The organism is Janthinobacterium sp. 344 (genome assembly GCF_900112025.1).
GTDB lineage: Bacteria > Pseudomonadota > Gammaproteobacteria > Burkholderiales > Burkholderiaceae_D > Janthinobacterium.
Genome location: NZ_FOKL01000001.1, coordinates 57,672 through 151,637 on the forward strand (window position 1 = coordinate 57,672; position 93,966 = coordinate 151,637).

The 93,966-nt window shown below is 63.4% G+C and carries 88 protein-coding genes and 4 tRNA genes (1 of these 92 cut by a window edge); 37 read left to right on the forward strand and 55 right to left on the reverse strand.

Annotated features, from left to right (window positions below):
• A protein-coding gene (locus BM193_RS00240) for a transporter (RefSeq protein WP_175533106.1) crosses the window boundary here: on the forward strand, positions 1-505 show its 3' portion. The gene continues 524 nt to the left of window position 1, outside the view; the window shows 505 of its 1,029 coding nt (coding positions 525-1,029); the start codon falls outside the window, past its left edge; its stop codon occupies positions 503-505.
• 63 nt (positions 506-568) lie between these two features.
• Here the strand turns inward: BM193_RS00240 and rnk are convergent, their stop codons facing one another.
• Positions 569-976, reverse strand: a complete 408-nt coding sequence (gene rnk / locus BM193_RS00245; RefSeq protein WP_092794202.1) for a nucleoside diphosphate kinase regulator — start codon at positions 974-976, stop codon at positions 569-571.
• A gap of 609 nt (positions 977-1,585) precedes the next feature.
• On the opposite strand from rnk, the gene BM193_RS00250 reads away from it, so the two are divergent.
• On the forward strand, positions 1,586-3,478 hold the full coding sequence (locus tag BM193_RS00250; protein WP_092794208.1) for a putative bifunctional diguanylate cyclase/phosphodiesterase: 1,893 nt from the start codon (positions 1,586-1,588) through the stop codon (positions 3,476-3,478).
• Positions 3,479-3,602: 124 nt separating this feature from the next.
• Here the strand turns inward: BM193_RS00250 and BM193_RS00255 are convergent, their stop codons facing one another.
• A complete protein-coding gene (locus tag BM193_RS00255) occupies positions 3,603-5,279 on the reverse strand; it encodes a peptide chain release factor 3 (RefSeq protein WP_092796901.1) in 1,677 nt (558 codons plus the stop codon).
• Positions 5,280-5,464: 185 nt separating this feature from the next.
• Here BM193_RS00255 and BM193_RS00260 point away from each other — a divergent pair, with 185 nt between their 5' ends.
• Both BM193_RS00260 and BM193_RS00265 read left to right on the forward strand, forming a co-directional pair.
• Positions 5,465-7,519, forward strand: coding sequence for a methyl-accepting chemotaxis protein (locus tag BM193_RS00260; protein WP_092794210.1), 2,055 nt, complete (start codon positions 5,465-5,467; stop codon positions 7,517-7,519).
• Positions 7,520-7,750: 231 nt separating this feature from the next.
• A complete protein-coding gene (locus BM193_RS00265; RefSeq protein ID WP_092794213.1) occupies positions 7,751-8,560 on the forward strand; it encodes a Crp/Fnr family transcriptional regulator in 810 nt (269 codons plus the stop codon).
• Positions 8,561-8,645: 85 nt separating this feature from the next.
• On the opposite strand, the gene BM193_RS00270 is transcribed toward BM193_RS00265, so the two are convergent.
• The 12 genes from BM193_RS00270 to BM193_RS00325 all read right to left on the reverse strand — a co-directional run bounded on the left by BM193_RS00270 (position 8,646) and on the right by BM193_RS00325 (position 19,381).
• On the reverse strand, positions 8,646-10,061 hold the full coding sequence (locus tag BM193_RS00270) for a sensor histidine kinase (RefSeq protein ID WP_092794214.1): 1,416 nt from the start codon (positions 10,059-10,061) through the stop codon (positions 8,646-8,648).
• 145 nt (positions 10,062-10,206) lie between these two features.
• The gene (locus tag BM193_RS00275; protein ID WP_034783185.1) at positions 10,207-10,839 is read right to left on the reverse strand and encodes a response regulator; all 633 of its coding nucleotides are present in this window, start codon (positions 10,837-10,839) and stop codon (positions 10,207-10,209) included.
• 190 nt (positions 10,840-11,029) lie between these two features.
• Entirely contained in the window at positions 11,030-11,434 is a 405-nt protein-coding gene (locus BM193_RS00280; RefSeq protein WP_092794217.1) for a MerR family transcriptional regulator, read from the reverse strand.
• A gap of 10 nt (positions 11,435-11,444) precedes the next feature.
• Positions 11,445-11,792 (reverse strand): integration host factor subunit alpha, encoded by a 348-nt coding sequence (locus BM193_RS00285; protein WP_010399205.1) that lies wholly within the window; start codon positions 11,790-11,792, stop codon positions 11,445-11,447.
• Positions 11,793-11,964: 172 nt separating this feature from the next.
• Positions 11,965-14,391, reverse strand: coding sequence for a phenylalanine--tRNA ligase subunit beta (gene pheT, locus BM193_RS00290; protein ID WP_092794219.1), 2,427 nt, complete (start codon positions 14,389-14,391; stop codon positions 11,965-11,967).
• 78 nt (positions 14,392-14,469) lie between these two features.
• Positions 14,470-15,486: a phenylalanine--tRNA ligase subunit alpha gene (pheS, locus tag BM193_RS00295; protein WP_092794222.1), complete on the reverse strand. Its 1,017-nt coding sequence runs from the start codon at positions 15,484-15,486 to the stop codon at positions 14,470-14,472.
• 147 nt (positions 15,487-15,633) lie between these two features.
• Positions 15,634-15,993: a 50S ribosomal protein L20 gene (gene rplT, locus BM193_RS00300; protein WP_010399214.1), complete on the reverse strand. Its 360-nt coding sequence runs from the start codon at positions 15,991-15,993 to the stop codon at positions 15,634-15,636.
• 26 nt (positions 15,994-16,019) lie between these two features.
• Positions 16,020-16,217 carry a 50S ribosomal protein L35 gene (rpmI, locus tag BM193_RS00305; RefSeq protein ID WP_038493025.1) on the reverse strand — a complete coding sequence of 66 codons (198 nt, stop codon included), beginning with the start codon at positions 16,215-16,217 and terminating at the stop codon, positions 16,020-16,022.
• 227 nt (positions 16,218-16,444) lie between these two features.
• Positions 16,445-16,966: a translation initiation factor IF-3 gene (gene infC, locus BM193_RS00310; protein WP_071650129.1), complete on the reverse strand. Its 522-nt coding sequence runs from the start codon at positions 16,964-16,966 to the stop codon at positions 16,445-16,447.
• 51 nt (positions 16,967-17,017) lie between these two features.
• Complete coding sequence (gene thrS, locus BM193_RS00315) at positions 17,018-18,925, reverse strand: threonine--tRNA ligase (RefSeq protein WP_092796903.1); 1,908 nt, start codon at positions 18,923-18,925, stop codon at positions 17,018-17,020.
• 213 nt (positions 18,926-19,138) lie between these two features.
• Positions 19,139-19,215: transfer RNA gene (locus BM193_RS00320), tRNA-Val, on the reverse strand.
• Positions 19,216-19,304: 89 nt separating this feature from the next.
• Positions 19,305-19,381 (reverse strand) — tRNA-Val (locus BM193_RS00325).
• A gap of 148 nt (positions 19,382-19,529) precedes the next feature.
• Here BM193_RS00325 and BM193_RS00330 point away from each other — a divergent pair.
• Positions 19,530-19,994: a hypothetical protein gene (locus BM193_RS00330; protein WP_092794225.1), complete on the forward strand. Its 465-nt coding sequence runs from the start codon at positions 19,530-19,532 to the stop codon at positions 19,992-19,994.
• 3 nt (positions 19,995-19,997) lie between these two features.
• On the opposite strand, the gene BM193_RS00335 is transcribed toward BM193_RS00330, so the two are convergent.
• The gene (locus tag BM193_RS00335) at positions 19,998-21,110 is read right to left on the reverse strand and encodes an acyltransferase family protein (protein WP_175533107.1); all 1,113 of its coding nucleotides are present in this window, start codon (positions 21,108-21,110) and stop codon (positions 19,998-20,000) included.
• A gap of 148 nt (positions 21,111-21,258) precedes the next feature.
• Here BM193_RS00335 and BM193_RS00340 point away from each other — a divergent pair, with 148 nt between their 5' ends.
• The gene (locus tag BM193_RS00340) at positions 21,259-22,212 is read left to right on the forward strand and encodes a M14 family metallopeptidase (RefSeq protein WP_254785746.1); all 954 of its coding nucleotides are present in this window, start codon (positions 21,259-21,261) and stop codon (positions 22,210-22,212) included.
• On the opposite strand, the gene BM193_RS00345 is transcribed toward BM193_RS00340, so the two are convergent.
• On the reverse strand, positions 22,213-22,542 hold the full coding sequence (locus BM193_RS00345) for an SMR family transporter (protein ID WP_092794231.1): 330 nt from the start codon (positions 22,540-22,542) through the stop codon (positions 22,213-22,215).
• A 115-nt stretch (positions 22,543-22,657) separates the two neighbouring features.
• Positions 22,658-22,978, reverse strand: a complete 321-nt coding sequence (gene sugE / locus BM193_RS00350; protein ID WP_092832182.1) for a quaternary ammonium compound efflux SMR transporter SugE — start codon at positions 22,976-22,978, stop codon at positions 22,658-22,660.
• A 212-nt stretch (positions 22,979-23,190) separates the two neighbouring features.
• Between sugE and BM193_RS00355 the strand changes: the two genes are divergently transcribed.
• From BM193_RS00355 to BM193_RS00365, 3 genes are all read left to right on the forward strand, one after another.
• On the forward strand, positions 23,191-23,550 hold the full coding sequence (locus BM193_RS00355) for a DUF1304 domain-containing protein (protein WP_092794236.1): 360 nt from the start codon (positions 23,191-23,193) through the stop codon (positions 23,548-23,550).
• A gap of 160 nt (positions 23,551-23,710) precedes the next feature.
• Complete coding sequence (locus tag BM193_RS00360; protein ID WP_092794239.1) at positions 23,711-24,007, forward strand: ArsR/SmtB family transcription factor; 297 nt, start codon at positions 23,711-23,713, stop codon at positions 24,005-24,007.
• Positions 24,008-24,067: 60 nt separating this feature from the next.
• Entirely contained in the window at positions 24,068-25,132 is a 1,065-nt protein-coding gene (locus BM193_RS00365) for an alkene reductase (RefSeq protein WP_092794241.1), read from the forward strand.
• 145 nt (positions 25,133-25,277) lie between these two features.
• Here BM193_RS00365 and BM193_RS00370 read toward each other — a convergent pair whose 3' ends face one another.
• Complete coding sequence (locus BM193_RS00370; RefSeq protein ID WP_092794243.1) at positions 25,278-25,511, reverse strand: hypothetical protein; 234 nt, start codon at positions 25,509-25,511, stop codon at positions 25,278-25,280.
• A 258-nt stretch (positions 25,512-25,769) separates the two neighbouring features.
• Between BM193_RS00370 and BM193_RS00375 the strand changes: the two genes are divergently transcribed.
• The gene (locus BM193_RS00375; protein ID WP_092794246.1) at positions 25,770-26,378 is read left to right on the forward strand and encodes a 1-acyl-sn-glycerol-3-phosphate acyltransferase; all 609 of its coding nucleotides are present in this window, start codon (positions 25,770-25,772) and stop codon (positions 26,376-26,378) included.
• On the opposite strand, the gene BM193_RS00380 is transcribed toward BM193_RS00375, so the two are convergent.
• The 13 genes from BM193_RS00380 to tssK form a co-directional block, all read right to left on the reverse strand.
• Positions 26,375-26,935, reverse strand: coding sequence for a HupE/UreJ family protein (locus BM193_RS00380; RefSeq protein WP_254785748.1), 561 nt, complete (start codon positions 26,933-26,935; stop codon positions 26,375-26,377). The two genes, BM193_RS00375 and BM193_RS00380, sit on opposite strands and share 4 nt — an antisense overlap.
• Positions 26,932-27,570 carry an urease accessory protein UreG gene (ureG, locus tag BM193_RS00385; RefSeq protein ID WP_092794250.1) on the reverse strand — a complete coding sequence of 213 codons (639 nt, stop codon included), beginning with the start codon at positions 27,568-27,570 and terminating at the stop codon, positions 26,932-26,934. Before ureG ends, BM193_RS00380 begins: the two co-directional genes overlap by 4 nt.
• 22 nt (positions 27,571-27,592) lie before the next feature.
• Positions 27,593-28,273 carry an urease accessory protein UreF gene (locus tag BM193_RS00390; RefSeq protein ID WP_092794252.1) on the reverse strand — a complete coding sequence of 227 codons (681 nt, stop codon included), beginning with the start codon at positions 28,271-28,273 and terminating at the stop codon, positions 27,593-27,595.
• Entirely contained in the window at positions 28,273-28,788 is a 516-nt protein-coding gene (gene ureE / locus BM193_RS00395; RefSeq protein ID WP_092794255.1) for an urease accessory protein UreE, read from the reverse strand. Before ureE ends, BM193_RS00390 begins: the two co-directional genes overlap by 1 nt.
• Before the next feature lie 12 nt (positions 28,789-28,800).
• Complete coding sequence (gene ureC / locus BM193_RS00400; RefSeq protein ID WP_092794259.1) at positions 28,801-30,501, reverse strand: urease subunit alpha; 1,701 nt, start codon at positions 30,499-30,501, stop codon at positions 28,801-28,803.
• 1 nt (position 30,502) lies between these two features.
• Positions 30,503-30,832, reverse strand: coding sequence for an urease subunit beta (locus BM193_RS00405; protein ID WP_092794263.1), 330 nt, complete (start codon positions 30,830-30,832; stop codon positions 30,503-30,505).
• A gap of 94 nt (positions 30,833-30,926) precedes the next feature.
• Positions 30,927-31,229 carry an urease subunit gamma gene (locus BM193_RS00410; protein WP_092794266.1) on the reverse strand — a complete coding sequence of 101 codons (303 nt, stop codon included), beginning with the start codon at positions 31,227-31,229 and terminating at the stop codon, positions 30,927-30,929.
• 41 nt (positions 31,230-31,270) lie between these two features.
• Positions 31,271-32,137, reverse strand: coding sequence for an urease accessory protein UreD (locus tag BM193_RS00415; RefSeq protein ID WP_175533109.1), 867 nt, complete (start codon positions 32,135-32,137; stop codon positions 31,271-31,273).
• A gap of 193 nt (positions 32,138-32,330) precedes the next feature.
• Positions 32,331-34,067, reverse strand: a complete 1,737-nt coding sequence (locus BM193_RS00420; RefSeq protein WP_254785750.1) for a DUF885 domain-containing protein — start codon at positions 34,065-34,067, stop codon at positions 32,331-32,333.
• A 40-nt stretch (positions 34,068-34,107) separates the two neighbouring features.
• Positions 34,108-36,312: an EAL domain-containing response regulator gene (locus BM193_RS00425; protein ID WP_092794270.1), complete on the reverse strand. Its 2,205-nt coding sequence runs from the start codon at positions 36,310-36,312 to the stop codon at positions 34,108-34,110.
• Positions 36,313-36,486: 174 nt separating this feature from the next.
• The gene (locus tag BM193_RS00430) at positions 36,487-38,658 is read right to left on the reverse strand and encodes a sensor histidine kinase (RefSeq protein WP_092794273.1); all 2,172 of its coding nucleotides are present in this window, start codon (positions 38,656-38,658) and stop codon (positions 36,487-36,489) included.
• A complete protein-coding gene (locus tag BM193_RS00435) occupies positions 38,655-41,747 on the reverse strand; it encodes a sensor histidine kinase (protein ID WP_092794276.1) in 3,093 nt (1,030 codons plus the stop codon). Before BM193_RS00435 ends, BM193_RS00430 begins: the two co-directional genes overlap by 4 nt.
• Before the next feature lie 187 nt (positions 41,748-41,934).
• The gene (gene tssK, locus BM193_RS00440) at positions 41,935-43,281 is read right to left on the reverse strand and encodes a type VI secretion system baseplate subunit TssK (RefSeq protein ID WP_092796911.1); all 1,347 of its coding nucleotides are present in this window, start codon (positions 43,279-43,281) and stop codon (positions 41,935-41,937) included.
• Between the two features lie 237 nt (positions 43,282-43,518).
• Between tssK and tssF the strand changes: the two genes are divergently transcribed.
• The 7 genes from tssF (at position 43,519) to BM193_RS00475 (ending at position 52,744) form a co-directional block, all read left to right on the forward strand.
• On the forward strand, positions 43,519-45,324 hold the full coding sequence (gene tssF, locus BM193_RS00445; RefSeq protein ID WP_092794280.1) for a type VI secretion system baseplate subunit TssF: 1,806 nt from the start codon (positions 43,519-43,521) through the stop codon (positions 45,322-45,324).
• Positions 45,288-46,313, forward strand: a complete 1,026-nt coding sequence (tssG, locus tag BM193_RS00450) for a type VI secretion system baseplate subunit TssG (RefSeq protein ID WP_092794284.1) — start codon at positions 45,288-45,290, stop codon at positions 46,311-46,313. The genes tssF and tssG overlap by 37 nt, the downstream gene beginning before the upstream one ends.
• Before the next feature lie 26 nt (positions 46,314-46,339).
• Complete coding sequence (locus tag BM193_RS00455; RefSeq protein ID WP_092794287.1) at positions 46,340-46,594, forward strand: PAAR domain-containing protein; 255 nt, start codon at positions 46,340-46,342, stop codon at positions 46,592-46,594.
• A 12-nt stretch (positions 46,595-46,606) separates the two neighbouring features.
• Complete coding sequence (locus tag BM193_RS00460; protein WP_254785751.1) at positions 46,607-49,201, forward strand: type VI secretion system Vgr family protein; 2,595 nt, start codon at positions 46,607-46,609, stop codon at positions 49,199-49,201.
• Positions 49,198-51,051, forward strand: a complete 1,854-nt coding sequence (locus BM193_RS00465) for an esterase/lipase family protein (protein WP_092794293.1) — start codon at positions 49,198-49,200, stop codon at positions 51,049-51,051. The genes BM193_RS00460 and BM193_RS00465 overlap by 4 nt, the downstream gene beginning before the upstream one ends.
• Before the next feature lie 3 nt (positions 51,052-51,054).
• Complete coding sequence (locus BM193_RS28640) at positions 51,055-52,182, forward strand: T6SS immunity protein Tli4 family protein (RefSeq protein WP_254785752.1); 1,128 nt, start codon at positions 51,055-51,057, stop codon at positions 52,180-52,182.
• An 82-nt stretch (positions 52,183-52,264) separates the two neighbouring features.
• Positions 52,265-52,744, forward strand: coding sequence for a GNAT family N-acetyltransferase (locus tag BM193_RS00475; RefSeq protein ID WP_092794296.1), 480 nt, complete (start codon positions 52,265-52,267; stop codon positions 52,742-52,744).
• 4 nt (positions 52,745-52,748) lie between these two features.
• Here the strand turns inward: BM193_RS00475 and BM193_RS00480 are convergent, their stop codons facing one another.
• The 6 genes from BM193_RS00480 to BM193_RS00505 all read right to left on the reverse strand — a co-directional run bounded on the left by BM193_RS00480 (position 52,749) and on the right by BM193_RS00505 (position 56,256).
• A complete protein-coding gene (locus BM193_RS00480) occupies positions 52,749-52,934 on the reverse strand; it encodes a hypothetical protein (protein ID WP_092794299.1) in 186 nt (61 codons plus the stop codon).
• Positions 52,927-53,304, reverse strand: a complete 378-nt coding sequence (locus tag BM193_RS00485; RefSeq protein ID WP_092794301.1) for a DUF2750 domain-containing protein — start codon at positions 53,302-53,304, stop codon at positions 52,927-52,929. Before BM193_RS00485 ends, BM193_RS00480 begins: the two co-directional genes overlap by 8 nt.
• Positions 53,294-53,578, reverse strand: a complete 285-nt coding sequence (locus BM193_RS00490) for a hypothetical protein (protein ID WP_092794304.1) — start codon at positions 53,576-53,578, stop codon at positions 53,294-53,296. Before BM193_RS00490 ends, BM193_RS00485 begins: the two co-directional genes overlap by 11 nt.
• Position 53,579: 1 nt before the next feature.
• Complete coding sequence (locus tag BM193_RS00495) at positions 53,580-53,969, reverse strand: Imm1 family immunity protein (RefSeq protein ID WP_092794307.1); 390 nt, start codon at positions 53,967-53,969, stop codon at positions 53,580-53,582.
• On the reverse strand, positions 53,966-55,606 hold the full coding sequence (locus BM193_RS00500; protein ID WP_092794310.1) for a SulP family inorganic anion transporter: 1,641 nt from the start codon (positions 55,604-55,606) through the stop codon (positions 53,966-53,968). The genes BM193_RS00495 and BM193_RS00500 overlap by 4 nt, the downstream gene beginning before the upstream one ends.
• A 68-nt stretch (positions 55,607-55,674) precedes the next feature.
• Complete coding sequence (locus BM193_RS00505) at positions 55,675-56,256, reverse strand: TetR/AcrR family transcriptional regulator (RefSeq protein WP_092794313.1); 582 nt, start codon at positions 56,254-56,256, stop codon at positions 55,675-55,677.
• Between the two features lie 125 nt (positions 56,257-56,381).
• Between BM193_RS00505 and BM193_RS00510 the strand changes: the two genes are divergently transcribed.
• The 3 genes from BM193_RS00510 to BM193_RS00520 all read left to right on the forward strand — a co-directional run bounded on the left by BM193_RS00510 (position 56,382) and on the right by BM193_RS00520 (position 60,662).
• Positions 56,382-57,350, forward strand: coding sequence for an SDR family oxidoreductase (locus tag BM193_RS00510; RefSeq protein ID WP_092794316.1), 969 nt, complete (start codon positions 56,382-56,384; stop codon positions 57,348-57,350).
• Between the two features lie 3 nt (positions 57,351-57,353).
• Complete coding sequence (locus BM193_RS00515; protein WP_092794319.1) at positions 57,354-58,229, forward strand: non-homologous end joining protein Ku; 876 nt, start codon at positions 57,354-57,356, stop codon at positions 58,227-58,229.
• 120 nt (positions 58,230-58,349) lie between these two features.
• On the forward strand, positions 58,350-60,662 hold the full coding sequence (locus tag BM193_RS00520; protein ID WP_175533111.1) for a PAS domain S-box protein: 2,313 nt from the start codon (positions 58,350-58,352) through the stop codon (positions 60,660-60,662).
• On the opposite strand, the gene ligD is transcribed toward BM193_RS00520, so the two are convergent.
• Positions 60,646-63,144 (reverse strand): DNA ligase D, encoded by a 2,499-nt coding sequence (ligD, locus tag BM193_RS00525; protein WP_092794322.1) that lies wholly within the window; start codon positions 63,142-63,144, stop codon positions 60,646-60,648. The two genes, BM193_RS00520 and ligD, sit on opposite strands and share 17 nt — an antisense overlap.
• 236 nt (positions 63,145-63,380) lie before the next feature.
• Between ligD and BM193_RS00530 the strand changes: the two genes are divergently transcribed.
• The 8 genes from BM193_RS00530 to BM193_RS00565 all read left to right on the forward strand — a co-directional run bounded on the left by BM193_RS00530 (position 63,381) and on the right by BM193_RS00565 (position 70,109).
• Positions 63,381-63,701: a hypothetical protein gene (locus tag BM193_RS00530; protein WP_092794324.1), complete on the forward strand. Its 321-nt coding sequence runs from the start codon at positions 63,381-63,383 to the stop codon at positions 63,699-63,701.
• 206 nt (positions 63,702-63,907) lie between these two features.
• A complete protein-coding gene (locus BM193_RS00535) occupies positions 63,908-64,237 on the forward strand; it encodes a hypothetical protein (protein WP_092794326.1) in 330 nt (109 codons plus the stop codon).
• 51 nt (positions 64,238-64,288) lie between these two features.
• Complete coding sequence (locus BM193_RS00540) at positions 64,289-64,621, forward strand: hypothetical protein (protein WP_092794329.1); 333 nt, start codon at positions 64,289-64,291, stop codon at positions 64,619-64,621.
• A gap of 237 nt (positions 64,622-64,858) precedes the next feature.
• Positions 64,859-67,003, forward strand: a complete 2,145-nt coding sequence (locus tag BM193_RS00545) for a TonB-dependent siderophore receptor (RefSeq protein WP_092794331.1) — start codon at positions 64,859-64,861, stop codon at positions 67,001-67,003.
• Positions 67,004-67,018: 15 nt separating this feature from the next.
• A complete protein-coding gene (locus BM193_RS00550; RefSeq protein WP_092796915.1) occupies positions 67,019-68,254 on the forward strand; it encodes a PepSY-associated TM helix domain-containing protein in 1,236 nt (411 codons plus the stop codon).
• Positions 68,255-68,317: 63 nt separating this feature from the next.
• Entirely contained in the window at positions 68,318-69,340 is a 1,023-nt protein-coding gene (locus BM193_RS00555) for a serine hydrolase domain-containing protein (RefSeq protein WP_092794334.1), read from the forward strand.
• Positions 69,341-69,455: 115 nt separating this feature from the next.
• Positions 69,456-69,800 (forward strand): hypothetical protein, encoded by a 345-nt coding sequence (locus tag BM193_RS00560; RefSeq protein WP_092794336.1) that lies wholly within the window; start codon positions 69,456-69,458, stop codon positions 69,798-69,800.
• 45 nt (positions 69,801-69,845) lie between these two features.
• On the forward strand, positions 69,846-70,109 hold the full coding sequence (locus BM193_RS00565) for a hypothetical protein (protein WP_092794339.1): 264 nt from the start codon (positions 69,846-69,848) through the stop codon (positions 70,107-70,109).
• Positions 70,110-70,176: 67 nt separating this feature from the next.
• Here BM193_RS00565 and BM193_RS00570 read toward each other — a convergent pair whose 3' ends face one another.
• The 6 genes from BM193_RS00570 to BM193_RS28150 all read right to left on the reverse strand — a co-directional run bounded on the left by BM193_RS00570 (position 70,177) and on the right by BM193_RS28150 (position 78,236).
• Positions 70,177-70,734: a fasciclin domain-containing protein gene (locus BM193_RS00570; protein WP_092794342.1), complete on the reverse strand. Its 558-nt coding sequence runs from the start codon at positions 70,732-70,734 to the stop codon at positions 70,177-70,179.
• A gap of 177 nt (positions 70,735-70,911) precedes the next feature.
• Entirely contained in the window at positions 70,912-72,354 is a 1,443-nt protein-coding gene (locus BM193_RS00575) for an efflux transporter outer membrane subunit (protein ID WP_092796917.1), read from the reverse strand.
• Between the two features lie 44 nt (positions 72,355-72,398).
• On the reverse strand, positions 72,399-75,599 hold the full coding sequence (locus BM193_RS00580) for an efflux RND transporter permease subunit (RefSeq protein ID WP_092794344.1): 3,201 nt from the start codon (positions 75,597-75,599) through the stop codon (positions 72,399-72,401).
• A 2-nt stretch (positions 75,600-75,601) separates the two neighbouring features.
• Positions 75,602-76,855, reverse strand: coding sequence for an efflux RND transporter periplasmic adaptor subunit (locus BM193_RS00585; RefSeq protein ID WP_092794347.1), 1,254 nt, complete (start codon positions 76,853-76,855; stop codon positions 75,602-75,604).
• 281 nt (positions 76,856-77,136) lie between these two features.
• Entirely contained in the window at positions 77,137-77,997 is an 861-nt protein-coding gene (locus BM193_RS00590) for an alpha/beta hydrolase (RefSeq protein ID WP_092794349.1), read from the reverse strand.
• Positions 77,994-78,236, reverse strand: a complete 243-nt coding sequence (locus BM193_RS28150; RefSeq protein WP_139175982.1) for a hypothetical protein — start codon at positions 78,234-78,236, stop codon at positions 77,994-77,996. The genes BM193_RS00590 and BM193_RS28150 overlap by 4 nt, the downstream gene beginning before the upstream one ends.
• A gap of 117 nt (positions 78,237-78,353) precedes the next feature.
• Here BM193_RS28150 and BM193_RS00595 point away from each other — a divergent pair, with 117 nt between their 5' ends.
• From BM193_RS00595 to BM193_RS00605, 3 genes are read left to right on the forward strand one after another with little or no spacing between them, the layout of a single operon-like run.
• Positions 78,354-79,313 carry a LysR family transcriptional regulator gene (locus BM193_RS00595; RefSeq protein ID WP_092794352.1) on the forward strand — a complete coding sequence of 320 codons (960 nt, stop codon included), beginning with the start codon at positions 78,354-78,356 and terminating at the stop codon, positions 79,311-79,313.
• Positions 79,310-80,293: a D-2-hydroxyacid dehydrogenase gene (locus BM193_RS00600; RefSeq protein WP_092794355.1), complete on the forward strand. Its 984-nt coding sequence runs from the start codon at positions 79,310-79,312 to the stop codon at positions 80,291-80,293. Before BM193_RS00595 ends, BM193_RS00600 begins: the two co-directional genes overlap by 4 nt.
• Positions 80,290-80,745, forward strand: a complete 456-nt coding sequence (locus tag BM193_RS00605; protein ID WP_092794358.1) for a hypothetical protein — start codon at positions 80,290-80,292, stop codon at positions 80,743-80,745. The genes BM193_RS00600 and BM193_RS00605 overlap by 4 nt, the downstream gene beginning before the upstream one ends.
• Before the next feature lie 3 nt (positions 80,746-80,748).
• On the opposite strand, the gene BM193_RS00610 is transcribed toward BM193_RS00605, so the two are convergent.
• The 7 genes from BM193_RS00610 to BM193_RS00640 form a co-directional block, all read right to left on the reverse strand.
• Positions 80,749-81,252, reverse strand: a complete 504-nt coding sequence (locus tag BM193_RS00610) for a DUF1993 family protein (protein ID WP_254785753.1) — start codon at positions 81,250-81,252, stop codon at positions 80,749-80,751.
• A gap of 60 nt (positions 81,253-81,312) precedes the next feature.
• Positions 81,313-82,194 (reverse strand): extracellular catalytic domain type 1 short-chain-length polyhydroxyalkanoate depolymerase, encoded by an 882-nt coding sequence (locus BM193_RS00615; protein ID WP_092794361.1) that lies wholly within the window; start codon positions 82,192-82,194, stop codon positions 81,313-81,315.
• Positions 82,195-82,269: 75 nt separating this feature from the next.
• Entirely contained in the window at positions 82,270-83,493 is a 1,224-nt protein-coding gene (locus tag BM193_RS00620) for a sensor histidine kinase (protein ID WP_092794363.1), read from the reverse strand.
• A complete protein-coding gene (locus BM193_RS00625; protein WP_092794365.1) occupies positions 83,486-84,187 on the reverse strand; it encodes a response regulator transcription factor in 702 nt (233 codons plus the stop codon). The genes BM193_RS00620 and BM193_RS00625 overlap by 8 nt, the downstream gene beginning before the upstream one ends.
• A complete protein-coding gene (locus tag BM193_RS00630; RefSeq protein WP_092794369.1) occupies positions 84,184-84,723 on the reverse strand; it encodes a GNAT family N-acetyltransferase in 540 nt (179 codons plus the stop codon). The genes BM193_RS00625 and BM193_RS00630 overlap by 4 nt, the downstream gene beginning before the upstream one ends.
• 15 nt (positions 84,724-84,738) lie before the next feature.
• Positions 84,739-85,086 (reverse strand): SMI1/KNR4 family protein, encoded by a 348-nt coding sequence (locus tag BM193_RS00635; RefSeq protein ID WP_092794371.1) that lies wholly within the window; start codon positions 85,084-85,086, stop codon positions 84,739-84,741.
• Positions 85,083-85,646 carry a GNAT family N-acetyltransferase gene (locus BM193_RS00640; protein ID WP_092794374.1) on the reverse strand — a complete coding sequence of 188 codons (564 nt, stop codon included), beginning with the start codon at positions 85,644-85,646 and terminating at the stop codon, positions 85,083-85,085. The genes BM193_RS00635 and BM193_RS00640 overlap by 4 nt, the downstream gene beginning before the upstream one ends.
• Before the next feature lie 127 nt (positions 85,647-85,773).
• Here BM193_RS00640 and BM193_RS00645 point away from each other — a divergent pair, with 127 nt between their 5' ends.
• The 5 genes from BM193_RS00645 (at position 85,774) to BM193_RS00665 (ending at position 90,402) form a co-directional block, all read left to right on the forward strand.
• Positions 85,774-87,357 carry a GGDEF domain-containing protein gene (locus BM193_RS00645; RefSeq protein ID WP_175533112.1) on the forward strand — a complete coding sequence of 528 codons (1,584 nt, stop codon included), beginning with the start codon at positions 85,774-85,776 and terminating at the stop codon, positions 87,355-87,357.
• A 14-nt stretch (positions 87,358-87,371) separates the two neighbouring features.
• Complete coding sequence (locus BM193_RS00650; protein ID WP_175533113.1) at positions 87,372-88,139, forward strand: CPBP family intramembrane glutamic endopeptidase; 768 nt, start codon at positions 87,372-87,374, stop codon at positions 88,137-88,139.
• Positions 88,140-88,216: 77 nt separating this feature from the next.
• Positions 88,217-88,882 (forward strand): hypothetical protein, encoded by a 666-nt coding sequence (locus BM193_RS00655; RefSeq protein WP_092794381.1) that lies wholly within the window; start codon positions 88,217-88,219, stop codon positions 88,880-88,882.
• A 10-nt stretch (positions 88,883-88,892) separates the two neighbouring features.
• Positions 88,893-89,699, forward strand: coding sequence for a DUF6624 domain-containing protein (locus tag BM193_RS00660; protein WP_092794384.1), 807 nt, complete (start codon positions 88,893-88,895; stop codon positions 89,697-89,699).
• A gap of 196 nt (positions 89,700-89,895) precedes the next feature.
• On the forward strand, positions 89,896-90,402 hold the full coding sequence (locus BM193_RS00665) for a P-loop nucleotide/nucleoside kinase family protein (RefSeq protein WP_092794387.1): 507 nt from the start codon (positions 89,896-89,898) through the stop codon (positions 90,400-90,402).
• On the opposite strand, the gene BM193_RS00670 is transcribed toward BM193_RS00665, so the two are convergent.
• Positions 90,399-91,544: an alpha-hydroxy acid oxidase gene (locus tag BM193_RS00670; protein WP_092794389.1), complete on the reverse strand. Its 1,146-nt coding sequence runs from the start codon at positions 91,542-91,544 to the stop codon at positions 90,399-90,401. The genes BM193_RS00665 and BM193_RS00670 overlap by 4 nt on opposite strands.
• Before the next feature lie 80 nt (positions 91,545-91,624).
• Positions 91,625-92,593 (reverse strand): phytanoyl-CoA dioxygenase family protein, encoded by a 969-nt coding sequence (locus BM193_RS00675; RefSeq protein ID WP_092794392.1) that lies wholly within the window; start codon positions 92,591-92,593, stop codon positions 91,625-91,627.
• A gap of 115 nt (positions 92,594-92,708) precedes the next feature.
• Here BM193_RS00675 and BM193_RS00680 point away from each other — a divergent pair, with 115 nt between their 5' ends.
• On the forward strand, positions 92,709-93,584 hold the full coding sequence (locus tag BM193_RS00680) for a helix-turn-helix domain-containing protein (protein WP_092794395.1): 876 nt from the start codon (positions 92,709-92,711) through the stop codon (positions 93,582-93,584).
• A 55-nt stretch (positions 93,585-93,639) separates the two neighbouring features.
• On the opposite strand, the gene BM193_RS00685 is transcribed toward BM193_RS00680, so the two are convergent.
• Both BM193_RS00685 and BM193_RS00690 read right to left on the reverse strand, forming a co-directional pair.
• A tRNA-Arg gene (locus BM193_RS00685) sits at positions 93,640-93,716 on the reverse strand.
• A gap of 170 nt (positions 93,717-93,886) precedes the next feature.
• Positions 93,887-93,963 (reverse strand) — tRNA-Arg (locus BM193_RS00690).
• Positions 93,964-93,966 lie beyond the last annotated feature (3 nt).

Sequence of the window (93,966 nt, forward strand, 5' to 3'; positions counted from 1 at the left end):
GCGCGACGCCGTGGCGCGGGTCGACGATATCGAAGACCACCTGCTGGCCGGGCGCCTGGTGCCGAAACGCGAAGACCTGGGCGCCATGCGGCGCGTGCTGGTGCGGCTGCAGCGGCTGCTGGCGCCGGAGCCGGCCGCCCTGTTCCGCCTGCTGCAGCGTCCGCCATCGTGGGTATCCGAGCTCGACAGCCTGGAGCTGCGCCAGTCGACGGAGGAATTCTCCGTCGTGCTCAGCGACATGTCGTCGCTGCAGGAACGCATCAAATTGCTGCAGGAAGAGATCGCCGCCCGGGTCAACGAGGAAAACAGCCGCAGCCTGTTCGTGCTGACCATCGTCACCGTGCTGGCCTTGCCGATCAACATCATCGCCGGCATGCTGGGCATGAACGTGGGAGGCATTCCGCTGGCCCAGCATCCGCAGGGCTTCTGGATCATCGTCGCCATCATCGTCACATTTACCGTCGTGGCCGGATGGCTGGTGGTGCGCGTGCAACGCAACAGCTAGGTTGCGCCCGGCACGGCCTTGCAGGCGAACGGCAGGCGCCGTCCGCCATCACTGCATCGTTGCTTAGCGGTGGTATTCGCCGGCCCGTTCAGGCTGATACACGATTTCCTCGATCTTCACCTTCACCACGCCGCCCGGCATGGGCCAGGCGATGCTGTCGCCGACGGACAGGCCCAGCAGCGCGCTGCCGACGGGCGCCAGCACGGAAATGCGGTCGGGCTGGCCTTCCACGTCCTTCGGATACACGAGCGTCAGGCAGAACTCATCCTTGTTTTCCACCGTGAAGCGCACGGTGGAATTCATCGTCACGACGGTCGGCGGGATCTCTTGCGGCTCCAGCACCTCGGCGCGGCCAAGCTCGTCGAGCAGGGCTGCCTTGTCCGGCGACAGATTATTTCCCAAGGCATACAACAACGCTTCCAGTCGTTCCAGGTCTTGTGACGACAAAATAATTTTTGGTTTTTTTTCCAAGATATCCTCACTATTTTTATCATTAGGGCGACGTCCGGCTTGGCTGGCGGCGAGTTACTTGCGCGCACAGGACAAAACAAACAGCATCAGAACGTCCATCATCTGCGGATTATGGACGAACTCGCGGAGCAAGGCCATAGCGTTCGCACATTCTCTCTTAAAATTTATTAAAATCAATGACTTGCATTTCAATATTTATTCGCGGCATAAAAACACGGTGCGGCGCGCACATTCACCAGCGGACAGCCTGGTTATTCCTGCCGGCATTGTATTTACGACAGGCATCTCTTGAGCAGGAAAAAACATGGCTGCCAAAAAAGGATTAGAATCAAGCTGATTATTATAATAAAGACATGTCCACCTGCCTGATGTGGTGTTGCTTTACTTTCCAGCAACAGTTGGCTTGGTGCCTGCCCGATGGGCTGGCGCAGCAGGGCAAGGCCGTGTCCGCTGTACTTTCTCGCCGCGAAATGACAATATGTCGGCCTTCACAACACGTTGAGGGTTCCGGCTCACATCGGTTTTTCATCAGACTGGAACGTAAAGTATGGCAGGGCAAGGCGGCATCACACGGGGCGGCGGCGGACAGGGCCGGCAAGGAAAGGCGTCATGATGGCGCCATTGAGACTGCCCTCGGCCCAGCTGCGCGGCGACAGGATTTCCAGGCTGAACCTGCTGGCGGCCGCCGCCATGCTGGCCGGCGCCAGCGTGCTGCTGGTGCTGTTCCAATGGTTCACATTGCAAGCGGCATTGCAGCGCGACTTGCGGATCCAGTCCGAGATGCTGGCTCCCGCCGCCGGCCGCTCGCTGCGCCAGGGCGACCGTCTTGCGGCGGAACAGGTGCTCGCGCCCCTCGCGGCTGCACCGCATATTCGCCAAGCGCTGATCTACAGCCCGTATGGCGCGCCATTTGCCCGCTACGCGCGCGGCGATGCCGATGCGGCGCCCGCCGCGCCGCGCGCCGGCCTGCAGCTCGACCTGCTGGCCGGCAGCGCCAGCATGCTCACCCCGCTGCCCGGCGGTGGCGCCCTGTTTCTGCGCGCCAGCCTGGCGCCGCAATACCGCAGCCTGGCCCAGTTCGCCGCCTTCACCCTGCTGGTGAGCCTGTGCGCCTTCGGCCTGACGGCATTGCTGGTGCGCCGCACGCGCCTCGCCGCCCAGCATGCGGAAAACCATTTGCACTACCTGGCCCACGTCGATCCCGTCACCGAGCTGCCGAACCGGCATGAGTTCAACGATGCGCTGGCGTATGCGCTGGCGCGCGCCGACCGCCAGGACAGCAGCGTCGGCCTGCTGCTGCTGGACCTGGATAACTTCAAGGTCGTCAACGACACGCTGGGCCACCACTGCGGCGACCAGTTGCTGAAACTGGTGGCCGGGCGCCTGGTGGCCATCCTGCGCACCACCGACATCATCTGCCGCATCGGCGGCGACGAATTCGTCGTCATCGTCGAACCGGCCGACGACAGCTCGGAAATGGCCAGCGTGGCGCGCAAGATCCTCGCCGTGCTGGCCGAGCCGTTCGACCTCGAAGGCCACCAGCTGTACGTCAGCGCCAGCATCGGCGTGAGCCTGTACCCGTTCGACGCCAAGGACGTGGCCACCCTCACGCGCAACGCCGACACGGCCATGTACCACGCCAAGCACCAGGGCAAGAACCGCTACGCCGTCTTCCAGGCCGAGATGGAGCTGCGCGCCCAGCGCCGCCTGCGCATGGAAGCGAACCTGCGCCGCGCGCTGCAAAACGAGGAGCTGTATCTGCACTACCAGCCGCAGATCGACTTGCGCAGCGGCCGCATCGTCGGCGTGGAGGCGCTGATACGCTGGCACTGCCGCGAGATGGGCCAGCTGAGTCCCGCCGAGTTCATCCCCGTGGCCGAGGAAAGCGGCATCATCGTCGACCTGGGGCGCTGGGTGCTGCAAAGCGCCTGCCGCCAGGCGGCCGCCTGGTGCAAGGCGGGCCTGCTCGATTCGCTGGAACACGTGGCCGTCAACCTGTCGGCCTGCCAGGCGCGCGATCCGGGCCTGATGGACGATATCCGCGCCATCCTGCACGAGACGCAGCTGCCGCACGGCTTGCTGGAGCTGGAAATCACGGAAGGGGTCCTGATGGATAATGTCCACGCCAACGTGGAATTGATGCGGCGCCTGCAGGATACGGGCATCCACCTGTCGGTCGACGATTTCGGCACCGGCTATTCCTCGATGTCCTATTTGAAGCGCCTGCCCATCGACCAGCTGAAGATCGACCGCAGCTTCGTGCGCGACTTGCCCGGCGAAGGGGAAGCCATCGTCACGGCCATCATCGCCATGGCGCACAGCCTGCATCTGAAAGTGGTGGCCGAAGGCGTGGAAACCTTGCAGCAGGTGGAGTTTTTGAGAACGGCGGGCTGCGACAATGTGCAGGGCTTCTTCTTCGCGCGTCCGATGACGGCGGCGCAGCTGACGGCATTGCTGCTGGAGCGGCGCGACTGGAGCACACGCACGATCCTGCCCGCTTGAGGCCTGGCCAGCGACATTGCCGGATTACGCGCGACGTTGCCGCGCTGATCCGACCTACGCGATGTATCGGTAGAAGGGGTAGGTCGGGTCGGCGCGCAGCGCGCAACCCGACACCACCGCTACATCAAGCCAATTTCGCCGAATGCTCGCGCGTCGCGTGGAACTTCAGCTTCGGCCAGCGCTCTTCCGTCAGGCGCAGGTTGACGCCGGACGTGGCCAGGTAGGCCATGTTGCCGGCCGCATCGTAGGCCACGTTGTGGCCCAGCGCGTTCTCGAAATCGTTCAGGATGCGCTTGTCGTCGCAGCTGACCCAGCGCGCGCTGCTGATGCTGGTGCCTTCGAACACGGCGTCGACGCCATATTCGTTGAGCAAACGGCTGGCCACCACTTCGAACTGCAGCACGCCGACGGCGCCGAGGATCAGTTCACCGCCCTGCACCGGCTTGAAGACCTGCACCGCGCCCTCCTCGCCCAGCTGCTGCAAACCCTTGTGCAGCTGCTTGATCTTCAGCGGGTTGCGGATGCGCACCGAGCGGAAGAAATCCGGCGCGAAGTACGGGATGCCCGTAAACGTCAGCATCTCGCCTTCGGAAAAACTGTCGCCGATCTGCATGTTGCCGTGGTTCGGCAAGCCGATGATGTCGCCCGCGTACGCCTCTTCCACCTGTTCGCGCGACGACGCCATGAACGTCACCACGTTCGACACCTTGATCTCGCGCCCCAGGCGCAAATGCTTGACCTTCATGCCGCGCTCGAAACGTCCCGAGCATACGCGCAAGAAGGCGATGCGGTCGCGGTGCGCCGGGTCCATGTTGGCCTGGATCTTGAAGACGAAGCCGGTGAATGGCTGCTCGGTCGGATCGACGGACCGCACGGTGGCGTCGCGCTCGCGCGGCGCCGGCGCCCAGTCGACCAGCGCGGAGAGGATCTCGCGCACGCCGAAGTTGTTGATGGCCGAACCGAAGAACACGGGCGTCTGCACGCCGGAGAGGAATTCCTCCAGGTTGAACGGATGCGAGGCGCCGTGCACCAGCTCCACTTCCATGCGCAATTGATCCATCTCCAGCGGGAACATCTCCTGCAGGCGCGGATTGTCGATGCCCTTGATGATTTCAAAGGCGCCATCGGCCTTTTCCTCGCCGGCCTTGAACAGCATGATCTCGTCATTCAGCAGGTGGTACACGCCGCGGAAGTTCTTGCCCATGCCGATAGGCCAGGTGACGGGCGCGCACTGGATCTTCAGCACCGATTCGAGTTCGTCGAGCAGTTCCAGCGGATCGCGCGTCTCGCGGTCCATCTTGTTCATGAAGGTGACGATGGGCGTATTGCGCATGCGGCAGACGGCCAGCAGCTTGATCGTCTGCGCTTCCACGCCCTTGGCCGCATCGATCACCATCAGCGCCGAGTCGACGGCCGTCAGCACGCGGTAGGTATCTTCCGAGAAGTCCTGGTGGCCCGGGGTGTCGAGCAGATTGACGACGTGGTCGCGGAATTCGAACTGCATCACCGAGGACGCGACGGAAATGCCGCGCTGCTTCTCGATCTCCATCCAGTCCGACGTCGCGTGGCGGCCCGATTTGCGCGCCTTGACCGTGCCGGCCATCTGAATCGCGCCCGAGAACAGCAGCAGTTTTTCCGTCAGCGTGGTCTTGCCCGCATCCGGGTGGGAAATGATGCCGAAGGTGCGGCGGCGCTTGACTTCGCGCGCGATCACGGCCGGCGCCTTGCCGCTCGCTGACGCCGTGGCGCTGTCCGCATTGTCGCTGGAATCGGGGGTAGTGATGTCGTTCTCGTTGGCCATATTGGTGACCATAATATGGCCCTCGCAAAAAACCCTCGATTTTACAGAAGGATCGGCCTTCCGTGTGAACTGCTTCACTCTGGCGAACGGCAAAATCGCCTTCCCCCGGCGTACTTCATCAAGGGGTCACAATCCGCAGGCAACATTGCACTGCAGAAATGTTGCCACCCTACCCTGGAAATCCCATGAAAATCGTCCTCGCCCCCGCCATCCGCCTCATGCAGCGCTTGCGCCTGCTGCCCAAATTCATGCTCGTCTGCCTGGTCTTCCTGCTGCCGCTGGCGCTGGCGACCACTTTGCTGATTTCGGAACTGGGCAAGTCGCTGGCCCAGGCGCAGGATGCGCAGCGGGGCGTGGCGTATGTGCGCCAACTGCAGGAAGGCACGCGCCTGCTGCAGCAGCGGCGCGGCCTGGAGCACTTGCGCCTGAGCGGCAAGGCGGGCATGGACAACACGGCCATCAATGCGCGCGTCACGGCCGCGCTGGCCGCCCTGGCGCGGTTGCCGGCCGGCGCGGACCTGCCGCAGGCGGCCGCGCTGATGCAGCAGTGGCAAGCGCTGCTGGGCCGCCAGGCGGGCATCACGGCGCGCGACAGCTACGCGGCGCACACGGCGCTGCTGCGCCAGGCGGGCAAGCTGGGCCAGCTGGTGGCCGACCGTTCGCACCTGAGCCTGGACCCGGACGCGGGCGCCAACCACCTGAGTGCCGCCTTCACGGCCACCCTGCCCGACCTGGCCGAGAGCCTGTCGGACATCGCCGGGCGCGGCGCGGCCTACATCGACACGGGCCTGTTCGAGGCCAATGAAGACCAGCTGGTCAACGCCAACGCCCTGATCGCGCGCCACGAACTGGAACGCCTGCCGGCCCGCTTCGATGAAATCCTCGCCGCCAAGCCGGCCCTGCAAGCCAGCCTGCAGCCGGCCCTGAAAGCCGTGCCGGCCGCCCTGGCCTTCCTCGAACGCACGAAGAATGAAGTGACGAATTCCTACGACCAGAGCTCGGGCGCGCAATTCCACGCGGCCGGCATGCAGGCCATCGATGCGCTGCAGGCGCTTTCCGGCGCCTCGGCCAGCGCGCTCGATGGCGTGCTGGCGCAGCGCATCGCCCGCGACCAGGCGCGCCGCGCGCTGATCCTGGCGGCCATGCTGCTGGTGCTGCTGGCCGCCGCCTACCTGTGCGCGGGCTTCTATGCCGCCTTTGCCCGCGATGTAGGCCAGCTGCGCGCGGCCGTGGGCGCGGCGGCGGCGGGCGACCTGTCGCAGCGCATCACGTCGCAGGCGCATGACGAGATCGGCGACCTGGTGCGCGACTTTGGCGCCATGACGCATGGCCTGGCCACGCTGGTGCAGGACATCCGCGGCGGCGCTGCCGTCATCGCGGCGGCCGGCGCCGATATCGCGCAGGGCAACCTGGCCCTGTCCGGCCACACGGCCACGCAGTCCGAAGCGCTGGGCGCCACCGTGGACTCGATGCGCGAGCTGACGGCCACCGTGGGCCGCAACGAAGCCCACGTGGGACAGGGACGCACCCTGGTCGCTTCGGCAGCCGACGTGGCCCTGCGCGGCGGCGACACCGTCAGCGCCGTGGTCGAGACCATGGCCTCGATCAAGGCCAGCTCGCACAAGATCGTCGACATCATCGGCGTCATCAACGGTATCGCCTTCCAGACCAACATTCTGGCCTTGAACGCGGCCGTGGAAGCGGCGCGCGCGGGTGAACAGGGACGCGGCTTCGCCGTGGTGGCGGCCGAGGTACGCAGCCTGGCGCAGCGCTCCAGCGAAGCGGCGCAGCAGATCAAGCGCCTGATCGGCGATTCGGTGGCCACGGTGGACGCGGGTGGCGAACTGGTCAACGCGGCCGGCAGCACCATGCGGCAAGTCGTCGATGCGGTGCAGCAGGTGGCCGTGGTGATCGGACGCATCAGCAGCGCCGGCGCCGAGCAGAATGGCGAGATCGCGCAGATCAATGCGGCACTGGCGCGGATCGACGACATGACGCGCCAGAACGCGGGCCTGGTCGACGAAGCGCGTGCCGGCTCGCAGCGCCTGCACCAGGAAGGCGAAGCGCTGACGCAAGCCGTCAGCCGCTTCCGCCTGGGTGAAAACGACGACGCCCATGCGCGCCGCACGACGGCGCCGCCAGCCCGCGACGGCTTGCCCAGCGTGCGTCCGGCGGGCCTGTGGAGCGCGAATAAACCGCGCGTGCTATCACAAAATCGTGCAGAACGGCGCAAGGCTTGACACTCAAAAGTGTGCATGTAGGACAAGGACTACAATTTGGCCTCAAAATAGACTACAAAGTGGCGACTGCTAATCTTATGTTCGCCACTTACATAAGCTTTTAAAGTAGCTACATCGCGATCTGCACCGCGCGGCCAGAAAAAACGCTGTTATCAGTTCGGTACAGCGGCATTTCAGGCCAGCAACGCTGGCAATCGCACTCCGATGTAAAAAAAGCCTGTGAGGAATAAAATGAACCATACTCAACTTAGCACCCCGGTCCAGAAGAACCAGTTGCTGCCACGCGCCATGCCGGCGGCGGGCCGGGAGATCAAGATTGCGTCCCGGGTTAGCCTCAGCAGTGCTCAACAGAATGAATTACTGGCCGCCTTGCCGCGCGCCGCGCTCGAATCGCTGTTCGAAGACCTCGAACTGGTGGAACTGCCCTTCGGCAAGGAACTGTATGCCTACGGCAATCATCTGGAATACAGCTACTTCCCCACCACCGCCATCATTTCCTTGCTGTACGTGATGGAAGATGGCGCCACGACGGAAATCGCCGTCGTCGGCCATGAAGGCGTGGCCGGTGCCTCGCTGCTGGCAGGCGAACGCGCCATGTGCACGGCCGTGGTGCAAAGCGCCGGCTACGGCTACCGCCTGAAAACGCAAAGCCTGCGCGACGCGTTCAACCAGGGCGGCGCCCTGCCCCAGCTGCTGATGCGCTACACCAACGCCCTGTTTGCGCAAATGGCGCAGAACGCCGTCGGCGGCCGCCACAGCTCGATCGAGCAAAAACTGTGCCGCTGGCTGCTGGACCGCCTGGACCGTTCGCCATCGAATGAATTGAAAGTCACGCAGGAACTGATCTCCATCATGCTGGGCGTGCGCCGCGAAAGCATCACGGCCGCCGCCGGCAAGCTGCAGGAAGAAGGCTTGATCCACTATCGCCGCGGCAATATCACGGTGCTGGACCGCGCCGGCCTCGAATGCTATGCGGGCGAGTGCTACAAAGTGGCCAAGACGGAATACGACCGGCTGCTGCGCGACGTGTCACGCTGCTAAGCGCCTGCCCTGCCGCCGTCAAGCCGGCGGCGGGCACAAAAAAATGGCCGGGCACTTGCCCGGCCATTTTTTTGCCACAGCATCTTTATGCCTCGGCATCCGCATCGATGCCTTCCGGCTCCGGCGTCAGCGGCAGCGGAATCACGGCTTCCACGCACGTGCCCTTGCCGGCCGGGCCCTGCCGCACGGTGAGCGTCCCACCCAGCAGCAGTGCCCGCTCGCGCATGCCCAGCAAGCCGTGCGACATGGGCTTTTGCAGCGCATCTTCCGTGATGCCGATGCCGTCGTCGATGACGCGCAGCACCAGGCCGTGCTCGTTGCGCTTGAGGGTCACGCTGACCATGCCGGCGCGCGCATATTTGAGGATATTCGTCAGCGATTCCTGCACGATGCGGAACAGGGCGATTGTCAGGGTCGCTTCGCGGTTATCGATGTTGATGGCCACGTCCGTTTCGCAGCGCACCGAGCTCATGCGCGCAAAATCCTCGCAATAACTTTCGATGGCGGCGCACAGGCCCAGGTTGTCCAGCAGGCTGGGGCGCAGGTCCTCGACGATGCGGCGCTTGAGTTCCACCGTTTCCAGCAGGGTCGCCTTGGCGCGGCGCAATTGCGCCGCCAGTTCCGGCTGCGTGTGCGCCAGTTGCTGCGTGACGGCGCCCAGGTCCATGCTGATCGACGTCAAGTTGGCGCCAAGTTCATCGTGCAGTTCGCGCGCCAGGCGCGCCTTCTCCACCTCATTGACGCTGATCAAATGACGCGACAGCACGGATAATTGCTCCGTACGCTTGGTTACTGTCGACTCCAGGGTATCGTTGGCATTCTGCAACGCGTACTCGACGGCGGCGCGGTTCTGGAAACTGCGCCGCACGAGCTGGTAAAACATGATCAGCACGAGGATGGCCAGCGCATTGATGCCAATGCCGAGCAGCACGGCCTTCTGGTACTCGTGGTAAAAGGCGGCGCTGCCGGACGACAGCGCTTCATTCTGTTCGCGCGTCATGATCACCACCTGCAGGCGGATCTCGTCCATCGTGGCGCGGTCATCGGTCACGCGCGAGATATTGACGATCTCGGCCAGCCCGCCCTGCTTGTAGACCTCGATCGACTGTTGCAGCATCGACATTTTGCGGCGAATCAATGTTTTCAGCTGCGACAGGTTCTTCAGCTGCGTAGGACTGCCTGCCAGCAAAGTCTGCAGCTCATTGAATTCGTTGTCGATTTCGGTGGTGGCCGTCTTTGACGGGCCCAGGTAGGTTTCCGAGCCGGAAATGAAATAGCCGCGCAAGCTGCTTTCCGCATCGAGCACCAGGACGTTCAGATACTGCAGGCGGTCGGCCACGCGCGCGCTCTGGCTGAGCAAGGCGTTCGTGCCCTTCAGCGACTGCAGATTATGGAAGAGGCTGAAACCATTGAGGACAAGCAGCAAGGCGCAGGTGACGCACAATATCGTCTTGTACAGGGGCAGGCGGTGATTCGGGGCCGGTTCGACGGTGAAATACATCCTGATGTGCATCCTTAGCAAGGTTCGGCGCGGGAGAGAGCGCCGGCGCCGGCCAATTATAATCCTCGCCACAGACTGCTGCACTGCACAAGTCGTGCCTGTCCAGCTTGGCTGAGCGATCATGGTTCATGATCGCACCGCTGCGCTAGTCAAGCAAATTGTTTTTCATTGCGTAATAGGTCAAGTCGCTGTTGGATTGCAAGCCCATTTTTTCCATGATGCGCGTGCGGTACGTGCTGACCGTCTTGATGCTCAGCGACAGGGCCACGCCGATATCGGACACGGTGGCACCGCGCGCCAGGCGCAGGAAGACCTGGAACTCGCGGTCCGACAATTCCGTGTGCAATGCGGCATTCGTATCGCGGTCGAACGACTGCGCCAGCAACTCGCCCACGGTGGAGCTGACGTAGCGGCGCCCCTGGAACACGGTGCGCACGGCCGTCATCAGCTCATCGGCTTCGCATTCCTTGTTCAGATAGCCATTGGCGCCCATCTTGAACAGGTTCAGCGCATATTGCTGCGCAGGATAGCCGCTGAGTATCAGCACGGGCAATTCCGGCTGTCCCTGGCGGATCGTGCGCAAGGTATCGATGCCGCTCTGATCGGGCATGGCGATATCGAGCAACAGCACATCACATATTTCGCGGCGGGCGATATCGAGCGCTTCGCGCCCCGTACCGGCTTCCGCCACCACACTGAAGTCGCTTGACGACGAAAAAATCTGTTTGAATCCAGCTCGTACTATTTGGTGATCATCACAAATGGCAACGCGTATCATTGTTTCCCCTTAAATTTTCCTGGCCTGGGAAAGACTACCGGAACCTGACGCTGCTCCGGTTCAGCGTTACTAACAAAAACGCAACATTAACATTATATTCAAAATGGCGCGCGCCGCACGATACCCGACGCCGCATCCAAGCAGTATAGTCTGCCGGTATCAGACAACCCGGCCTATATTGGTACAAATCTTATTTTAGCAAGTTTAAAATCGCAATTAATTCATCGCGTATCCACGCGCGGTCCAGCGGCGCTTCCTGCGGCGCGACGGGTGCGAGCGGCAGCGGAGGCACCTCGTCGATGACGGCATGCGCCGCGCCACGGCTGTCGAGCTTGTTGCGCGCGCCGCTGATGGTAAACCCCTGCTCGTACAGCAATTCGCGGATGCGCCGTATCAGCAGCACTTCATGGTGCTGATAATACCGGCGGTTGCCGCGCCGCTTGACCGGCTTGAGCTGCGAGAACTCCTGTTCCCAGTAACGCAGCACATGGGGCTTGACGCCGCACAACTCGCTCACCTCGCCGATCGTGAAGTAACGCTTGGCCGGAATGGGCGGCAAGGCGATCAACTCGGTTTTACTGATGCGCTCGTTCATCGCCACTCACTCAGGCAGCACGGGCCAGCGGACTGGTCTCTTCGACCATGCTTTTCAGCTTCTGGCTCGCATGAAAGGTCACGACACGGCGTGCCGTGATGGGAATCTCTTCGCCTGTCTTCGGGTTGCGGCCCGGCCGTTGCGGCTTGTCACGCAGCTGGAAATTGCCGAAACCCGACAATTTCACGGCTTCGCCGCGCTCGAGCGCATTGCGAATTTCGTCGAAAAAGGTTTCGACCATGTCTTTCGCTTCGCGCTTGTTCAAGCCCACCTGCTCGAACAACAGTTCGGCCAGTTCCGCCTTGGTCAAGGTGGGCAAATCTTTTTCCGCTTCCTGGCGCACTTTGGCAACCAGCATGGCCCGATGCAGATCGGCGGCCAGTGCGGACTGCAGTACGGCGGAATCAACGTCGCTGTTATTAATTTTCCTGCCCTGCCTTTTCTGTGCGCCCGAGCCCGCCACATGGCAAGCTCGTCTACGGTTGACGACGGAAAGGCCGTCACGCAAAAGGCGACGGCCAGTCCGGTAATTACGAACGCAGTTTCGCGTCGTGACCCTGCTTTGCCGCTTCGATCAATACCGCCATCAGGCCGTCGACCACATCGTCTTGCAGGGTGTTTTGAGTATCTTGCAAGCTAATCCGGAAAGCAAGGCTTTTTTCATCCGCTTCCAGCCCTTTTCCACGATATTCATCAAACAAAACAATGGCTTGCACGATACGCGCTGCCGGGCTTGCCTTGGCGGCGGCGTGGAAACTGTCGAGCAGATCCTGCACGGCCACGGATTGCTTGACGACCACGGCCAAATCGCGGCTGGCGCCAGGGAATTTCGAGATTTCCTGGTACACGGGCACCACGCGCTGCGTCAGTGCGGCGGCGTCGACTTCGAACAGCACGGGCGCCAGCGGCAAGTCATACTTTTGCATCCAGCGCGGGTGCAATTCGCCAATAAAACCGATGACCTTGCCATCGAGCTCCACGTTGGCCGAGCGGCCAGGATGCAGGGCCGGATGCTCCGCCTTGGTGAAACGCAAGACCAGCGGCGCGAACAGCGCTTCCAGGTCCGCCTTCACGTCGAAGAAGTCGACGGTGCGGGACGGCTGGCCCCACTGCTCGTCCGCCACGGCGCCATACGCCATGGCAGCGACGCGTTTTGGCTGCGCGTGGCCGGCCACCGACAGGGGGCCGTTCTGCACGCTGTCGTCGCGCTGGTAGATGGCGCCCACTTCGAAGATGCGCACGCGGTTCGTCTTGCGGTTCAGGTTATAGCGCACGTTGGCGATCAGGCTGCCGATCAGGGACGAACGCATCACGCTCATCTGGCTGGCGATCGGATTCTGCAACTTGATCGGATGCGTGTTGCCCGAGAAATCACGCTCCCATGCCGTATCGACAAAGCTCATGTTAACCACTTCCTGGAAGCCCAGGTCGGCCAGCACGTGACGTACCGCAAACAGCGAGCGGGTATTTTCCGGCGCGATCTGCATCACGTTCGCGGCCACGGGCGGCAAGGTCGGGATGTTTTCAAAGCCGTACACGCGCGCCACTTCCTCGATCAAGTCTTCCTCGATCTCGATGTCGAAACGGTAGCTGGGCGAGGTCACGGAAAACACGCCGTCGGCCAGGGTGAATGGCAGGGCCAGGCGCGTGAAGATATCGGCAATCAGCTCGTCGTTGAGCGGCACGCCGATGACTTTTTGCGCGCGCGCCGTGCGCATGGCCACTGGCTGGCGCTGCGGCAGGTTCACCACGTGGTCGTCGACGGGGCCGACGGTGGTGGCTGGCGTGCCGCAGATTTCCACGATCAGCGCCGTGATGCGCTCGATGTGCTCGACCGTGGTGGCGAAGTCGACGCCGCGCTCGAAGCGGTGCGCCGCATCGGTGGAGAAATTCAGGCGGCGCGCGCGGCCCTGGATGGCGTTCGGCCACCAGAATGCCGCTTCCAGATAGATGCTGTCCGTATCGTCCGATACCGAGCTGGCGTCGCCGCCCATGATGCCGGCCAGCGATTCGATTTCCTGCTCGTCGGCGATGACGCCGATCCACTCGTCGACGGCGACGGTGTTGCCATTCAACAGTTTGACGGACTCGCCCGCCTTGCCCCAACGCACGTCGAGGCTGCCGTGGATCTTCGCCAGATCAAACACGTGGCTGGGACGGCCCAGTTCCAGCATGACATAGTTGGAAATGTCGACCAGGGCCGACAACGGACGCTGGCCGCTGCGCTCGAGGCGCTGCTTCATCCAGTCCGGCGTGGCCGCTTTGGCATTCAAGCCACGGATGACGCGGCCCGTGAAACGGCCGCACAGGTCCGGCGCGCTCACTTTCACGGGCAGGATTTCATCGCTGGACACAGGCACCGTGCGGAACTGCGGCGCATGCAGGGGCACGCCCGTCAAGGCCGACACTTCGCGCGCCACGCCCAGCACGGACAGGCAATCGGCCTTGTTTGGCGTCAACTTGATGGTGAATTTCAAGTCATTCAGGGCGAAATAATCGCGGAAATTCTGGCCGATCGGCGCGTCGTCCGGCAATTCCATCAGGCCGGCGTTTTCTTCCGACAATTTCAATTCGCGCGCGGAGCACAGCATGCCTTGCGACTCGACGCCGCGCAGCTGGCCCACCTTGATTTCAAACGGCTTGCCATCGGCGCCAGGCGGCAGCACGGCGCCCGCCATGGCGCACACGACTTTCAAGCCCGGACGCACGTTCGGCGCGCCGCACACGATGTTGAGCATGGTGCCCGTGCCGACATCGACCTGGCACACATTCAGGCGGTCCGCGTTCGGATGTTTCTCCATCTCCAGGACCAGGCCCACCACCACGTTCGAGAACGGGGGCGCGACTGGGTCGACGTCCTCGACTTCGAGACCGGACATGGTCAGCAGATGGGCCAGTTCGTCCGAAGTCATCTTCGGATCGACCATGGTACGGAGCCAGTTTTCGGAAAATTGCATAATCAAGCCTTCAAATGGTCAAAGCTCACAGCGCGAGCGCACAGGCGCTCCAGCGCCATGAATCAAACGGAACAACGCTTAGTTGAATTGCTTCAGGAACCTTAAATCGCCCTCGTAGAACAGGCGCAGGTCGTTGATGCCATAACGCAGCATCGTCAAGCGTTCCAGGCCGGAGCCGAAAGCAAAACCGATGAATTTCTCGGGATCGAGGCCGAAGTTCTTCACCACGGTCGGATGCACCTGGCCGGCGCCCGACACTTCCAGCCAGCGGCCTTTCAGCGGGCCCGAGCCGAAGGCGATGTCGATCTCGGCCGACGGTTCCGTGAACGGGAAGTACGACGGACGGAAGCGCACCTGCAGGTCGTCCGTTTCAAAGAAGGCCTTGACGAAGTTCAGGTAGATGCCCTTCAGGTCGGCAAAACTGATGTCTTCGGCGATCCACAGGCCTTCGACCTGGTGGAACATCGGCGAATGGGTGGCGTCGCTGTCGACGCGGTAGGTGCGGCCCGGCGCGATGACCTTGATCGGCGGCGTGTGCGTGCGCGCATAGCGCACCTGCATGGGGCTCGTGTGCGTGCGCAGCAGCAAGGGCTTGCCATCGGTGTCGTTGCCATCGATGTAGAACGTATCTTGCATGGAACGGGCTGGATGGTTTTCCGGGCTGTTCAGCGCCGTGAAGTTGGTCCAGTCGTTCTCGATTTCGGGGCCATCGGCCACGTCGAAGCCGATCGAGCGGAAGATTTCCTCGACACGCTCCCACGTGCGCATCACGGGATGGATGCCGCCGGGCATGCGGCCACGGCCTGGCAAGGTGACGTCGATCGCTTCGGCGTTCAGGCGGCCTTGCATCTGGGCATCGGCCAGCGCATCACGGCGCGCCGTCAGCGCGTCCTCGATCTGCACTTTGACGGCGTTGATCAGGGCGCCCTGCGCCTTGCGCGCGTCCGGGTCCAGTTTGCCCAGACCCTTCATCATTTCAGTAATCTGGCCAGTCTTGCCCAGGTAGCGGGCTTTGGCGTTTTCAAGTGCGGCAGCGTCTGCGGCGGCGATAAAGTCAGCCTGGGCCGAGACGACGAGTTCTTCTAGGGAGTTCATGCGGCATTTCCTGTTTTGGACATCAATTCTGGACTCAGCGATCTAAAGCCCAACAATCAAAAACGGAAACGGGGCATAAGGTGTTGAAACCCCTGCCCCGCTCTTTATAACGTCACCCTGTGGATGACGTTGTGCAATGACCGATGCTTACGCAGCGATTTTTGCTTTCACTGCGTTGACAATCGCAGCGAATGCTGGCTTGTCCATCACAGCCATATCGGCCAGGACTTTACGGTCCAGTTCGATATTTGCTTTTTTCAAGCCGTTCATGAATACGCTGTACGTTACGCCATGCTCACGGGAAGCGGCGTTGATACGGGCGATCCACAGGCGGCGGAAAACGCGCTTCTTGTTGCGGCGATCGCGGTAAGCGTATTGGCCAGCGCGCATAACTGCTTGCTTGGCAACACGGTATACACGGCTGCGGCGACCACGGTAGCCTTTAGCTTGAACAAGAATCTTCTTATGACGGGCACGAGCTGTAACCCCACGTTTTACTCTAGGCATAGTAACTCCTTAAATTGAGTGTGAGATTAAGCAGTCGGCATCATGCGCATGACGGATGTGACATCCGATGCGTTGATGTTACGGGTACCGCGCAACTGACGTTTGTTTTTGGTGGTTTTCTTGGTCAGGATGTGGCGTTTGAACGCGTGACCCGACTTGACTGTTCCACCTGGACGCACGCGAAAACGTTTTTTCGCGGAGCTTTTGGTCTTCATTTTAGGCATAGCAATCTGTCCTCTTACGGACAGCTCCATTTATAACAGGATTGCAGGTGGCAACACGACGCTGCGCTTAGATGCCTGCTTTCACATGTTGTGCAGCGGATGCGAGTCCACTACAGTTCACGCGGCCCGCACATTGCTGAGCGGGCCGCGCAAATTCTGCCTGGGGCATGACGCCGCGCCAATGCTGGCACGCGCAGTTTCCACCCACAGTAAAACGCTATTGTAACTTACTTCTTCTTCTTAGGCGAAAGAACCATGATCATTTGGCGGCCTTCCATCTTCGGGAACTGCTCGACCTGGCCGTACGGCTCCAGATCGGCTTTCAGACGTTCCAGCATGCGGAAGCCAATATCCTGATGCGCCATCTCACGACCGCGGAAACGCAAGGTGATCTTGGTTTTATCGCCATCCTCAAGGAACTTGATGAGATTACGCAACTTGATATTGTAGTCACCATCATCAGTCCCCGGACGGAATTTGACTTCCTTCACGAGGATGATCTTTTGCTTCAATTTGGCTTCGTGAGCTTTCTTTTGCTCCGAATACTTAAATTTGCCGTAGTCCATCAAACGGCACACCGGTGGCTGCGCGGTAGGCGCAATTTCCACCAGGTCGACGTTTGCCTCTTCCGCCAGGCGGAAGGCTTCAGCCAAACTTACGATACCGAGTGGCTCGTTATCGACCCCGCTTAAACGCATTTCAGGGGCAGTGATTTCGCCATTGATGCGATGTGACTTGTCAGTAGCTATTGTAATTTCCTTTAAAAATCTTGTAGAACGGTCGTGCTGCGAGTTTCCTCGTCAGGCCTTGGTGTCGACTTCATGTTTGAGTCGCTCTATCAGGGCATCGACGGACATTACGCCCAGATCGACATTGCCCCGCGCCCGCACGGCCACCGTATTGGCATCCCGTTCTTTGTCGCCAATCACTAAGATGTAAGGCAATTTTTGTACGGAATGTTCACGTATTTTATAGGTAATCTTCTCGTTACGCAAATCAGCCTGTACGCGCAGCCCCGCTTTGCGCAGTTTTGTTGTTACTTCTTGTACATAATCAGCTTGAGCGTCGGAAATATTCAACACCGACACTTGCACTGGCGACAACCACAGCGGCATGGCGCCCGCGTAGTGTTCGATCAGGATGCCGATGAAACGTTCCAGCGACCCCACGATCGCGCGGTGCAGCATGATGGGCACCTGGCGCGTGTTGTCCACGGCCACGTATTCGGCGCCCAGACGACCCGGCATCGACGGATCAATCTGCACGGTACCGACTTGCCATGCGCGGCCCAGGCTGTCTTTCAGGTGGTACTCGATCTTCGGACCGTAGAACGCGCCCTCGCCCGGCAACTCCGTCCATTCCACGCCACAGGCGCGCAAGGCCGAACGCAAGGATTCCTCGGCGAAATCCCACGATTCTTCCGTGCCGATGCGGTTATCGGGACGCAAGGCCAGTTTCACGTCGATATTCGTGAAGCCGAAGGCCGTGTACACGTCCATCGCCTGCTGGTGGAAGGCCGTCACTTCGCCGGCGATCTGCTCTTCCAGGCAGAAGATGTGGCCGTCATCCTGCGTAAAGCCGCGCACGCGCATCATGCCGTGCAAGGCGCCCGATGGTTCGTTACGGTGACATTGGCCGAATTCGCCGTAGCGCAATGGCAAGTCGCGGTAGCTGCGCATGCCATTGTTGAAAATCTGGATATGGCCAGGGCAATTCATCGGCTTCAGCGCATAGGCGCGGTTTTCCGATTCCGTGATGAACATGTTTTCACGGTAATTGTCCCAGTGACCCGTCTTTTCCCACAGGCCACGGTCGAGAATCTGCGGCGCCTTGACTTCCTGGTAGCCATTGACCTGGTACACATTGCGCATGTATTGCTCGACCTGCTGCCAGATCGACCAGCCCTTCGGATGCCAGAAAATCAGGCCTGGCGCTTCTTCCTGGAAATGGAAGAAATCGAGCTGCTTGCCCAGCTTGCGGTGGTCGCGCTTTTCCGCCTCTTCCAGGTTGTGCAGGTACAGCTCCTGGTCTTCCTTCTTGGCCCAGGCCGTGCCATAAATACGCTGCAGCATCTCGTTTTTCGAGTCGCCGCGCCAGTAGGCACCAGCCAGCTTCATCAGCTTGAAGACTTTCAGCTTGCCCGTCGATGGCACGTGCGGGCCGCGGCACAAGTCCGTAAACTTGCCTTCGGAGTACAGCGACACTTCCTGGTCGGCCGGGATCGAGCCGATCAGCTCAGCCTTGTAGGCTTCGCCGATGCCCTTGAAGTAGTCGATGGCTTCGTCGCGCGCGACAACCTTGCGCGTGACTTGCTCGTCCTTCTTGGCCAGCTCCGCCATTTTCTTTTCGATCGCCACCAGATCTTCCGGCGTGAACGGACGCTTGTAGGCGAAGTCATAGTAGAAACCGTTGTCGATCACGGGACCGATGGTCACTTGCGCCTCCGGGAACAATTCCTTGACGGCATACGCCAGCAAGTGGGCCGTCGAGTGACGGATCACTTCCAGGCCATCCGCATCCTTGTCCGTGATGATCGCCAGTTCCGCGTCCTGCTCGATCAGATAGGAAGTATCGACCAGCTTGCCATCGACCTTGCCAGCCAGGGCCGCCTTGGCCAGGCCGGTACCAATATTGGCCGCAACCTGGGCCACGGTGACCGGGCCGTCAAATTGACGGGCGGAACCATCGGGAAGTCGGATTGTAAGCATATTGATCTCCATATCGGCGCTGACGCCAGGTAAAACTGCAATGTGGTGTGGACTGAAAAACTGAAAGGAAAACGCAGACGCAAAAAAACGCGGACTAGCCGCGTTTTTCACTTTCTTAAGACAAAGGAAACCCGTTCGACTAGCGTCACTCCCAAAGCTTGGTAGTAGTTCGCGGTGTCATAACCGGTTTTACCTTTCTCTCTAACTGCATTCTGGTGGGCGGTGAGGAATTCGAATCCCCGACCCCTTGGATGTCGACCAAGTATTCTAACCAGCTGAACTAACCGCCCGTAAAACTTTTGTTGATCATTGTATTTCAAATGACCGCTTGCGGCTTGCGCCAGCTTAAAACTCTTTACAACCACTTACTGCTAAATTCTGGTGGGCGGTGAGGAATTCGAATCCCCGACCCCTTGGATGTCGACCAAGTATTCTAACCAGCTGAACTAACCGCCCCGAAGACCAGCATTATAGAGAGGCTTTCCCAGAATGACAAGGGCTGATTTACAGGAAAATTCATTCTGTATTTGATCGGCTTCCCGGGCGTCAGCCTCCTTTATATAGAGTCGGCCCGGCGCGCGCGGAATGCCGCTAGAATCGGGGCATGAACTCCACCTTATTAACCTGGCTGAAAACCCTGAGCCGCATTTGCGGTTTCGAAACGGCCGACTCCTTCCCGCCCGGCCACCCGTATGCGCGCACGCGCTGGGAAGCCGCCTACTTCGATATCGCGTCCGACGTGAAGCCGGACGAGATCGAACGGCGCATCTGCGCGGCCATCGCCAACACGCCGAGCGTCTTCGCCTATATCACCAATCCCACCCCGCGCATGCAGCGCGCGCTGCTGAACGTGATCCACGACCGGCTGCGGCGCCAGCCCGGCGCGGGCGCCACCGACCTGGTGCTGCTATTGATCAACGCCTACGCCAGCGAGCACATCACGGAAGCCGTGCCCGGCCTGCGCGCCTTGATCGTCAACACCGAACAGGAAGAGACGAACCTGCGCGTGCATGCGATCCTGGAGTTACTCGTGGGCACGCCACGGGGGCTCGATGTGATCGACATGTAGTCGTCACGCATGATTGGCGGGCACATAACGCGCCCGCAAGCGCATGAACGGTGTTTCCACCCCTCTATACAAGAGCCAGCCCGTCAAGATACTGACGGCGATACTGATCAGTATCGCCGGCGCGCCGTCCGCGCCATACCCCATCTCCTGCAAGAGCGGACGCAGCAGGATGCACAACTGCTTGTGCAACAGATAAATCGCATACGACCACAAGGCCAGGCTGGCCGCGCCCGGCACGCGCAGTTTATATAATGCGCTGCCGGGACTGAGCGCGGCGATCAGCAGCAAGCTGAAACTGACGGCCAGGGCGGGATAGCCGAACACGGTCACGGCATAGCCATAGTGGTCGGTGAGGAACACGTAAAACATCAGCGCCGTACCGGCCATTCCCGCCAGCAAGGTGCGGTTGCCGTATGAGGTGAGGCGTGTCCAGGCACCAGGGTGGTAATTCTTCATCAGCGCCAAGGCCACGCCCGCCACCAGCTCGTCGAAGCGGCACCACGACGCGTAATAAATATACTTGTAATAGCCGAGGCCGCCGCGCGGCACCTGCACATATTCCTCCCACAGAGTGGCGCGCACCAGCATGCCGACGATCAAGCTGGCGGCCACGGCCAGCCAGGCCCACAGCAGCGACTTGCGGCAGGCGGCAATCGCCAAGGCGACGGCCGGCAGCAGCACATAGAACTGCTCTTCCACGCACAGCGACCACGCATGGGAAAACGCCGTGCCCGGCGTCAGGTTGATGTTTTGCGTAAAGGTCAGGAATTTCCACAACGGCAGCAGCGCGCTATCGCCGCGAAACGCGGGCCACAAGTAATACAGGGCCAGCACGACATAGAAATTGGGCAAGGTGCGCAGGAAACGCCGCGCGTAGAAGCGGGGCAAGGAAAACCCGTGCTCGCTGCGCAGGGCCGCGAAGATCTGGTTGCCGATCAGATAGCCGCTGAGGGCAAAGAACAGGTCCACGCCCACCCAGCCGATTTCGCCCCAGAAACCGAACGCGCCGCCGTCGCTGACGAACAGCAAATAATGGTTCATGAAGACGAGCACGATGGCCAGCGCGCGCAAGGTATCGAGGCCATACAGACGGGAGGGATGGAGCGTACTGGACATGAAATCGGCAAGGGAAAACAACGGTGGCGCCGATCATGCCACGCCGCGCCTTGCCATGGCCAACTTTTTGCAGGCGTGCACGGTGAATCCCGCTAAAATATGCCGACCCCGCTTTCCCTTCCCTGATACAGCATAGGATATGTCCAGCATGAGCAGCGCACTCCACTTCAAATCCATCAACTACACGGGCCAGGGCAGCGGCCCGCGCCTGATCGTCACGGGCGCCGTGCACGGCAATGAAACCTGCGGCACCAAGGGCATCCACCGCGTGATGGCTGAACTCGACAGCGGTGCCCTCTCGATTCTGGCCGGCAGCGTCACCTTCGTGCCCATCGCCAACCCGCTGGCCTACGCCAAGGGCGTGCGCAGCGGCGACCGCAACCTGAACCGCAACCTGTTCCCGAACGACCATCCACAGGATTTCGAGGACCGCATCGCCAACTGGCTATGCCCTCTGCTGGGCCAGCACGACGTGCTGCTGGACTTGCATTCGTTCAATGCCGACAGCCAGCCCTTCGTCATGGTGGGTCCGCGCAACAACGACGGTCCACTGCAACCGTTTCAACATGAGGAAAAGGAACGCGCACTGGCGCGCCGCCTGGGCGTGCGCCGCTTCGTCGATGGCTGGCTGCAAACGTATGGGGCGGGCGTGCAGCGCCGCCTGGGCAGCAGCGACCAGGTGGGCATGGTCTTGCGCTATGGCGTGGGCACGACGGAATACATGCGCTCGACGGGCGGCTACGCACTGACCCTGGAATGCGGCCAGCATGCGGACCCTGCCGCGCCGGACGTGGCCTACCGCGCCATCATGAACACCCTGGCCTTCCTCGGCTTCATCGATGCGCCACAGCCTGAACCGATCGCCGATGCCGACATGGAAGCGCTGAACATGGTCGTCGTGCACGACAAGCTGCACACGGACGACCGCTTCATCAAGACCTGGTCCAGCTTTGACAAGGTCAAACAGGGCGAGCAGATCGGCGTGCGCGCGGACGGCACGCCCGTGACGGCCGAGTTCGACGCCTACATCCTGTTCCCGGACGTCAACGCGCAAGCCAATGCCGAGTGGTATTACCTGGCGCGCGTGGCCAGCAGCTTCTGATCAGTGCCCGACCGACTTTGAAAACAGGTTAATCACCAGCACGCCGGCAATGATCAGTCCCAGGCCGATCAGCGCCGGCGCATCGAGGCTTTGCTTGAACCAGAACCAGCCCACGGCGGAAATGAGCACGATGCCCACGCCGGACCAGATGGCGTACACGATGCCGGTCGGAATGACCTTCAGGGTCAGCGACAAACACCAGAAGGCGATGCCGTAGCCGACCACGGTGATGACGCTGGGCCACAAGCGGCTGAACCCCTCGGAGGCCTTCAAGGCGCTGGTGGCGATGACCTCCGCAATGATGGCGATGGCCAGGTAGAAGTACGTCATGCCTAAGCTCATGCGACAGTCCTTTCAAGATACATCCAAACAACAACGCCCTGCCCGCCCGCCGCCTGTTCGATCAGGGCGGCGCGACGGCGCAGGGCGCATCAGGCAATAAACCTTATTGCGGGCTGAGCAGTTTCAAGCCCAGGATACCGGAGACGATCAGCGCGATGCAGGCGATGCGCGCGGCGCTGGCCGGTTCGCCCAGCACCATGATGCCGAAAATGGCCGTGCCCACGGTGCCGATGCCCGTCCAGATGGCGTAGGCAGTACCCAGTGGCAAGGTACGCAGGGCCAGGCCCAGCATCACGACACTGCCCAGCATGGAAATCGCTGTCAGCGCGGATGGCACGAGGCGGGTAAAACCGGCGCTGTACTTGAGGCCGATGGCCCAGCCGATTTCCAGCAAACCCGCCAATACCAAGATGATCCACGCCATATTTTTCTCCCGAGGCGGCAGGGTCGTCCCCGCCATGCAGCCCCCACATCGAGCGGGGTCGTCCCCACAGGAGCAAAGGCGCGAGTATACCATCGGGGAGAAACCCTTGCCGTAAGCACACTATCGCTAGTGCCGCCACTCTAATCAAAAGTTGCCGACAAACACGCCAATGGCAGCATAATTACCGCATCCACACACCTACCGGAGCGACGATGCTTATCCTGGCCCAGGCCCTTACCGCCATCATTCTGCTGCTGCACGTGTATATCGTGCTGCTGGAAACTGTCCTCTTCGACTCGCGGGGGCGCAAGGTCTTTGGCCTGAGCAAGGAAAAGGCGGACATCGTGCGCCCCGCCATGTCCAACCAGGGCTGCTACAACGGCTTCCTCGTCGCCGCGCTGGCGCTGGGCTTCTTTTACCCCGATGCCGCCACTGCCCATGCATTCACCGTCTTCGGCCTGGCATGCATCGCCGTGGCCGGCGTGTGGGGCGCGGCGACCGTCATGACGCGCATCCTCTACCTGCAAACGGTGCCTGCCGTCATCGCCCTGCTGCTGTTCCACTTCGCCTGACACCTGCCGGGGCGGCCGACCGGCCGCCCTTCCACCTGCCCTGCCTGAAAAATCGACCGGCCAGCACGATTTTTATTTATATCGTAATATGACGATATTGAAATCCATAAAAGACGATACATAGATCGTTTGAAGACGAACATCGACCAGGAGAAACAGCATGGACATCGACGCCATACACAAGGCGCTGGCCAATCCCGTCCGGCGGCAAATCCTGCAATGGCTGAAAGAGCCGGAGCAGTATTTCTGCGAGCAAGACCACCCGCTGCATCTGGGCGTGTGCGCCGGCTTGATCGACCGCCGCCTGGATCTGTCGCAATCGACGGTTTCCGCGCATTTGGCCAGCCTGCAGAAAGCGGGCCTGATTTCCGCCAAAAAAGTCGGGCAATGGAGTTTTTTCAGCCGCAATGAAGCCACCATCCAGGCCTTCCTCGATCACATGCAGCAAGGTTTGTAAGCATCTTCCATCTTGACAATTCGTCTTGGCCCTATCCCACCGCTACCCACAAGGACAATCATGGCAACCTTATTCGACCCCATCACCATTGGCAGCCTGCAACTGAAAAACCGCATCATCATGGCGCCGCTGACGCGTTCGCGCGCCGGCAACCCGGGCCGCGTGCCCAACGCGCTGATGGCCGAGTACTACACGCAGCGCGCCTCGGCCGGCATGATCATCTCGGAAGCGACGGCCGTCACGCCGCAAGGCGTGGGCTATGCCGATACGCCGGGCATCTGGTCCGAGGAACAGGTGGCAGGCTGGAAACACATCACCGACGCCGTGCATGACGCGGGCGGCCTGATCGTGCTGCAGCTGTGGCACGTGGGCCGTATTTCCGCCCCGGTCTTCCTCGACGGCGACCTGCCCGTGGCGCCCAGCGCCGTCAAGCCGGCCGGCCATGTGAGCCTGCTGCGTCCGAAACAGGAATTCGTCACGCCGCGCGCGCTGGCCACGGAAGAAATTCCCGGCATCGTGGCGGCCTATCGCCTGGGCGCCGAGAATGCGAAAAAAGCGGGCTTCGATGGCGTGGAAATCCATGGCGCCAACGGCTATCTGCTCGACCAGTTCCTGCAAGACAGCACCAACCAGCGCACCGACAACTATGGCGGCTCGATTGAGAACCGTGCCCGCTTGATGCTGGAAGTGACGGACGCGTGCATCGCCGTGTGGGGCGCGGACAAGGTCGGCATGCACCTGGCCCCGCGCCGCGATGCGCACGACATGGGCGACTCGGACCCGCGCGCCACCTTTGGCTACGTGGCACGGGAATTGGGCAAGCGCGGCATCGCCTTCATCTGCGCGCGCGAAGCGCTGGGTGAAGACCGCCTGGGTCCGTACCTGAAGCAGGAATTCGGCGGCGTCTACATCGCCAATGAAAAAATGGACAAGGCGGCGGCTGAAGCCTTGCTGGCCAAGGGCGAAGCCGATGCCGTGGCCTTTGGCTTGTGGTTCATCGCCAACCCGGACTTGCCGATCCGCCTGCGCAGCGACGCGCCATTGAACCCGCTGAATGCGGACACGCTGTACGCGCCCGATGCGGCCGGCTACACGGATTATCCGGCATTGGCGGCACAGGCCTGAGCACGCCGAGCCATACCCAGCCGACAAGCACCCCTTCCCTCGCCTGACGGCGGGCGCAACGATACCATCGCAGTTCACTGCGTGACGATCGCGGCGCCCGCCGTTGTTACTTGCCGCTACCTCTGGCGGCGCCTTGGCCAGGCGCTTAACGCCATCGACGCCGTGCCGGGCGTGCCGCGCGGCGCGCCTGCGCGCTGCTGAAGACGCGGTATATCACCTCGGCCGGCACGGCGTGCTCGCGCAGATACGCCGTCGCCACCGTCCGGCCCAGGGCATGGTGAAAGGCGACGCCCCGTTCGACGAGCTCGGCCATCACCTTGTCTGTCCTGACATTGTCCCCATTATCATTCCCACTCAACACATCGATGTTGTTTTTCATGCCACGGCTCCATGTCTGGTGGATCAGCACTACATCAAGTTTTGACCACCTGACGCACATTTAGTGCCCGGCACAGTGTCAAAGCATGGTTAAAATGGCAGGGGCAACGGCCCCGATGCCGCATGGACAGCGGCCCCGGCTGCTTGTCGCCGCCGCCAGCCCCGTATAGAATGCCTGCGCAGAATTTTTGCTTCAAGCAACATGGCCCTCCGCGCCATCGTATAAAAACAGAGACACGCACATATATAAAGGGTATCAATGGACGATTTATTTGTACAAGCAAGCGATTTGCCGACCTGGCACCAGCGCTGCGCGCTGCGGGTGCTGCATCTGTTCGGCTGGCGCATGCGCTTTCGCCCCTTGCCCGGACCGCGCGGCATCGCCGTCGTGTATCCGCATACCTCGAACTGGGATTTCATGGTGGGCCTGTTCGGCAAATGGGCGCTATCGCTGCCTTTCCGCTGGCTGGCCAAGGATTCGCTGTTCCGCGGCCCGCTGGGCAAGGTACTGCGCTACCTGGGCGGTGAACCCGTCGACCGCAGCACCACCAGCGGCACGATTCAACGCCAGGCCGAGCGCATGCAGGCGGCCGACTGGTACTGGCTGGCCATCACGCCGGAAGCGACGCGCAGCTACCGTCCGAACTGGAAAAGCGGCTTTTACCACCTGGCGCTGGCCGCGAAGGTGCCTTTGCTGCTCGTGTATATCGATTACCCGAACAAAATCCTGGGCGTGGTCGACCACCTGTATCTGACGGGCGACAAGGAGGACGACATGGCGGCCATCGCCGCCGTGTATGCGGGCCACCAGGGCCTGCACCCGGAAAACGCGGCGCCCATCGTGCTGTCCGAACGCCGGCCGAATTAATTCATTCCCATCATTAGCACGCCGGCGGCCGTCAAGGCCACGCCGGCCAGGCGCAGCATGCGCTCGGCCAGTACCTGGCCGATGAAGCGCCCCGCAAACAGCAACATGGCCGAGGCCAGCATGAAGCCGAAGGCAGCCGAGGCGGCCGGCAATTCCAGGCCATGCGCATTGCCATGCGCCAAGGCAAACACGCCCACCAGGCCCATGCCCAGCCAGTTCGGCAAGGCCAGTGCCAGCGCGATGGCCAGCCCCACCAGCGCCACGGTGGCGGCGATGCCCGTTTCCAGTCCCGGCACCGTCAAGCCCGCCATGCCGGCCAGCGCGCCGAGCAGCAGCATGCCCAGAAACGTGGCCGGCTGCGCCAGGCCGCGGCGCTGCTGGCCACCCCAGATGCCCACGCCCAGCATGGCCAGCAAATGGTCGACGCCCGTGAAGGGGTGGGCCAGGCCGGCCAGGAAGCCCGCGTGTTCGCCATGGCCCGGATGCGCCATGGCCGGCAAGGCCAGCAGGCACAAGGCGGCCAAGGCGGCTGTTTTTGTCATCAGTCTTGCGCTCATTGCAGTTCCTTGTTCGGTTGGTCGAGCAAACCTTGCTCGCGGATAAAATCGATCACCACCTGCACGCCGTCGCCGCTGCGCAGGTTGGTAAACACGAAGGGGCGCTCGCCGCGCTGCTGCCGGGCGTCGCGGGCCATCACGTCCAGGTCCGCACCGACGTGCGGCGCCAGGTCCGTCTTGTTGATGATCAGCAAATCGGAACGCGTGATGCCGGGCCCGCCCTTGCGCGGGATCTTTTCGCCACCCGCCACGTCGATCACGTAAATCGTCAGGTCCGACAGTTCCGGGCTGAAGGTGGCGGCAAGATTGTCTCCGCCCGATTCGACCAGGATCAGGTCGAGGTCGGGGAAATCGGCCTGCATGCGCGCGATGGCTTCCAGGTTGATGGACGCGTCTTCGCGGATGGCCGTGTGCGGGCAGCCGCCCGTTTCCACGCCCATCAGGCGCTCGGCCGGCAAGGCATCGGCGCGCAGCAGGATTTCCATGTCCTCCTTGGTGTAGATGTCGTTCGTGATGACGGCCATGTCATAGCGCTCGCGCATGCCCTTGCACAGCATTTCGCACAGGGCCGTCTTGCCCGAACCGACGGGGCCGCCGATGCCCACGCGCAGCGGATTGGAGCTTATTGAAGTCATTGCTTGTCTCTCATAAAATGGTTCAGGAGCGGTACAGCCGGCTGTACTGCACTTCGTGGCGCATCGACAGCAGCGACAGGCCGGGCGCCCAGTTGCCCATCTCGTCGTCGGCCAAGGTTTGCGCCGTGCGGGCCGCCGCCTCCAGGTCCGGCCGCAGCGACAGCAGCAGGCGCTGGCCCGCCACCTGCCCCAGCGGCACGGATTTCACGCACACGAGCACCTGGTTTTCCGCCCAGGCGAACAGCATGGCCAGCAGCGCCTCCTCGCGCGGAATGGCCAGCGCCGCCACGGCGCAGGCATAGGCCGTGGGCAAGGCCACCTCCGGCTGGCCCTGCAGCATGTCGATCAGGACGCCGTCGGCTACGCCCAGTTCGGCCAGCAATTTGGTCAGCGAATACCCCATCTGGATGGTCTCGGCGCGAAATTCCGCCGTATCGCGCGAAGCGATGAAGCGCTCGCTCCAGCGCTGCACGGCGCGCAAATCCTGCGCTTCGAACGCCTGCATCAAGCGCCAGCACAGCGGCGCTTCCCAGCGCGCCACCACCTGCGCCAGATGCTGCGCGATCCAGTCGCGCGCCGTCGCCGCGTCATGCACCAGGCTTGACTCCAGCGCCGCCTCCAGCCCCTGCGAATAACTGTAGGCGCCGATCGGCAGGGCCGGGCTGGCGAACTGCAGCAAATGCAGCAGGGCAGACGCCTGCATCACGCAGTGTCACCGGGGCGGTGGATCTTCTGCCGCAGCGGCACGGGCGCCAGCAAGTGCTGGCCGTGGCCGTCGTGGTGGCCATGGCCGCCGCCATACGCGCCCGCCTCCGGCTCGAACGGCGCACTTTCCTCCGTCACGCTCGCCTGCAAGCCTTCCAGCATCTCCCTCAGCACCACGTCCTTGCGGATGCGCAGGAAGCCGTCGCCCACCTGCGCCTGCGTGTGGCGGTTGCCCAGGTGAAAAGCGCAGCGCAGCAGGGTATGGGCGTCCAGGCAGCGCACCAGGTAGGTCGGTTCGCGCGCGGCGACGATGCGCACCACCTGGCCTTCCGGCCCCGTCATGCGCTCGCCGTCGCGCAGCACCGTGCCGCGCACGGTGAACACGGCCACGTCCTCGCCAGTCGACAGCACGGCGCGCAGCCGGCATTTTTCGCGCTGGTCGTAGGGCAGCACAAGTTGGGCAACGGCGGCGCGATGATCATCAGCCGCCAGTTTGGTATGCAATGTGAGCATGGTGTCTCCTGCTTAAAAAAGAAAATAGCGCTGCGCCATGGGCAGCACGGCGGCCGCCTCGCATACCAGCAGCTGGCCGTCGGCGCGCACGGCGTAGGTTTCCGGGTCCACCTCCATGTGCGGCGTGGCGCCGTTGTGGATCATGTCGTGCTTGCGCAGGCCGCGCATGTTCTTCACGGCGATGAGGGATTTGTTCAGTTTCAGCTGATGCCCGATATCGAGGTCGTAGGCCGCCTGCGAGACAAAGGTGAACGACTTTTTCAGGCCGCCGCCAAACGCGCCGAACATCATGCGGTAGTGCACGGGCTGCGGCGTGGGAATGGAGGCGTTCGGGTCGCCCATCTGCGCGGCGGCGATCATGCCACCCTTTAAAATCATCGATGGCTTGACGCCGAAGAAGGCCGGCTTCCACAGCACGATGTCGGCGATCTTGCCCGCCTCGATCGAGCCCACCACGTGCGATATCCCGTGCGTGATGGCCGGGTTGATCGTGTACTTGGCGATATAGCGCTTGGCGCGGAAATTGTCGCTGCGCGCCGTGTCGGGCGCCAGGGCGCCGCGCTGCACCTTCATCTTGTGCGCCGTCTGCCAGGTGCGCATGATCACCTCGCCCACCCGGCCCATGGCTTGCGAGTCGGACGACATCATGGAAATGGCGCCGATATCGTGCAGGATGTCCTCGGCGGCGATGGTTTCGCTGCGGATGCGCGACTCGGCAAAGGCCACGTCTTCGGCAATGGCCGGATCCAGGTGGTGGCACACCATCAGCATGTCCAGGTGCTCGTCGAGCGTGTTGACGGTGAACGGGCGCGTCGGATTCGTCGACGAGGGCAGCACGTTGGCTTGGCCGACGGCGGCGATGATGTCGGGCGCATGGCCGCCGCCCGCCCCTTCCGTGTGAAACGTGTGGATGGTGCGGTCCTTGAAGGCGGCCAGCGTGTGCTCCAGGAAGCCGCCTTCGTTGAGGGTGTCGCTGTGCAGCGCCACCTGGATATCCATGCGCTCGGCCACCGACAGGCAATTGTCGATGGCGGCCGGCGTGCTGCCCCAGTCCTCGTGCAGCTTCAGGCCGATGGCGCCCGCGCGCACCTGCTCTTCCAGGGGCAGCGGCAGGCTCACATTGCCTTTGCCCATGAAGCCCAGGTTCATGGGGAAGGCGTCGGCCGCCGCCAGCATGGCGTGCAGATGCCACGGTCCCGGCGTGCAGGTGGTGGCGGCCGTGCCCACGGCCGGTCCCGTGCCGCCGCCCAGCATGGTGGTCACGCCGCTCATCAGGGCTTCCTCGATCTGCTGCGGGCAAATGAAGTGGATGTGCGTGTCGACGCCGCCCGCCGTGACGATCATGCCTTCGCCGGCGATGATCTCCGTCGCCCCGCCGATGGGGAGCGTGACGCCGGGCTGGATGTCCGGATTGCCCGCCTTGCCGATGCCGAAAATCAGCCCGTTTTTCAGGCCGATGTCGGCTTTCACGATGCCCCAGTGGTCGAGGATGACGGCATTCGTGATGACGGTATCCATCACCTCGGCCGCGCAGCGCTGCGACTGGCCCATGCCGTCGCGGATCACCTTGCCGCCGCCGAACTTCACCTCTTCGCCGTAGATCGCGTAGTCATGCTCGATCTCGATGAACAGTTCCGTGTCGGCCAGGCGGATGCGGTCGCCCGTGGTGGGACCGAACATCTCGGCATACGCGCTGCGGGGAATGCTGGCCATCTCAATCCTTTCCCGGTGGTGTGTCGTGCAGTTCGCCCATCACTTCGCCATTGAAACCGTAGACCTTGCGCCCGCCCGCCAGCGCCACCAGCTCCACCGTGCGCTGCTGGCCCGGCTCGAAGCGCACGGCGGTGCCGGCCGTGATATTCAGGCGCATGCCATAGGCGCGCCAGCGCTCGAACGACAGTGCCGGGTTGACCTCGAAAAAGTGGAAATGCGAGCCCACCTGGATCGGCCGGTCGCCCCGGTTGGCCACCACCACGGTGGCCGTGGCGCGGCCCGCATTGATGCTGATTTCGCCCTCTTCCAATCTGTATTCGCCTGGTATCATGATGGTTTCCTTCGTCTAAGCGCCCTACGCTGGCCGGCGGATCGCCGGCGCCACACAGGCACGGCGCGGATGGCGCCCTGCCGTTCAACTCACATTACGGTATCGGGTGATGCACGGTCACCAACTTGCTGCCATCGGGGAAGGTCGCCTCCACCTGGATGTCGGGGATCATCTCGGCGATGCCGTCCATGACATCGCTGCGCGACAGGATCCGCGTGCCCTCCGACATCAGCTGCGCCACCGACTTGCCGTCGCGCGCGCCTTCCATGATGGCCGCGCTGATCAGCGCCACCGCTTCCGGATAGTTCAGTTTCAAGCCGCGTGCCAGGCGCCGTTCGGCCAGCAGCGCGGCGGTAAAAATCAGCAGCTTGTCTTTTTCGCGGGGAGTCAGGTCCATGGTTTTCCTTGCGCTTCTTTCCTGTTCAAGTGTTCCAGATGCTAAGTGTTCCAGCTGCGCGGCACGACGGCGGCCCGCCCCAGCATGGCTGGGCGCAGCAGCTGCCAGGCGGCCAGCATGATGCGGCGCGCCGCCTCGCTGTCGCCGCACAGCAGGCGCACCACCACCAGCGATTTCATGTGCGTGGCGCCAAACGCGGCGCCGTCCGGCACGGCGATTTCGCGCACGGCCGCCAGCACGGCCGGCGCGATGGGACGGCCGACGGCGATCAGCGTGGCGCACACCGTGTGGCCCGCCAGGCCCAGGGGGCTGGCCATCAGCGCGCCGCCGGCGGCCAGCACGCCCTGCTCCCACCACAGCAGCTTGCCGCCACGGCGGATCTGCACGTGCTGGCGAATGCTGCCCTCGTTAAAAGTTTCGCCCGCGGCGCTGCGGCCCAGGCAGACGATGTCGCAGCCGATGTAGCTGGCGTCCGGCGCCAGGTCCACCGTGTGGCGCAGGCGCACGCAGGACTGGTCGAAGAAGATGCTTTCCTGCGGCAGCCACTCGATGGCGGCGCCCGCGCCCGCGCGCAGCACGATGTGCTGGCCCGAGACGTGGCCGTTGGCACGGTACCACTTGGCCGCGCCCGGCGAGGTGAGAAACGCGTGCGCGCCATCGCCCGCCGTCGCATCGACGGCCAGCTGGTCGCCGCCCACCACGCCGCCGGGCGGATGGATGATGATGGCGTGGCAGACGGCGCCGCCTTCCGGATACAGGGGCTTTTGCACGCGCAGCGGGCCGCTGTGCGCGCGCTCGACCAGGCGGCTGACGCCATCGTGCAGCGCAAAGCCCAGGCGCAAATGCGCCTGCCAGGCGCCGTGCGTGCCGGTGTCAAGGAGCGTTGCGGGATGGGAGCTGTCTGGCATGCACTGCAATCGTGTAAATAACGATCAATAAAGCAGGAAGCGTGCCAATAATTGCGGGTGCCGCTCGATGATGGCGGGCGCCATGTGACGGCGCGCCGCACCGCCAGCGAGGGAAAAAGTGAGAATCACGCACTGGAATGTGCCAGGCGCGCAGCGGGCGCACCACCATGGTGCGCCCGCCGTGTTCAAGCCATTACGGCGCCGCCAGGTACGGGCTCTTGCCGCCGTCGGCGATGAAGCTGTCGATGCGCCGTTCCAGCACGGGCAGCGGCACGGACCCCATTTCCAGCACCATGTCGTGGAAGGCGCGGATGTCGAAGTGCGCGCCCAGCGCCGCTTCTGCCTTGCGGCGGCCATCGAGGATGGCCATCTCGCCCAGATAGTAGGACAGCGCCTGGCCCGGCCAGGAGATGTAGCGGTCCACTTCCGTCTCGATTTCATGCGCGGACAGGGCCGTGTTCTCGTGCAGGTAGGCCTGCGCCTGCGCGCGCGTCCAGTCCTGCGCGTGGATGCCCGTGTCGACCACCAGGCGCGCGGCGCGCCAGGCCTGGTAACTGAGCATGCCGAAGGTTTCATAGGCATTCTCGTAGATGCCCATCTCGGCGCCCAGGCGCTCGCAGTACAGGGCCCAGCCTTCGCCATACGCGGAGATGTAGGCGCGGCGGAAGGCCGGACGGCCCTTCTGCTCCAGCGCCACCGGCATCTGGAAGGCATGGCCGGGCGCCGATTCGTGCAGGGTCAGCGCCGGCATGCTGTACAGGGGTCGCGAGGGCAGATCATAGGTGTTGACCAGGTAGACGCCCGGCCCGCCGCGGCCCGACGTGTAATGGGGCGCCTGCTCGTCCGGCACAGGGATGATGGCAAAGCGCTGGCGCGGCAGGTAGCCGAAATACTGCGCCGCCTTGGCATCGAACTTCTTCGCCACCCAGGCCGAACGCATCAGCAGCTCCTGCGGCGTGCGCGCATAGAACTGCGGATCGCTGCGCAAAAATTGCAGAAAGGCCGCAAAGTCGCCCTGGAAGCCCGTCTGCGCGATGGTGGCTTGCATCTCGGCGCGGATGTGCGCCATTTCCCGCACGCCGATGGCATGGATCTGCGCCGCGCTCAGGTCCGTGGTGGTAAATTCCGTGATCTTCGACTGATAATATGCCTTGCCGTCGGGCAGGCGTTCGGCCGCCAGGGCCGTGCCCGCGCCGGGAATGTACACGTCGCGCATGAAGGCGTGCAGCTCGCCGAAGGCGGGCATGACGGCGTCGCGGATGGCTTGCACGGCGGCCGCGCGCAGGGCCGCCTGCTCCGGCACGGGCAGGCTGGCCGGCAGCTGCCGGAATGGCTGGTAGTACAGGGTGCTGCGCGCATCGGCCGCATCGGCCACCTCGGCCAATGCCCGCTCGCGTCCCGCCAGCGTCACGCGCGGCGGCGTGAAACCGCGCCGCAAGCCGGCGCGCATATTCTCCATCTGTTCGCGGAAATAGCGCGGCACGTCATGGAGCTGCGCGATATAGGCGCGGTAATCGGCGGCGCTGCGCAGCGGCTTGCGGGCCGCATAGGCCAGGTCATTCCAGAAAGCCGTATCGGCGTTGAGGGGCCGCTCATATTCGCGGAACCGCTGCGCCGCCAGCAAGGCCGCCACCTGCGCGCGATAAACGGCAAAGTTGACGCCATCTTCGCCCGCCAGGCTGGCCGCATCGAGCGCATCGAGCTGCGCCAGCACGCGCTCCCAGTAGGCGCGGCGCGCTTCCTGCGTGGCGGCGTCCACGCGGGGCAGGCCGGCGTCCAGCTTCTGCTCCTGGCGCCATTGCCATTCGGCGCCATAAATCTGCTGGAAGCGGCCAGCGGCGCCGGCAGGCATGGGGCCGCCGGGAGCGGCCCCGGCGGCGGTACCGAACAGCATGCACGCGCCCAGCAGCGCAGGGATCAGTTTTTTCACGGAATACTTGCCCAAAAGAAAAAGGAACCAGCATACCCGTTCACGCCAATGCCAGCATCCTTTTTTCGCGCAGCAGCGCCGTGAAGGCCTCCGCCGGCAGGGGCCGGCTGAAGTAATAGCCCTGCATCTCGTCGCAACCGTGCTCCGTCAGAAAATCCACCTGCGCGCGCGTTTCCACGCCTTCGGCGATGACGCGCATGTCCAGGTTGTGCGCCAGCGAGATGACGGAGCGGGCGATGGCCGCGTCGCTGCTGCTGGTGGTGACGTCGTCGACGAAGGATTTGTCGATCTTCAGCACGTCGATGGGGAAGCGTTTCAAGTAGCCCAGGCTGGAATAGCCGGTGCCGAAGTCGTCGAGCGAAATGCCCACGCCGATGTCCTTCAGCCGCGTCAGGGCCGCCACGGCCTTGTCCGGATCGCCCATCACCGTGCTTTCCGTGATCTCGATGCCCAGGCAGGCGGGCGCGATGCCGTACTTGCGCAGCGCCGCCTCCACGAACGGCACCGTGCGGTCCTGCGCGAACTGCTTGCCAGACAGGTTGACGGCCACCTTGATGCTGCCCAGGCCCGCGTCGTGCCAGGCGCGAATCTGCGCGCAGACGCTTTCCAGCACCCACTCGCCGATGGCCGTGATGGAGCCGTATTCCTCGGCCAGCGCGATGAACAGGCCCGGCGGCACCTTGCCCAGCACGGGATTGTCCCAGCGCAGCAGGGCTTCGGCGCCCAGCATGGCGCCCGTGCGCAAGCACATCTGCGGCTGGTAATGCACCTCGAATTCATCGCGGCCGATGGCGCCGCGCAGCTGCTGCTGCATGGCCAGCCGGGCGCGGATATCGCTGCCCATGCGCTCGGTGAAAAAGGCGTAATGGTCCCGCCCCATTTCCTTGGCGCGCACCAGCGCCGTGTCGGCGTGGCGCAGCACGTCATCGAGGCTGTCGCCGTCGGCCGGGCACATGGCGATGCCGATGCTGGTGGTCAGGGCCAGGCGTTCGCCATCGACGCTGAGCTCTTCGCGCAGGCCGGCCAGGATGGTCTGCGCCAGCGCCAGGGTACGTCCCAGCAAGGCATCGTCCTGCAGCAGGATCTGGAATTCGTCGCCGCCCTGGCGCGCCACGGTGTCGCCCTCGCGCACGCAGCCGGACAGGAAGCGCGCCACCACCTGCAGCGCCTTGTCGCCCACGGCCTGGCCGTGCGAATCGTTGATGTTCTTGAAGCGGTCCAGGTCCAGGCACATCAGCACCACCTGCTGGCCGTCGCGCACGGCGTTCACGCGCGCATGCTCGAAGCGCTCGCGCATCAGCACCCGGTTGGGCAGGCCCGTCAAGGCGTCGTGGTAGGAGAGGAAGTCGATCAGGTGCTGCTCGGCCTTGCGCTCGCTGATATCGAGGAACACGCCCACGTAGTTGACGACACCGCCATCGGGGCCATGCACGGTCGACGCGCTGAGCAGGCAGGGATAGGTGTCGCCGCTCTTGCGCCGCGTCTGCACCTCGCCCGACCAGCAGCCGCTGCTGCGCAAGCCCTGGCGCAGGGCCAGCAGCACCGCCTCGCCCGTGTATTCCGCGTGCAGGCGCATGATGTCGGTGCCCACCACTTCCTGCGCGGCGTAGCCGGTGATGCGCGTAAAGGCGGGATTGGCCGTGACGATGATGCCGGCTGGATCGGTGATCAGGATGGCGTCCTGCGTGGCCTCGAAAACCTGGCCCGACAGCCGCAGCAATTCCTCGTTGGCGCGGCGGATCTGCACTTCGCGCGCCAAGGTGCTGGCCACCTGTTCCAGTTCCGCCGTGCGTTCGGCCACGCGCCGCTCGAGGTTGGCGCGCTCCTGCGCCAGCTGCAGCTGCGCCCGCGCCAGGCGCACGTGGGCGTCGGTGCGGGCGAGGATTTCCTCGGCCTGGAAGGGCTTGGCGATGAAGTCGACGGCGCCCAGGGCAAAGCCGCGCACCTTGTCGTCCGTATCGTATTGGGCCGACAGGAAGATCACCGGCACCTGGCGCAGCGATGGAATGTCCTTCAGGCGGCGGCATACTTCAAAGCCGTCGAGGCCGGGCATGCGCACGTCGAGCAGGATCAGCTCCGGCGGGCGCGCCTCGGCCGTCCACAGGGCCAGTTCCCCGTTCGGCGCCTGGCGCACCGCGTAACCGGCGCCACCGAGCAAATCGCTCAACAGCTTCAGCGAAGCCGGCGTATCTTCAACGATCAGTACTTCGCCCTTCGAATTCACTTCCGAAAAATCGCGGTGCATGTAGCAGTTCTCTCAGCTTTGGATGAGGCGCGGCGCACAATTGCCACGCTGGACAAGACATTTCTTTGCAGTGAACTACGTACTATCATCATAATCTTTATTGCAATTTAGCACCATCCATCGCCAGCACTTTGCTTGCCTTTTTATCCAAAGCGATGTTGGCCGTCCACACTTTCATACCGCTTCCACGCTGCCCTCCTCCTCCAGCAAGGCGCACAGCTGGCGGTACTGATGCCGCTCCAGCATCGCCTGCAAGCCCGGCACCAGCGGCGCCGCCGCCGGCGGCAGGCCGGCCAGCAGCAGCGCCACGCGGGCCAGGTTCAATTCGCGCAGCGCCACCAGCAAGGCGCCGCGCTCGTCCCGTGCCAGCAGCGCCAGGTCGCGCGCCTGCAGGATGGGCAGCTCGCCGGCCGGCACCGGCAGCGGCATCGACGGCGGCACGGGTGGCTGCGGCGGCAGCCGGGCCGCCTGCACAGGAATGCTGAAACGGAAGGTGGCGCCCTGCGCCGGCGCCGACTCCACCGTCAGTTCGCCGCCCATCAGGCGCACGAATTCGCGCGAGATGGCCAGGCCCAGGCCCGTGCCTTCCTGCGGTCCCGCGCTATCGGCCTGCACGAACGGCTCAAAGATGCGCTGCTGGTCTTCCATGGCGATGCCGGCGCCCGTGTCGCTGACGGCGAAGGACAGGCGCCAGTGGTCCGCGTCCTGACGTTCGCCGCGCACGCGCAAGGTGATGCAGCCCGTGCCCGCGAACTTGATGGCGTTCGACGTCAGGTTCAGCAGCACCTGGCGCAGGCGCGTGGCGTCGAGCAGCGCCGCCGGCGGCACGGCAACGCAATCGAGACGCAGCGCCAGCCCCTGCTGACCGGCGCGCAGGTCCAGCATATCCATCACTTCCTGCAGCAGCGGCGCCAGCGCCACCGCCGCCGTTTGCACCTGCAGGCGTCCCGCCTCGCCCTTGGACAGGTCGAGGATTTCATTAATCAGCGTCAGCAGATGGTTGCCGGAGCGGTGGATGATGGCCAGGTTGCGCTTTTCATCGGCCAGCATGTTGGGCGAGGCGGCCATCAGGCGCGAAAAGCCGATCACGGAATTCAAGGGCGTGCGCAGTTCGTGGCTCATGTTGGCAAGGAAGACGCTCTTCGCGCGGTTCGCCGCCTGCGCCTGGCGCACGGCCACCGACAGCGCGCCCGTGCGCTCGGCCACCAGGTCTTCCAGGTGATGGCGGTGGCGCAGCAGTTCCAGTTCCGTTTCGCGGTGCGCCGTGATGTCGTAGTTCGAGCCCACCATGCGCATGGGCCGGCCCCGCCCGTCGCGGAAAATCACGGCGTCGGCCTTGATGTAGCGGATGGCGCCATCGGGCCACTCGATGCGGTACTCGTGCGTGAACGCGTGGCCGGCCTGCAGCGCCGCGCGCAGGGCGACTTTCGCCGCCGGCACGTCGTCCGCCACCAGCGCCGCGCGCCAGATGGCCGCCGGCGCCGGCGCGCTGCCCGCAGCGGCCCTGAACTGCGCGTACATCTGCTCGTCCCACTGCAAGTCATCGCTGATGACGTTCCAGTCCCAGATGCCGATACTGGCCGCGCCGGTGGCCATCTGCACGCGCTCTTCGCTGCGCTGCAAGGCGCGGTAGCGGCTGTCGAGCAGCGCCACCATGTCGCGGATGGCGCGGTACAAGGTGCGCAGTTCGCCCAAGAACCAGGTTCTCGGCGGCGTGCCCGACGCTTCGCTCTGCCCCGCCTTGACGCCGGCCGCATACTGGCCGATGGCGCGCAGGGGCTTGAGCATCAGGCACCACATCAGCAGCCAGATGCTGGCAACGAGAATCACGTCGAGCGCCACGATCATGGCGCCGATGGCCAGCGCGCGCTGGCGCAGCTGCGCATGCAGCAGGTCCGGCGTGGCATACACGGCGACGCTGCCGATGACTTGCCCGCCCATCGTCACCGCGCGTCGCTGCACCAGCAGCCCCGCCTCGTCGGGCGGCGCGGAAAGCGCATCAAAGGCGCCGGCCGCATTGCGGCGCAGCGCCAGCGCATCCTTGCCGATGCCGGGCGTCAGCGCGCTGGCCACCAGTTCGCGGTTGCCCAGGGTGCTGCGCATGATGGCCTGCATCTGCTTTTCATCGAGGTTCCACAGCGGCAGTTCGATGGCCACGGCCAGCTGGTCCGCGCTGAGCGACAGGCTGCGGTGCAGCTGCTGCCAGCGCTGGTCGCGCTCGGACTGGTAAAACAGCACGGCAAACACCAGCAGCAGCGCCGTAACGACAAAGGTCAGGGCCACGCTCAGGGCCAGCACGATGGAGACGCCGCCCAGGCGCGCGCCTCTGGCTGCGGGAACGTTCATGCCTCCGAGCCTTGCGTTTCGCGGCCCGTCTGCAGCAGCAGGGCGCACAGCGGCTGGTACTGGTGCAGCTCCAGCATGGCGTTGATCTGCCCGGCCAGTTGCGGCCAGCGCGTGGCCACGCCGGCCAGCACGATGGCGCTGCGCCGCAAGTCGAGCGCCTGCACGGATTCGAGCAGCGCCTGGCGCTCGACGGCGTCGAGCTGGAGCATGGCCTGTCGCAGGTCGAGCGCCTCGGCGGGCGCGCCCTGCCTGCCCGGCGCTTCGGCGGCGTCACCCTGAGCACGCTGGAAACGCACGCCCAGCTGCTGCTCCAGCATGGCGAACAGGTGCTCCTGTTCCATCGGTTTGCGCAGGAAGCCGTCGGCGCCCGCCGCCAGCGCTTCCTGCTTTTCTTCCTCGAAGGCGGAGGCCGTCATGATCACCAGCCGCGGCTGCGACAAGTGGGCCTGCGCGCGCAGCCAGCGCGTCAGGGCCAGGCCATCCATGTCCGGCATGCGCCAGTCGCTGAGCACGATGTCGTAGCGCCGCGCCGCCAGCAGGGCTTGCGCCTGCACCCCGCCCGCCGCTTCCTGCAGCTGGAATCCCAGCGGCGCCAGCAAGCCGGCCAGCAGCTTGCGGCAGTTTTCGTCATCGTCGACCAGCAGCACCGCGCGGCCGCGCTGCGCGGGCGGCAGGCGCGCCACGCGGCCCGGCGCCGGCACCGCGACGGCGGGCCGCTGCACCACGGGCGCATGCAGGCTGAAACGGAAGACGGAACCTTCGCCCAGCGCCGATTCGACGGCCAGCTCGCCGCCCATCAGGCGCACGAATTCGCGCGAAATCGTCAAGCCCAGTCCCGTGCCCGCCTGCGCCACGGCGCTGTCGGCCTGCACGAACGGCTCGAAGATGCGCTCCAGGTCCTGCTCGGCGATGCCGCTGCCCGTATCGCGCACGGCGAATGACAGCGCCACCTGGCCGCCCTCCCGTGCCTGGCAATGCAGGGACAGGGTCACGCTGCCCTGCTCGATGAACTTGAGCGCGTTCGACAGCAAATTGAGCAGCACCTGGCGCAGCTTGGCGCCGTCGAGGCGCACCAGCGGCGGCACGTTGGCGCGCTCCAGCCGCAGCGCGATGCCCTGGTCGCCCGAGCGCATGCGCACCATCTCGAGCACTTCGTCGAGCAAGCCGTTCAAGTCCACCGGTCCCGTTTGCAGCTGCATGCGGCCCGCCTCGATCTTCGACAGTTCCAGGATGTCGTTGATCAGGGTCAGCAGATGGTGGCCGGCGCGATTGATGATGGCCAGGTTATGTTTTTCTTCCTCGAACATGCTGCTCGAATCGGCCATCATCTGCGAAAAGCCGATCACGGAATTGAGGGGCGTGCGCAATTCGTGGCTCATGTTGGCGAGGAAGACGCTCTTCGCGCGGTTCGCCGATTCCGCCTCGGTGACGGCGACGGAGAGCGCGGCCGTGCGCTGCTGCACCAGCTCTTCCAGGTGGTCGCGGTAGCCGAGCAGCTCCTGCTCGCTGTGCTTGCGCTCGGAAATATCGACGATGCCGCTGCGCACCAGGCGCCGCCCTTCCATCGGCAATCTGACCAGCCGCACCTCGCAGGGAATGACCGTGCCGTCGGCGCGCCGCACATTGCGCTCGACGAGAATCGGTTCACCCTGCATGGCGCGGCGCAAATGCTCTTCCACCATCAGACCCAGCGGCAAGGCGTCGGGCTGCTCCGCGCTGTACAGGTCGAACGGCCCCTTGTTCAGCAATTCCGCGCGCGACAAGCCCAGCATGCGTTGCGCGCTGCTGTTGGCATCGATGAAGCGATCGAGGTCCAGGTCATACACGACGATGGCTTCGGGCGCATGCTCGACCAGGATGCGGAAGCGCTGCTCGCTTTCGCGCGCCTCGCTCTCTGCGCGGCGCAGGCGGCGGCGCTGCAGCAGCAAGGCGCTGAGCAAAATCGCCATGAGGATGAACACGGCACTTGCCGACAGGACCGCGGCGCGGTGCTCGTGCCACAGTTGCGGCGGGCGGTTGACGAAGACGGTGTGTGGCGGCAGCGCGCTGATGTCGGCATCCCAGCGCTGCAGCTGCTCCCAGTCGTACATGGGCACGGGATGCGACGGCGGCAGCAAGGCGCCGGGCGCGGCGGGCGCCTTGCCGGCCAGCAGCGCCAGCGACAGTTGCGCCACCTGCTGCGCGGCCCGCTCGATATGCAGCACGGAGCCGCCCAGGATGCCCTGGCCCATGCTGGCGTTGTACATGCCGAAGGCGGGCACGTTGGCCAGCCGCGCCAGCTGTCCCGCGAACTGCACCGGCGTGGCGACGCTGCCGGCCACGTCGCGGTTGACATTGCCCACCACCAGCAAGGTAGCGGGCGGCAAGTGCGCCACCGTCGCGCGCATCTGCGCCAGGGTGAGCTTGTCGAGATACTGCATGGCCACCCTGCCCTGCCACGCCTGCGCCGCTTGCTGCATGTTGCGCTTCAAGGCCTGGTCAGCCTCGCTGGCGCCAACGGCCATGACGATGGTTCTGGTCTCGGGAAACAGCGCCATCGCCTGCGCCAGGGTGCCGGGAAAATCGACATTCGCCTTTTGCTGCCAGATGACGCCCGCGCTGCCGGCGGGCAATGCCTTGCCGGACGTATTGATCGCCAGCACCGGCACGCCGCGCGCCATCGGCGCCAGCTCCGTCAGCAGGTAATCGAGCGCCGGCTGCTGCATGGCGACGATCAGATCGGCCTTGCGCCCCATCATGTGCGTGTATCTTAATAGCAACAAATCGCGCATCTCGCCGCGTAGCGCCGGATCGCCCTGGGTATTCAGGTTCAGATGCTCGACCATGACATCTTCACTGGCCAGGCCGGCCGCCGTCATGGCGGCCACATAGGTGCGCGTGTACGATTCCACGCCGGCGCGGCCGTAATCGTAGGCATTGAGGAAGAGGATGCGCTTGCCGTGCAAGGGTACGGCATCGGCGGCGTCAGCCGGCGCAGCCACCGCCACGGCGGCGCACAGCGTCAGCAGCCATGCGCGGCCCCAGCGGCGCACCGCCGCCCTGCCCGTCCCGCCGCCCGGCCGCAAGCCGCCCGGCACCTCACGCATCATTCGCCATGCCCATGCCCGCCTTCGCCTGTCGCCATGTTTCACCAGTGCGCCGAGTCCTCGGCCACCGACACTTACAAAAACATGATAACGTCAACTGCCGGGGCAAGTCTATTCCTTCGGGCAAACTTTTATTGCCTGTTTGGCTTGACGCCTGCTGGCACCGCCGCGCGCAACATGTGCGGCATGGCTATCCGGCGGTGCCGCTGATGCCGAACAATTCCAGCTTCAGTCCCCTTATTCCAGACGGCACATAAATCGCGATTGCCTGGGCCTTGATCATTGCGTCATACATGACGCCCTTGTTTTCGATCGAGAAATAATAGGTATTCGGGCGCACCGGCACTTCCGCCGGCACCTGCGCCATATGCCGCAATTCGATGCCGGGCAATGCCCGTCCCAGTAACAGTTCAATATTGTCAGGCGATGAAATCTTGAATTGCAGGGGCACGGCCGCGACCAGTTCCAGCGCAGGCATGTCCGCATTCACCGCCAGGCAAAGTTCGGTCTGACGGTCGATGCGCGCCGTGTCGAGCAAGGCATGATAGTGGGTGTTTTTTTGCGCGTCGTTCGACAGCGCGATCGGGAAGTAACGCGACAGCAGCACCGTATCGATCAAGTCTCGAATGATGCCATCGAGCTTGCCGAAACCGGGCGCAGCGTCTTCGTGCCGGTATGCGGGCAAGTCGCTCAAGGTGTATTTTTTCGAGAACGTCATCAAGCCACCGGCCAGGGTCATCAATTTCTCGAACAGATACACGGGATGGTGACGCCGGTAACTGGCGCAATGACTGAGCGCGGCACTGGCCGTACTCAGGGTGTTGAGCATCCAGAACGAGGAGGCGTCACCGCCATGGAATTCAACCGTGCTCTTGCCCGGCTGCCGGTGCCGGCCGTACAAGGCCTCGATTTTCGCTCCCATGCGTTCGATCAGCGAATCGAGCATTTTCCGCAGCGCCGGGTCCGCGTTGATGGTGAGGCCTGGCGGAATAAAAGTGCTGTCGATCTCAAAACTGCCATTGCCGCTGCGATATAAACGCACCAGTGGAATCGCCAGATAGTCATGCAGCGGGTCCAGCTGCGACAGCAGATACACGCGTTTTTTCAGATAGGCGACGTCAATGCTGACCGCTTCGCTATATAAATCAGGCGTTTCAATATCCGTCTGAACATAGCGTGCGCCCGCAGAATGCACATTCCCGCCATGCGCCTGCATGGCCGGCAGTGCGGCATAAAAGGTAAAGCTATGTTCGTCAGAAGGCAGTTTGCTCAAATCGACCGCGCTGGGCAAAACATCGCTGAGCGGCGCGTCACAGATCTCGCCATCCTGGAAGACGAGTGACATGGTGTCCGCGCGCAAGCTGTTATTGGCCAGCGCATCCGCATTCCAGCTGATGGCATGCACGCCCCACAAATGCGGATTGATTAACGACACCAGGCGCTGCAGGCGCGCCTCGTGGTAACGGTCCATTTGCTGGAATTGCTGCGGGCCGATGGCCAGGCCCTCCGACCAAAGTAGTTTTGCTGGCAAAGTCATTGTGTTCTCCATGGTGGCGTCGGGATCGTGCTGCCTTGCCAGTCTGCTGTTGCCAGCTTGAAAGTTCTTGATGTTGCGCAGCAAGCTGACTCAATCATTTGCGCAAACGCAATTTACCTTGGAGCGAACGCTCGGATACTGGCCATGCCGCAGCAAAGCTGCCAGGGAGTTCTCCATGTCCCTGCACTGCGCGCCAGAAATAGTTGACGCCAAGCCGTGTGACCGGGAACAGTAAAAATGGAAGACTTGCTGCCATATTTCGAACGCGAACTGGTGATGCTGCGGCGTCATTGCCGGGAATTTTCCGAACGCTATCCGCGCATCGCCGGCAAACTGCAAATGTCCGGCGAGGCCTGCGAAGACCCGCATATCGAGCATTTGATCGAATCGGTAGCCATGCTGGCGGCACGCATCTCGAAACGGCTCGATGACGACTATCCGCAATTTACCGAAGCCTTGTTCGAAGCCCTGTTCCCCCATTACCTGCGCCCTTTTCCCTCTTGCGCCATCGTGCGCCAGGCGGCGCCCGCGCCAGGCACCGGCGTATCGCACCTGCCGGCCGGCAGCGAAATGGATTCCACGCCAGTGCGCGGCGTGCGCTGCCGCTTCAAGACGGTCTACGACATGACGACTGGGGCATCGGTACTGGAGCAGACGACGTTCGATGCGATGATCCAGGCGCCGCCGGGCATACGCCTGCCAGCATCGGTCACTTCGTCGCTGAGCATCCGCATCCGGCATGTCGATACAGCGCCTGCGTCGCTGCGCGTGTTCATCGATGGCGAGGCTTCCTTTTCGGCTGCGCTGCGCGATGCCTTGTTCCTGCGTACCGTCTGCGCCTTTGTTGCCGCCGACGCGGCGCCATGGATTGCGTTGCCCTCCGTGCCCCTGGCTCCAGCCGGCTTCGCCGAGGCCGATGCATTGCTGCCTTTCGGCGCGCGTTCGCAGCCCGCCTACCGCATTCTTGGCGAATACTTTGCGTATCCCGAGAAATTCAATTTCTTTGACATCGATATCGCTGCGCTGAGCGTTGCCCTGCCGCCTGGCTGCCAGTGTTTCACCCTGCATCTGTGCATGGGAGGCTTGCGCCCGGACTCCGATGCGGCGCGCATGTTGTCCAGCCTTTCCAGCGACAATTTGAAACTGGGCTGCAGTCCGGCAATCAATCTGTTCCGCCAGGAAGGCGTGCCGATCGCCGTCACGCGGCAGAAAACCGACTACGCCGTGCTGGCCCACGCTACCCATGCGCATGGCTATGAAGTCGTCACCGTCGAGGCGGTGCGCATGCTGCGCCAGCGCGGCGGCGACAGCACCCTCACCGAGTTCCGCCCGCTGTACAGCCTGCGCCATGGTGAGGGCGCTGCGCAACAAGGCCACTACTGGGTCGTTCGACATGACACGACGCTTGCCAGCATGAGTCCTGGACATGAAAAACGGCTGACGCTGGTCGATGGCGACTTCAATCCCCTGATCCATGAAAAGGCCAGCTTGTCGCTATCACTGACCTGCAGTAACCGCGATCTGCCGCTTGCCCTCAAATACGGCCAGCAACAGGGGGACTTGCAACCATGCGGCGGCGGGCCGGCACTGCAACTGCTGCGACGCCCCAGCCCGCCACGGCGCTTCTCACCCGGTGCGGGCCTGCACTGGCGCCTGATCTCGCACCTGACGCTGAATCATCATGCACTGGTCCAGGAAGGCCTGCCGGCGCTGCGCGAAATGCTGACACTCTATGATCTGTCCCAGTCAGCCACCTCCCAACGCCAGATCAGCGGCATCGTCGCGCTGGCGCACTCGCCCACCACGGCATGGCTGCGGCACAGGCGCGGCGCCTCCCTCGCGCATGGCGTGCAAGTATGCATCACCCTTGACGAGGAGGCATTTGTCGGTAGCGGCATGCACTTGTTTGTGCAGGTCATTGATCACTTCCTTGGACTGTACGTGCAAATCAACAGTTTCATCGAGCTGGTGGTGCTGTCATTGCAAAGCGGAGAGGAGCTGATCCGATGCAAGCCAAGAAGCGGACTGCAGAATCTGGTGTAATCCGGCACTTGCTGGCCGAACCGTACCGCTATCAATTCGTACAGGCGGTGCGTATTCTGCTGCGCTGGCTACGCCAGCAGAATATGACGCATACACAAGCGTTCAATCAGGTATTGCGCTTCCAGAACAGCTTGTCGCTCAGTTTTCCGGCCAGCGAAATCGAGCGGCTGTCGCTGGAAGAAAACGGGGAAATGGCCCTGGTGCCCACGTTCATGAGTTTTCTGGGCGGCAGCGGCACCTTGCCCTTGCATCACTCGGAACGCATCGCCGCGTATCGCCTGGCGACCAAGGACGCCGGCGTCTCGGCCTTCCTCGATATCTTTTCGCAACGCATGGTGATGCTGTTTTTCCAGGCGTGGGAAAAATACCGCCTTGAATCGTCGCGCGAGACCCAGGCAAACGATGCGCAATTGCCTTTACTGATGGCACTGGCTGGGGTGCAGCGCAATGTGCTCCCATCCAATAACGAGCCTGGCAAAGTGGCGCAAGATGCCGCGGCCTGGTATGCGGGCCTGCTGCGCTGCCGCCCCGTTTCCGCGCAAGCGGTCGGTCGCGTGCTGGCCGAATATTGCGGCGTGCAAGTCAGCTTGGAGCAGTTTATCGGCAGCTGGGATTACCTGGCAAGAGATCGACTCAGCCTGCTTGGCAGCAGCAACTTTACCCTGTCGCGCGGCGCAACGCTGGGTCTGCGGCTGTGGCGGCACGACAGGCGCGCCTGCCTGCATATCGGCCCGCTGGACTGGGCCGATCTGCAACGTTTCCTGCCGCGCAGCGCAGGCGCGGCGGCATTGGCAAAAATGCTGGCGCTATTCGGCGTACCGGATATGCAATATGAGGTACGGCTGATATTGAGTCCACCGTGCATGACGCCGCTGATCCTGCACGCGCGGCCAGCAGAAAGGCGCCGCCTGGGCTGGACGGCCTTCCTGCCACCTGCGCCAGGCACGGTGCGCAATGCCGAAGTGCGCTATTTGCTGAAGATGTCTTGAACACGCATACAGAAAGGGAGGCGCACATGAAACACGAGGGACGCGGTGTCATCCGGCTCGGAGACGCAACCGATCACGGCGGCAAGGTGACCAGTGCATCGTCCGGCAGCACCGTCATGGGGAAGACGGCGGCGCTGGCCGATGACACAACCTTCTGTCCCAAGTGCAAGGGCAACTTTCCCATCACGCCGGACGGCGCCGGCGCAAAACACATGGGCAAGCCATACGCCTATGACGGCGATGCCACCGCCTGCGGCGCACACCTGATCACATCGTTATAGCGGAGGATGGCCATGCTGGAAAGTAGCCTGGCGGCGCTGTCCGCCTTCGACCTCGCCGCGCAGGAGCGGCGCCTGCTGCGGATCGATTTCCCCCGCGAGGACGGCCCGGGCGGCGCCATCCTGCTGGTCAATTCACTGACCGCCCGCGAGGAAATCTCGCGCGACTTCCGTTTCGAGGTGGAACTGCTGTCCGACGATGCGCATATCGCCCTGAAGGCCATGATGGGCCGCATGGTGACCATATCCATGGTGCGCGACGATGGCACGCTGCGCCACTTTAACGGCTATGTGGGCGAATTCCGCCTGCTGCGCGCCGACGGCGGCTTCGCCTGGTACAGGATGGTGCTGCAACCGTGGCTGGCCTTTGCCCGGCTGCGCCAGGACAACGTGTCCTTTCATGGCCAAAGCGTGATGCAGCTGACCGAAACAACGTTTGCGCACTACGGGCAGCGCGACTGGAAAACCAGCATCCATGGCGACGATCCGCAGATCACCTGCGCCAACCAGCACAATGAAACCGACTACAACCACCTGCACCGGCGCTGGGAAGCCCTCGGCTGGCATTACTGGTACGAGCATCGCGCCGATGGCCATACCTTGTGGCTCGCAGACAACAGCACCCTGGCGGACATGATCGCCACGGCATCCGGCGACGGCGCCATGCGTTTCCACTCCGGGTCGGGTTCCATGGAAGACGATGGCTTGCAACAATGGCAAGCCGTGCGCCGGATCGGCTCCGGGCAGCTGACCTTGGCCAGTTTCGACTATAAGCATCCGCAGCCACGCCTTGCCAGCGGCTACTCGCTGAATCGCCAGGGCGACGTATTTGCCCACGAACTGTATGAAAACACGGGCGCCTATGGCTACAGCAATGTCGATGATGGGGAGTCCCTGGCACAGCGCCGCATGGAAGAAAGCGACCATCTGCGCCAGTATTTCGAGGCGGCAGGCAATCACCGTGGGGTACAGCCCGGCCTTTGTTTCCGGCTCGACGGCCATTTCAGCGCCGAGGAAAAACGCTATCAGCCTGGCGAGGAGCGCCCGGACAGTATTGCCGAACGCGAGTACCTGATCCTGTCAGCCGAGCATATCGCCAGCAACAATTATCAGGCAGGCCCCAGCGCGCCATCTGACTATGCGAACACGCTCGTATGCGTACGGCGGGACATCCGCTGGCGCCCCGGGCGCGGCTACAACAGCACGCCCTGCCTCGTTGCCGGCGTGCAGACGGCCCTGGTGGTCGGGCCGGCCGGGGAAGAAATCCATACCGACGCCCTGGGACGCATCCGCCTGCAATTTCACTGGGACCGCCTGGGCACATTCGATGAACGCAGCTCGCCATGGATAAGGGTCATGATGCCGATGGCGGGAGCGCAAATGGGACAGATCGCCTTGCCCCGCGTGGGCCAGGAAGTGGTCGTGCAATTTCAGGACGGCAATATCGACCACCCCATCGTCATCGGCGTGGTCTACAACAGCGCCAATCCGCCGCCGTGGCAATTGCCGCAGCAACGCGCGCTGTCCGGCGTGCGCAGCCGTGAACTGGGCGCCCGCAGCGCCAACCATCTGGTACTCGACGACACCAAGGGCGCGATCCAGGCACAGCTGCGCAGCGAGCACCAGGATAGCCGGCTGTCATTGGGCAATATCACCCGCATCGACGACAATGCCGGCCGCAAGGAAGCGCGCGGCGTCGGCTTTGAATTGGCCAGCAACGCCTGGGGTGCCCTGCGTGCCGCCAGGGGCATGCTGATCACCACAGAAACACCGGCAGGAACTGGATCGGTCAAACAGCTCGACGAAACGCAGTCCCGCCTGGCGCAGGCACGCCAACTGCAAGAGGGACTGGCCAGCATGGCCGTCGGCGCGGGCGCGCAGGACAGTACCGCACAGCAAGGCGCCGTGGCCGACGCCATCCAGCGGCAAAACACCGCCATCAAGGGTAGCGGCGGCGATTTCCCGGAACTGTCCGAACCGCATCTGGTGCTGGCCAGCCCGGCCGGCATCGAGCTGAGCACGGCCCAGTCCATCCACCTGGCCGCCAGCGAGCATGTGGCGCTCACCAGCAGCAAGCATATTTCACTCGCCAGCGGCGACAGCATGTTTGCCAGCATCGCCAAAAGCTTCAGCCTGTTCGTGCACAAGGCCGGCATGAAGCTGATCGCGGCCAGCGGCAAGGTGTCCATCGAGGCGCACAGCGACGAGGTGGAAATCCTCGCCCGGAAAGTGCTGTCGCTCATCAGCGAAGCGGACTGGGTCGACATCAAGGGCAAGAAAGGCGTGCGCCTGCACGGCGCCAACCACATGCTGGAAATCAGCGACAAGGTGCAGTTCTTCACCTCCTCCCCCGTGCTCTTCAATGGCAACCTGGAAACCCTGGCGCCGAAGAGCGTGTCGCAGGAATTCAATGAGAGGCCACACAGCAGTTTTGATCAGGAAGTGTTGCTAGTGAATGCCGACGATACGCCGGCTGTTGGCCTTGCTTTTGAAATCCTGCGCGATGACGGCAACATGGCCGGCAAAAGCGCGGAAGACGGTTCCACGCAACGACAAAAATCCACCGGCATGGACAGCTACATCATTCGCTATAAGGGAGAACTGCCATGAGCAAATGTGAGGACTTGAATAACCGCGGCAATCATCCTGCCAAGTTTAGTCAGGGCGTGGGAGGGTGGGCGGAACTCGCTGTTTCGATGACGGAAACAAAAGATACTGCTCGGCATGACGTCACCGTGCCGCCAGGCAAAGTCATTCCTGTCATTTTCCTGCCAGGCGTGATGGGTAGCAATCTAAGGATGAGCAAGGTTCGCCAAGAAGAATTGCGCCGTCCAGACAATCGGGCTTGGCGACCAGACGATATGATGGGTGCGGGAGGCAAGACGGCGGTCCTCACAGGCAACGGCTTGGGTGGCTGGTTCAAAGATGCATCGCCACGGCAGCGTCAATTGGTGTTTGATCCCACAGAAACCGAAGTCGAGTATTACCACTATACCGAGAGCAATAGCCGCTTCGATCCAGATGGTGCGGAAACCAAAGCTGCAGATGCACGGCATCAAAATGTGCCAGATAGTCTTTTCCCCATCCCACCCTTGATTGGATCCTTTGGGATATCTCCAGGAACGGGACCATTGCAAGCTCAAGCACGCGCCCGTCAAAGTCCCGCCCAAATAGCACGCTGGCGCGGGTGGAGTGAGGTGCTTTTCGACGGCGCATACGGAACCATGTTGCGCACCACAGAGCAGCATCTCAACAATATGATTTCCAACGGAGAAGTACATCCGTTCTGGCACAGGAGAAGTGGCCTTGGTGCCATGCTAATGCAAGACCCAACAGCTTTTGGTGCGTCATCTGGCAAGGCCATTAATGTCAACGACTTGAAGAAAATTTCGCCCTGTTGGTATCCCGTGCACGCGATGGGCTACAACTTCATAAAGAGCAATGGTGAATCTGCTATCACCATTGCAGAGAGAATACGCGGCCTAGTCAAAGGCTACAAAAAACGCGGATTCAAATGTAGTGAAGTCATTCTCGTCACGCATAGCATGGGTGGTTTGCTGGCCAGGGCGTTGATACACCCCTGCTATGGAAATATGCTTGACGATAAGGATGTGAAAATCCTCGGCATTTATCACAACGTGATGCCGACCATTGGCGCCGCAGGAGCGTATAAACGCATGCGTTTTGGCTTTCAGGAAAGAGAAGGTTCAATAGCAGAAATAGAAGCCAGCATTCTAGGTATCGACGGTATACATGCCACGGCCATTCTAGCAAATGCACCAGCGCCACTGGAAATGTTGCCAGGTGCGGCATATGGCCAGCATTGGCTGAAAATTGTAGATGCACAGGATAAGGTTTTATGGAGCTGGCCTCGCGATAAGGCGACTGCACTAGAAAGCATATACCTTCAGCAACCCACTGCGTGGTGGCGACTAATCAATCCAAACTGGGTAAATCCGGCACGCATATCATCCGAAAATGGAGGCGGCTTAGAAATGGCAATGAACCGATTAAAATTAGCCGCAGAATTTCTATCATCCATAGAAAAAACGTTTCACCCTAACACTTATGCAAGCTATTGCGCATCGAGGAATTTCTTAAGTTATGGTGATGTCGTATTTAAGTTAATTGACGGTCTTCACAGCGGCTCTAACGATCCATGGAATAAATTTGAGCCGCTACCTGAAAAATGGAAATTACTTGAAGATGATGCAAAGGGACAACTCCTGGTCCAAGCCGGAGGGAAACGCTTAAAATTGCAGCTACAGCCAGCTAGTGCACGCGGTGACGGAACCGTACCATCAGATCGTTCTGCTCAACACATCACGGGTACATTGTTCGTACACGGCATGGCAGCAGCGACTGGTTATGAACACCAGAATAGTTACGCCGATTTAAATGTACTCGCATCTATGCTTTATTCTATCGTGCAAATTTCCAAAAAAGCAAAGTGGGATTAAATCATGGGGAATAAAACAAAAATGAAGGAAATTTCAATCATCACATTTGTGATAATCACATTTATTTCCGGATGCACACAAAAAAATTTAGATAAGGAACCCCAGATGCCTGACAATTTAAAAATCAGCAAACGTCTTAAAGTACTTTTTCTAAAAACAAAAATTGTCTGTTTCGGACGTTACGCTATAGAAATCCCAAAGGAGGCTGAATTGATATACGGAAACATATCATCCCCGTCAAAAATTGAAGTTATAAAAGGCGGAATTTTTGCAAAAGATGAAAAAATAGCAGAAGATATAAGAAAAATAAAGATGAATAGCCAGTCTTCTGAAATCATATCCAACGGAAATGGCCCCATAGATAATAGCTGGCAATTTCGCTATTTTGACAATAAATTTTCCAAAGAAGATGGCAATGTTTTATTCAGTACGTATGTCAACAAAGGAGATATCACATTCGTTCTTACCGGCTCCATCCCCAGAAGTGGAACGGTTAAAAGTGCGGCCACCACACAGTTAATGCGCGCGAATAGTCTGCGCCTGCGTCACCAAGATGAAATTCCTACCGAACCCGGTCATTGCTTAGAAGGTGGTTTCATGAGCGACAATAAGTATGACAATCAAGAAATGGCGGACGCAGGTCTGTATTTTCCCAGCCTGCCAGACGTGACATTTTCCATCACTGCGAATAAAGACGCCTACGGCGATTATCCTCCTGCCGAATATGATGCAAAAGTACGCGGGAAACTATCATTACTTGCTCGCATCCAGGAAGCGAAAAACCAGCAAGGCAAGAACTACCCCCCTCGTACTCTGCTACGCGAAGGCAAACGTGACGTGCAACACTGGCATGGCGAGGAATCGCTGATACGACGAACAGATGGCGTACACGATTTCGAATGGACACTGGTGGGCACGCCAGGAGATATCGCCTATCCAGCGGTATTGGAAGCCTCCATGTACACCAAAGTTGCCCACAACATGGTCGGCGCCGCCGAAGCCGCGTCGCTGACCGACGAGGAGGCCATCGCCTTGTGGGACAGGCTGCTGTCGGGCTTGAAGTTCCGCGTGAAAGTGCCGGGTGCGCCGCCGGGCTCGTATTACATCGATCCGGACAAGCCGGCGCAGTGACGGCCGGGCCGACGTGGCAGGCAATCGTACTGGTGCAATGCCAGCCATTGCGCTAGCATGGACCTTTTGCCCGAAAGCCGCCATGTCCATCACCCTGCGCCCCGGCCTGCCCTCTGATATCGACGCCCTGTGGGCCCTGCGCACGGTGGCCGTGCGCGTCAGCTGCGCCACGCACTATGCGCCGGAACAGATCGCCGCGTGGACAGCCTCGCCCGTGCCGCCGGCATATGCGGCCATGCTGGCCGCCGGTGGCGGCATCGTGGCCATGCTGGACGGTGCCATCGCCGGCTACGCCATGCTCGATGCGGACAAGCAGGAAGTCGATGCCGTGTTCGTCGATCCCGCGCGCGCGGGTCTGGGCATCGGCAAGCGCCTGCTGGCGGCGCTGGAGCAGCTGGCGCGCCAGCGCGGCATTGCCCATTTACACCTGTCCGCCTCGCTCAATGCGGAGCCGTTTTACCGGGCCGCCGGTTTTGTTGCCTTGCGGGCCGAAGCCTATGCGCACCCGAGCGGCATCAGCCTGGCCAGCGTGGCGATGGAAAAGGCGCTGGCGGCCGCCTGAACCTTCAGTCAGGCACCGCGCCTGCCTCGGACTCGGCCAGGCATTGCTGCAGTTTGGCGATCAGGGCGCGCACTTCGTCGTCGCCCAGGTCCAGCGGGTCGCCGTGCGCGCCGACGGCGATCAGGCAGATGGCCGAGCCGTCGTACCAGGCATCGAGGCGATCCTTGCGTTCATCGTTGCGTTCACTCATATTGTTCTGATTCATGCTGCAAATCCCTCAGTAAATCGCCCGGCGCCGCGATGGCACCCGGTCCTTGCGGCACGGGGAAAACGGACGCCAGCTGGCCGTTGCCCGCCATGCCTGGCAGCCATTTGGCCAAGAAATCGCCGAGCGCGATGGCGCGCGGCTGGAAATATTCCCACTCGCCGCCGGCGCACGCTTGTGCGAATGCCGCTTCCGGCCAGAACGGTATCGCCACCTTGCCGCCCGCTTGCGCCGTGGCCCAGCCGTCGTGGTGCAAGCCCCATACTTCTTGCGTATCGGCCACCTTGCGCACGAAATAGCCATGGCGTTCGGTGGACGGCAGGCCCGCCACCTGCTTGAACTTGTCAGGATGCACGGTTTTCCCCTGCCCCGTCCCATACCCGCAGATGCGGCGCGCACCAGCCCGTCACCATGTCGAGGGCGTCCAGTATCACGTCTTCCCGCGCCTCATCCTGCACGCCGTCCTGCGCAAACGCGCGCAATTCCTGCAGCAAGCCAGCCACTTGTTCCGCCCTCACGCCGCTGGCGTGGTAGCGCAGCAGGATGGCGCGCAGCGTGAGCAAATCTGCCCGGGCGTTGAGCGCCGCGAGCAAGTCCCGGTCGATGTCGGCGATGATGGTTTGCGCCATCTCAATCCGCCTCCCACGCGATGGCGGCCGGCCGCGCGCCGCCTGTCTTGAAGAACGCGACGAAGGCGCGCTGGCATTGTTCCAGATCAATGCACCACGCTTCCGGATACTCGTCCACCTGCCCGTTCGCCAGCAGGTAGCTGCACGCGCCGTGCGCCTCCTCGTCGCCCAGCGAGTGATAACTGAGGTCGTCCTGGCCCGACAGATACATCAACCAGGCATTGGCCCCATTGCGCAGCATGCACAGGGCCGGGCCCTGCTCCGCATCCTCGGCCATGGTCAGCCACAGTTCGCATTGCGCCAGGGTCAAGGCTTCCCGCAGCGCCTGTTCCAGCGCGGCGACGCTCTCCACCACACGCGGCGTGCCGTGCAGATTCAATTCCATGGTCATGCCTTTTCTCCACTTAAATCGGCCGTCGCCAGCGCCGTGCTCAGGTACAGCTTGCCGCTCAGGTCTTTCAATAGACTGCTCTGGCGCAAACGGTCCATCACGGGACCTTTCACTTCGGCCAGGTTCAGGCTGATGCCGCGCTTGGCCAGCGCGCTGTTGAGTTCAATCAAGCCCAGCAAGGCCGTGCTGTCGATCTGATTGACGGCCGACAAGACCAGCACCAGATGGCGCGCCGTCGGATGGCCGCGCAATTCATCCTCCACGCGCTCGGTGACGGCTTCCACATTGCCGAAGAACAGGCCCGCATCGATGCGCAGCAGCAAGACGTCGGGCAGGGTCTGCGCCTCGTAGCGCTCCACGTTACGGAAGTGCTCACTGTTCGGGATACGCCCCAGCACGGCGATGTGCGGGCGGCTGGCGCGCCAGATCAGGGTGCCCATCGACAGCAGCACGCCGATCACCACGCCCGCCTCCACGCCCAGCACCAGCACGCCGGCCGTCGTCGCCAGCAGGGCCAGCGCATCGCTGCGGTCGTAGCGCCACGACAATTTCAAGGTATCCCAGTCCAGCAGGCTGCTGACGGCGAAGATGATGGTGGCCGCCAGCACGGGCAGCGGCAGCAGGGCCAGCCAACCCGTGGGCGCCACCAGCGCCAGCGCCAGCAGGGCCGCCGTGATGATGCTGGCCAGCGGCGTGTTCGCGCCGGCCTGGAAATTGACGGCCGAACGCGAAATCGAGCCCGTCACGGGAAAGCCACCCGACAGCGCGCTGGCCACGTTGGCCGCGCCCAGGCCCAGCAGTTCCCGGTTGGTGTGCAGTTTTTCACCGCGCTTTTGCGCCAGGGTCTGGGCCGCGGACATGCTCATCAAAAAGATAATGAAGGCGATCAGCAGCGCTGGCGACAGCAAGGTGCGCCAGTGTGCGCCCGAGGTGGCCAGGTTCAGGCCCGGCAAGCCGCTGGGCACATGGCCCGTCGTCTGCACGCCCATCGTGTCCAGGCCGCAATACGTGACCAGCGCGATGCCGGCCAGCACCAGCGCCATCGGCGCCAGGCGCGCGCCCACGTCGGCGGCCACCTTGTTCAGGCCGCAGCGCACAAGCAGGCGCGACAGATAGCGTTTCGCCAGCCACAGGAAAGCCAGGCTGGACAGCCCGAGCAGCAGGCTGGGCGTGTGCCAGTGGGGCCAGGTGGCGCCCAGCAAGGACGTGATCTGGCCCCAGATGATCAGGATCGCCGCACCATTGCTGAAACCGCTGATCACGGGGCGCGACAGGAAACTGGCCATGAAGCCCAGGCGCAGCACGCCGCACAGCAGCAGGACAATGCCACTGATGAAGGCCAGCTGGGCCGCCAGCACGATATATAAAGAGGAGCCGAGGTCGGCCAGCGGCGCCAGGGCGGCGGCCGTCATCAGGGAGACGATGGCCATGGGGCCGACGGACTGCGTCATGCTGCTGCCGAACAAGGCATACAGCACGGGCGGCAGGATGCTGGCATAGATGCCGACCACGGGCGGCAAGCCGGCCACCAGCGCGTACGCCATGCCTTGCGGCACCATCATCATGGCGACGACGATACCGGCAGTGATGTCCCCGGCCAACAGAGGACGCCGGTATTGCCTGAGCCAGAGCAGCATGATGTGTTCCCAAAATCTGAAAACCGAAGCCTATCATGCGACGAGGCCGGCTGACAGGGGGGACGAGGCTATTCTGGCAGCAATTGCGCCTTCACGGCATCGAGGATTTCCTGCGACAGCGCGTCGTCATCGACTGCGCGCGCCAGCACCATGGCGCCCACCATGGCGGCAAACGTGGCAATGGCCTGCTGGCGCCGCCGCTCCGGGGCACGGTCCGGCGCGCCTTCCGGCAACAAGCCTTCCAGCAGCGCGAACTGCTGCCGCGTGGCTTGCGTAAACGCGGGCCGCGCGCCGGGCGACATGCGCGCCACGTCGACGCCCAGGGCCGCCGCCGGACATCCCGTGCCGGGCTGGTCGCGGTGCCGCGGAGTCAGGTAGCTGTCGATAATCTCCGGCAGCGCCCGCTGCGGGTCGCTGGCAACCTTTGCCCGCCAGCCTTCCAGCGATTTCTCCAGCGCATGCTGGCACGCCTCGATCATCAAGTCTTCCTTGGAGGCGAAATGGCCATAAAAGCCGCCATGCGTGAGGCCCGCATTTTTCATCAGGTCGGCCACGCCGATGCCGTCATAGCCCTTTTCGCGGAACAACCTGGCCGCCGTTTCGACGATGCGTTCGCGGTTCAGCACCGCCTGTTCTCTGCTCACTTTCATGCCGCCTCCCACATTAATGTCAACCATCATATAACTTTGCGCCAGATTGCGCCACTCTGTTAGCAAGCGCACCGTATGGCGCCCCTGCCGCACCGATACTGGACCTTCGTTTCCACGGAGGCAGCATGAACGAGAACAAGGACCAGTCCGCCGGCAACTTGCAGCGCAGCATCCAGCAGGAGCAGGATGGCCGCGACGCCGCCAAGCCGGAAAGCCGGCAACCGGTGCAGACGGGCAGCCGCAGCCAGCCCGGCACGCCCCTGCCCGCCCAGCACTTGGACAAGCCGGGCATCGAGGCGCACATGCAGCTGAAACCCCGCTTCCTGGCGCCCGATTATTGCGGCAGCGGCAAGTTGGCCGGCATGGTCGCCATCATCACGGGCGGCGACTCGGGCATCGGCCGCGCCGTGGCCGTGCTGTATGCGCGCGAAGGGGCCGATGTCGCCATCATTTACCTGAATGAACATGCGGACGCCAACGAAACGAAGCGCTACGTGGAAGCGGAAGGCCAGAGCTGCCTGTTGATTCCCGGCGACGTGCGCGAACAGGGCTTTTGCCAGCAAGCCGTCAGCGAGGTGATGGCCAGATTCAACCATATCGACGTGCTGGTCAATAACGCCGCCTTCCAGGAACACGCGGAATCGTTGCTGGACCTGAGCGAGGAACGTTTCGACCTGACCATGAAAACCAATGTCTACGGTTACTTTCACATGGCCAAGGCCGTGCTGCCGCACTTGCAGCGGGGCGCGTCCATCATCAATACGGGTTCCGTGACGGGTTTGCAAGGCTCGAAACATTTGCTCGACTACTCCACCACCAAGGGCGCCATCCACGCGTTCACCATGGCGCTGGCCGGCAACTTGCTGGATAAAGGCATCCGCGTCAACGCCATCGCGCCCGGCCCCGTCTGGACGCCGCTCAATCCGGCCGACAAGTCACCCGCGCAGATCGAGAAATTCGGCGCCGACACGGACATGCGCCGCCCGGCCCAGCCCGAGGAACTGTCGCCCGCCTACGTCTTCCTCGCCTCGCCCGCCTGTTCCAGCTACATCACGGGCATCGTCCTGCCCGTCACCGGCACGGTGGGAGACTAGGCCATGGCGCGCGCACTGTGGAAAGGCGCCATCAGCTTCGGCCTCGTGCACATTCCCGTCGAGCTGATTTCTGCCAGCCTCGACCATGAGCTGGACTTGTCCATGCTGGACCGGCGCGACTTCGCGCCCATCGGCTACAAGCGCTACAACAAGCAGACGGGCAAGGACGTCGAGTGGGACGACATCGTCAAGGGCTACGAGTACAAGACGGACGAGTACGTGGTGCTGTCCGACGAGGATTTAAGGCAGGCCAACGTCAAGGCCACGCAAACGATCGACATACTGACCTTTGTCGACGCGGCGGAGGTGCCGCTGACCTTTTACGAGCACCCGTATTACTTGCTGCCGGCCAAGGGCGGCGAGAAAGTCTATGCGCTGCTGCGCGAAACCTTGCGCAAGGCGAATAAAGTGGGTATCGCCAGCGTAGTCATGCGCACCAAGCAGCATTTGTGCGCGCTCGTCTGCATCGGCGACGCCATCGTGCTCAATACCTTGCGCTTTGCCGATGAAATCCGCGCCACGGACGACCTCGATTTGCCGGGCAGCACCCTGAAGGCGGCGGGCATCACGGACAAGGAACTCAAGATGGCCCTGTCGCTCGTGGAAGGCATGAGCGAAGCGTGGGAACCGGAGCAATACCACGACAGCTACCGCGAAGACGTGCTGGCGCTGGTGAAGAAAAAAATCAAGGCGAAACAAACCAAGACGATTACGCCGCCCGCGCCCGCGCCGGCAGAGGAACACGGCAGCAATGTGATCGACCTGGTGGCGCTGCTGCAGCAAAGCCTGGGCAAGAAAGCGCCCGCCCCGCCGGCCCGCAAGCGGACGGCCCCGTCCACCGCGCGCAAAACGGCGCCCGCCAGGCGCAAGGCGGCGTGAGCCGCCATCCCCGGCCCGGGAGCAGTGTCGATAATATAAAGGCATTGACTTTGATCAGGCTTCTCGCTACGTTATGCACAGGCCTGCCAGCCGGCAAGCCCTGTCACGCGTGCGGAAAAAATGGATGCCGACCTAGATCAGCTTATCCTCAGCGGCGCCCCTGGCGGCGTTGTCATCACAAACGAAGACCATGCCATCGTGCGCTGGACGGTGGGTGCCCAGCGCATTTTCGGCTATGCCAGCGACGAAGCGCTGGGCCGCACGCTGTGGGAACTGATCTCCTTGCCAGGACAGGCCGAAGCGGCCCTGCTGATCGACGAACAGCTGACCCTGCACGGCAGCTACGACCGCGAATCGCTGCGGCGGCGCAAAGATGGCGAACTCATCCACGTGGACGTGGCGTGCCAGGCCGCACAGGCCGCGGTGGACACGCCCCGCTACCTGATTTCCACCATGAAGGACACGACCTTGCTGAAGGCGGCGCGCGACGCCCAGTTCGTCGAGGTGCGCTACCGCGTGCTGTTCGAATCGACGCCGGACAGTGTCATCATGGTCAATGCCACGGGCGCCATCGTGCTGGCCAACCAGCAGGCGCAGCGCCTGTTCGGCTACGCGGAAGGCGAATTGAACGGCAGGCAAATCGATAGTCTGCTGCCGCAACGCCTGCGCCATTCGCACGTGGCGCACCGCGCCCGCTATTTCGACCAGCCCCGCACGCGCACCATGGGCGCCGACCTGGAATTGCTGGGTTTGCGCAAGGACAACGTCGAGTTCCCCGTCGAAATCAGCCTCTCGCCCATCCAGACGGAAATCGGCACTTTCGTCATCAGCGCCATCCGCGACGTCAGCGACCGCCGCCGGGCCGAGCAGAAGTTCCGCGGCTTGCTCGAATCGGCGCCGGACGCCATCGTCATCGTCAACGGCGACGGCGAGATCGTGCTCGTCAACTCGCAAACGGAACGCCTGTTCGGCTATTCGCGCGCGGAGTTACTGGGGCGCAACGTGGAAGTGCTGATCCCGGCCCGCTACGCGCATGAGCATCCACAGCACCGCCAGGCTTTTTCCAAGGCGCCGCGCGCCCGTTCCATGGGCGCCGGGCTGGAACTGTACGGCTTGCGCCGCGATGGCACCGAGTTTCCCGTGGAAATCAGCCTGTCGCCGCTGGAAACGGACGAAGGCGTGCTCGTGTCGTCGGCCATCCGCGACATCTCCGAGCGCAAGCGCATCGAGCGCACGCTCAACGAACAGAAAGTCGAACTGGAGCGCGCCAGCCAGGCGAAGGACCGCTTTCTCACCAGCATGTCGCACGAACTGCGCACGCCGCTGAACGCCATCCTCGGCTTTGCCCAGCTGCTGGCCAACGAAGCCCTGCCCGCGACGGTGCTGCAAAAGCGCACCTTCGTGCAAAACATCGTCACCTCGGGCCGCCACCTGCTCACCCTGATCAATGAAATCCTCGACCTGGCGAAGATCGAATCAGGCAGCCTGAGCCTGTCGATGGAAGCGGTGACGCTGCCCGCGCTGATCGAGGAAGTGCGCGTGATGGTGCAGGAACAGGCGCAGCAGCGCCAGATCCACCTGATCTTTCCGGCCTGCGAAACGCTGACGCTCAGGGCCGACCATACGCGCCTCAAGCAAGTGCTGCTGAACCTGCTGTCGAACGCCATCAAATACAACCGCCCCGCTGGCAGGGTCGAGCTGGAAGTCTCGCAGCCCGATGCGCTGTGCGTGCGCATCGCCATCCGCGACACGGGCAAGGGGCTGGACGACGCGCAGATGGCCGAACTGTTCCAGCCGTTTAACCGCCTGGGGCAGGAGGCGGGCAGCGAAGAAGGCACGGGCATCGGCCTGGTCGTCACCAAGCGCCTGGTCGAACTGATGGGCGGACGCATGGGCGTGCACAGCTGCCTCGGCGAGGGCAGCGTGTTCTGGATCGAACTCGACACCATGGCCGCGCCGCCCGCCAGCGCGCCGCTGGACACGGATGAGCTATCCGAGCATGCCGGCGCAGGCGGCGACGATGCCAGCGGCCAGGCCCTGCTGCTGTACGTGGAAGACAATCCGGCCAGCCTGCGCCTGGTGGAAGACATCGTCAGTTTCCTGCCGCATCTGCGCATGATCTCGGCCACCGATGCGCGCCAGGGTATCGCGCTGGCGCTGGAACGCCATCCCGATGTCATCCTGATGGATATCAACCTGCCCGGCATGAACGGCAACCAGGCACAGCGCATCCTGCGCAACGATCCGCGCACGGCGCACATCCCCGTCATCGCCCTGACGGCCAACGCCATGAAAGGCGATATCCGGCATGGCCTGGCCGCGGGATTTTTCCGCTACCTGACCAAACCCGTCGAGATTCCCCAGCTCAACGCCGCCATCGACGAAGCCCTGCAACTGGCGCGCGCCACGCTGCCATTCAAGGCGGAGGAGTAAAGGCCAGCTTTTTCATGGCCGCATCGATGCCCTTGGCGCTGCGCGCATAGCCATCCCACGGCGCATTGCCCACGTCGAGGCGGCTGTGCACATTGCCGACGCTCCACTGGTCGCCCGCCTTCAGCTTGTCGAGCTCATCCCAGCCCAGCGGCACGGAAATACCCAGCCCCGAGCGCGTGCGGGCCGACCACGCGCACACGGTGGTGGCGCCGCGCCCATTGCGCAGGTAGTCGATGAAGATCTTGCCGACCCGGTTGGACGGTCCGCTTTTCACGACGAAACGCTGCGGTATCAGCTCGGCCATGTGGGCCACGATGGCTTGCGAAAAGGCTTTCACCGTGTCCCAGTCATGCTTGGGACGGATGGGCACGACCACATGCAAGCCCTTGCCGCCGCTGGTTTTCAGCCAGGCGGGCAAACCCAGCTCCGTTAAAAAGGCGCGCAGCAGCACGGCCGCTTCCTGGATGGCGGGCCAGGCCACGCCCTTGCCGGGGTCGAGGTCGAACACCAGGCGATTCGGCGTGTCATAGGCGCTGGCCAGCGCGTTTTGCGTGTGGAACTCCACCACGTTCCATTGCGCCGCCGACAGCAAGCCTTGCGCGCTGGCCACTTCCAGCATGGGCGGATGCTCGGGATCGAGGCGCGCCGCGAGCTGCTTGACGCCCGGCATCTTCGACGTATCCGCATGCTTCTGGAAGAACAGCTCGCCGCCGACGCCGGCCGGCGCGCGCACCAGCGAGACGGGCCGCCCGCGCAGATGCACGAGCATCAGCTTGCTGACCAGCGCGTAATAGCGCACCAGGTCGATCTTGCGCGCGCCGCTGTCCCGGTCGATCACCCGGTCCGCATGGCTGACCTTGAAACTGGCCGGCAAGGCGCTGTCCGGCTCCGCATTGTCCTGCATGGTGTTCTCCTTGATGACGGGCTGCGCCCGTTCGCGCACGATGGCGGCGGGCTTCTTGTCCAGACGCAAGCCTTGGAACACGGCATGGCGGATGGCACCGCCGCTGGTCCACTGCGCGAAACGCACTTCGGCCACCAGGCGCGGCTTGACCCACAGGGGCTGGCGCACGCCGCCCGCCCTGCCCGTGAATGGACTGGTGTCGACGGTGAGCGCATCGAGCCGGCGCCGCAGGTCGCGCAAGGCCGTGTCGTCAAAGCCGCTGCCCACGTTGCCCGCGTAGCGCAATTGCCCGTCCTCATCGTAGACGCCCAACAACAGCGAGCCGATGCCTTCGCGCGCGCCCTGCGGCGCCGTGTAGCCGCCGATGACGAATTCCTGGCGCTGCCCGCATTTCAGTTTGATCCAGTCGCCGGAGCGGCGCGTGACATACGGCGAACCGCGCCGCTTGCCGATCACGCCTTCCAGCCCCAGCTTGCAGGCGTGCGCCAGCAATTGCCGCGGCGCGGCGTCGAGCGCGTCGGAAAAGCGCACGAGCGGCGAGGTTGGCAAGCTCTGCAGCAACTGCTGCAGCAGTGCGCGGCGCGCCTCGACGGGTTGGCCGCGCAGGTCATGGCCGTCGAAAAACGGCACATCGAACAGGTAATATAGGATCTCGCTCGTCGTTTCGGCGTCGAACGCGCGCTGCAAGGCACCGAAATCGGGCCGGCCATCGGCGCCGTTGACGACGATTTCGCCGTCATACCAGCCCGGCGGCAAGCCCAGTTTTTGCAGTGCGGCATGCAGCGTCGGCAGCTTGTGCGTCCAGTCGTTGCCATTGCGCGTGATCAGGGCGACCTGCTTGCCGTCGCAACGCGCGAGGATGCGGTAGCCATCGAATTTCAGCTCGAAGATCCAGTCGTGCGCGTCCAGCGGCGGCGCATCGACGAGGGTGGCCAGCTGCGGCGACAGGCTGGCGGGCAGCTTCGCCGCGGGCGCTGCCGGCGGACCGGCGCTTTTCTTGCGCTTGGGCATGGCCTTGTCCTTGACGCTGTCGGGCAATTCGTCGACCACGGAAAATTCGACAGCAGGACGGGCATAGTCGTCTTTCTCCTTGATCAGCAGCCACGCGGGCTGTTTTTCGCTGCGCCGGTCGCCCTTGCCTTTCATGCGCACCAGCACCCACTTGCCGTGCATCTTGTGGCCGTGCAAGGTAAATTTCAGCTCGCCCGCCGCCAGCGCCTTGCGCGCATCGGGCGTGGCCGCTTGCGGCTGCCACGTGCCTTTATCCCAGATGATGACCTTGCCCGCGCCATACTGTTTTTCCGGGATCGTGCCTTCAAAGCTGGAATAGGACATGGGATGGTCTTCCACCTGCACCGCCATGCGCTTGTCGTGCGTGTCGTAGCTGGGGCCTTTCGGCACGGCCCAGCTTTTCATGGTGCCATCGAGTTCCAGGCGAAAATCGTAGTGCAGGCGGCTGGCCCAGTGCTTCTGGATGACGAAACTGAGCGCCTCGCCTGGCGCCTCGTCGCCGCCGGCCGGTTCGGGCGTGATGGCGAAGTTGCGTTTCGCGCGGTAAGTCTTCAAGGCGGCTGTCATGGCGCTTCCGTCGATAGGATCAGGTTTCCAGTCTAGGCCGCTGTCGGGCGCGGCGCGGTACGCCAGCTAACAGAATGCGTACACCGCCCAATGACAAGCTCATGCGATGGATGGACAACTAAATGTAAGTGTTTGTAATGCGCTGTCAACCTGATGACCTCCCCGCGCGTTTTTGCCTCAGTGACAGGGGAAATGCATCTCCTGAACTACAACCCCACTTCTCGAGGAACTGCATCATGAAAAAACGCACTGTCAACATCGTCGCTACTCTGATCGCCGGCTTGTTCGCTACCGCAGCCTTTGCTCAAACGCCAGCTGTGCCTGCCAAGGCCGAAGCCAAGCACACCAAGGAAGTGGCCAAAGCAGAAGCCAAGGAAACCAAGGCCGTCGTGAAAGCGGACGCCAAAGAAGCAGCCGTTGCCGCCGATGCCAAGGCCGATGTCGCCAGCGCCAAGGCTGACGCCGCCGCCACCAAGGCCAAAGCCCACCACAAGGCGAAAAAAGCCAAGGCCAAGGCCGCCGAAGACAAAGCTGAAGCAACCGCCGCAGCCAAGTAATCCGCCGCCTTCCGCACGGTACAAAAAGACAGCTTCGGCTGTCTTTTTGCATTTTCATGCCACCATCACGCAATAACAGCCGATAAAACACCTGATTGTAAGAAAGTGTAAACGAGGTCAACTGTCTGCATCCCGGCCGCGTTTTATGCTCAGTGACACGGGAATCATCCCGGCACACCAGACAAACTACCACCGAGGACTGCACCATGAAAAAAGTAATTGCTACCCTGATCGCCGGCCTGTTCGCCACCGCAGCCTTCGCCCAAACCCCGGCAGCACCGGTGCCCGCCAAAGTGGAAGCGGCGCATACCAAGGCCGTCGTGAAAGCGGATGCCAAGGAAGCGCAAGCCGTCGTCAAAGCCGATGCGAAAGAAGCCAAGGCTGTCGTCGCCGCGAAAACGGAAGTTGCCAGCGCCAAGACGGAAGCCACCGCCACCAAGGCCAAGGCGCATCACAAGGCCAAGAAAGCCAAGGCCAAGGCCGACGAAAAGCTGGCATCGGCCACGGCTGAAGCCGCACCAGCGGCTGCCAAGTAATCGCCTGTCACTCCCGCATTTGCCCCCATCGCCACTACCAAGGATTACATCATGAAAAAAGTTATCGCTACCCTGATCGCCGGCCTGTTCGCCACCGCAGCCTTTGCCCAGACCCCTGCCGCTCCGGCAGCAGCAGTGCCCGCCAAGGCGGAAGCGGCCCACACCAAGGCCGTGGCCAAGGCTGACGCGAAGGAAACCAAGGCCGTCGTGAAGGCCGATGCGAAGGAAGCAGCGGTCGCCGCCGACGCGAAAGCCGATGTGGCCAGCGCCAAGGCCGATGCCAAAGTGACGAAAGCCAAGGCCCACCACAAGGCCAAGAAAGCCAAACTGGCAGCGGACGAAGCGAAAGCGGCGGAAGCGATTCCGGCAACGCCGGCCAAGTAAGCTGCCCCGCTTCCGGCAACAAGCTTCAGGCAAAAAGACAGCTTCGGCTGTCTTTTTGCATTGCGGGGGCGCGCGCAAGCGACAAGCGCCGGCCGCCCTGTGCCAACGCCGATGTAAAAGCATGTAAAGACCGGAAAAACGACGCTTTTCAGTCACAAACCATTTGCCAGCCTGAGCGACACTCCAATAGAATTGAGAATTATTCTCATTCTCATTCATATGTCAGGAGCCGTTTTCATGCCAGGTCGCACCGTTCCCTTTACTCGCCCCGCACTGTCGCCGCATCCGCTGGCCCTGGCCATTTCGCTGGCCCTGAGCGCCGGCATGGCACATGGCGCCGATGGCGCGCCAGCCGATGGCGGCGCCGACGAGCCGGTGATGCAAACCATCACGGTCACGGGCAGCAACGACGCGAACGCCTACACGGCGCGCAAGAGCGCTTCGGCCAGCAAGTTTGACCTGTCGCTGCGCGACACGCCGCAAGCCGTGTCCGTCGTCACGCGCGCGCAGATGGACGATTTCAAGCTCGATAACGCCAGCAAGGTGCTGGCGCAGACCACGGGCGTGACGGTGGAAGCGGTGGAAACGGACCGCACCTATTACACGGCGCGCGGCTACGACGTCACCAACTTCCAGTTCGACGGCGTGGGCATTCCCTTCGTCTTCGGCAATGTGATGGGCGACCTCGATACGGCGTTGTTCGAGCGCGTCGACATCGTGCGCGGCGCGAACGGCCTGATTTCGTCCACCGGCAATCCATCGGCCACCGTCAACTTCGTGCGCAAGCGCCCCACCGCCGGCCTGGCCGCTGCCGCCGGCGTCACGCTGGGCTCCTGGAACACGCGCCGCCTCGATGCCGACGTATCGACGCCCCTCAGCGCCGATGGCAAGGTGGCCGCGCGCTTCGTCGTCGCCCATGAAGAAGGCGATTCCTACCTGGACCGCTACTCGCCGCGCAAGGATGTCGCCTATGCCATCGTCGAAGCGAAGCTGACGCCGGACACCAGCCTGACGGTGGGACACAGCTACCAGAACAACCTGGCCAAAGGCGGCATGTGGGGCGCCCTGCCCGTCGCCTACACGGACGGCACGCCGACCAACTACCCGATTTCCACCTCGACCTCGGCCGACTGGTCGCGCTGGAGCATCCTCAACAACAGCACCTTCGCCGAACTGGCGCACCAGGTCAATGCCGACTGGCGCGTCACCGCCACCGCCACCTACAACCGCTCCACCTCCGATTCGAAGCTGTTCTACGTCTACGGCACGCCGGACAAGGCCACGGGCGACGGCTTGTTCAGCTACCCTTCGCGCTACGCCTCGGCCAACAAGCAGCGCCTGCTCGATGTCGCCGCCACGGGCGCATTCACGCTGGCCGGGCGCCGGCATGACCTCAGCATGGGCCTGGCCTGGTCGAAATCCACGCTGGACGATGTGTCCTATTATGGCCGCGGCATCGGCACGGCCCTGCCGAATGGCACGGCGTTCGACGGCTCCACCCCTGAACCGGCCTTCGACGCCTCCACCGATGGCAGCGCCTACAAGGACGAACGCAAGAACGCCTACCTGGCCGCCCGCTTCAACCTGGCCGACAACGCCAAGCTGCTGGCCGGCGTCAACACCGTCAAGGCCGACAGCACGGGCAGCGCATACGGCGTCAGCCAGGCCAAGTCGCAGAGCGACACCACGCCCTATGTCGGCCTGGTGTACGACATCGACCGCCATGTATCGGCCTACGGCAGCTACACGCAGATCTTCAACCCGCAAAGCAGCATCGACCGCACGGGCCAGACGCTGGCGGCGGCCAGCGGCAAGAGCCTGGAAGCGGGCTTGAAAAGCGACTGGTTCGACGGCCGCCTGAACCTGTCCGGCGCCCTGTTCAAGACGCGCCAGAAGAACGTGGCCGAGGCGGCCGGCACCACGCCCGATTTCAAGACCTTCTACAAGGGCGTCGATTCGGAGTCGCAGGGTTTTGAACTCGACGCCTCGGGCGAACTGGCGAAAGGCTGGCAGGCGAACGCCGGCTATGCGCAGCTGCGCATCCAGGGCGAGGATGGCCAGGATGCGCGCACCTTCATCCCGCGCAAGCAGTTCCACCTGGCCACCACCTACCATCTGCCGGCCGTGCCGGCGCTGAAGGTGGGCGCCAGCCTGACCTGGCAGGACGCCATCTACAACAAGGTCGACGACAGCACCACCCTGCACCAGGGCGCCTACGCGCAACTGGGCCTGATGGCCAGCTACGCCATCAGCCGCAACGTCAGCCTGGCGCTGAACCTGAACAATGTGACGGACAAGAAGCACTTGACCAGCCTGTACTGGACCCAGTCCTTGTATGCGGCCGGCCGCAATGGCAGCGCCACCCTGAGCTGGAAATACTAGGGAGCCGCCATGCGACTGCGTCCTCCCCTGCTTGTTCTGCACCGCTGGTTCGGCCTGGCGGTGGCGCTCTTCCTCTTCGTTTCCGGCCTGACGGGCGCCGTGATCTCGTGGGATCACGAGCTCGATGCCTGGCTCAATCCGCAGCTGTTCCATGCCGCCAGCGGCGCGCATGCGGGGCCGGCAAGAACGGGGCTGGAACTGGCGCGCCAGCTCGAGGCGCAGGACCCGCGCCTGCGCGTCAACTACACGCTCACGGCCATCGAGCCTGGCCACACGGCGCTGATGTCGGTGGAGGGCCGGCTCGATGCCGCCTCGGGCAAGCCGTTTGAACCGGGCTTCAACCAGGTGGCCGTCGATCCCGTCACGGGCGCCATCCAGGGCACGCGCCAGTGGGGCGTGGTCTCGCTGACGCGCGAAAACCTGCTGCCCTTCCTGTACAAACTGCATTACACCATGCACATCCCCGATGGCTGGGGCGTCGAACTGGGCGTCTGGTTCATGGGCATCATCGGCATCGTGTGGGTAGCCGACTGCGTCATCGCGCTGTACCTGTCGTTCCCGAACTGGCGCAGCTGGCGCAAGTCGCTGGCCTTCCGCTGGCGCGAAGGGGGCCACAGGCTGACCTTCGACCTGCACCGCTCGGGCGGCGTGTGGGTCTGGTTGCTGCTGCTGGTGCTGGCCGTCACCTCCGTGTCGATGAATCTGCAAACCCAGGTGATGCGCCCCCTGGTGGCGACGTTTTCCACCCTCAGCCCGAACGCCTTCGACAGCCGCACGCCGCAGCCGCCCGGCAAACCCGTCGAGCCGCTGCTGACGCGCGAACAGGCGGTGGCGCTAGCGCGGACGGAAGCGGCCAGGCGGGGCTGGACGCTGCCGGCTGGCGGCGTCTTCTACTCGTCCAGCTACGGCCTGTATGGCGTCGGTTTCTTCGAGGCGGACAACGACCATGGCGATGGTGGCCTGGGCAACGCGTGGCTGTATGTCGATGGCCGCGATGGCAAGCCGGCGGGCGGCGTGGTGCCCGGCACGGGCAGCGCGGGCGACCTTTTCCTGCAGGCGCAATTCCCGCTGCATTCGGGGCGCATCCTGGGCCTGCCGGGACGCATCCTGATTTCCGCCATGGGCCTGGTGGTGGCCATGCTGAGCGCGACGGGCCTGATCATCTGGCTGAGAAAACGCCGTGCCCGCGCGGCGCAGGCCGGCAAGGCGGCGGCGCCGCTTCATGCAAACTTCAGCAAGCAGGTGCAGTAAATCGCCACAAAACGGCGCAACTGGGCGACACTGGCAATCAGACCATCGCCACGAAAGCTGTCCATGCGCCGCCTGCCTTTGTCACTGTTAGCCTCCCTCGTCCTCCCCTGCGCCGTCCTGGCGCAGGATAGCTCCCATCGCGCGCTGGAACAGGTGCTGCAAGCGCAGGACCGCGACAGCCATGCCGACCTGCGCGCCGTCGTCGTGCTGCGCGATGGCGCCATCGTCGCCGAACGCTATTACAACGGCGAGACGGCCGACACCCTGCACGACATCCGCTCGGCCGGCAAAAGCATCACCGCGCTGCTGGTGGGCGCCGCCGTGGCGCGCGGCCAGCTGGCGACGACAAAAACCGTGGGCGACTACTGGCCCGAAGTGGCCGGCAGCCCGGCCGGCAAGGTCGTCCTCGACGACTTGCTGACCATGCGTTCGGGCCTGGCCGCCTTTGACGAGGACGAACAGTCGCCCGGCAATGAAGACAAGCTTGACGAGGCGCCCGATCCCGCCGCCTTCGTGCGCGCCGTGCCGGCCGCAACAAAGCCGGGCACCTTGTACCGCTATAACTCGCTGGGCTCGTATATCGCGGGCAGAGTGGTGGAGAACGCCAGCGGCGCCGACCTGGGAAACTATGCGGCCAAGGTGCTGTTCGCGCCGCTGGGCATCGCGCGCTGGAGCTGGGGCCGCGATATTGCCGGCCATCCTAAAGGACAAGGCAATCTGTCGCTGCGCGCGCGCGACACGGCGAAGATCGGACAGATGGTGCTCGATGACGGCGTCGTTGACGGCAAGCGGGTGATCGATGCGGGCTGGCTGCACGCCGCACTGGCGCCGCGCGCGGCCATCGGCGCCGTCGACCGCTACGCCGACAGCTATGGCTATTTCTGGTACGCGAAGACGCAGGACATCGGAGGACAGCAGATCGCCGTGTATTTCGCCTCGGGCAATGGCGGCAACAAGATCTATGTGATACCCGCGCGCCGCATGGTGGTGAGCATCGCATCGAGCGCGTACGGCAAGGGCTATGGACAGCGCCGTTCGGAAGACATCCTGAAAGCCATCCTGCACGCGGATGGCAAGCAGATGTAAGCGTTTGTAATGACCGTCAACGCAAGCGTACGGGGGCGCGTTTTATGCTCAGTGACACGGGAATCATCCCGGCACCAACAGCGTTACCAGACAAACCACCACTGAGGACTGCACCATGAAAAAAGTATTTGCCACCCTGATCGCCGGCCTGTTCGCAACCGCTGCCTTTGCCCAGACGCCTGCAGCGCCTGCAGCCGCCCCGGCAGCCTCGGTTCCCGCCAAAGTGGAAGCGGCCCACACCAAGGCCGTCGTGAAAGCCGACGCCAAGGAAGCGCAAGCGGCCGTGAAAGCGGATGCGAAGGAAGCCAAGGCAGTCGTCGCCGCGAAAACGGACGTGGCCAGCGCCAAAACGGAAGCTGCCGCCACCAAGGCCAAGGCCCATCACACAGCGAAAAAAACGAAGGCCAAGGCTGACGCAAAACTGGCATCGGCCAGCGCCGAAGCGGCACCTGCGAAGTAATTCCCGCTCACTGCATTCACCCGAAAAAACACCAAGGATCTCATCATGAAAAAAGTTATCGCCACCCTGATCGCCAGCCTGTTCGCCACCGCCGCTTTCGCCCAGACGCCAGCCGTCGCGCCAGTCGCTCCAGTGGCACCGATTCCTGTCGTCGCCCCTGTCGCCAAGGCCGAAGCGCCAGCGGCCGCCGTCAAGCCGGCCGCGCACAAGAAAGCCAAGCATCACAAGGCGAAGAAAGCGGCTACTGGAGAGAAGGCAGTTCCAGCGACGCCAGCAGCTTCCGCACCGGCAGCAGCGCCAGCCAAGTAATCTCGGCCGCGCAAGCCAAAAAGACAGGGTTTCCCCTGTCTTTTTTTTCGCCCGCTTTGTCGTGTCTTTATTTCGGCATCAGCACCGTGTCTATGACATTGATCACGCCATTCGACTGGTACACATCATAGGTGCTGATATTGGCGCTGTTGCCGCCTTCATCCATCACGACGATGTTGTGCATGCCGTTCATGGCGAACATCAGCTTGCCGCCGCTGGCCGTGGGCAGGGTCGCCTTGCCATTGTGCATCTTGATCTCCTGCGCCAGCGCCTTGAAGTCGTATTTGCCGGGTACCACGTGGTAGGTGAGGATCTTCGTCAGGGTGGCCTTGTTTTCCGGCTTCACGAGGGTGTCGACGGTGCCGGCGGGCAGCTTGCCGAAGGCCGCATTCGTCGGCGCGAACACGGTGAACGGGCCCTTGCCTTTCAGCGTGTCGACCAGGCCTGCCGCCTTGACGGCGGCGACCAGCGTCGTGTGGTCGGCCGAATTGACGGCGTTATCGACGATGTCCTTGCTCGGGTACATGCTCTGGCCGCCCACCATGGTCGTCATGTCGGCGGCAAAAGGGGCGCTGGCGGCCAGCATGGAAGTGATGAAAAGAGCTGCGGGAACGATGATGCGCATGATGATCTCCTGATCGGTTATGAACTGCGGTGCGTGTTTGCACAGTCATTTACGCGGCCAGGCAGAAATCGGATTCAACTGGTTTTCAAAAAAAAACGGCGCCGTGCGGATGCACGACGCCGTTTCACGATGTTTTCCTTGCCGCGGGCCGGGAATGCCAGCCCGCGATGCCGGAAATCAGTTGGCCGCCACTTGCGGCTCCGTCTCGCCCCAGCCGCCGCCCAGGGCGCGGATCAGCGCCACGGTGGTGACGGCGCGGTTGCCGCGCAGTTGCACGGCATTGCGCTCGATGCTGGCCAGGTTGCGCTGCGCGTCGAGCAGGTCCAGGTAGCTGGAACGGCCCGCGTCGTACAGTTTTTGCGCCAGGTCGGCCGAACGGCGCGCCGAGACGACGGCTTCGTCGATCTGCTGCGTCTGGCCAGACAGGATGCGCAAGCCGGCCAGGTTGTCTTCCACCTCGGCGAACGCCACCAGCACGCTCTGGCGATACGTCGCCACCGACTCTTCCAGCTGCGCTTCGCTGCGGCTCACGGCGGCCTTGTTGCGGCCGCCGTCGATGATCGGCATCGACATCAGCGCGCCCAGCAGCCAGGAGCGGCTGCTCCACTTGAAGATGTCCGAGAAGGTGTCGGACGCGCCGCCACCGGAAGCGTTCAGGGTCAGCGCCGGGAACATCGCCGATTTGGCCACGCCGATGCGCGCATTCGACGCTTCCATGGTGCGCTGCGCCGAGGCGATGTCGGGACGGCGTTCCAGCAGTGACGACGGCATGCCAGCCGGGATCACAGGCAGGAAAGCGCTGTCTTCCAGCGGATTGGCCACCGCCGTGAAGCTGGCGGCAGGTTTGCCCAGCAGGACGGCCAGCGCATGCTCGCTGGTGGCGCGCTGGCGCTGCAGGCCGATGGCTTCGGCGCGCACGGTCGACAGCTCCGTGCGCGCACGGGACAGGTCGAATTCGCCGATGTCGCCCAGGTCATAGCGGCGCTGGTTCACATGCACGCTTTCCTCGCGCAGGCGCACCGTCTGGGCCAGGGTCGCCAGTTCGGCGTCCGTGGCGCGCAGCTGGAAGTAGGTCTGCGCCACGTCGGCCTGCAAGGACAGCAGCACGGAACGGTAGGTCGCCTCCACCGCCAGCGCATCGCTGCGCGAGGCGCTGACGTTCGACGCCACCCTGCCGAACAGATCGACTTCGTAGCTGGCCGTCAGGTTGGCCTGGTAGACGTTGGTGGCCGCCACCGGCGCGCCGTTCGGCAAGCCGAGCGACACGGCGGAAGCGCGGCTGCGCTGCCCGCCCACGTTCACGCCCACTTGCGGGATGCGGTCCGCTTCGGCGATGCCGGCAATCGCCCTCGCCTGCTTGACGCGGGCGGCGGCCACCGCCAGGTTGGCGTTCGCCTGCGTGGCGTCGTTGATCAGGCCAGTCAGGGCCGGATCATTGAAGGCCAGCCACCATTCGCCGCGCGCCTGGCGTTCGGCGGGCACGCCCTGCTTCCAGCGCGTGCCATCGGCCGCCGTCTGCACGGCAGGCGCTTGCGCTTCCTTGAACGCCGTGGGCGTCTCGATCTGCGGCTGCTTGAACTCGGGCGCCGCGCAGGCGGCCAGCAGGACTGCGGCGGCCATGGCGCTCAGCACGGGCGCTGCGCGCCCGATGATTTCCTTGGTTTTCAATATATATCTCCTTCCAGGTCCAGCGCTGGCGCGGCGACAGGCTTGGCGGCAGCGGCGGCTGGTTTTTTCTCAAAACGCTGCGCCAGGGTGCGCAGCAATACATAGAACACGGGCGTCAGGAACAGGCCGAAGAAGGTCACGCCCAGCATGCCGGCGAACACCGCCACGCCCATCGCATGGCGCATTTCCGAACCGGCGCCGTGCGAGAACACCAGGGGCACCACGCCCATGATGAAGGCGATCGACGTCATCAGGATCGGACGCAGACGCAAGCGGCAGGCTTCCAGCGCCGCCTGCACGACGCTGCGGCCATGGTCTTCCAGTTCCCGGGCAAATTCCACGATCAGGATCGCATTCTTCGACGCCAGCCCCACCAGCACGAACAGCGCGATCTGGGTAAACACGTTGTTGTCGCCACCGGTCAATTTGACGCCCAGCAAGGCGCACAGGATCGACATCGGCACGATCAGGATCACGGCCAGCGGCAGGGTCCAGCTTTCGTACTGGGCGGCCAGCACCAGGAACACCAGCAGCACGCACAGCGGGAAGACATAGATCATCGTATTGCCGGACAAGATGTCCTGGTAGGTCAGCTCCGTCCATTCATACGAAATCCCCTGCGGCAGCACTTCCTTGGCGATGCGTTCCAGCGCGGCTTGCGCCTGGCCGCTCGATACGCCAGGGGCGGCGCCGCCGTTGAAGTCGGCCGCGGAATAGGCGTTGTAGCGCTGTACGCGGTCCGGACCATAGGTGTCCTTGACACGCATCAGCGACGACAATGGAATCATCTCGCCCTTGTCGCTGCGGACCTTCAGCTGCGCGATATCCTGCGCATGCGAACGGAACGACGCATCGGCCTGCACGCGCACCTGGTAGGTGCGGCCAAACTGGTTGAAGTCATTCACGTACAGCGAACCGAGGTTGATCTGCAAGGTCTGGTAAATCGTCTGCAGCTGCACGCCCATCTGCTTGGCTTTCACGCGGTCGACGTCGGCAAACAGCTGCGGCACGTTGATCTGGTAGCCCGAGAACACGCCCGCCAGTTCCGGCGTCTGGTAGGCCTTGGCGGCCAGCGCCTGCGTGGCGTTGTACAGCGCGTCGTAACCGAGGTTGCCGCGGTCTTCGATCATCATCTTGAAGCCGCCGATGGTGCCCAGGCCGTTGACCGGCGGTGGCGGGAAGACCATGATGAAGGCGTCCTGGATGCCGCCCAGGCGCTTGTTGATCTCGGCCGCGATGGCGCCGCCCGACAATTCCTTGCTGGTGCGCTCGTCGAACGGTTTCAGCGTGGCGAAGACGATGCCCGAGTTCGGCGCATTGGTGAAGTCGTTGATCGACAGGCCCGGGAAGGCGATGGTCGACTCGACGCCAGGCACCGACTTGATCACGTCCGACATGCGGCGCACGACATCTTCCGTGCGGTCCAGCGAGGCGGCGTCAGGCAGTTGCGCGAAGCCCACCAGGTACTGCTTGTCCTGCGCCGGCACGAAACCGGCCGGCACGGCCTTGAAGGTGAAGATGGCGGCGACGACCAGCAGCGCATACACGCCCAGCGAGGCGCTCTTGCGGCCCAACACGCCCTTCACGCCCGCTTCGTAGCGGTGCGAGGCACGGCCGAAGAAGCGGTTGAACCAGGCGAAGAAGCGGCCGAAGACCTTGTCCATGCCACGCGTCAGCGCATCTTTCGGCGCATCGTGCGGTTTCAGCAGCGCGGCCGACAGGGCCGGCGCCAGGGTCAGCGAGCTGAAGGCGGAAATCACGGTCGAAATGGCGATCGTCAGCGCGAACTGGCGATAGAACTCGCCCGACAGGCCGGGCACGAAGGCGATCGGCACGAACACGGCGCACAGCACCAGGGCGATGGCGACGATAGGACCGCTGACCTCTTTCATGGCCTGGATGGTGGCGTCGCGCGGCGACAGCCCTTCCTCGATGTTGCGCTCGACGTTCTCCACCACGACGATGGCGTCATCGACGACGATACCGATGGCCAGCACGAGGCCGAACAGCGACAGGGTGTTGATCGAGAAGCCAAAGCCCAGCATCACGGCGAAGGTGCCGACGATCGACACGGGCACGGCCAGCAGCGGGATGATCGATGCGCGCCAGGTTTGCAGGAAGATGATCACCACCAGCACCACCAGGGCGATGGCCTCCAGCAGCGTATGGATCACCGCTTCGATGGACGAGCGCACGAATTGCGTCGGGTCGTACTCGATGCGGTATTCCACGCCTTGCGGGAAGTCCTTTTTCAGTTCTTCCATCTTGGCGCGCACGTCGGACGACAATTGCAGCGCGTTGGCATTCGGGGCCTCGAAAATACCCATGCCGACGGCCGGATTATTGTTCAGCAGCGAACGCAGCGAGTAGCTGTTGGCTCCCATTTCCACGCGCGCCACGTCCTTCAGGTGCGTCACGGCGCCGTCCGCATTGGTGCGCACGATGATGGCGCCAAATTCCTCGGGCGTCTGCAGGCGGCCCTGGGTATTGACGGTCAGCTGGAAGTCCGAGTTTTTCGCCGGCGAGGCGCCGATGACACCTGCGGCCACCTGCACGTTCTGCTCGCGGATCGCGTCGACGACGTCATTGGCCGTCATGCCGCGCGCCGCCACCTTTTGCGGATCGAGCCAGATGCGCATGGCATAGTCGCCGGCGCCGAAGATCTGGATGTCGCCCATGCCGGGCAAACGGGCCAGTTGATCCTTGACGTTCAGCACCGCGTAATTACGCAAATACATGTCGTCATAGCGCTTGTTCGGCGAGACCAGGTGCACCACCATGGTCAGGTTGGGCGAGGACTTGACGGTGGTCACGCCGATCTGGCGCACTTCCTCGGGCAGGCGCGGCAAGGCGCGCTGCACGCGGTTCTGCACCTGCGTCTCGGCCTGCTCGACGTTGGTGCCGATCTTGAAGGTCACGGTCAGCATCATCGCGCCGTCGGACGTGTTCTGCGAGGACATGTAGAGCATGTTCTCGACGCCGTTGATCTGCTCTTCGAGCGGCGCGGCGACGGTTTCAGCGATCACTTTCGGGTTAGCGCCCGGATACTGCGCGCGCACCACCACCGATGGCGGCACGACGTCGGGATATTCGGAGATGGGCAGGCCGAAAATCGACAGCAGCCCGGCCACGAATATGACAATCGACAGCACCGCCGCAAAAATCGGCTTGTCGATGAAAAAGCGGGAAAAATTCATGTTTATTCCTTGGTGGTCGATGCCGCCTTGGCGGCGATCTTGGCGTCTTTTACTTCAGGTTTTGCGGGAGCGGCGGGCGCGGTCGGATCGAAATCCATGGCCACCATCTGCGGCGTCACGGGCGCGCCGGGTCGCACGCGCTGCAAGCCGTTGACGACGATCTTTTCGCCCGCCTTCAAGCCCTCGCGCACCACGCGCAAGCCGTCCGAGGCCGGGCCCAGCTTGACGGCGCGGTATTCGGCCTTGTTGTCGGCACCCACCACGTAGACGTATTTGCGGCTCTGGTCCGTGCCGACGGCGCGGTCGCTGATCAACAGGGCCGTGTTTTGCGCCTGCGGGCCATTGCCGCCATCGAGCTGGATGCGCGCAAACAGGCCGGGCACCAGCTGGCGGTCGGTATTGGCGAAGGTGGCGCGCATGCGCACGCTGCCCGTGGCCGGATCGAGCTGGTTGTCGACGAATTCCAGCTTGCCTTCGTGCGGGAAGCCCGTTTCGTTGGCCAGGCCTACCTTGACGGTGACGGGCGTGCCCTTTTGCGCCGTGCCGGCCACGCGCAGATACGTATCCTCATCGCCGTCGAAGCTGGCGTAGATGCGGTCCGTCGACACGACGGAAGTCAAAATGGCGGAAGCGTCGATCAGGTTGCCGACGGTGATTTCCGCCTTGCTGACACGGCCGCTGATCGGCGCCTGCACCTGCGTGTACGACAGGTTCAGCCTGGCCGCTTCATACGCGGCTTGCGCCGAGCGGGCATTCGCGTCCAGCTCTTTCAGGCCCGAGGCCTTTTCATCGAATTCGCGCTGGGCGATGGCTTTTTCGGCCAGCAGCTTTTCAGCGCGCGACAGTTCCAGCTTGGCCAGTTCCGCCTTGGCGCGGGCCGATGCGGCCGTGCCTTCGGCGCGCGACACTTCGGCCTGGAAGGGGCGCGGATCGATGACGAACAGCACATCGCCCTTCTTGACTTCGCTGCCCGGCTTGAAATTGACGGCCGTGATGAAGCCGCCGACCCGCGAGCGGATTTCCACGCGCTCGATCGCTTCCAGGCGGCCCGAAAACTCCTGCGTTTCCGTGATCTGTTTTTCCACCACGGCGGCGGCCGAGATGGGCGGGCCGCCGGCCGCTGGCGCGTCGGGCACCTTGCTATTGGCCGAATCGCAGCCGGCCAGGCTCACGGCCACCAGGCCTGCCAGCGCCAGCGAGGCAGCGAGAGGCTTGATGAGTGTACCTAAGGTGGAAAATTGTTGAACGTTTTTCATTTTATTTCCCTGTTTTATGAAAATTTCTAATGGTATGGGCGGCAGAAAGCAACCCAGCTAAAAGTGGAAACTGCAGCGTATGGTGGTGCCATGGCGCCCGACGGCGCTCGATCAAAGGTAAACAGGCCGCCAGCTGTTTAAAAGCGGACGGGGACGACGAAGCTGGCTGTGCGAGCGCACAACGCAGACAGATAGGGAACTACACTGCGTAGTGTAGCAACCGAAACTCAAAAAGTAAACTGATTAGTGTAAGTTTTTTTGCAGTGCCGCGGATGGCGGCTTTATGACTCGGGCTCCTGCCCCAGTCCGGCAACGAAACTGCTAATTTCGCTCAATACCTGCACCTTGCAGGCGCATTCATTACGGGCGGTCGCGTCTTGCAGCGGCGCGGCGGCCATGCGCCGCACGGTGGTCTTGATGCCGCAGGCGATCAATTTGCTGCCGTATTGTTCAGCCTCGTCGCGCAATGGGTCGTCTTCGCTGGACAAGATCAAGGCGGGCGGCAGGTTCTTCAGGCGGCTCGACTGCAATGGCGACGCGTACGGATGGGTACGGTCAGCGGCATTCGGCAGGTAGCCGCGATAGGCGGCGGCGCACTGGTCCGCCACTTCGGCCAGGTCCGGACAGGTCGGCAAGTGGCGCATCGAACAGGTCGACAGGCCGGGGTCGAGCATGGGCATGATCAGCACCTGGCCCGCGAGGGGCGGTCCGCCCCGGTCGCGCGACATCATGGCGCACACGGCAGCCAGGTTGGCGCCCGCTTCGATGCCCGACACCACCATCTGCTTGCCCGTCCAGCCCAGCTTGGACTTGTTCTTCTTTGCCCACAGCAGCACGGCATGCGCGTCTTCCACGGCGGCCGGGAAGGGACGCACCTTCGCCAAGGTGTAGTTCGCGGCCAGCACCACGTGGTCGGGGTTGCTCAGCACGAGGCAGCGCAGGAAGTCATCCGCATCGTCCAGGTCGCCGGCCACAAAGCCGCCGCCATGGAAAAAGACCATCAGGTTCGGCTGCTTGGCGCCCGGCACGCCGGCCGTGTAGACGCGCGCGGCCAGCGCATCCTGCGCGCCCTGCACCTGGATATCGCGGATCTTCAGCGCCTGGCCAGGTGCCAGTTCGGCCGCGGAGTCGGCAACGCTCATTGGGCCACCACCGGCTGCACGGCAACATCGCGCACCGCGTCGTTCAGGCACAACAGGGCGACGCCGCCCACTTCATGGGTCAGGGCGCTATAACCGCTGGCTTCGCTTTGCGCCGCCAACGAGTAGGCATCCGTCGATACCATCGCGGCCAGAGCCAGCAGGCTCGCCGCCAAGGCGAATACTGCAAAGTTTCCATTCCGATGACCCATGATTTTTCTCCTGTGTACTTCCTGCGGCATCACATTTATGCTGCAGTACAACAACTATAGACTTGATCTACAATCTGATAAAGAGTGCAATGCCGAATTGATTGTTCAGGATTCTGAATAATCACGTGGAAAGTGATAGGAAATCAAGTGAACAAGCTGCAAGCCATGGAAGTCTTCATCCAAGTCGTCGATGCGGGCGGCTTCACGCGCGCGGCGGAAAACATGCAGCTGCCGAAAGCCACCGTCTCGACCCTGATCCAGTCGCTGGAAAGCAGCCTGTCGGTCAAGTTGCTCAACCGCACCACACGCCACGTCAGCATCACCTCCGACGGCGCCGCGTATTACGAACGCTGCGTGCGCATCCTGTCGGACGTGCGCGAAGCGGAGGAATCGCTGTCGCGCACGCGCTTGAGCCCCAGCGGACGGCTGCGCGTGGATGCGCCCACGGCCCTGGCCAGCGAACTGATCATCCCCGCCCTGCCCGACTTCTTCGCCCGCTACCCGGACATCTCGCTGGAACTCGGTTGCAGCGACCGCCCCGTCGACCTGATCGAGGAAGGCGTCGACTGCGCCGTGCGCGGCGGCGAACTGGGCGATTTGAACCTGATCGCGCGCCGCGTGGGCGTGCTGCATTTCATCACCTGCGCCGCGCCCGGCTACCTGGCGCGCCACGGCACGCCACAGCACCCGAACGACCTGGCGCAGCACCGGGGCGTGAATTTCTTCTCCGCCAAGACCGGTAAAACCTTCGAGTGGGATTTCACGCGCGCGGGCGAACGCATCCAGATGTCCATGCCCAGCCATATCGCCCTGAACGACTCGAACGCCTACGCGGCCGCCGGCCTGGCGGGCCTGGGCATCGTGCAAATGACGCATTTCATGCTTGCGCCGCTGCTGGAACAGGGCAAAATGGTGGAATTGCTCAGCGATTGGGAATCCGACCCGCTGCCCATCCACGTGATCTATCCGCCCAACCGCCACCTGTCCGCCAAGGTGCGCGTGTTCGTCGAATGGGTCGCCGACATGTTTACCAACCACCCGGCCACGCAGCTGAAGGGCAAGAACCCCCTGCCCGCGCGTGCCGCCCTGACCGAGGCCCAGCCATGACCGCAGCCAGCACACAGCCGCACCCGCACCCGCACCGCATCGTCTTTCTCGACCGCGACAGCCTGATCGCCACCGTGCGCCCGCCCGCCTTCGCCCACAGCTGGGAAGAATATCCGCATACCCAGGGCAGCGGGCAGACGGTAGCCCGCCTGCAAGGCGCCAGCATCGCCATCACCAATAAGGTGCCGCTGCGCGCGGCCGAGCTGGCGCAACTGCCCGACCTGCAGATGATCGCCGTGGCCGCCACGGGCACGGATATCCTCGACCTGGCCGCCTGCCGCGAGCGGGGCATCGTCGTGGCGAATATCCGCGACTACGCGCGCGCCACCGTGCCCGAGCATACGCTGGCCCTGATGCTGGCCCTGCGCCGCCAATTGTTCGCCTACCGCGCGGACGTGGAAGCGGGCCTGTGGCAGGCGTCGGACCGCTTCTGCCTGTTCGGCCACCCGATCCGCGACCTGGCCGGCAGCCGCCTGGGTCTGCTCGGCTACGGCGCGCTGGGCAAGTCCGTGGCGCAGCTGGGACGCGCCTTCGGCATGCAGGTGATCGTCCACAACCGTTCCCCGATCCAGGAAGACGGCGTGCGGGAAGTGAGTTTTGACGAACTGCTGGCCACTTCCGACGTGCTGAGCCTGCACCTGCCCTTGACGGACAAGACGCGCAACATCATCGGCGCACAGGAACTGGCGCGCATGCAGCCCACGTCCCTGCTGATCAACACGGCGCGGGGCGGCCTCGTCGATGAGGCGGCCTTGGCCCAGGCATTGACGAACGGCGTGATCGCCGGCGCCGGCGTCGATGTGCTGTCGAAGGAACCGCCCCTGCCCGACAACCCGCTGCTCAATTTACGCTTGCCCAACTTCATCCTCACCCCGCACACGGCCTGGGCCAGCGGCGAGGCCATGCAAAAGCTGGCCGACATCCTGATCGGCAATATCGAAGCATTCGAGCGCGGTGCTCCCGTGAACGTGGTGGCATGAGCGTCTTGCGCGAACTCGATGCATTGCTGTGCGGCGAGGAGGAGGAATACGACCGTCTCGACCTGTTTCAGGAAGCGGACGAACTGATCGGGCAACTGCGGATGGCCGACGTGCCCGCGCTGCTGGCCCTGTGGCCGGCGCGCAGCCTGGGCTGGCAGCAGCGTTTCACGCAAGCGAGTACCAACATCGACGGCGCCGTGCTGCGCGCCCTGCTGGCCGGCTTGCTGCAGGGCCACGACACGACGCACGGCGTGTTCGAACTGATGTCGCGCCTGCCGCCCGTGGCCGACCATTCCCCGCTCAGCGACGCCCTGCTCGCTTACGCCGAACAAGCGTGGCATGCGGACCAGGGGCGGCACCGGCAAATCCAGATCAGTTGCTGGAGCTGCGGGCTGTCGGGCCGGCTGCTGAAGCGGCTGGGGTTGGCTGCCTGGAAGGATACGGGGCTGTAGCCGCTATGGCGCGGCGGGCCGCTCGAATGAAAATCCCGGCGCATACGCATGATAGCCGTCGAAATCGCCCTTGCCGATGGCCGCGCCGCTGCTGCGGGCGATCGCATATGCCATGCTGAAGTGAAAGTAGAAATTCGGCAGGATGTACAAATGCAAATACTCGCCGGCCGGCAGCGCGATGTCGGCGAAGCCGGCGCGGTCGCGGCAGATGCGCTCAGGCGGTCCGTCAAAGCGTTCCACGGGAATCGCCTGGAGGTAGCGCATGGTCTGCGCGATCTGTTCCTGCAGGCTGGCGGCGGCACTGAAATCGGCCACCTCCAGCCCCGCCAGCGGGCAGCAGCCGCGCAGGGAAAAACTCACGGCCGCGCGCACCTGCTGGGCGAACGGCAGCATGTCCGGGTGCAGCCGCGCCGCCAGCAGCTGCGGCTGCGCGTCGAGCTTGTCCAGCATGGCCGACAACTGGCCCAGGGAACGACAAAAGATGGCGACGGGGTGGCTGTTCATCATTGCCTTGTGCAAGATTCAAATTGACAAGAGTGTGCCACAGGCACCCGCGTCCCCGCAGCGTTATCGCCGGTGCTGGCTGAAAAATTCCCACATCACCTCGTTCGCATCGATGGCGCGCGTGGTCTTGCCAATGGGCAGGCCAACATTGAAGGCGTCGGCGCCCGGCCACGTATGGCCGCCGTCCTTGACGGTGAGCAAGGCCACCTTGGCGCCGCCAGCACCGCTCCCCTGCTCCAGCCAGGTCACTTGCGTGGCGTCGCCGGCGGGGCCGGGCAGCAGGCGCGGCTGCGGCATGGCGCCGTCGATGCCGTTGTGCCTGCGCCAGTAGGCGAAGGTGTCGTCGGCCGACAGGTAGCTGGCGGCCTTGCCCTCGAACAGCACGACCTTGTCGGCAGTGCCCTGTATCAGCAGCATGCCGACCTTGTCCTTCTGCTGGTGATGCTGCCGCACGGGTTCCGGCATGGGCGCGCCCACCGAGGCGACGGCGGCGAACTGTTGCGGCAGCTCGGCCGCCAGGCGCAGGGCAAAGAAGCCGCCGCGCGACAGGCCCGTCGCATACACGCGCTTGTCGTCGATGCGGTAATCCTGCTGAAGCTTGCTCAACATCGCCCGCGTAAAACCGACATCATCCGTGCCGGCCAGGTAATCCATGCCGAAGCCCACGTTCCAGTCCTGCTTGATGCCTTGCGGGTAGACGACGATGAACCGGTGCCGCTCGGCCGCCTTGTTCATCTGCGTATACAGCATCTGTTCCGCCATGCTCATGCCGCCGCCATGGAAATTGAAGACGACGGGAAAGGTCTGTTGGGGCTGGCTTTGATAAGCCGCCGGCGTATAGACGATGTAGCGGCGCTTTTCATCCTTGTGGACGAGGCTGCTCACTTGCGCCAGCGCGGGGATGCTGGTGCACGCCAGCACCAGCAGGCTGATAAGACATTTCATGCGGTTTTCTCCTTGAATCAAGAGCTTGCAGCTTACGCAGGCGCCGGTGAAATCGCGGTGAAATCTGCCTGCTTTTTATTCTGTCTGGAGGGGAATGATGTCGACGCGGTACTGCGCCTCGCCCGGATGGAAACGGATATCCCAGCGCATGGCTTGCGCCAGGCGCAGCAGCAAATTCTGGCCATGCGCGAAACCGTGGACGCGCCGCGCCTGCCCCGCCGGCACGGTATTGCCGATGCTCAGGCGGCCTTGCGCAAACGCAATACTGATGCGGCAAGCGGGGCCGCCATGGAACAGGGCATTCGCCAGGCAGTTATTGATGAGCAACATCGTCAACTGCCCGTTGCCGACGACGTCGAGGCGCCCGGGCAAGTCCAGCGCCAGCAGGCTGGCATCCCAGGCGACATCTTCGAGCAGGCGCAGCAGGCATTGCTCGATGCAGCCGCGCAACTCGACCACGTCGCCGGGCAGCTGCTCGGCGCGCGCCAGCGCGAACAGCACCTCGATGGTGGCGCGCATCTCGTCCGTGGATTGCCGCAGCTGCGCCTGCCCTTCTGCCGCCAGGGGCTGCGCGCCGGCCAGCGCCAGGCTGTTGTGCATCAAGGTGAGCGGCGTGCGCAATTCGTGGCTGACGTCGCGCGCGAATGCCTGTTCGCGCCGCAACACTGCCTGCAGTTCGGAAAACGTGGCTTCCAGGCGGCGCGCCAGGAAACCGATCTCGTCGGGACGGTCGCGCTCGCTGAAATGCACGGCGCCGCCGGGCGCCAGCTGGCGCGCCTCCCGCGCCAGACGCTGCAAGGGCCGCACGAGGCGCCGCGCCAGCCAGTACGCCAGCAACAGGGCCAGGCCGATCAGCGCCAGTGCCACGCCAGCGACGACACCGCCCACTTCCCGCACCAGGCGCTGCACCACCAGCACGGGCGCCACGTCGGCCAGCAGATACGCGCGCCGCGGCTGGCCGGCGGCGGCGAGGTCCAGCGCCAGCACATGATAATGCTGGCCCGTCGTGGTAAACACTTCCCCGCGCGGGGCGGACGGCGGCACGTGCGCGCGCACCGCTTGAGGCAAGTCAAGGTAGCGGCCATAAACCGTGATGAGGTCGCTGCCAGACGGCGTCAGCTCACCGTGCTGGCGCAAGCGCTGGCTGACGGCCACCGCCTCGCGTTCGAGCAGGCCCTGCACCAGCATGTCTTCCGTCACGTAGGCGATCACCAGCGCCAGGCCCGTGTAGCACAGGCACAGCAGGACGGTGAAGGCGGCCAGCGCGGCGAACAGGCTGTGCCGGATCGACCTAGCCATGGCTGGCCGCCGCGTCGACGGCCAGGCGGTAGCCCAGCTGCGGGATCGTCACCAGCACGCCGGCCGCGCCAAGCAACTCCAGCTGCCTGCGCAAGGCGTAGATATGCGATTTGAGGGCGTCGCTGTCGGGCGGCTGGCTGCCCCACAAGTGCCGCAGCAAGGCCGAGCGCGAGACGGCATGCGGATGTTCGCGGCACAGCAGCAGCAAAATGTTAAAACCCGTCGGCGTCAATGGCAGTGCCACGTCGCCGACCAGGGCGCGTCCTTCGCGCGTCAGCAAGGTGAAAGGGCCCACGCGCATTTCCTCGTGCACGTGCAGTTGCTGCCGGCGCGCCAGCGCTGCACAGCGCAAGGCCACCTCGCGCAAGTCGAAGGGCTTGGTCAGATAATCGTCGGCGCCATCGCGAAAGCCGCGCGCCTTGTCTTCATAGGCGTCGCGCGCCGTCAGCATCAGCACGGGCACATTGCTGGGCGCACCGGCCTTGATGGCGCGGCACACCTGCAAGCCATCCATGTCGGGCAGGTTCAGGTCCAGCAGCACGACGTCATAGGGGTTGCGCCTGGCCAGCTGCACGCCCAGCGCGCCCGTGCCCGCATGATCGGTCTGCCACTGCAAGCCATCGAGGAAATCGAGCACCTGGCGCGCGATGCCCGGATGGTCTTCCACCAGCAGGATGCTCAGCCGCCCCGTCATGCAAGCTCGGCGATGCGCGCATACAGCCAGAAGTTGCCGGGCGTTCCCCGTACCAGCCGGTAGCGGCGCAGATAGCCTTCGCGCTCGAAGGCGCAGCGCTCCAGCACGCGGATCGAGCGCTGGTTGCTTTCCAGCACGGTGGCCTGGATGCGCAGCAAGCCCAGACGCCGGAAGCCCCAGTCCACGACAGCCTGCACGATGGACGTGGCCACGCCCTGCCCCCACACGACAGGAGAAAGATCGTAGGCGATTTCGGCCGTGCGGTGCTGCGGCGACATGGCATTGAAACCGATGGAGCCCACCAGCTGGCCGCCCTCGCGCAGCACGACGGCCAGGCGCATCGGCGACGCGGGGTCGTCTGCTTCGCAGGCGGCGAAATTGGGCAGCAGATCGTCGATCGACTGCACGTTCCAGCTCGTGTGTTCGATGACGGCGGGATCGGCCAGGTAGGCATACCAGGCGCGCGCATCGTCGCGCTGCAGGCGGCGCAACGTCACCAGCGGGTGGTCGCAGGCGGGCAAATCTTCCGGTGTCATCGCTCGATGTCCTTCTCAGTCAACGGGGCAGGCGGCGGCCAGCCAGGCGTGGAAATCCTCGGCGGCCAGCTCGAAATCGTCGCGCTGCATGGAACCGTGGTCCACCAGATACACGGCGCGGTCGGGACCATCAAGCGCCAGCATGACGGCCCGCCCGCCGCCATCGTCGCCGATGGCGATGAAGCCGGGGCAGTATGGCTGCGTCTCATACGTTGCATTGCGTTCCAACAGGCTCCCTGCGCCGTACAACAGCACCTGCTCGCCGCAGTATCCCTCTTCCCTGCCCTGTAGAAAGGCCAGGTAATACGGGGGCAGCGCCTGGCCCAGCCAATGCTGGAAGGCGGCGATTGCCGGCTGGCTCATGCGGCGCCCTGGCGCCGCGCTTCCCACGTGCGCCGCAGCAAACCGTACAAGGCCGAGTCGCTGACATGGCCGCCGACGATCCAGCGCTCGGGCAAAAAGCCTTCCCTGTTGAACCCCTGACGCTCGAGGGCGCTGGCCGAACCGGCGTTGAGCGGGTCGATATCGGCTTCCAGGCGGTTCAGGTCGCGCTCGACAAACGCGTATTCCAGCAGCGCGGACAAGGCTTCGTGCATATAGCCCTTGCCCCAATACGGACGGCCCAGCGCGTAGCCGATCTCGGCGCGGCGGTTTTGCGGGTGCAGGGAAAACAGGCTGCAGCTGCCCAGGTACTCCCCTGTTTCCTTCAGCTCGATGGCGAAACGGAAGAATTCCTCCTTTTCAAAGGCGGCACTGTCTTCGGCGATCTGGCGCGTGGCACGGCTGATATCGTCCCATGGCGGTTCGCTGAAATAGCGCATCACGTCGGGATCGCTGTGCATGGAGAACAGGGCCGCTTCATCGGATGGCTGTGGTTTGCGCAGGATCAAGCGTTCGGTGGTGATGGTTTTTGTGTAGGCCATGCAATTCCAATCGAGGTTCAAACGGACGATTCTTATTATTCCATGCAACTATAAGAATGTGGCAACTTTGTGCCCGTGCTTTTAATGTAGTATGGCAACATTTTTACCATATCATTGGTGCAAGCCTATGCACGCCGCACAAGATGCAATAAATACGCAGGCCGGCCCGCCGCAGCCCGAAGACTTGCCCAGCCACAAGCGGCCAGCGGTCATCTGGGCCGGCATCGCCTTTTTCTCCATGTGCGCCATGCTGCTCGCCATGACCGTCTGGATCGTCTGGTCGTCGCACACCGTGCGCCTGCGCGAAGCGGGGGCGACGACGGAAAACATGGCGCGCGCCCTGGCCTCGCAAGCCTACATGGAACTGGAAATCGCCGATGTCATGCTGGAGGATCTCGCCGAACATGTCCGCAACGAAGGCAATAACGACCATACGGGCGAACGCCTGGAATCGCATCTGGTGCAACTGTCCAGGCGTTTTGTGGAAATTGCCGGCGTCTTCATTTTTGACAGCGAGGGCGACTGGCTGGCCACCTCGGCGGGCACGGGTCAGGAAGGCAACAATGCCGACCGCGATTACTTTATTTATCACAAGACCCACAAGCAGCTGGGCAGCCGCATCAGCGCGCCGGTGCTGAGCAAAACCAGCGGACAATGGGTCTTGCCCGTGTCGCGCCGGGTCGAGTCGGCGGACGGGTCCTTTGCCGGCGTGGTGCTGGTCACTCTGGCGCTGGCCTCGTTTGAACGCATCTACGATAGCCTCAACCTTGGCAATACGGGAACGGCGTTCTTTGCCCTCGATGACGGCACCTTGATCTATCGGCGGCCGTTCCAGAGCAAGCTCATCGGCATGGATATTTCCTCGGGCGCCCTCCTGCGCGCCTACCGCGAAAAAGGACCGGTCGGCACGGCCATGATGACGGCGAAAGTGGACGAGATCGAACGGCTGTACAGCTATCGTCACCTGGAACGCTTTCCCGTCATCGTCGCGGCGGGCTTGTCGCGGGAAGATATTTTCGCCGAATGGCGGCGCTTGAGCGTGCAGATCGTGCTGGCCTCGCTGGTGGCGGGGGCGGCGCTGCTGTACCTGTTCAGCAAGCTGATGCGCCAGCTTGCCGCACGCGACCGCATCGAGGCCAGCCTGCGCCTGGCCAGCGCCGAGCTGCGGCAGGCCAATGCGGACCTGGCGGCGCGCGCGTCGCAGGATGGCTTGACGGGCCTGGCAAACCGCCGCTGTTTCGACGAAACCCTGGCGCATGAACTGAACCGCGCCCAGCGCGGCGGGCACGAGGTGTCGCTGATCATGATGGATGTGGACTTCTTCAAGAAATTCAACGACCAGTATGGCCACGTGGCCGGCGACCATTGCCTGCAGGCCGTCGCCGGCGCCGTGGCGCGCAGCGTGGGCCGGGCGCAAGACCTGGCCGCGCGCTATGGCGGCGAGGAATTTGCCGTGATCCTGCCCGGCACCGGCACGGCCGGCGCGCTGGATGTCGCCGAAGCCATCCGTGCAGCCGTCGCAGCCTTGCAGATACCCCACGCGGCCAGCGCCACCGGCGCCGTGACCATCAGCCTGGGCGTTGCCACGCTCCGGCCAGGCCAGGACCAGCACGCCAATAGCAGCGAACTGATACGCCAGGCCGACGCCTTGCTGTACCAATCGAAAAACAGCGGGCGCAACCGCGTCAGCAGCCACGCGCCAGCGCCATGAAGCGGGCCATCTCCATGCCAAGAATCCATATCACCATGCCGGTGGCCATCGCCGCGCTGGCCGTCTGGCTAGTCCTGACACTGGGCGTGCGCTGGTTCGCCTCCGCTGGCCACCTGACCGTCGAGGCGGCGGTCAGCAACGGCATCGGCCTGTCGTGGGCGCTGGCCGCGCTGTTCTCGCTGGCGCTGGTGCTGGCATCGGACCGGCGCCGCGCCGTGGGCCTGTATGCGCCGCAGCCCCTGAAAACCTTCTGGCTCGTCTGGCCGCCCCTGCTGTATGCGCTGCTGATGCTGTTGCTGGCCTGGGCCGGCGGCTGGCCGATGCCAAGAGTGCTGCTGATGGTGGCCTGCAATGCGGCCCTGGTGGCCGTCTCGGAAGAGCTGATGTTCCGTGGCATCTTGCTGCAAGGCATGCTGGACAAGCACGCGGTCTGGCCGGCCGTGCTGCTGTCATCGGCGCTGTTCGGCGTGGTCCACACCACCAACGGCCTGGCCACGGGCGACGTCAGCGGCGCCGTGTGGCAGGCGGTGGCGGCCGCCTTGCAGGGCGTCGGCTATGCGGCCATCCGCCTGCGCACCCGTTCCGTCTGGCCCATGGTGCTGGTGCATGGCGTATGGGATTTTGCGCTGGTGACGGCGACCATGTCAGACGCGACCGAGGACGGTTTCTCGATACTGCCCTATGCGGCCCTGCTGGCCGTGTTGCCCCTGTGCCTGTACGGCGTCTACCTGCTGCGCCCCAGCCAGCGGGCAGCGCTGGCGCCCGCCGATGCGGCCGTCTAGCGCCACCGGAACAGGGCTGGCTCTTTCGCGCAACTATAATATTGCGGCAAGATTTCCTGTGATTTGTTGAGGTGTGCATGGCATTTTTTTCACGTGATTACGAAGTATTCCTGCTGCTGGCCGCGCCCGATGCACCGGCGCTGTGGAACGCGGAACAATGGGCGCCGTTCGCCGCCAGCCTCGACGTCCTCGTGGCACAGGCGCGAACAAGAGGCAAGGCCGGCGTGCGCAGCCATCAGTACAATCCCAAGGGCAAGCCGATTGCCTTTGGCCGCCTGGGCTGGGACGATACCTCGCACGCCAAGTGGACGCACACGCCGGCCACGACGCAGGCACGCTTCATGACCCTGGAAGCGTGGGCGCCATCGTGGACGGTCTGCGAAAAGGACGGCCAGGCGCCCGATGTGTTCCTCGCCCTGGCCAACGAATCGCTGCTGGGCCTGGTAGGCAAGCCCCTGCAATTCGGCCAGCGCCTCGTGTGCGCCATCGCCACGGACATGGGCCCGGAAGCGGCCGCCACCTTGCAGGCATCGCTGGCGCAACTGGCCGCGCAGCAAGACGCCGTCGTCTTCGCCCATTCGCGCCGCCAGTGGGGCCGCGCCTCGCCGTATGGCGGTTTCACGGGCGCCATCCAGGACATGCTGATCGGCGGCCTGTTCCAGCCCGACGATCCGCACGCACGGCCGCTCGATGACGCCACGTTCCACGATGCGTGGAGCAAACTCGACATCCAGCAGGCATGAACGGACGCCCATGCCACGCCTGAGCTGCGCCATCCTGCTGTGCTGGAGCGCCCATGCGGGCGCCTTCGAACTGAGCGGCGCCATCCGCAGCAACGGCGCGCCGCTGCCGCCCGCCATCAGCATCGTTGCGGAACTCAGCCCTGGCCAGACGCACAGCATCGGCCAGGTCGAGCATGGCCGCTACCGCATCGATGTACCGGAAGGCACCTTGCTGGCGCTGGTCGCGCGGGCGCCGCAATGGGAAGCGGAACCGAGGATCATCCACGACGCCGCCACGGCGGGCGCACTGGACATCCTGCTGTATCCGGCAGCGGTGCCGGAAGCCGCGCTGGCGCAGGCATTGCTGGCCATGGAAAAGGAAGATGTGGCCGCACGCAAGGATTGGCCGGCGACCGGGTCCGATGCGCAGGCACGGCAGCGCCTGCGCGAGACGGACGACAAAACCGAAGCGCGGCTGCGCCGCATCATCGCCAGCAAAGGCTGGCCCACGCAAACGATGGTCGGCTACAAGGCGGCAGGCAGTGCCTGGCTGATCGCCCAGCACGGCTCGGATGCCTTTCTCAAAAGCAGCCTGGCCCTGATGCGCGTGGCGGCCACGCAAGGCGAAATCACCCTGTCCAGGCTAGCCCTGACGATCGACCGCGACTTGAGCAATGACAAGCTGCCGCAGCTGTACGGCAGCCAGTTCCAGACTGGCAGCGACGGCAAGACGGTCCCGTTGCCCATCGACGATCCGCAGCGGCTGGAGCAGCGCCGCGCCAGCATGGGGCTCGAACCGTATGCGCAATACCGGCAGTTATTTGAACAGGACAATTGACAACGCCATCCTTCGCATGGCATCGTTACCCCATGCAATCGATACACCGCCCCCTGCCCTCCATTATTGCCGCCATTCCAACGAGGGTGGCGGGGCAGGAATGAGATTGCCCAAGCCGCCTGCAAGGCGGCTTGGATCGGCAACAAACAATCAAGACGTCTCGCAGGCTTTGTTTTACTCACCTGAGCGAGCGACCATGCACACCACTGCCAGTACCCTAGTTACCCCCACCCTGCACCTCGTGTGCGGCAAGATTGCCTCGGGCAAATCCACCTTGACCAGCCAGCTTGCGCAAGCGCCGCATACCGTGCGCATCAGCGAAGACAGCCTGCTGGCGCAGCTGTATCCGGGCCAGATCGCCAGCCTGGCCGATTACGTGGCCCATGCGGCGCGGCTGCGCGCGGCCGTCGCCCCGCTGGCCCTGCAGATGCTGCAGGCGGGCGTGTCCGTCGTGCTCGATTTCCCAGCGAATACGCCGGCCAGCCGGGCCTGGATGCGCGAGCTGTTCCAGCAGGCGGGCGTGCCGCACGTGCTGCATTACCTCGACGTGCCGGATGAGGAATGCAAGGCGCGTTTGCGCCGGCGCAATGCCAGCGGACTGCATGCGTTTTCCACCAGCGACGCGCAATTTGATGACATCACGCGCCACTTCGTGCCGCCCGCCGCGTCGGAAGGTTTTAAGCTGCTGTGCGTGACGGCTTAAAACGTGCCCGGCAGCAGGATTTTCTTGTCCACCTGCTGCAGGTCGCGCAAGCCGCAAAAGGCCATCGTCAAATCGAGCTCGTTGCGGATGATGTCCAGGCATTTGGTCACGCCCGGTCCGCCCATGGCGCCCAGGCCATACAGGAAGGGGCGGCCGATGTAGACGCCTTTCGCGCCCAGCGCCACGGCCTTGAGCACGTCCTGGCCCGAGCGGATGCCGCCATCCATGTGCACTTCGATCTGGCTGCCGACGGCGTCGACGATGGCGGGCAAGGCTTCGATCGACGATTGCGCGCCATCGAGCTGGCGCCCGCCGTGGTTCGAGACGATCAGCGCGTCGGCGCCGCTGCTGACTGCCAGGCGCGCGTCTTCCGGGTCCATGATGCCCTTGATGATCAGTTTGCCGCCCCAGCGCTGCTTGATCCATTCCACGTCCGCCCACGACAGGCTCAGGTCGAACTGCTGCTGCGTCCAGGCCGACAGCGACGACATGTCGGACACGGACGTGGCGTGGCCGACGATGTTGCCGAAGCCGCGCCGTTTCGTGCCCAGCATGCCCGCCACCCAGCGCGGCTTGGTGGCCATGTTGAGGATGTTCGCAATGGTGAGTTTCGGCGGCGCCGACAGGCCGTTGCGCAAGTCCTTGTGGCGCTGGCCCAGCACCTGCAAGTCCAGCGTCAGGACCAGCGCGCCGCATTTCGCCGCCTTGGCGCGGTCGATCAGGCGGTTGATGAATTCGCGGTCCTTCATCACGTACAGCTGGAACCAGAACGGTTTTGTCGTGTTCGCCGCCACGTCCTCGATCGAGCAGATGCTCATGGTCGACAGGGTGAACGGCACGCCAAACTTCTCGGCCGCCTGGGCGGCGAGGATTTCGCCATCCGCATGCTGCATGCCCGTCAAGCCCGTGGGCGACAGGGCCACCGGCATGGAAACGGCCTGTCCGACCATGGTCGAGGCCAGGCTGCGGTTTTCCAGGTTGACGGCGACGCGCTGGCGAAATTTGATCTTGGCGAAATCGCTGTTGTTGGCGCGGTACGTCGATTCCGTCCAGGAGCCGGAATCGGCATAGTCGTAAAACATGCGCGGCACCCGTTGCTGGGCCAGCACGCGCAAGTCTTCGATGCAGGTGATGATACTCATGCGTTTCCTCGGTCGATGGCAAGTCGGTCCATGATCGTGCATTTGGCCGCGCTTGTCTATCCGCGGGGCAAGACCAGCGCCTAAGGCGTGGCTTGCCAGTCGCGCGCGCCGAGGATCTTCTCGCCCAGTTCGCTCAAGCGGGCCTGCGGGTAGCGCAGCCTTTCCTTTTCCTCGGGGTCGCCGGGAAACGCGTAGCCCTGCGGCGCGCTGCGCTCGCGCCAGCTTTGCACGCGCCAGTCGCGCAGGGATTGATTGTCTTCTTGGGCGGGCGTAAAGGAAATGTATTGCGCCAGGCGCACCTGGTCCGTGGACGTGTTCGGGCGGATGCCATGCGCCAGCAGGCTGTTAAAGATCAGCAATTCCCCCTTCTTCATGGCGATGAATTCCATCGGATACGGCACTGTCGCCAGGTCCGGCTGCCACGGGTTGCGGTCGGCCGGCACCGTCTTGCGCCAGCTCAGCAAGTGATTGAACAGCTGCGGATAGCATTGAAAGCCGCCGCTCTCGGGCGAGGTATCGGACAGGGCCAGCACGCCCTGCACGTTGACGGGCAGCGGGTCGAGCGTGGTGTCCGCATCCCAGTGGATGAAGCCGCCAAACTTGCGCTTGCCCTTGTTCGGCGTGTTCAGGTTGGCGCGGTCGATGGTCACCCACAGGTCTTCGCGGTCCCAGATGTCGACAAAGGCGTCGTAGACGCGCCGGGTCTGGCGGTTATCCCACAGGGTCTGGTTGTGGTAGGCCTCGACCATGCCGGAGCCGTTGAGCTCTTTCATCGCGTGGTCGCGCAGCTGGTCCCGGTTCCAGGTGGCGCGGTCATGCTGGTCGAGTCCTTGGAATTCCCAAAGGAAATCTGTCGTGCGCCGCACCTGCTCGGGCGGCACGGCATCCTTGACGATGACATAACCGTAGGTTTGCCAGTGCAAAAAGTCGCTGTCGGACAGCACGCGCAGGGGCAGCCGTTTGCGGATGTCGCGCAACTGGGGCTGTTCCGTGTAGGCCACGGACGGGTTGCCGGGACGGTCTTCGCCGTATTGATAGGGGTTTTGCATCGCTGTCTCCTGTGTGGGTGTGAGACAGATTGTGCGCTGGGCCGGCCAGCCGAAATGCGCGCCGAGCGGCCAATACTGGTACTATCCTGACCATTCATATCCATAAAACGTCACAATGACGCCCTTATTCGAACAAGTCACGATCCCGCCGGGCCATTCCTGGGGCTTGCTGTGGCGCGAACTCGGCACCATTCCCTTCATCTGGCACTACCACCCGCAGTTCGAACTGACCCTGACGGTGAATGCGCGGGGACAGCGCTACATCGGCGACCACCTGGGCGACTTCGAGCCGGGCGACCTGGTGCTGCTGGGGCCGAATTTGCCGCACACGTGGTCGGCCAGCGAACGCATCGACAGCAGCCAGCCGATGCTGGCCGTCGTCGTGTGGTTTTCATTGGAATGGCTGGAGCGGCTGGCGGCCTGCTTTCCCGAATTGCAAGCCTTGCGGCAACTGGCGGTCCGCGCCGGCCCTGCCCTGCATTTTTCGCCGGCAACGAGCACGCGCTGCGCCGATCAGCTGCTGCGGCTGAACGCCCTGCCCGTGCCGCAGCGCCTGCCGCTGCTGCTCGACGTGCTGCTGGCGCTGGCGGGCGATACGGGCGCGCAGCCGCTGGCCTCGACGGCGCAGGCGCCCGTGCACGGCGACGGACAGCAAAAACGCATGGCCGGCGTGCTTGATTTCATGCATGCGCATTTCCGGGAAGAGATTGCCCTGGAGAACCTGGCGCAGCGTGCCGCCCTGTCGCTGGGCGCGTTTCACCGCTTCTTCAAGCGCCACGCGCATTGCACGCCGGGCGACTACCTGGCGCGGCTGCGCATCGGCCGCGCCTGCCAACAGCTGATCGAGAGCGATCTCGCCATCGCCGTCATCGCGCAAGAGGCCGGCTACCGCAACCTGGCGCATTTCAACCGCCAGTTCCGCGCCGCCAAGCACGTCACGCCGCGCGCGTTTCGCCGGCAATACCGGCGCGGCGCCAACCGGGCGGCGTAAATCCGTTCGGAAACGAAAAAGGGGATCAGATTTTACAATCTGACCCCCAATATTCTGGTGCGGCTGGCAGGAATTGAACCCACGACCCCTTGGTTCGTAGCCAAGTACTCTATCCAGCTGAGCTACAGCCGCCTAAGACAAGATTATAGCAGGGCTTTGCAGAATGGCAAAGGGCGGCGGGACGATATTTTACAATTGACGCTCCTGCCAGCCCCTTCCTCGCCATGGCCGCCGCTGTGGGGAAAATGCACGAAAAAAAACCCGGAAAGCGTGCTTTCCGGGTTTTTCTCTACTGCTGATACTGGTGCGGCTGGCAGGAATTGAACCCACGACCCCTTGGTTCGTAGCCAAGTACTCTATCCAGCTGAGCTACAGCCGCAAA

Excerpts from the sequence above, each read along its gene's own strand:
- BM193_RS00250 (WP_092794208.1), top strand. The coding sequence starts at position 1,586 with ATGATGGCGCCATTGAGACTGCCCTCGGCCCAGCTGCGCGGCGACAGG.
- BM193_RS00255 (WP_092796901.1), bottom strand. The coding sequence starts at position 5,279 with ATGGCCAACGAGAACGACATCACTACCCCCGATTCCAGCGACAATGCG.
- BM193_RS00260 (WP_092794210.1), top strand. The coding sequence starts at position 5,465 with ATGAAAATCGTCCTCGCCCCCGCCATCCGCCTCATGCAGCGCTTGCGC.
- BM193_RS00265 (WP_092794213.1), top strand. The coding sequence starts at position 7,751 with ATGAACCATACTCAACTTAGCACCCCGGTCCAGAAGAACCAGTTGCTG.
- BM193_RS00270 (WP_092794214.1), bottom strand. The coding sequence starts at position 10,061 with ATGTATTTCACCGTCGAACCGGCCCCGAATCACCGCCTGCCCCTGTAC.
- BM193_RS00275 (WP_034783185.1), bottom strand. The coding sequence starts at position 10,839 with ATGATACGCGTTGCCATTTGTGATGATCACCAAATAGTACGAGCTGGA.
- BM193_RS00280 (WP_092794217.1), bottom strand. The coding sequence starts at position 11,434 with ATGAACGAGCGCATCAGTAAAACCGAGTTGATCGCCTTGCCGCCCATT.
- BM193_RS00285 (WP_010399205.1), bottom strand. The coding sequence starts at position 11,792 with ATGCTGGTTGCCAAAGTGCGCCAGGAAGCGGAAAAAGATTTGCCCACC.
- pheT (WP_092794219.1), bottom strand. The coding sequence starts at position 14,391 with ATGCAATTTTCCGAAAACTGGCTCCGTACCATGGTCGATCCGAAGATG.
- pheS (WP_092794222.1), bottom strand. The coding sequence starts at position 15,486 with ATGAACTCCCTAGAAGAACTCGTCGTCTCGGCCCAGGCTGACTTTATC.
- rplT (WP_010399214.1), bottom strand. The coding sequence starts at position 15,993 with ATGCCTAGAGTAAAACGTGGGGTTACAGCTCGTGCCCGTCATAAGAAG.
- rpmI (WP_038493025.1), bottom strand. The coding sequence starts at position 16,217 with ATGCCTAAAATGAAGACCAAAAGCTCCGCGAAAAAACGTTTTCGCGTG.
- thrS (WP_092796903.1), bottom strand. The coding sequence starts at position 18,925 with ATGCTTACAATCCGACTTCCCGATGGTTCCGCCCGTCAATTTGACGGC.
- BM193_RS00330 (WP_092794225.1), top strand. The coding sequence starts at position 19,530 with ATGAACTCCACCTTATTAACCTGGCTGAAAACCCTGAGCCGCATTTGC.
- BM193_RS00335 (WP_175533107.1), bottom strand. The coding sequence starts at position 21,110 with ATGTCCAGTACGCTCCATCCCTCCCGTCTGTATGGCCTCGATACCTTG.
- BM193_RS00340 (WP_254785746.1), top strand. The coding sequence starts at position 21,259 with ATGAGCAGCGCACTCCACTTCAAATCCATCAACTACACGGGCCAGGGC.
- BM193_RS00345 (WP_092794231.1), bottom strand. The coding sequence starts at position 22,542 with ATGACGTACTTCTACCTGGCCATCGCCATCATTGCGGAGGTCATCGCC.
- sugE (WP_092832182.1), bottom strand. The coding sequence starts at position 22,978 with ATGGCGTGGATCATCTTGGTATTGGCGGGTTTGCTGGAAATCGGCTGG.
- BM193_RS00355 (WP_092794236.1), top strand. The coding sequence starts at position 23,191 with ATGCTTATCCTGGCCCAGGCCCTTACCGCCATCATTCTGCTGCTGCAC.
- BM193_RS00360 (WP_092794239.1), top strand. The coding sequence starts at position 23,711 with ATGGACATCGACGCCATACACAAGGCGCTGGCCAATCCCGTCCGGCGG.
- BM193_RS00365 (WP_092794241.1), top strand. The coding sequence starts at position 24,068 with ATGGCAACCTTATTCGACCCCATCACCATTGGCAGCCTGCAACTGAAA.
- BM193_RS00370 (WP_092794243.1), bottom strand. The coding sequence starts at position 25,511 with ATGAAAAACAACATCGATGTGTTGAGTGGGAATGATAATGGGGACAAT.
- BM193_RS00375 (WP_092794246.1), top strand. The coding sequence starts at position 25,770 with ATGGACGATTTATTTGTACAAGCAAGCGATTTGCCGACCTGGCACCAG.
- BM193_RS00380 (WP_254785748.1), bottom strand. The coding sequence starts at position 26,935 with ATGAGCGCAAGACTGATGACAAAAACAGCCGCCTTGGCCGCCTTGTGC.
- ureG (WP_092794250.1), bottom strand. The coding sequence starts at position 27,570 with ATGACTTCAATAAGCTCCAATCCGCTGCGCGTGGGCATCGGCGGCCCC.
- BM193_RS00390 (WP_092794252.1), bottom strand. The coding sequence starts at position 28,273 with ATGCAGGCGTCTGCCCTGCTGCATTTGCTGCAGTTCGCCAGCCCGGCC.
- ureE (WP_092794255.1), bottom strand. The coding sequence starts at position 28,788 with ATGCTCACATTGCATACCAAACTGGCGGCTGATGATCATCGCGCCGCC.
- ureC (WP_092794259.1), bottom strand. The coding sequence starts at position 30,501 with ATGGCCAGCATTCCCCGCAGCGCGTATGCCGAGATGTTCGGTCCCACC.
- BM193_RS00405 (WP_092794263.1), bottom strand. The coding sequence starts at position 30,832 with ATGATACCAGGCGAATACAGATTGGAAGAGGGCGAAATCAGCATCAAT.
- BM193_RS00410 (WP_092794266.1), bottom strand. The coding sequence starts at position 31,229 with ATGGACCTGACTCCCCGCGAAAAAGACAAGCTGCTGATTTTTACCGCC.
- BM193_RS00415 (WP_175533109.1), bottom strand. The coding sequence starts at position 32,137 with ATGCCAGACAGCTCCCATCCCGCAACGCTCCTTGACACCGGCACGCAC.
- BM193_RS00425 (WP_092794270.1), bottom strand. The coding sequence starts at position 36,312 with ATGCACCGCGATTTTTCGGAAGTGAATTCGAAGGGCGAAGTACTGATC.
- BM193_RS00430 (WP_092794273.1), bottom strand. The coding sequence starts at position 38,658 with ATGAACGTTCCCGCAGCCAGAGGCGCGCGCCTGGGCGGCGTCTCCATC.
- BM193_RS00435 (WP_092794276.1), bottom strand. The coding sequence starts at position 41,747 with ATGATGCGTGAGGTGCCGGGCGGCTTGCGGCCGGGCGGCGGGACGGGC.
- tssK (WP_092796911.1), bottom strand. The coding sequence starts at position 43,281 with ATGACTTTGCCAGCAAAACTACTTTGGTCGGAGGGCCTGGCCATCGGC.
- tssF (WP_092794280.1), top strand. The coding sequence starts at position 43,519 with ATGGAAGACTTGCTGCCATATTTCGAACGCGAACTGGTGATGCTGCGG.
- tssG (WP_092794284.1), top strand. The coding sequence starts at position 45,288 with ATGCAAGCCAAGAAGCGGACTGCAGAATCTGGTGTAATCCGGCACTTG.
- BM193_RS00455 (WP_092794287.1), top strand. The coding sequence starts at position 46,340 with ATGAAACACGAGGGACGCGGTGTCATCCGGCTCGGAGACGCAACCGAT.
- BM193_RS00460 (WP_254785751.1), top strand. The coding sequence starts at position 46,607 with ATGCTGGAAAGTAGCCTGGCGGCGCTGTCCGCCTTCGACCTCGCCGCG.
- BM193_RS00465 (WP_092794293.1), top strand. The coding sequence starts at position 49,198 with ATGAGCAAATGTGAGGACTTGAATAACCGCGGCAATCATCCTGCCAAG.
- BM193_RS28640 (WP_254785752.1), top strand. The coding sequence starts at position 51,055 with ATGGGGAATAAAACAAAAATGAAGGAAATTTCAATCATCACATTTGTG.
- BM193_RS00475 (WP_092794296.1), top strand. The coding sequence starts at position 52,265 with ATGTCCATCACCCTGCGCCCCGGCCTGCCCTCTGATATCGACGCCCTG.
- BM193_RS00480 (WP_092794299.1), bottom strand. The coding sequence starts at position 52,934 with ATGAGTGAACGCAACGATGAACGCAAGGATCGCCTCGATGCCTGGTAC.
- BM193_RS00490 (WP_092794304.1), bottom strand. The coding sequence starts at position 53,578 with ATGGCGCAAACCATCATCGCCGACATCGACCGGGACTTGCTCGCGGCG.
- BM193_RS00495 (WP_092794307.1), bottom strand. The coding sequence starts at position 53,969 with ATGACCATGGAATTGAATCTGCACGGCACGCCGCGTGTGGTGGAGAGC.
- BM193_RS00500 (WP_092794310.1), bottom strand. The coding sequence starts at position 55,606 with ATGCTGCTCTGGCTCAGGCAATACCGGCGTCCTCTGTTGGCCGGGGAC.
- BM193_RS00505 (WP_092794313.1), bottom strand. The coding sequence starts at position 56,256 with ATGAAAGTGAGCAGAGAACAGGCGGTGCTGAACCGCGAACGCATCGTC.
- BM193_RS00510 (WP_092794316.1), top strand. The coding sequence starts at position 56,382 with ATGAACGAGAACAAGGACCAGTCCGCCGGCAACTTGCAGCGCAGCATC.
- BM193_RS00515 (WP_092794319.1), top strand. The coding sequence starts at position 57,354 with ATGGCGCGCGCACTGTGGAAAGGCGCCATCAGCTTCGGCCTCGTGCAC.
- BM193_RS00520 (WP_175533111.1), top strand. The coding sequence starts at position 58,350 with ATGGATGCCGACCTAGATCAGCTTATCCTCAGCGGCGCCCCTGGCGGC.
- ligD (WP_092794322.1), bottom strand. The coding sequence starts at position 63,144 with ATGACAGCCGCCTTGAAGACTTACCGCGCGAAACGCAACTTCGCCATC.
- BM193_RS00530 (WP_092794324.1), top strand. The coding sequence starts at position 63,381 with ATGAAAAAACGCACTGTCAACATCGTCGCTACTCTGATCGCCGGCTTG.
- BM193_RS00535 (WP_092794326.1), top strand. The coding sequence starts at position 63,908 with ATGAAAAAAGTAATTGCTACCCTGATCGCCGGCCTGTTCGCCACCGCA.
- BM193_RS00540 (WP_092794329.1), top strand. The coding sequence starts at position 64,289 with ATGAAAAAAGTTATCGCTACCCTGATCGCCGGCCTGTTCGCCACCGCA.
- BM193_RS00545 (WP_092794331.1), top strand. The coding sequence starts at position 64,859 with ATGCCAGGTCGCACCGTTCCCTTTACTCGCCCCGCACTGTCGCCGCAT.
- BM193_RS00555 (WP_092794334.1), top strand. The coding sequence starts at position 68,318 with ATGCGCCGCCTGCCTTTGTCACTGTTAGCCTCCCTCGTCCTCCCCTGC.
- BM193_RS00560 (WP_092794336.1), top strand. The coding sequence starts at position 69,456 with ATGAAAAAAGTATTTGCCACCCTGATCGCCGGCCTGTTCGCAACCGCT.
- BM193_RS00565 (WP_092794339.1), top strand. The coding sequence starts at position 69,846 with ATGAAAAAAGTTATCGCCACCCTGATCGCCAGCCTGTTCGCCACCGCC.
- BM193_RS00570 (WP_092794342.1), bottom strand. The coding sequence starts at position 70,734 with ATGCGCATCATCGTTCCCGCAGCTCTTTTCATCACTTCCATGCTGGCC.
- BM193_RS00575 (WP_092796917.1), bottom strand. The coding sequence starts at position 72,354 with ATGGCCGCCGCAGTCCTGCTGGCCGCCTGCGCGGCGCCCGAGTTCAAG.
- BM193_RS00580 (WP_092794344.1), bottom strand. The coding sequence starts at position 75,599 with ATGAATTTTTCCCGCTTTTTCATCGACAAGCCGATTTTTGCGGCGGTG.
- BM193_RS00585 (WP_092794347.1), bottom strand. The coding sequence starts at position 76,855 with ATGAAAAACGTTCAACAATTTTCCACCTTAGGTACACTCATCAAGCCT.
- BM193_RS00590 (WP_092794349.1), bottom strand. The coding sequence starts at position 77,997 with ATGAGCGTTGCCGACTCCGCGGCCGAACTGGCACCTGGCCAGGCGCTG.
- BM193_RS28150 (WP_139175982.1), bottom strand. The coding sequence starts at position 78,236 with ATGCCGCAGGAAGTACACAGGAGAAAAATCATGGGTCATCGGAATGGA.
- BM193_RS00600 (WP_092794355.1), top strand. The coding sequence starts at position 79,310 with ATGACCGCAGCCAGCACACAGCCGCACCCGCACCCGCACCGCATCGTC.
- BM193_RS00605 (WP_092794358.1), top strand. The coding sequence starts at position 80,290 with ATGAGCGTCTTGCGCGAACTCGATGCATTGCTGTGCGGCGAGGAGGAG.
- BM193_RS00610 (WP_254785753.1), bottom strand. The coding sequence starts at position 81,252 with ATGATGAACAGCCACCCCGTCGCCATCTTTTGTCGTTCCCTGGGCCAG.
- BM193_RS00615 (WP_092794361.1), bottom strand. The coding sequence starts at position 82,194 with ATGAAATGTCTTATCAGCCTGCTGGTGCTGGCGTGCACCAGCATCCCC.
- BM193_RS00620 (WP_092794363.1), bottom strand. The coding sequence starts at position 83,493 with ATGGCTAGGTCGATCCGGCACAGCCTGTTCGCCGCGCTGGCCGCCTTC.
- BM193_RS00625 (WP_092794365.1), bottom strand. The coding sequence starts at position 84,187 with ATGACGGGGCGGCTGAGCATCCTGCTGGTGGAAGACCATCCGGGCATC.
- BM193_RS00630 (WP_092794369.1), bottom strand. The coding sequence starts at position 84,723 with ATGACACCGGAAGATTTGCCCGCCTGCGACCACCCGCTGGTGACGTTG.
- BM193_RS00635 (WP_092794371.1), bottom strand. The coding sequence starts at position 85,086 with ATGAGCCAGCCGGCAATCGCCGCCTTCCAGCATTGGCTGGGCCAGGCG.
- BM193_RS00640 (WP_092794374.1), bottom strand. The coding sequence starts at position 85,646 with ATGGCCTACACAAAAACCATCACCACCGAACGCTTGATCCTGCGCAAA.
- BM193_RS00645 (WP_175533112.1), top strand. The coding sequence starts at position 85,774 with ATGCACGCCGCACAAGATGCAATAAATACGCAGGCCGGCCCGCCGCAG.
- BM193_RS00650 (WP_175533113.1), top strand. The coding sequence starts at position 87,372 with ATGCCAAGAATCCATATCACCATGCCGGTGGCCATCGCCGCGCTGGCC.
- BM193_RS00655 (WP_092794381.1), top strand. The coding sequence starts at position 88,217 with ATGGCATTTTTTTCACGTGATTACGAAGTATTCCTGCTGCTGGCCGCG.
- BM193_RS00660 (WP_092794384.1), top strand. The coding sequence starts at position 88,893 with ATGCCACGCCTGAGCTGCGCCATCCTGCTGTGCTGGAGCGCCCATGCG.
- BM193_RS00665 (WP_092794387.1), top strand. The coding sequence starts at position 89,896 with ATGCACACCACTGCCAGTACCCTAGTTACCCCCACCCTGCACCTCGTG.
- BM193_RS00670 (WP_092794389.1), bottom strand. The coding sequence starts at position 91,544 with ATGAGTATCATCACCTGCATCGAAGACTTGCGCGTGCTGGCCCAGCAA.
- BM193_RS00675 (WP_092794392.1), bottom strand. The coding sequence starts at position 92,593 with ATGCAAAACCCCTATCAATACGGCGAAGACCGTCCCGGCAACCCGTCC.
- BM193_RS00680 (WP_092794395.1), top strand. The coding sequence starts at position 92,709 with ATGACGCCCTTATTCGAACAAGTCACGATCCCGCCGGGCCATTCCTGG.